Source organism: Gilliamella sp. G0441 (genome assembly GCF_050589305.1).
Lineage (GTDB): Bacteria > Pseudomonadota > Gammaproteobacteria > Enterobacterales > Orbaceae > Gilliamella.
Genome location: NZ_JBNRJF010000002.1, coordinates 1 through 115,343, shown reverse-complemented (window position 1 = coordinate 115,343; position 115,343 = coordinate 1). Strand labels below are relative to the sequence as shown.

101 protein-coding genes, 2 tRNA genes and 1 other annotated feature (1 of these 104 running past the window's edge) are annotated in these 115,343 nt (G+C 33.7%); of the genes, 57 read left to right on the top strand and 46 right to left on the bottom strand.

Going from position 1 to position 115,343, the window contains the following annotated elements; translation table 11 throughout:
• Positions 1-1,372: the start of a flavocytochrome c gene (locus tag ACKJXD_RS02755; RefSeq protein ID WP_430875545.1), read on the bottom strand. It extends 1,403 nt beyond the left edge of the window; only the first 1,372 of its 2,775 coding nucleotides appear in the window; it begins with the start codon at positions 1,370-1,372; its stop codon lies off the left edge, out of view.
• Between the two features lie 521 nt (positions 1,373-1,893).
• Between ACKJXD_RS02755 and ACKJXD_RS02750 the strand changes: the two genes are divergently transcribed.
• Positions 1,894-2,946, top strand: a complete 1,053-nt coding sequence (locus tag ACKJXD_RS02750) for a dihydroorotate oxidase (RefSeq protein WP_430875459.1) — start codon at positions 1,894-1,896, stop codon at positions 2,944-2,946.
• Between the two features lie 46 nt (positions 2,947-2,992).
• Here the strand turns inward: ACKJXD_RS02750 and ACKJXD_RS02745 are convergent, their stop codons facing one another.
• The 3 genes from ACKJXD_RS02745 to dnaQ all read right to left on the bottom strand — a co-directional run bounded on the left by ACKJXD_RS02745 (position 2,993) and on the right by dnaQ (position 4,576).
• A complete protein-coding gene (locus ACKJXD_RS02745) occupies positions 2,993-3,379 on the bottom strand; it encodes a YbaN family protein (RefSeq protein WP_294827750.1) in 387 nt (128 codons plus the stop codon).
• A gap of 267 nt (positions 3,380-3,646) precedes the next feature.
• Positions 3,647-3,723 (bottom strand) — tRNA-Asp (locus tag ACKJXD_RS02740).
• A gap of 112 nt (positions 3,724-3,835) precedes the next feature.
• Complete coding sequence (dnaQ, locus tag ACKJXD_RS02735) at positions 3,836-4,576, bottom strand: DNA polymerase III subunit epsilon (protein ID WP_220217199.1); 741 nt, start codon at positions 4,574-4,576, stop codon at positions 3,836-3,838.
• 182 nt (positions 4,577-4,758) lie between these two features.
• Between dnaQ and rnhA the strand changes: the two genes are divergently transcribed.
• From rnhA to ACKJXD_RS02720, 3 genes are all read left to right on the top strand, one after another.
• The gene (gene rnhA / locus ACKJXD_RS02730) at positions 4,759-5,232 is read left to right on the top strand and encodes a ribonuclease HI (RefSeq protein WP_220217200.1); all 474 of its coding nucleotides are present in this window, start codon (positions 4,759-4,761) and stop codon (positions 5,230-5,232) included.
• Positions 5,233-5,313: 81 nt separating this feature from the next.
• Positions 5,314-6,042: a hydroxyacylglutathione hydrolase gene (gloB, locus tag ACKJXD_RS02725; protein ID WP_294827755.1), complete on the top strand. Its 729-nt coding sequence runs from the start codon at positions 5,314-5,316 to the stop codon at positions 6,040-6,042.
• 42 nt (positions 6,043-6,084) lie between these two features.
• Complete coding sequence (locus ACKJXD_RS02720) at positions 6,085-7,344, top strand: transglycosylase SLT domain-containing protein (protein ID WP_220217202.1); 1,260 nt, start codon at positions 6,085-6,087, stop codon at positions 7,342-7,344.
• On the opposite strand, the gene ACKJXD_RS02715 is transcribed toward ACKJXD_RS02720, so the two are convergent.
• The 4 genes from ACKJXD_RS02715 to rlmC all read right to left on the bottom strand — a co-directional run bounded on the left by ACKJXD_RS02715 (position 7,322) and on the right by rlmC (position 11,789).
• Entirely contained in the window at positions 7,322-8,104 is a 783-nt protein-coding gene (locus ACKJXD_RS02715; protein ID WP_430875458.1) for an endonuclease/exonuclease/phosphatase family protein, read from the bottom strand. The two genes, ACKJXD_RS02720 and ACKJXD_RS02715, sit on opposite strands and share 23 nt — an antisense overlap.
• A gap of 5 nt (positions 8,105-8,109) precedes the next feature.
• The gene (gene gshA, locus ACKJXD_RS02710) at positions 8,110-9,669 is read right to left on the bottom strand and encodes a glutamate--cysteine ligase (protein WP_294827760.1); all 1,560 of its coding nucleotides are present in this window, start codon (positions 9,667-9,669) and stop codon (positions 8,110-8,112) included.
• Positions 9,670-9,934: 265 nt separating this feature from the next.
• Positions 9,935-10,459, bottom strand: coding sequence for a HugZ family protein (locus ACKJXD_RS02705; protein ID WP_430875457.1), 525 nt, complete (start codon positions 10,457-10,459; stop codon positions 9,935-9,937).
• 181 nt (positions 10,460-10,640) lie between these two features.
• On the bottom strand, positions 10,641-11,789 hold the full coding sequence (gene rlmC / locus ACKJXD_RS02700) for a 23S rRNA (uracil(747)-C(5))-methyltransferase RlmC (RefSeq protein ID WP_430875544.1): 1,149 nt from the start codon (positions 11,787-11,789) through the stop codon (positions 10,641-10,643).
• Between the two features lie 218 nt (positions 11,790-12,007).
• Here rlmC and map point away from each other — a divergent pair, with 218 nt between their 5' ends.
• On the top strand, positions 12,008-12,796 hold the full coding sequence (gene map / locus ACKJXD_RS02695; protein ID WP_220217207.1) for a type I methionyl aminopeptidase: 789 nt from the start codon (positions 12,008-12,010) through the stop codon (positions 12,794-12,796).
• A gap of 57 nt (positions 12,797-12,853) precedes the next feature.
• On the opposite strand, the gene ACKJXD_RS02690 is transcribed toward map, so the two are convergent.
• Positions 12,854-13,723: a co-chaperone YbbN gene (locus ACKJXD_RS02690; RefSeq protein WP_430875456.1), complete on the bottom strand. Its 870-nt coding sequence runs from the start codon at positions 13,721-13,723 to the stop codon at positions 12,854-12,856.
• 27 nt (positions 13,724-13,750) lie between these two features.
• Complete coding sequence (locus ACKJXD_RS02685) at positions 13,751-14,521, bottom strand: SDR family oxidoreductase (RefSeq protein ID WP_430875455.1); 771 nt, start codon at positions 14,519-14,521, stop codon at positions 13,751-13,753.
• A gap of 98 nt (positions 14,522-14,619) precedes the next feature.
• Here ACKJXD_RS02685 and ACKJXD_RS02680 point away from each other — a divergent pair, with 98 nt between their 5' ends.
• Entirely contained in the window at positions 14,620-15,312 is a 693-nt protein-coding gene (locus ACKJXD_RS02680; protein ID WP_430875454.1) for a 5'-methylthioadenosine/adenosylhomocysteine nucleosidase, read from the top strand.
• 84 nt (positions 15,313-15,396) lie between these two features.
• Here ACKJXD_RS02680 and rnd read toward each other — a convergent pair whose 3' ends face one another.
• Complete coding sequence (gene rnd, locus ACKJXD_RS02675; protein WP_430875453.1) at positions 15,397-16,482, bottom strand: ribonuclease D; 1,086 nt, start codon at positions 16,480-16,482, stop codon at positions 15,397-15,399.
• Positions 16,483-16,494: 12 nt separating this feature from the next.
• Positions 16,495-17,493 (bottom strand): metallophosphoesterase, encoded by a 999-nt coding sequence (locus ACKJXD_RS02670; RefSeq protein WP_430875452.1) that lies wholly within the window; start codon positions 17,491-17,493, stop codon positions 16,495-16,497.
• A gap of 209 nt (positions 17,494-17,702) precedes the next feature.
• On the opposite strand from ACKJXD_RS02670, the gene cmoA reads away from it, so the two are divergent.
• From cmoA to ACKJXD_RS02655, 3 genes are all read left to right on the top strand, one after another.
• Positions 17,703-18,434, top strand: coding sequence for a carboxy-S-adenosyl-L-methionine synthase CmoA (gene cmoA / locus ACKJXD_RS02665; RefSeq protein ID WP_430875451.1), 732 nt, complete (start codon positions 17,703-17,705; stop codon positions 18,432-18,434).
• A gap of 67 nt (positions 18,435-18,501) precedes the next feature.
• Positions 18,502-19,470, top strand: a complete 969-nt coding sequence (cmoB, locus tag ACKJXD_RS02660; protein WP_430875450.1) for a tRNA 5-methoxyuridine(34)/uridine 5-oxyacetic acid(34) synthase CmoB — start codon at positions 18,502-18,504, stop codon at positions 19,468-19,470.
• A gap of 319 nt (positions 19,471-19,789) precedes the next feature.
• On the top strand, positions 19,790-25,804 hold the full coding sequence (locus ACKJXD_RS02655) for an alpha-2-macroglobulin family protein (protein ID WP_430875449.1): 6,015 nt from the start codon (positions 19,790-19,792) through the stop codon (positions 25,802-25,804).
• Positions 25,805-25,880: 76 nt separating this feature from the next.
• Here ACKJXD_RS02655 and ACKJXD_RS02650 read toward each other — a convergent pair whose 3' ends face one another.
• Positions 25,881-26,864 (bottom strand): AEC family transporter, encoded by a 984-nt coding sequence (locus ACKJXD_RS02650; RefSeq protein WP_220217215.1) that lies wholly within the window; start codon positions 26,862-26,864, stop codon positions 25,881-25,883.
• A 999-nt stretch (positions 26,865-27,863) separates the two neighbouring features.
• On the opposite strand from ACKJXD_RS02650, the gene ACKJXD_RS02645 reads away from it, so the two are divergent.
• The 3 genes from ACKJXD_RS02645 (at position 27,864) to ACKJXD_RS02635 (ending at position 30,992) form a co-directional block, all read left to right on the top strand.
• Positions 27,864-28,310 (top strand): LexA family protein, encoded by a 447-nt coding sequence (locus ACKJXD_RS02645; protein WP_294828106.1) that lies wholly within the window; start codon positions 27,864-27,866, stop codon positions 28,308-28,310.
• Positions 28,307-29,572, top strand: a complete 1,266-nt coding sequence (locus tag ACKJXD_RS02640; protein WP_430875448.1) for a Y-family DNA polymerase — start codon at positions 28,307-28,309, stop codon at positions 29,570-29,572. Before ACKJXD_RS02645 ends, ACKJXD_RS02640 begins: the two co-directional genes overlap by 4 nt.
• A 598-nt stretch (positions 29,573-30,170) precedes the next feature.
• Positions 30,171-30,992, top strand: a complete 822-nt coding sequence (locus ACKJXD_RS02635) for a helix-turn-helix transcriptional regulator (RefSeq protein WP_430875447.1) — start codon at positions 30,171-30,173, stop codon at positions 30,990-30,992.
• A gap of 763 nt (positions 30,993-31,755) precedes the next feature.
• On the opposite strand, the gene ACKJXD_RS02630 is transcribed toward ACKJXD_RS02635, so the two are convergent.
• From ACKJXD_RS02630 to ACKJXD_RS02620, 3 genes are read right to left on the bottom strand one after another with little or no spacing between them, the layout of a single operon-like run.
• Complete coding sequence (locus tag ACKJXD_RS02630) at positions 31,756-32,889, bottom strand: ABC transporter permease (RefSeq protein ID WP_220217219.1); 1,134 nt, start codon at positions 32,887-32,889, stop codon at positions 31,756-31,758.
• Positions 32,890-32,891: 2 nt separating this feature from the next.
• The gene (gene rbbA / locus ACKJXD_RS02625; protein ID WP_220217220.1) at positions 32,892-35,690 is read right to left on the bottom strand and encodes a ribosome-associated ATPase/putative transporter RbbA; all 2,799 of its coding nucleotides are present in this window, start codon (positions 35,688-35,690) and stop codon (positions 32,892-32,894) included.
• Between the two features lie 13 nt (positions 35,691-35,703).
• The gene (locus ACKJXD_RS02620) at positions 35,704-36,777 is read right to left on the bottom strand and encodes an HlyD family secretion protein (RefSeq protein WP_220217221.1); all 1,074 of its coding nucleotides are present in this window, start codon (positions 36,775-36,777) and stop codon (positions 35,704-35,706) included.
• A 351-nt stretch (positions 36,778-37,128) separates the two neighbouring features.
• Between ACKJXD_RS02620 and argE the strand changes: the two genes are divergently transcribed.
• On the top strand, positions 37,129-38,286 hold the full coding sequence (argE, locus tag ACKJXD_RS02615; RefSeq protein ID WP_411596640.1) for an acetylornithine deacetylase: 1,158 nt from the start codon (positions 37,129-37,131) through the stop codon (positions 38,284-38,286).
• Between the two features lie 37 nt (positions 38,287-38,323).
• Here the strand turns inward: argE and rnz are convergent, their stop codons facing one another.
• Both rnz and ACKJXD_RS02605 read right to left on the bottom strand, forming a co-directional pair.
• On the bottom strand, positions 38,324-39,241 hold the full coding sequence (rnz, locus tag ACKJXD_RS02610) for a ribonuclease Z (RefSeq protein ID WP_430875446.1): 918 nt from the start codon (positions 39,239-39,241) through the stop codon (positions 38,324-38,326).
• A gap of 5 nt (positions 39,242-39,246) precedes the next feature.
• Positions 39,247-39,474, bottom strand: coding sequence for a YccJ family protein (locus tag ACKJXD_RS02605; RefSeq protein WP_220217224.1), 228 nt, complete (start codon positions 39,472-39,474; stop codon positions 39,247-39,249).
• 75 nt (positions 39,475-39,549) lie between these two features.
• On the opposite strand from ACKJXD_RS02605, the gene yaaA reads away from it, so the two are divergent.
• Together yaaA and ACKJXD_RS02595 are read left to right on the top strand one after the other, a co-directional pair.
• Positions 39,550-40,323 (top strand): peroxide stress protein YaaA, encoded by a 774-nt coding sequence (yaaA, locus tag ACKJXD_RS02600; RefSeq protein ID WP_430875445.1) that lies wholly within the window; start codon positions 39,550-39,552, stop codon positions 40,321-40,323.
• Positions 40,324-40,337: 14 nt separating this feature from the next.
• Positions 40,338-41,297 (top strand): AEC family transporter, encoded by a 960-nt coding sequence (locus ACKJXD_RS02595; protein ID WP_430875444.1) that lies wholly within the window; start codon positions 40,338-40,340, stop codon positions 41,295-41,297.
• 11 nt (positions 41,298-41,308) lie between these two features.
• Here ACKJXD_RS02595 and ACKJXD_RS02590 read toward each other — a convergent pair whose 3' ends face one another.
• Positions 41,309-42,166: a carboxylate/amino acid/amine transporter gene (locus ACKJXD_RS02590; protein ID WP_430875443.1), complete on the bottom strand. Its 858-nt coding sequence runs from the start codon at positions 42,164-42,166 to the stop codon at positions 41,309-41,311.
• A 1,004-nt stretch (positions 42,167-43,170) separates the two neighbouring features.
• On the opposite strand from ACKJXD_RS02590, the gene ACKJXD_RS02585 reads away from it, so the two are divergent.
• The 5 genes from ACKJXD_RS02585 (at position 43,171) to ACKJXD_RS02565 (ending at position 47,788) form a co-directional block, all read left to right on the top strand.
• On the top strand, positions 43,171-44,292 hold the full coding sequence (locus ACKJXD_RS02585) for a hypothetical protein (RefSeq protein WP_430875442.1): 1,122 nt from the start codon (positions 43,171-43,173) through the stop codon (positions 44,290-44,292).
• 329 nt (positions 44,293-44,621) lie between these two features.
• Positions 44,622-45,305 (top strand): toxin-antitoxin system YwqK family antitoxin, encoded by a 684-nt coding sequence (locus ACKJXD_RS02580; RefSeq protein ID WP_430875441.1) that lies wholly within the window; start codon positions 44,622-44,624, stop codon positions 45,303-45,305.
• A 207-nt stretch (positions 45,306-45,512) separates the two neighbouring features.
• Positions 45,513-46,514, top strand: a complete 1,002-nt coding sequence (locus ACKJXD_RS02575) for a hypothetical protein (RefSeq protein WP_430875440.1) — start codon at positions 45,513-45,515, stop codon at positions 46,512-46,514.
• Positions 46,515-46,595: 81 nt separating this feature from the next.
• Entirely contained in the window at positions 46,596-47,138 is a 543-nt protein-coding gene (locus tag ACKJXD_RS02570) for a hypothetical protein (protein WP_430875439.1), read from the top strand.
• Between the two features lie 23 nt (positions 47,139-47,161).
• A complete protein-coding gene (locus tag ACKJXD_RS02565) occupies positions 47,162-47,788 on the top strand; it encodes a hypothetical protein (protein WP_430875438.1) in 627 nt (208 codons plus the stop codon).
• 351 nt (positions 47,789-48,139) lie between these two features.
• Here the strand turns inward: ACKJXD_RS02565 and ACKJXD_RS02560 are convergent, their stop codons facing one another.
• The 3 genes from ACKJXD_RS02560 to ACKJXD_RS02550 all read right to left on the bottom strand — a co-directional run bounded on the left by ACKJXD_RS02560 (position 48,140) and on the right by ACKJXD_RS02550 (position 50,241).
• A complete protein-coding gene (locus ACKJXD_RS02560; protein ID WP_430875437.1) occupies positions 48,140-48,994 on the bottom strand; it encodes a hypothetical protein in 855 nt (284 codons plus the stop codon).
• A gap of 410 nt (positions 48,995-49,404) precedes the next feature.
• The gene (locus ACKJXD_RS02555; RefSeq protein ID WP_430875436.1) at positions 49,405-49,965 is read right to left on the bottom strand and encodes a hypothetical protein; all 561 of its coding nucleotides are present in this window, start codon (positions 49,963-49,965) and stop codon (positions 49,405-49,407) included.
• A gap of 69 nt (positions 49,966-50,034) precedes the next feature.
• On the bottom strand, positions 50,035-50,241 hold the full coding sequence (locus tag ACKJXD_RS02550) for a hypothetical protein (RefSeq protein ID WP_430875435.1): 207 nt from the start codon (positions 50,239-50,241) through the stop codon (positions 50,035-50,037).
• Between the two features lie 128 nt (positions 50,242-50,369).
• On the opposite strand from ACKJXD_RS02550, the gene ACKJXD_RS02545 reads away from it, so the two are divergent.
• The 12 genes from ACKJXD_RS02545 to ACKJXD_RS02490 all read left to right on the top strand — a co-directional run bounded on the left by ACKJXD_RS02545 (position 50,370) and on the right by ACKJXD_RS02490 (position 63,643).
• Positions 50,370-51,092 carry a hypothetical protein gene (locus ACKJXD_RS02545; RefSeq protein ID WP_430875434.1) on the top strand — a complete coding sequence of 241 codons (723 nt, stop codon included), beginning with the start codon at positions 50,370-50,372 and terminating at the stop codon, positions 51,090-51,092.
• A 482-nt stretch (positions 51,093-51,574) separates the two neighbouring features.
• On the top strand, positions 51,575-52,567 hold the full coding sequence (locus tag ACKJXD_RS02540; protein ID WP_430875433.1) for a hypothetical protein: 993 nt from the start codon (positions 51,575-51,577) through the stop codon (positions 52,565-52,567).
• A 167-nt stretch (positions 52,568-52,734) separates the two neighbouring features.
• The gene (locus ACKJXD_RS02535) at positions 52,735-53,292 is read left to right on the top strand and encodes a hypothetical protein (RefSeq protein ID WP_430875432.1); all 558 of its coding nucleotides are present in this window, start codon (positions 52,735-52,737) and stop codon (positions 53,290-53,292) included.
• A 16-nt stretch (positions 53,293-53,308) separates the two neighbouring features.
• Complete coding sequence (locus tag ACKJXD_RS02530; protein WP_220217235.1) at positions 53,309-53,542, top strand: hypothetical protein; 234 nt, start codon at positions 53,309-53,311, stop codon at positions 53,540-53,542.
• 16 nt (positions 53,543-53,558) lie between these two features.
• Positions 53,559-54,938, top strand: a complete 1,380-nt coding sequence (locus ACKJXD_RS02525; protein ID WP_430875431.1) for a PAAR-like protein — start codon at positions 53,559-53,561, stop codon at positions 54,936-54,938.
• 67 nt (positions 54,939-55,005) lie between these two features.
• Positions 55,006-56,001: a hypothetical protein gene (locus ACKJXD_RS02520; protein WP_430875430.1), complete on the top strand. Its 996-nt coding sequence runs from the start codon at positions 55,006-55,008 to the stop codon at positions 55,999-56,001.
• Between the two features lie 61 nt (positions 56,002-56,062).
• On the top strand, positions 56,063-56,872 hold the full coding sequence (locus ACKJXD_RS02515; protein WP_430875429.1) for a hypothetical protein: 810 nt from the start codon (positions 56,063-56,065) through the stop codon (positions 56,870-56,872).
• Positions 56,859-58,589, top strand: coding sequence for a hypothetical protein (locus ACKJXD_RS02510; RefSeq protein ID WP_430875428.1), 1,731 nt, complete (start codon positions 56,859-56,861; stop codon positions 58,587-58,589). Before ACKJXD_RS02515 ends, ACKJXD_RS02510 begins: the two co-directional genes overlap by 14 nt.
• 12 nt (positions 58,590-58,601) lie before the next feature.
• Positions 58,602-59,633, top strand: a complete 1,032-nt coding sequence (locus tag ACKJXD_RS02505) for a hypothetical protein (protein WP_430875427.1) — start codon at positions 58,602-58,604, stop codon at positions 59,631-59,633.
• A gap of 109 nt (positions 59,634-59,742) precedes the next feature.
• Positions 59,743-61,062, top strand: a complete 1,320-nt coding sequence (locus ACKJXD_RS02500) for a hypothetical protein (RefSeq protein WP_430875426.1) — start codon at positions 59,743-59,745, stop codon at positions 61,060-61,062.
• Complete coding sequence (locus tag ACKJXD_RS02495; RefSeq protein WP_430875425.1) at positions 61,059-61,667, top strand: hypothetical protein; 609 nt, start codon at positions 61,059-61,061, stop codon at positions 61,665-61,667. The genes ACKJXD_RS02500 and ACKJXD_RS02495 overlap by 4 nt, the downstream gene beginning before the upstream one ends.
• A gap of 383 nt (positions 61,668-62,050) precedes the next feature.
• The gene (locus ACKJXD_RS02490) at positions 62,051-63,643 is read left to right on the top strand and encodes an ABC-F family ATPase (protein WP_267359707.1); all 1,593 of its coding nucleotides are present in this window, start codon (positions 62,051-62,053) and stop codon (positions 63,641-63,643) included.
• 85 nt (positions 63,644-63,728) lie between these two features.
• Here the strand turns inward: ACKJXD_RS02490 and ACKJXD_RS02485 are convergent, their stop codons facing one another.
• Both ACKJXD_RS02485 and ACKJXD_RS02480 read right to left on the bottom strand, forming a co-directional pair.
• Positions 63,729-64,067 (bottom strand): YggL family protein, encoded by a 339-nt coding sequence (locus ACKJXD_RS02485; RefSeq protein WP_267351012.1) that lies wholly within the window; start codon positions 64,065-64,067, stop codon positions 63,729-63,731.
• A gap of 14 nt (positions 64,068-64,081) precedes the next feature.
• The gene (locus ACKJXD_RS02480; RefSeq protein WP_430875424.1) at positions 64,082-65,404 is read right to left on the bottom strand and encodes a DEAD/DEAH box helicase; all 1,323 of its coding nucleotides are present in this window, start codon (positions 65,402-65,404) and stop codon (positions 64,082-64,084) included.
• 296 nt (positions 65,405-65,700) lie between these two features.
• Here ACKJXD_RS02480 and nikA point away from each other — a divergent pair, with 296 nt between their 5' ends.
• The 7 genes from nikA to ACKJXD_RS02445 all read left to right on the top strand — a co-directional run bounded on the left by nikA (position 65,701) and on the right by ACKJXD_RS02445 (position 72,928).
• Positions 65,701-67,266 (top strand): nickel ABC transporter substrate-binding protein, encoded by a 1,566-nt coding sequence (gene nikA / locus ACKJXD_RS02475; RefSeq protein ID WP_430875423.1) that lies wholly within the window; start codon positions 65,701-65,703, stop codon positions 67,264-67,266.
• Positions 67,267-67,290: 24 nt separating this feature from the next.
• On the top strand, positions 67,291-68,235 hold the full coding sequence (opp1B, locus tag ACKJXD_RS02470; protein ID WP_220217247.1) for a nickel/cobalt ABC transporter permease: 945 nt from the start codon (positions 67,291-67,293) through the stop codon (positions 68,233-68,235).
• Positions 68,232-69,065 (top strand): nickel/cobalt ABC transporter permease, encoded by an 834-nt coding sequence (gene opp1C / locus ACKJXD_RS02465; protein ID WP_430875422.1) that lies wholly within the window; start codon positions 68,232-68,234, stop codon positions 69,063-69,065. The genes opp1B and opp1C overlap by 4 nt, the downstream gene beginning before the upstream one ends.
• Positions 69,058-69,924 carry an ABC transporter ATP-binding protein gene (locus ACKJXD_RS02460; RefSeq protein ID WP_220217249.1) on the top strand — a complete coding sequence of 289 codons (867 nt, stop codon included), beginning with the start codon at positions 69,058-69,060 and terminating at the stop codon, positions 69,922-69,924. The genes opp1C and ACKJXD_RS02460 overlap by 8 nt, the downstream gene beginning before the upstream one ends.
• Positions 69,925-70,704, top strand: coding sequence for an ABC transporter ATP-binding protein (locus ACKJXD_RS02455; RefSeq protein WP_220217250.1), 780 nt, complete (start codon positions 69,925-69,927; stop codon positions 70,702-70,704).
• 3 nt (positions 70,705-70,707) lie between these two features.
• Complete coding sequence (locus ACKJXD_RS02450; protein ID WP_430875421.1) at positions 70,708-72,033, top strand: MATE family efflux transporter; 1,326 nt, start codon at positions 70,708-70,710, stop codon at positions 72,031-72,033.
• A 151-nt stretch (positions 72,034-72,184) separates the two neighbouring features.
• Positions 72,185-72,928, top strand: coding sequence for an SDR family NAD(P)-dependent oxidoreductase (locus ACKJXD_RS02445; protein ID WP_220217252.1), 744 nt, complete (start codon positions 72,185-72,187; stop codon positions 72,926-72,928).
• Positions 72,929-72,995: 67 nt separating this feature from the next.
• On the opposite strand, the gene ACKJXD_RS02440 is transcribed toward ACKJXD_RS02445, so the two are convergent.
• From ACKJXD_RS02440 to ACKJXD_RS02425, 4 genes are all read right to left on the bottom strand, one after another.
• Positions 72,996-75,335 carry a TonB-dependent hemoglobin/transferrin/lactoferrin family receptor gene (locus ACKJXD_RS02440; RefSeq protein ID WP_430875420.1) on the bottom strand — a complete coding sequence of 780 codons (2,340 nt, stop codon included), beginning with the start codon at positions 75,333-75,335 and terminating at the stop codon, positions 72,996-72,998.
• A 390-nt stretch (positions 75,336-75,725) separates the two neighbouring features.
• Positions 75,726-76,346: a peptide chain release factor H gene (gene prfH, locus ACKJXD_RS02435; protein ID WP_430875419.1), complete on the bottom strand. Its 621-nt coding sequence runs from the start codon at positions 76,344-76,346 to the stop codon at positions 75,726-75,728.
• Positions 76,346-77,434 carry an RNA ligase RtcB family protein gene (locus tag ACKJXD_RS02430; RefSeq protein ID WP_430875418.1) on the bottom strand — a complete coding sequence of 363 codons (1,089 nt, stop codon included), beginning with the start codon at positions 77,432-77,434 and terminating at the stop codon, positions 76,346-76,348. The genes prfH and ACKJXD_RS02430 overlap by 1 nt, the downstream gene beginning before the upstream one ends.
• Before the next feature lie 517 nt (positions 77,435-77,951).
• The gene (locus ACKJXD_RS02425; protein WP_430875417.1) at positions 77,952-79,865 is read right to left on the bottom strand and encodes an enterotoxin; all 1,914 of its coding nucleotides are present in this window, start codon (positions 79,863-79,865) and stop codon (positions 77,952-77,954) included.
• Between the two features lie 603 nt (positions 79,866-80,468).
• Between ACKJXD_RS02425 and ACKJXD_RS02420 the strand changes: the two genes are divergently transcribed.
• Positions 80,469-81,419 (top strand): arsenic resistance protein, encoded by a 951-nt coding sequence (locus tag ACKJXD_RS02420; protein WP_430875416.1) that lies wholly within the window; start codon positions 80,469-80,471, stop codon positions 81,417-81,419.
• Positions 81,420-81,458: 39 nt separating this feature from the next.
• Here the strand turns inward: ACKJXD_RS02420 and ACKJXD_RS02415 are convergent, their stop codons facing one another.
• The 3 genes from ACKJXD_RS02415 to ACKJXD_RS02405 form a co-directional block, all read right to left on the bottom strand.
• Positions 81,459-82,364 (bottom strand): endonuclease/exonuclease/phosphatase family protein, encoded by a 906-nt coding sequence (locus ACKJXD_RS02415; RefSeq protein WP_430875415.1) that lies wholly within the window; start codon positions 82,362-82,364, stop codon positions 81,459-81,461.
• 185 nt (positions 82,365-82,549) lie between these two features.
• Entirely contained in the window at positions 82,550-83,461 is a 912-nt protein-coding gene (locus ACKJXD_RS02410) for an endonuclease/exonuclease/phosphatase family protein (protein ID WP_220215092.1), read from the bottom strand.
• A gap of 481 nt (positions 83,462-83,942) precedes the next feature.
• Positions 83,943-84,764, bottom strand: a complete 822-nt coding sequence (locus ACKJXD_RS02405) for a MetQ/NlpA family ABC transporter substrate-binding protein (RefSeq protein ID WP_430875414.1) — start codon at positions 84,762-84,764, stop codon at positions 83,943-83,945.
• 221 nt (positions 84,765-84,985) lie between these two features.
• On the opposite strand from ACKJXD_RS02405, the gene ACKJXD_RS02400 reads away from it, so the two are divergent.
• Together ACKJXD_RS02400 and ACKJXD_RS02395 are read left to right on the top strand one after the other, a co-directional pair.
• Positions 84,986-85,747 (top strand): hypothetical protein, encoded by a 762-nt coding sequence (locus ACKJXD_RS02400; RefSeq protein ID WP_430875413.1) that lies wholly within the window; start codon positions 84,986-84,988, stop codon positions 85,745-85,747.
• 15 nt (positions 85,748-85,762) lie between these two features.
• On the top strand, positions 85,763-86,488 hold the full coding sequence (locus ACKJXD_RS02395) for a hypothetical protein (RefSeq protein ID WP_430875412.1): 726 nt from the start codon (positions 85,763-85,765) through the stop codon (positions 86,486-86,488).
• 114 nt (positions 86,489-86,602) lie between these two features.
• Here the strand turns inward: ACKJXD_RS02395 and ACKJXD_RS02390 are convergent, their stop codons facing one another.
• The 6 genes from ACKJXD_RS02390 to hemA all read right to left on the bottom strand — a co-directional run bounded on the left by ACKJXD_RS02390 (position 86,603) and on the right by hemA (position 91,544).
• Positions 86,603-87,565, bottom strand: coding sequence for an aldo/keto reductase (locus tag ACKJXD_RS02390; protein WP_220215096.1), 963 nt, complete (start codon positions 87,563-87,565; stop codon positions 86,603-86,605).
• A gap of 190 nt (positions 87,566-87,755) precedes the next feature.
• Positions 87,756-89,159, bottom strand: coding sequence for an FAD-binding protein (locus tag ACKJXD_RS02385; protein WP_430875411.1), 1,404 nt, complete (start codon positions 89,157-89,159; stop codon positions 87,756-87,758).
• A 273-nt stretch (positions 89,160-89,432) separates the two neighbouring features.
• A tRNA-Leu gene (locus tag ACKJXD_RS02380) sits at positions 89,433-89,519 on the bottom strand.
• Between the two features lie 99 nt (positions 89,520-89,618).
• Positions 89,619-89,861 (bottom strand): zinc ribbon domain-containing protein, encoded by a 243-nt coding sequence (locus ACKJXD_RS02375; RefSeq protein ID WP_430875410.1) that lies wholly within the window; start codon positions 89,859-89,861, stop codon positions 89,619-89,621.
• Positions 89,862-89,984: 123 nt separating this feature from the next.
• Positions 89,985-90,242: a DUF1289 domain-containing protein gene (locus tag ACKJXD_RS02370; protein WP_430875543.1), complete on the bottom strand. Its 258-nt coding sequence runs from the start codon at positions 90,240-90,242 to the stop codon at positions 89,985-89,987.
• Positions 90,243-90,272: 30 nt separating this feature from the next.
• On the bottom strand, positions 90,273-91,544 hold the full coding sequence (gene hemA / locus ACKJXD_RS02365) for a glutamyl-tRNA reductase (protein WP_430875409.1): 1,272 nt from the start codon (positions 91,542-91,544) through the stop codon (positions 90,273-90,275).
• A 173-nt stretch (positions 91,545-91,717) separates the two neighbouring features.
• On the opposite strand from hemA, the gene lolB reads away from it, so the two are divergent.
• Both lolB and ispE read left to right on the top strand, forming a co-directional pair.
• Positions 91,718-92,335: a lipoprotein insertase outer membrane protein LolB gene (gene lolB, locus ACKJXD_RS02360; RefSeq protein ID WP_430875408.1), complete on the top strand. Its 618-nt coding sequence runs from the start codon at positions 91,718-91,720 to the stop codon at positions 92,333-92,335.
• A 12-nt stretch (positions 92,336-92,347) separates the two neighbouring features.
• Positions 92,348-93,181 (top strand): 4-(cytidine 5'-diphospho)-2-C-methyl-D-erythritol kinase, encoded by an 834-nt coding sequence (gene ispE, locus ACKJXD_RS02355; protein ID WP_430875407.1) that lies wholly within the window; start codon positions 92,348-92,350, stop codon positions 93,179-93,181.
• Between the two features lie 76 nt (positions 93,182-93,257).
• Here the strand turns inward: ispE and ACKJXD_RS02350 are convergent, their stop codons facing one another.
• Positions 93,258-93,905: a DUF421 domain-containing protein gene (locus tag ACKJXD_RS02350; RefSeq protein WP_220215102.1), complete on the bottom strand. Its 648-nt coding sequence runs from the start codon at positions 93,903-93,905 to the stop codon at positions 93,258-93,260.
• A 670-nt stretch (positions 93,906-94,575) separates the two neighbouring features.
• On the opposite strand from ACKJXD_RS02350, the gene ACKJXD_RS02345 reads away from it, so the two are divergent.
• Positions 94,576-94,986, top strand: a complete 411-nt coding sequence (locus ACKJXD_RS02345; protein ID WP_220215103.1) for a DoxX family protein — start codon at positions 94,576-94,578, stop codon at positions 94,984-94,986.
• A 189-nt stretch (positions 94,987-95,175) separates the two neighbouring features.
• On the opposite strand, the gene ACKJXD_RS02340 is transcribed toward ACKJXD_RS02345, so the two are convergent.
• On the bottom strand, positions 95,176-95,733 hold the full coding sequence (locus ACKJXD_RS02340; protein ID WP_411598645.1) for a cysteine hydrolase family protein: 558 nt from the start codon (positions 95,731-95,733) through the stop codon (positions 95,176-95,178).
• A gap of 105 nt (positions 95,734-95,838) precedes the next feature.
• Here ACKJXD_RS02340 and ACKJXD_RS02335 point away from each other — a divergent pair, with 105 nt between their 5' ends.
• From ACKJXD_RS02335 to hisIE, 9 genes are all read left to right on the top strand, one after another.
• Positions 95,839-96,261, top strand: coding sequence for an Lrp/AsnC family transcriptional regulator (locus tag ACKJXD_RS02335; protein WP_430875406.1), 423 nt, complete (start codon positions 95,839-95,841; stop codon positions 96,259-96,261).
• 209 nt (positions 96,262-96,470) lie between these two features.
• Positions 96,471-96,596 (top strand) — a sequence feature (His leader region).
• Between the two features lie 38 nt (positions 96,597-96,634).
• Positions 96,635-97,534: an ATP phosphoribosyltransferase gene (hisG, locus tag ACKJXD_RS02330; protein ID WP_220215105.1), complete on the top strand. Its 900-nt coding sequence runs from the start codon at positions 96,635-96,637 to the stop codon at positions 97,532-97,534.
• A 3-nt stretch (positions 97,535-97,537) separates the two neighbouring features.
• Positions 97,538-98,839 carry a histidinol dehydrogenase gene (gene hisD / locus ACKJXD_RS02325; RefSeq protein ID WP_430875405.1) on the top strand — a complete coding sequence of 434 codons (1,302 nt, stop codon included), beginning with the start codon at positions 97,538-97,540 and terminating at the stop codon, positions 98,837-98,839.
• A 9-nt stretch (positions 98,840-98,848) separates the two neighbouring features.
• The gene (gene hisC / locus ACKJXD_RS02320) at positions 98,849-99,907 is read left to right on the top strand and encodes a histidinol-phosphate transaminase (protein WP_411604627.1); all 1,059 of its coding nucleotides are present in this window, start codon (positions 98,849-98,851) and stop codon (positions 99,905-99,907) included.
• A gap of 8 nt (positions 99,908-99,915) precedes the next feature.
• Entirely contained in the window at positions 99,916-100,983 is a 1,068-nt protein-coding gene (gene hisB, locus ACKJXD_RS02315; protein WP_430875404.1) for a bifunctional histidinol-phosphatase/imidazoleglycerol-phosphate dehydratase HisB, read from the top strand.
• A complete protein-coding gene (gene hisH, locus ACKJXD_RS02310; protein WP_294829155.1) occupies positions 100,983-101,570 on the top strand; it encodes an imidazole glycerol phosphate synthase subunit HisH in 588 nt (195 codons plus the stop codon). The genes hisB and hisH overlap by 1 nt, the downstream gene beginning before the upstream one ends.
• A 2-nt stretch (positions 101,571-101,572) precedes the next feature.
• Positions 101,573-102,325 carry a 1-(5-phosphoribosyl)-5-[(5-phosphoribosylamino)methylideneamino]imidazole-4-carboxamide isomerase gene (hisA, locus tag ACKJXD_RS02305; protein WP_430875403.1) on the top strand — a complete coding sequence of 251 codons (753 nt, stop codon included), beginning with the start codon at positions 101,573-101,575 and terminating at the stop codon, positions 102,323-102,325.
• Entirely contained in the window at positions 102,307-103,083 is a 777-nt protein-coding gene (gene hisF / locus ACKJXD_RS02300) for an imidazole glycerol phosphate synthase subunit HisF (RefSeq protein WP_430875402.1), read from the top strand. Before hisA ends, hisF begins: the two co-directional genes overlap by 19 nt.
• Positions 103,077-103,703: a bifunctional phosphoribosyl-AMP cyclohydrolase/phosphoribosyl-ATP diphosphatase HisIE gene (gene hisIE, locus ACKJXD_RS02295; protein WP_267350795.1), complete on the top strand. Its 627-nt coding sequence runs from the start codon at positions 103,077-103,079 to the stop codon at positions 103,701-103,703. The genes hisF and hisIE overlap by 7 nt, the downstream gene beginning before the upstream one ends.
• An 82-nt stretch (positions 103,704-103,785) precedes the next feature.
• On the opposite strand, the gene cysB is transcribed toward hisIE, so the two are convergent.
• The 3 genes from cysB to matP all read right to left on the bottom strand — a co-directional run bounded on the left by cysB (position 103,786) and on the right by matP (position 108,021).
• Positions 103,786-104,757, bottom strand: a complete 972-nt coding sequence (gene cysB, locus ACKJXD_RS02290) for an HTH-type transcriptional regulator CysB (RefSeq protein ID WP_065558285.1) — start codon at positions 104,755-104,757, stop codon at positions 103,786-103,788.
• A 169-nt stretch (positions 104,758-104,926) separates the two neighbouring features.
• Positions 104,927-107,527: a type I DNA topoisomerase gene (topA, locus tag ACKJXD_RS02285; protein ID WP_411623119.1), complete on the bottom strand. Its 2,601-nt coding sequence runs from the start codon at positions 107,525-107,527 to the stop codon at positions 104,927-104,929.
• Positions 107,528-107,556: 29 nt separating this feature from the next.
• Positions 107,557-108,021 carry a macrodomain Ter protein MatP gene (gene matP, locus ACKJXD_RS02280; RefSeq protein ID WP_220215114.1) on the bottom strand — a complete coding sequence of 155 codons (465 nt, stop codon included), beginning with the start codon at positions 108,019-108,021 and terminating at the stop codon, positions 107,557-107,559.
• A gap of 148 nt (positions 108,022-108,169) precedes the next feature.
• On the opposite strand from matP, the gene ACKJXD_RS02275 reads away from it, so the two are divergent.
• Together ACKJXD_RS02275 and ACKJXD_RS02270 are read left to right on the top strand one after the other, a co-directional pair.
• A complete protein-coding gene (locus tag ACKJXD_RS02275; RefSeq protein ID WP_430875401.1) occupies positions 108,170-109,855 on the top strand; it encodes an amidohydrolase in 1,686 nt (561 codons plus the stop codon).
• A gap of 560 nt (positions 109,856-110,415) precedes the next feature.
• Complete coding sequence (locus ACKJXD_RS02270; RefSeq protein ID WP_220215116.1) at positions 110,416-110,973, top strand: imm11 family protein; 558 nt, start codon at positions 110,416-110,418, stop codon at positions 110,971-110,973.
• Between the two features lie 107 nt (positions 110,974-111,080).
• Here ACKJXD_RS02270 and ACKJXD_RS02265 read toward each other — a convergent pair whose 3' ends face one another.
• Together ACKJXD_RS02265 and ACKJXD_RS02260 are read right to left on the bottom strand one after the other, a co-directional pair.
• Positions 111,081-111,533 (bottom strand): SMI1/KNR4 family protein, encoded by a 453-nt coding sequence (locus tag ACKJXD_RS02265; protein WP_430875400.1) that lies wholly within the window; start codon positions 111,531-111,533, stop codon positions 111,081-111,083.
• Positions 111,534-111,957: 424 nt separating this feature from the next.
• Positions 111,958-113,241 (bottom strand): CHC2 zinc finger domain-containing protein, encoded by a 1,284-nt coding sequence (locus tag ACKJXD_RS02260; RefSeq protein ID WP_430875399.1) that lies wholly within the window; start codon positions 113,239-113,241, stop codon positions 111,958-111,960.
• Positions 113,242-113,450: 209 nt separating this feature from the next.
• Here ACKJXD_RS02260 and ACKJXD_RS02255 point away from each other — a divergent pair, with 209 nt between their 5' ends.
• Positions 113,451-113,747, top strand: a complete 297-nt coding sequence (locus ACKJXD_RS02255) for a helix-turn-helix domain-containing protein (RefSeq protein ID WP_430875398.1) — start codon at positions 113,451-113,453, stop codon at positions 113,745-113,747.
• Positions 113,748-113,783: 36 nt separating this feature from the next.
• Here ACKJXD_RS02255 and ACKJXD_RS02250 read toward each other — a convergent pair whose 3' ends face one another.
• The gene (locus tag ACKJXD_RS02250; RefSeq protein WP_220215120.1) at positions 113,784-114,311 is read right to left on the bottom strand and encodes a hypothetical protein; all 528 of its coding nucleotides are present in this window, start codon (positions 114,309-114,311) and stop codon (positions 113,784-113,786) included.
• Positions 114,311-115,144 (bottom strand): RHS repeat domain-containing protein, encoded by an 834-nt coding sequence (locus ACKJXD_RS02245; protein ID WP_430875397.1) that lies wholly within the window; start codon positions 115,142-115,144, stop codon positions 114,311-114,313. Before ACKJXD_RS02245 ends, ACKJXD_RS02250 begins: the two co-directional genes overlap by 1 nt.
• Between the last annotated feature and the right edge of the window lie 199 nt (positions 115,145-115,343).

Below are 115,343 nucleotides of genomic sequence, written 5' to 3'. Positions count from 1 at the left end.
TAACGGCTTTTTTGAACGCTTCACATTGAGAAGTAGCCCCTGAAATAGCATCCACATGTGGACTATTTGAATTAATGATTCTTTGTTTAATTTCTGCAAAATTATCTAAAATTTGATGATCAAATTCATTAGCATTCACAAGTTGCATATCTTTAATAAAATCTTTGCCTAATTCGACATTGATAAGAAATTCATAAGATTCATCATTAACTTTTTCTTGATATTGACCTGGTTTGAACTTCTTATTATTTAAACTCGCATCACGAATTAATGCTTCAACTAATGAAAAACGCCATAAAGGCTCAGGAATATTTAATTCTTCACGTTTGTCACTACTGATGGTTAGCTCCAGTTGTTCACCTTTTTCAATACGACTAATCCAGTCTGGATAAGCGATGCATGCGCGACCAACGGCGACCAAATCGTAACCATTATCAATCGCCGTTTCTACATCAATTTGATTAACCACATTACCTACACCTACTACCGGAATTTTAGCTAATGTCGCAGATCGCATTGCCACATATTTATTGATTAACGGGGTTGGATCTTGGGTATCAACAATTGAAGGTCTTAAAATCGCGCCCATTGAAAAATGGATATAATCAAGCCCTTTGTCAGCTAACTTTTCAAGTAGATACATCGAGTCATCAAAACGAATGCCCGGTACTTCTAGTTCTTCCGGAGAAAAACGATAACCAACAATAAATTCTGGCGTTGCAAACTGTTTAACCATTTTATGGGTGATATCTAAGATTGCTAAAGGGAATTGCAAGCGATTATCACGGCTTCCACCCCATTTATCAGTTCGTTGATTTGAATTTGGAGAATAAAATTGTTGGATTAAATAAGTGTTAGCACCGTGGATTTCAACACCATCAAAACCGGCTTCAATAGCACGACGCACTGCTTGACCAAATTTTTCGATCATGTCGTCGACTTCGTCAGCCGTTAATTCGATTGGTGTTGCAGCTCCTGCCCTTGGTGCTGCGATAGCACTTGGTCCAACAGGAGACTGTCCGCCGATGAGCTTAGGTTCAACCATTCGTCCACCGTGATAAACTTGAATAACCGCTTTCGATCCCTTTTCTTTGATCGCTTTGGCAATTTTTGCTAATCCTTCAATTTTATCATCGTTATCTAAACCTATCGCACCAGGAAACGCTAATCCTTTATTATCGACAAATCCACACTCAACGATGATTGTTCCTATTTCACCAGATCGATCTCGATAATACTCGATCAAATCATGTGTGACAGAACCATCATAAAATCCGGAGCATGTCGTCATTGGCGCCATCATGATTCTATTTTTAAGCTCAACGCCATTGGGTAAAGTGAAGGGTTTAAAAATATTTTCTTTTTTCATTATTATATACCTAATTATTTTATTCAGATTTATTTACTAAGGTGATCATATCATTACTTATTGACATTCTCTACTTAGAAAAAGACTTTTGATGTTCTGAAGTATTATTTTTTAGACAACATTTTTTATATATTTATTAGTGTTTTAGAAAAGATATCGTTATATTAAAAAACGATATTGCTTATTATTTAGCTGAGTTCCTATTTTTGAATAAAAAATAGCATTTAAAAATCTAAAAAAAAACACTATAACTATTTCATTTACTTATATATTTAAACCAACTATTATCTTGAACTTTCATTTTAATCGGCTAGAATGCCTTGTAGCTTATTAAAAAGAGAATAAGAGATGATTAATATGATAATTTCCAGGCAACAATCAAAACTCACTCATTGTTCTTTTTTAGCCATGTTATTTGATCCTCCTTTATGGAGGATTTTTTTTATCTCAAATTTTATCGTTATTCTTCTAATTCCTAATCTAACTATCAATATTATCAGCACATTCATCAAACAGGAGATGTTATGAAATCTTTGACACCATTTTACGATCCGACTATAAGTTATGAAGATAACTATGCCAAAGGACCTTTTGGGCTATTTTCTCAACTTGAAAAAGCAGAAAAATTGACAACCGAATCGACCAAATTTTTGAATTTTGATGTCAATCTACCTTTTGGAATGCCAGCCGGTCCATTATTAAATGCAAATTATATTAAAGCTGCCTTTGCTTATGGGTTTGATTTGTGTGTTTATAAAACTGTTAGAACAAAATTTCATAAATGTCATCCATTACCCAATGTTTTATCTGTTCATCCTAACGGTAAATTATCCAGTAATCTTGATACTGTCTTAGCAGATACAAATTATACTCAACCTTTATCGATTACTAATTCCTTTGGTGTCCCTTCTCTTGCTCCTGATATTTGGCAACCTGATATGGCTGATGCTGTGAAAGCTGCAGGTCAAGGACAATATGTTATTGGTAGTTTTCAAGGAACACAAGGACATGGCGAAATAGAAAAAGATTATGCGTTAGCCGCTAAATTAGTAAGAGAAACTAATGCCCCAATTCTAGAAGCAAATTTAAGCTGTCCAAACGAAGGAGCAAGTAAATTACTCTGTTTTGATGTGGATAAAGTAGAACGTATCGTAAAAGAAATCAAAAATACCGTCCCCGATCGTCCACTTATATTGAAACTAGCCTATTTCCCAGATGATGAAAGAATTATTTCATTACTTACAAAAGTCGGTTCGATAATTGATGGATTAAGTGCTATTAATACGTTATCTGCAAAACCTGTTAATGCAAACGGTCAACCAGCTTTAGGAGAAAACAGAAAAGAAGGTGGAATTTGTGGTGATGCAATTCGTTGGGCCGGTTTAGATATGGTGAGTCGCCTTGATAAATATCGTAAACAAATGGATTTAAAATTTGCCATTATAGGTGTTGGTGGAGTTAGCAACAGTGAACATTATCACCAATTCATTAAAAATGGGGCTGATGCTGTAATGAGTGCGACAGGAGCCATGTGGAATCCGCTTCTTGCTATAGAAATTAAGAAAAGTCTTCAATAGATTGTTAACCATGTTCATAATCGTTACAGGGTAACGTACCCTGTAATTACCGTTTTTTATTTTTATATATTTTCTTTTTTCTAAAATAATAAAAGCCAACAACAATATGCGCAAAAAAAACGATTACTAAAATAATGCGCACATGCAAGGAATGAATAAAAATAAATGGGATTAATAATACGATAAAAACCATAGCTAGCATTTTAAACAAACTTTTTTTAGATGCTTTCTTCTCAATAAGCATCTTTTGTATATAAGTTTGATAATAATGACTTTGAGTAAAAAAGCGATAAAGACGTTCTGAACTATTAAGCCACAAATATGCTGTTAACAAATAGAAAGGCACTGTTGGCAAAAGTGGCACGAAAATGCCTACTGTTCCCAGCAAAAAAGAAACTCCACCTATAATAATAAATAACCATTTTTTTAACATAACTAAGTATACTTATAGATAATTCATAAAATTTGTGATTGCGAATAACAAAGCATGAATTTAATGTCAGAAAAAACTTTATCATTACGCCTAGTGTTAGGATAAATTATTCATTGTGTGACAACTTAAGTATAACATATTTCAGTAATTTTAATTTTAAATTAGTTTTAATATTGAAAAAAGAAGGCAAATTATAAATAAATTAAATATTTATTCATTTTATATAAATGAACTAGAAAAAACATTATGGGGAAAAACTGATGAAATTGGCGGAACGGACGGGGCTCGAACCCGCGACCCCCTGCGTGACAGGCAGGTATTCTAACCAACTGAACTACCGCTCCGCTTTTTAGACTACTTCAAGACATCACTGCTGAAGTAGGCGTGATATTAAAGATTATTTTCGATGACGTCAATAGATATTTTAAAATATGAAATCAATTGAATAGAAAACAATCATTTACTGGCGCGCCATAATGCTCCGCCACTTTTTTTATCAATTTTGGATAAAACCGATTCATGTTCTGACAATTCATATTCAGATGCTTTTATGACTTTTAACGGAGTCGCTCCTCGCTCTATTCTCTGAAGAGTATTACTGTTTTCACCATTAGCTAAATTATGTTCATCCATATTGAAAGACAACGTTGTTTGTCCCCCTGTCATAGCTAAATATACTTCAGCTAAAATCTCAGCATCGAGTAAAGCGCCATGAAGTGTACGATGAGAATTATCAATTTGATAGCGTTCACAAAGTACATCTAAATTATTCCGTTTACCAGGGAATAGGCGTCTTGCCATTGCTAAGGTATCGGTAACAATACAGTGATCAGCAGTTTTATAATCTAAACCACAAAGACGAAACTCATAATCCATAAACCCAACATCAAACGATGCGTTATGGATAATTAATTCAGCACCGTCAATAAACTTAATAAAATCATGGGCAATATTTTTGAATATCGGTTCATTTTTAACAGCTTCATTGCTTATACCATGGACTTTAAACGCTTCTTCATCAATTAAGCGTTCAGGATTAATATAGACATGAAAATGATTGCCCGTTAAACGGCGATTGATGATCTCAACAGCACCAATTTCAATAATCTTATGTCCTTCATAATGATTATTGCCATCTTGATTCATACCTGTTGTTTCTGTATCGAGTACAATTTGGCGAGTAGAATGAGTTATCACGTTATTCTCTTAATTGTTTAGTCGTCGGAATGTTTATAAGTAGATTAGTTTATCACTAAAACAGACCAATGTTGATACACCAACAATTAACTTAATAACAAATTAAATTTTTTTTCGATATTGTGTTATATTTTATTTATAAGCAATTCAACGATTGACACAACTGTCAAAGTTCAAATAACATGATGAAAAATATAAAAATATTTACAGATGGTTCTTGTTTGGGAAATCCCGGGCCAGGCGGATATGCCGCTATTTTAAGATACAAACAAACTGAAAAAATATTATCTGAAGGATATTTCAACACGACTAATAATAGAATGGAGTTATTAGCAGCAATTATCGCTTTAGAAAAATTAAAAGAGCCTTGTCAAATCGATCTCTATTCCGACAGCCAATATTTGAAAAATGGCATTTCAAAATGGATTTATACCTGGAAAAAAAATGGATGGAAAACTGCAAATAACAAATCTGTCAAAAATGTTGATTTATGGATAAGACTTGATAAAGCAGTACAAGCACATAAAATCGATTGGATTTGGGTAAAAGGTCACGCCGGGCACCCTGAAAATGAACAATGTGATATCATTGCCAAATCTAAAGCGGAGTCCCCTACTTTAGTGGATACTTTTTTTGAACAGTCAAATTTAGCGTAATGAGGTTTAAACAACATCATTTAACATTATGTTTTACCCATTATAGTTATCAAATGTCACTTAATAGCATGGATTTTATTTATGTATAAATTACACATAATCCCAGTATTAAAAGACAATTATGTCTGGTTATTAGAGAATAATGCTAAACAAGTTATTATCATTGACCCGGGTGCTGCCGAACCTGTTTTTAACTATCTACATCAACATAATTTAACCCCCCTTGCAATTTTGCTTACTCACCACCATATAGATCACATTGGTGGCGTGGTAAGACTACAAAAAGAGTTTAATTCTATTGAGGTATATGGACCCAAAGAGATTCCTTTATCCATCCAATATATAGAAAATAAAGATAAATTAATTATTGCTGATTTCACATTTGAGATCATTCCAGTGCCTGGTCATACATTAGGTCATTTGGCCTACTATTGTCAGCCTTATCTTTTTTGTGGAGATACGCTAATTTCGGCTGGTTGTGGTCGTGTTTTTGAAGGTACACATCAACAAATGCTAAATTCACTTAACAAATTAGCCCAATTATCGGATGATACCTTAATCTGTGCAGGTCATGAATATACAAAATCTAATCTCGATTTTGCACTAAACATGTTACCAAATGACACTAAAATTAGTGCCTATTATAATTTAATTTGTAATAAATCAATTACTTTGCCATCTATTTTAAGAGATGAAAAACAAATTAATGTTTTTCTACGATGCAAAGACAAAAAGATACAAAATAAGTTAAATTTTAACAATGAGTTAGACTTATTTGTTTTTTTTAGGAGCCAAAAGGATATTTTTTAGGTATAATACACGGTTTTAATAAATGTTTAATGTAATAAGGTAATGAAAAAGTTATTTATATTCACAGCATTATGTTCGTTTTTAGTTGCGTGCCAGAACCATCAATCTCAATATAATAGTAGTGACTATCAAACACATAACTCGAAACCAGTCGTTACTAGCGGAATTAAAAGTGGTGGCATAAACTATACATCTATCACCCAAAATCCTTGGCATTATATGTTAAGCCAGATTAATGTTAAAGTTCCTGAAAATAAACGCATAAAAGAAGAGAGACAACTGTTACTACGTAATCCTCAAGCTTTTGAAACGATTGCTCTTCGTTCAGAGCCTTACGTTTATTATATTATTGATCAACTTCGTCAGAATAATTTACCCGTTGAATTAGCATTAATTCCATTAATAGAAAGTGCTTATGATCCATTAGCAACTTCAGCAGGTAAAGCGGCTGGATTATGGCAATTTGTTCCAATTACAGCAAAAGAGTATGGTTTGAAGAAAAGTGGTTCATTCGATCCGCGTCGAGATCTTATAGCTTCTACAAATTCAGCTATTACATTATTGCAAAACCTGAATAAACGTTTTAAAGGTGATTGGTTATTAACGCTAGCTGCCTATAATGCTGGTGAAGGACGCATTAGAAAAGCAATTGCACAAAATCAAGCCAATGGATTACCTACTAACTATTGGTCACTTGAATTGCCAAACGAAACTATGCGTTATGTCCCGAAAATTTTAGCAATAATTGATATTGTAAAAAATAGCAAACGTTACGGTATCAAATTACCTGATTGTAGCTATGAAAACTCATTAGTTCGAATTGATGTGTCTCAGAATATTTCATTAGCTAAAATCGCTCAGTTCACTGGTATTCCAATTAATAATTTGAAAAGTTTTAATGCCGGATATTTGCAACAAACAGTAAACGGCCCGTTCCATTTGCTAGTTCCTTATTCTTATGCAAAAGAACTACATCAAAAATTACGGGCTCAAAATCTTGTTTCGGCAGAAATTACAGAACTTCTACAAAATGTGCCACAAAACATGATGCCATTTGAAGTAAAAACAGCAACAATAAAATCATCAGTTATCAGTGGAATTAATAATAAGAATACATTACTTCATTCTGCTAATAATGCTAAAAAGCAGATTTCTTATCAAGTCAAAGCTGGTGATAACCTTTATTCGATAGCACAAAATTATCGAGTAAAAATGACAGATATTTTAACGTGGAATAATATGAAAAACCCAACAATTAAAGAGGGTGACGTATTGACCATCAATGTTGTAGATCCAATTTAAAAGTGACCCACAAAGGGTTATGATCAGATGCTGTCGTACTTATTATTTTAGCGGTATCTAATTGTAACCCTCGATAAAATACAAAATCTAGTGGTCTACCCATAAACGTTTTTCTGATATCAATACTAAAATTTACTGGCTTAAGATTGATCGTTTCCACTAACTGATACAAAAGATTTAATCGTTGCTGACTCCAAGCATTAAAATCTCCTGCTAAAATTACAGGTCCTTTATGCTCCTTAATTCGATTTAATAACATGTGCATTTGTTGCCGATAACTTTTAACGCCAATGCTAAAGTTAACCGCATGAATATTTGCAACAAGCAATTGTTGATTTGAATTAAAAATAGGATAAATTGTTATTAAAGCAGATTTTGGTACTCGGATAAGCGGTTCTCTTTCCCTGAATGAAAACAAATAAGTCGGTACTGTGTCTGTTATTGTCATTACCCCAGCATAAATATTGTTAAAGCAATAAGCTGGTACATGATCGGCTATCTTATTTTGTCGTGAAATAAAATTCAACAATTGAGGAGTTGTTTGAGCTTCTTGCAATAAAATCAATTTAGCTTTGCTGGCATATTGTTCTAAAATCTCTATACAATCAGCTCTTTTTTGCTTGAAGATATTCCAAACCAAAATTGAAAAAGAGGTTTTATCAATTAGAGGTTTATTAATAACAATCTGATTATTAGGTAAAATAACTTCAACCTGACTATTTGCCCGATAGCGTAAGGTATAATCTCGATGCTTAAACATATTAACTATTTATTTTGTAGAGTTAAATATTCATCAAATGATAGTTTATCATTTTGTTCTAATTTTTCTTGCTTTTCGAGTGACAAATAACGTTGTTGAACAAAATCATTATCGGTTAACACGGCTAAAGGTTCTGATAATAACTGTTTTTTATATTGACTTGCTAAAGCTAAACCAAATTTAGCTGTACCCAAATCACTAATCGCTTGTAATGTTCTTGCTGATAAGGTTAATTCGGGGTGATCAAACATAATATCAAGTCGCTCACAAACCTTACGGTAGTGTTGCTTTTCATCATGATGATCTAAAACATCGGCAACACGCAATAAATCCTTAAATAATTGATGACCTACTTTGGCCATTGGTTCATGATAACTTCCACACCCCATTGTTATTTCAATACCCGGTTTTCGACCTTCTAAAATTACTCGATTCCAGTTTAGTTTTGCACACTCAAGCTCTTGGCTGCTCATTTCTGGTGCTGGTGCTAATGCACACCAGATTAAAAATAAATCGATAAATCGAATTTGTTCTTCTGTAATCCCGATTGGTGAAAATGGATTAACATCTAAAGCTCTTACTTCGATATACTCAATACCCCCACGTAGCAATGCATCTGAAGGTGATTCCCCTGCCCTAGGAACACGTTTAGGACGAATAGGCGCATAAAACTCATTTTCAATTTGTAAGACTTTATCATTTAATTGACGATACTGACCATCAACTTTAATACCTAGACGACTAAATTCAGGTGATTGTGTTTTGGTTGCACGTTTTAATCCCTCGACATAAGTATCCAAATGATTAAACGTAATACCCAATTGCTTTTGAGCATTGTTGGTATATCCAATATCGCTAAGCCTTAAAGAAGTGGCATAAGGTAAGTAGCAATTACCATTGGTTTGCTCGATAAATGCTTTCGCTTTTTCGGGATCTTGAATGAATGAAGAACACATTGATGGCGATGCACCAAAAAGATACGGAATTACCCAACCAAAGCGATAATAGTTACGAATTAAAGTAAAATAGCCTTCGGAAATGACATCTTTACCCTCTTCAGTATTTTTTACCCCGTCTCTTGCCTGCCAAAATGCCGTAGGTAATGAAAAATTGTAATGGACACCTGAAATAGTTTGCATCATCGCACCGTATCGATTTTTCAAACCTTCACGATAAAGTGTCTTAAAACGCCCTTCGTTTGAAGAACCATATTGCGCTAAAATAATATCGTCTTCTTTGGCAACAAAACACGGCATACTCAGTGGCCACATCATTTCATCACCAATATTAATACTGGCATAACGATGTAAATCTCGTAAAAACGTTAACATATAATCAATGTTCGTATTTACTGGGGTTATAAACTCAAGCATCGATTCAGCAAAATCAGTTGTGATCCAAGGGTGAGTTAAAGCTGAACCAATTTTATTGGGAAAAGGCGTTTTAGATAAAGAACCATCAGGTAAAATTCGTAAGGTCTCTCGTTCCAGTCCACGTTGAATACCTTGTAAAATCGTATAATGTTTTTCTAACCAATTAAGTGCTTTAGAAACATCAGGTATCATAATCTTTGTTTATCCTAAATTGAGTTTTATATATTTAATATTATCATAATTTACAAGCTTCTATTGGTAATTTTGGTTTTTTACTCATGCGCTATCAGATTTGAACTTATTTTAAAGATTAAAACCATCAATAATACTATTTATTATTTATAGTTAAGTCATAAATCGAAATTTAATAATCTTGTCTATTTCATGGATAGGAATGGGTAATCATCCGCATTCCTTTTAATGTAAAACAATTAGATATCATCAATTTCGCAAAGTTTTAACTCTGTTGTTGTGCTTTTTGATTGGCAATATAGCTTTCATCAACTTGCGTTATACTATTATTTTGATGATCGATTTGATAGGTTTTACCAAATCCAATAACCAATCTGCCCTGCATCGGTGAAATTTTAAATAAATTAAAGTCTTTCATTTCGGACAACATATAAACCATTTTACTGACTCGTAAAGCAAATTGCTCAATAATAGAATTAAACATTTCGGAATCTTTTTCGATCATAACAGCTGATGCTTGAAAGCTTAAACGTTTACGAGCATAGATGTTCTTTGTTTGAGATTCATCTTCAATAATAAACACTGAGATATTGGCATTACCCTTGATATTCTGACTATGCGGAGCTAAATCAGAAATAAGTATATAGTAATCTTTACCATCAAAAAAATAAGGTGAATAACTTGTTTCGACCTCTCCGTTTTGATTAGTGGTCGATAATATGACCGATAAGACGGATTCATGAAGGCTATTTATTGTGTTTTGAACTATCTCATTGTTGGACTCAGCCATTAAAATCTCCTTTATTTTTTGATTCAATTCTATGCAATTATTAATATTTCAAAGTAACTTAATAACGCTAGTTTATATTAGGTAATATTTTAGTCCCTCTTATAACATCAATTATGCATTAATTTTATAACGTTATTATATGATAAAGTGCTGATGAAGTCATAAAAGGCATAATTAATCCTTACGCATCCTTTCTTTCCAACAATACTAACACCTCCATATGTGAAGTATGAGGAAACATATCAAATAATTGAACATTAATCAGTTGGTAATCAGGTAACAAATTTAAATCATCAACCAATGATGATAAATTGCAACTTGAATATAAAATATAATGAGGTTTCACCTGAGCTAAAAACTGCATTAATTTTTCTCCACCTCCTCTTCTTGGTGGATTGAGTAACACTAAGTCAGGTATATTCTGTTGTGCTATGCTATATTGAGTTGCATCTAATGATTTAAATGTGAGATGCGTAAAACCCATTTCATGTGCTGAGCGTGAAGCACACTCTATTGCATCTGGGCTAATTTCTATTCCCGTTAATTCTATATTCTTGTTATTTGAAGAATTGACTAAATGTAAACCAAAACCACCTACTCCACAAAATAGATCCCAAATGGAGCTTATTTTTAAATTATTTACCCAATCACTCGCTGTTTGATAAAGATTCTTGGCAATATTGGTATTGGTTTGGAAAAAACTTTTAGCTTTAATATAAAGTGGAATATGATTCAATGTAAAAGTCAGATAACTATTTTGGGTAAGGACAATTTCTTCTTCACCTTCTAAAATAGCTGAATGATTGGGTTGAATATTAACTGAAACAACTTGTAAATTATCAATATTGTTTTGAAGTTGTTGCAATGAGCTCCTGATTTTCTCAAGATATTTATGTGATCTCACAACAAACCTAATCATAAAGCCGCTTATATTATCGATTGTGCTTTCAGTAATTATCACAAACTTCAATTCCCCTTTTCGCTTATTGATATTATAAGGAACTAAACCTTGTTTACGAATATACGTTCGTACCATTTTGAGAATATTTTGCATACTGGGGGTATAAAGCGGACAATCGCAAAGGTCAATAGCTTCATTACCATTTACCATACCTAATATCGGTTTTTCAACGGTGCCAAGTACGGCCATTTTTGCCTTATTACGAAAAGCCATTTCTGAGCTAGCAACGGGGGGTTTAACCTCTTTAGGGTTAAACTCCGTTATTTTTTCTAATAAATTACTCTGTTTTTCTTGAAGTTGAGTGGCGTAAGGGTAATTGATCCAGTTACATGATAAACATTTCTTTTGCTGATAATAGCGACACTGCATTATAGTCATAACCTCGTTTTATAATAAGTTATTATATAATTAAATTGTTTCAAAGATTAGTTATTTTAAGCCAAAGCATAAAAGACAGCCTGAAACTGACTTTTTGAAAATAAAAATTAATTATTTTTCATAAAGGTATTGAATTATTTCATTACCAAGGTTTGACGTCATAGTGCTATATGATAGGATATAGCCATTAACATTACAGGAACAATTTAATGTCTATTAAGTTAAAAACACCAACAGAAATCGAAAAAATGCGTGTCGCCGGCAAACTTGCTGCCGATGTATTAGAAATGATCGAACCCTATGTCAAACCGGGTATTACGACAGGTGAATTAGATAAAATCTGTTACGAGTATATCGTCAATGTCCAAAAAGCTATCCCAGCTAATATTGGCTATAGCGGTTATCAACATACCAGTTGTATTTCAATTAATGATGTTGTTTGCCATGGTATCCCAAGTTTTGATAAAAAAATAAAAGATGGTGATATACTTAACATCGATGTCACTGTTATCAAAGACGGCTATCATGGTGATACATCGAGAATGTATATTGCAGGAAAACCAACCGTTGCTGGCGAAAAATTATGCCAAGTAGCACAAGAAAGCTTGTATGAAGCGATAAAAATTATTAAACCGGGTTTACGATTAAGAGAAATCGGCAAAACAATTCAAAAATATGTAGAAAAATTTGGGTTTTCATCTGTTAGAGAATATTGTGGTCATGGAATCGGTGAAGTTTATCACGATGAACCCCAAGTTTTACATTATGATGCTGATGACGGTGGAGTTATTTTAAAACCAGGTATGACATTCACCATTGAACCTATGGTAAACACAGGTGACTGGCGTACTCGAACAATGAAAGACGGCTGGACAGTAAAAACCAAAGATCATGGACTTTCTGCACAATATGAACACACCATTTTAGTTACTGATAATGGTGTTGAAGTATTAACGTTACGCAGTAATGAAAACTTTCCTCGAGTAATCGAACACTAAAACCAATGATTCAGCAATAAATTTTATTGTTGAATCATGATTTTCTTTTATGTTAGCTTAATAGAGTAATGTATAAAGTTTCCGGCGATAAGAAGCCGCTAACGGATTACTTGTGCCTAACGCAGCTAAAAGGTCAAGTAAGGTTTTCTTAACTTGTCCATCACCGGCATTAAGATCTTGAGTAAGAGGCTTAAATAGTAATTCAAGTGCTTCTTCTTGGCGCCCGACTTGCATTAGTTGTGATGATAATTGGATCATCAACTCTACATTATCCGGGTGTTTTTCTAATTCAGCTTGTAATAATTGTAGTTCAGGAGAGTTTGCAGCCTGTTCCAATAACTCAATTTCAGCTTGTAAACCATGATATATAGTATCCTGATCTTGTAATGGAACAGAAGCTAAAACGTCTTTTGCTTCCGCTAACTGCTTTAATGCTATCTGTGCTTTGGCTAACATGAAAGCAATATCGGATCTTGGCTTACCTAAATGATCCTTTAAATTCTTCCATGCTTGTCTTAATAATGGCAAAGCTTCTTCATATTTTTCTTCACTGAATAGTTTTTGTGCTTCGATTAACTTAAGTTCATCTTCATTAGGCAGCGCTTTAGTGAGTAATTCACGGATTTTTTCTTCGGGTTGAGGCCCCTGAAAACCATCAACGGGTTGACCATTTTGGAATAAATAAACAGTCGGAATGGCACGTAATCCAAACTGAGCAGCCAACATCTGCTGCTCATCACAATTGACACTCGCTAAAATAAATTGACCATGATATTCATCAGCTAATTTTGTCAATGTTTGTGTCATTTCTTCATAATTTGGACTTCTTGGCGACCAAAAATAAAATAACACAAGCTGTTTAGTTGATTTTTCCAAAATTTCTTGAATATTTTGTTCATTAACATCAAAAATAAATGGGTTTTGCATATTATGTCCTAAGAATATTAAGATTCATTATTTATTAAGTAAAATTCTATCCATTAATCTATCCGGAAGCAAACGTTTGCCAATCGCCGCTAACTGGGTTACTTTTGTTACCCTGTAACGTATTTTAGGTTTGCGATGCTCAAGGGCATGATATAAACATGGCAAAACGGCCTCGGGCGGTAAGGTAAATCGTTTAGCTATTGGTGGATTTTCAATCCGATGTGTTTTTTCTGTTTGATTGACATTTCTTGAAAAAGCTGTTGTTAATGGACCGGGTTCAATCAAACACACTTTAATATTTGTATTGGCCAATTCAAGTCTTAACACATCTGACCATGCTTCTAAAGCATACTTACTGGCTGAATAAGCACCTCGTCCCGGTGTTGCAATAATACCAACGATTGAACTGGTTTGTATGATTCGTCCTTCATTATGTTGAATCATGGCGGGTAAGAGCAATTGAGTTAATTGATGAACACCAAAAAAATTAGTTGAAAATTGAGATTCTAACTGCTCACGACTGATTGTATTTAATCGACCGTATACACCAAACCCGGCATTATTAAATAAACCATATAACTTGTTATTGGACAATGCTAACACTTCCTTAGCAGCTTGAGTGACTGAATCAGGATTATTGAGATCAAGAATCACTGCTTCAAATCCTTGGTCAATAAGTTTTTTTTGATCCTCGTTTTTACGGCAAGAAGTAATAACACGATATCCTCGTTGTTTGAGTGCAACAGCCGAAATCAGCCCTATTCCACTTGAACAGCCCGTTATAAATATTGTGCGCAATTCTCTTCTCCCAGATAGTTGTATGTTGTCAAGTTAGCCTATAGCAATTATGATATCACATCTTAATTTAAGTTACTTAACGTAGTCATGAGGATTGTATGAGAATCGCTATTATTGCCGCAATGGAAGAAGAAGTTGCGATATTAAAAAGTAAAATTACCCATTATAGAGTGGAACGCCATCTAAATTGCGATTTTCATCTTGGAAAAATAGCCAATTGTGAAATTGTACTCCTTCAATCAGGTATTGGAAAAGTCGCAGCATCATCAGGCACCACCCTATTATTAAACAATTATCAAGTTGACGCAGTTATCAATACCGGCTCAGCAGGTGGACTATCAACAGCATTAAACATTGGCGATATCGTGGTATCGAAAAATGTATTTTATCATGATGTGGATTTGACAGCGTTTGGTTATCAACCAGGTCAAATGTCAGGATGCCCGATTGCATTTGAGGCAAGTGAAACTTACCAAACTTTAGCCAAAGAGTGCATTAAAAAACAAGGGGTTAACGCTATTGAAGGATCGATCGGTAGTGGTGATGCATTTATCAATGGAAAAACCAATCTGGAACGAATTAAGCAAACATTTCCCTATGCTATCGCTGTTGAGATGGAAGCGGCTGCTATTGGTCATGTTTGTTGGTTATATCAGATACCTTTTGTGGTGGTTAGAGCAATTTCGGATAATGGTGATAGTGAATCAGCCGTTGATTTCCAATCTTTCTTAAAATTGGCTGCAACGCAATCTTCATTAATTGTCGAATCAATGCTAACTGAACTTGCTTAGTTGTTGTCAAATTTAGACATTGATAATTGAAAAACATGTCATATTAAATGAGCAGATATGATCTGCTCTGCTCATTTGCAACATTTATTGGCAATAGGGTTCAAATAAAGGTTTTCGCCAGCCTGATAAAATTTCTGGATCCTGCCCTTTTTTATCAATCTTCCACTTCACGTATTGGTTTATTAATCGTCGGGATAGTAACAAATCTGGATTAAGCCCCGTTTGTGAGGCAATTTTGACAGCTACATTTTTTAGTTGATCTGTGATCACCTTATAATCAGGATAACTATTAATACGACGTATTGCTGGAATGTCTGGAATAGGCTCAGATAAAATATTCAGAATCTGTTGACCATATAACCGAATCTCTTTTCCATGCAATCCTAATTTATCAAGTTCTGACAAGGATGAGGGTGAATAACGGGCTATTTTCCACAATACCTCTTCTTTGACCACAAAGTTTACAGCAATATCTTGCTGCTTAGCTAATTGATAGCGCCAACTCGCTAATTTATATAACTGCCCTAAACTCTTACCTTTCAATTGCCAACTATTTTTAATATTAAGATAAGCATCCTCCGGATTGATCACCTCACACTTGCGACCTATAACCATTTGACATTCTTGATAAGCGGCAGCTAAATAATGATTGCTGATTAATTGTGATTTGAGTTTTTGTATTAACGGAAACAGGTATATCACATCATTAATCGCATATTGACACTGTTTGTCTGTCAATGGTCGTTTCAACCAATCTGTACGGGTTTCACTTTTATCAAGATCAATATTAAGATATTTTTTAACTAAGCTGGCATAACCACTGCTTAATGGATTATCTAAAAAAGAAGCAAGAACTTGACTATCAATGATTGGCGTTGGGACACAATCAAAATGATGCATAAATACTTCAATATCTTCACTGCACGAATGGAAATATTTTTCAATGGCATCATTTCGAAAAATGTCGATTATACATTGCCAATCGGTGATTGCAATAGGATCGATCAAGGCAGAAAATTCACCATTAAATACCTGAAGTAAGCCTAAATGAGGATAAAAAGTTCGAGTTCGAACAAATTCGGTATCTAATGCTATAGCTGAACTATTCTTAATTGCTAAACAATAATTTGAAAGTTGAGCATTATTAGTGATAAATTGATACGTCAACATTTAATCCCTATTTTAGTTATTAATCTGATTTTTTTGATTATCAAAAGTCACATCAATACTGACAATTTCTGAAATAGTCATCAAACGAAGTGGCATCACTCCATAACCATATCCACTACTCACAATACTGGTAAAGTGTTTTTCTAAATTATGATAAATACCATCAGAATTTTTGTACAGAAGTTTTAATAACACATTGATTGGAAAAATTTGTCCACCATGCGTGTGTCCTGAAAGCATCAAATCAACACCTAAATTGGCTGGCTCCTCAAGATTATTTGGCTGATGATCTAATAAAATGATGGGTGAAGAATCATCAGCAAACACAAGCAAATCTTGCAATGATGCTCGATTAATTCCATGTTTAGATGATGAATAATCATCTCGACCAATCAATGTAATTCCTAACTCATTTAGATAAACAATATCATCTCTTAAAACTGTCATATTTGCATTTTTAAAGGCTTTGATAATGTCTTCACCTTGATTATTTTGGGCGTTAACAGCCAAATATTCATGGTTACCAAAAATAATATAAGTACCATACTTTGATTTTAACTTTTTGAACAATTCGCTAACTTTAGCATCACTAAATGGCTGCAATCGTTTATCAATAGTATCACCAGTAATCACAATAATATCTGCATTGAGATCATTAACATCCTTAACCATTCGTTGTATAAAGCTGTTTTGAGTTAATTCATTAATGTGAATATCACTAATTTGAACAATACGCATATGATCAACTTTAGCCTGCTTGTCAATCTTAACCTGATAATGAATTATCTGGGAATGGGTCGCCATTAGATAGCCAATGATAAAAAGTACAATGACACAACCCGTGAAAATATACCCCATAAAAAAATTGGGCTTAAATCTTTTTTTGCTAACTAAATGGATAATATCAAAGGTAACCGTAACATATACACTACATAAAATTAAGCTAAAAAGTGGAGCAAAATAATTTGGAAAATCTTTCCAGAATTTGGATAAGATAAATATTACTAACATGAGTGTTATTATCACCCAGTAAAATATTATTTGATAAATTGTTAATTTAAAGTCAAACCAAAATAACCAACGTTTTCCTAGATAAAAAGCAACTAAAATACTTATCAAAATTGTTAAAATTGCAATAAAACTCATAATGTCTCGAACAATACAAATCAAAAAGATGTTATCATAACAGAATTATATTCTTTACGTTATCTATAACTTTTATGAGTTCAAAAAAAGATCAACTATTTTCAACACCTATTGATAAATTAGGTGACTGGACTTTCGATGAAAAAGTAGCAGAGGTTTTTCCTGATATGGTTAAACGGTCTGTTCCTGGTTACTCAAATATTATTGCTATGATAGGAATGCTAGCTGAACGATTTGTACAAGCAGATTCAAAGATATATGACTTAGGTTGCTCATTAGGTGCGGCAACACTATCCATTCGGCGTAATATCAGCCAAAAGAATTGCCACATAATTGCTGTAGATAATTCTTTAGCAATGGTAGAACGTTGTAAACGACATATCGATTCATTTAAAGCTAACACGCCTGTTGAAGTTGTTTGTGAAGATATTTGTAATATCGAAATGAAAAATGCTTCGATGGTTGTATTAAATTTTACACTGCAATTTTTGACTACAGAAAATCGCCAACGCATTCTAAACAATATTTATCAAGCCCTCAATCCTAATGGTATACTGGTTTTATCCGAAAAATTTAGCTTTGAAGATTCAACCATTGATGAACTTCTATTTAATATGCATCACGATTTCAAACGCGCCAATGGTTATAGTGAATTAGAAATTAGTCAAAAAAGAACAATGTTAGAAAATGTTATGCATACCGATACCATTGAAACACATAGACAACGTCTATCTATAGCTGGTTTTAAACACATAAATACTTGGTTCCAATGTTTTAATTTTGGATCCATCATTGCAATTAAATAATCGGTATCAACGTGATAAACAATTAAAGCAAACTTAAGTTATTACAGAATTTAACAAGGATATAAACATGATCGATTTTGGTGATTTTTACCAGATTATCGCAAAAAGTAAACTCAGCAGCTGGCTTGAGGTATTACCAGCGCAATTAGCAAATTGGCAAAAACAAAATATTGATAGTCGTTTTAATCAATGGATTAACAGTATCAAACATTTACCCTCCATTACACCTTATCATATTGATTTATTAAATAGTGTAACGGTATCTGCTGAACATTCTTTGTCAATTGGCGAACAACAACGTATCACTAATTTGTTAAAAAATATGATGCCTTGGCGTAAAGGTCCTTTTAATCTATATGGGGTAAATATTGATACCGAATGGCGCTCTGATTGGAAATGGGAACGACTAATTCAACATATAGATAATTTAGAAGGTAGAACGGTTTTAGATGTTGGTTGTAATAGTGGTTATCATCTATGGCGAATGATAGGGGCAGGAGCAAAACTTGCAGTAGGAATTGATCCTGTGGCTCTTTATTTATGTCAATTCGAAGCAATAAAAAAATTGTTAGGTAATGATAACCGTGCACATTTACTGCCATTAGGCATCGAAGAATTACCAAATCTTAATGCATTTGATACCGTGTTTTCAATGGGAGTCTTATATCATCGAAGATCTCCTATTGATCATCTTTTTCAATTGAAAAATCAACTTATTCAAGGCGGAGAATTGGTTCTTGAAACCCTCATTATTGAAGGAGAAAATCATCATGCATTAATGCCTGGTGAACGTTATGCACAAATGCCTAATGTTTATTTTATTCCTTCGGTACCAACAATGATCAATTGGTTACACAAGTGTGGGTTCAAAGACATAAAAGTAGTTGATATTTCCTTTACAAGTGTCAATGAACAGCGCAGCACCGACTGGATGACTTCTGAGTCATTAGCTGATTTTCTTGATCCCAACGATAAAACTAAAACTATTGAAGGCTATCCGGCGCCCATGCGTGGTGTGTTCATTGCTAAAAAATAGTCATAAAAAACGGCTTCAAATCTATTGAGTTTAATTATATTGGGTTTGAAGCAAAAAATTATGTTACATATGCCTATTCTCACGTTTTACAATCATACACATATATATACACATCCTCATAACCAGCAAACAAATTTTATTAAAAATAAATTTAACATTATAATTTATATATAGTATTTTCTTCCGGAATATTATATCATCGTGCATTATTTCTTACTGATTTTTAAGTAATTAAAATTTTAAATTAACTATTTTTTATCAATAAGTTTATCTTCAATAATAAATAATTTTTCTTGGAATTAAGGGAATGGATTAGACTATGGAATTACTCAAATTTATATTACGGCTCCCCTTTTATATATTACAAAAATCAATCGAAATCATTAGTTATTTCATTATTTTTTTAATTGCATTATTTAAAGGTATTCTTTGGTTTTTAAATCCTATTATTGGTGATATAAAATGGTCAACACCAAGTTGGTTACCTGAATTAAAAAAAGCCTACACTTCAATCGGATTAAAATTAAATAAATTTAAAACGCTTATTGGTACAACAATTATCGTATCAATAATTGCCTTTTTTTCAGTCAATTATGCTTATCATTGGTATCTCAATCGTCCGAAACCAATTGAACCAGCGCCAATAATTATTCACAAATATTCTGCATCTGTCTATTCCCCTGATACATCTAACATCGGATTAGTTATTAACTTTTCCGGAAGTGGGTATAGTCCAGCGCCATTAGAGAACATTAATAAAGTAATAACCGAAGGCATCATCATTTCACCTGAAATTCAAGGCACATGGAAATGGACGTCTGATAAATCAGTTGAGTTTATACCTGAATCAAAAAAATGGCCACTTGGCGTTGAATACACAATCACATTAGATGATAAAAAATTGTTTGCAGAGAATAATTTATTAAATAGTGATCAAACTATTAAATACTTTGTTACTAAAGATTTTAGTTATAAATTTGCCAATTCAGGGGAACTTTATCTAGATCCAACATTACCCGATAATAGACAAGTAATAAATAAAATAGAGTTTTCTCATCCCGTTGATAAAAACAGTTTTGAAAAAAACATCAATTTATCATTGTATCAAACAAAAGATAAAGAAGAAGATTCAGATAAGTTTTTAAATAGTATCGATTTTACAATAAATTATGACAAAAACGATACGATTGCTTATGTCAAAAGTTCAGCTATTCCTTTGCTTGAAAAAGAAGGGTATTTAAAGATAACTATTGACAAAGGTGTTATTTCAACCGATGGAGGGCATCCAACTCGGTCTCTTTTGAGTAATACAGTTTCTGTTCCGGAAAAATATAATTTAAGTATAACAAATAGTGCGATTAATCTTATTGAAGTAAGTGATCAAAAAATAGAACAAGTATTAATGCTTTCTTTTTCTCATGATGTAAAAGCCACTGACGTAGAAAAAGCAATTAGAGTATGGCAATTACCTAAATCAAAAGATAAAGAGTATAAAATCAGATATTACGATAAATTATCCAACAGTTATAAAACTAAATTTCAAATTAATGATCAAATCTTAAATAATGCTAAAATTATTTCACTCAAAACGATCGATTCAGAGCTGCCTTATCAAAAACAAATCAGTTTTGCTTTTAAAGCCGAACAAAGCTCAGAACTTTATATTCAAGTATTACAACCGTTACCTTCATATAATGGTTACTTTTTAAAAGATCAATATCAAGAAGTGTTAACTGTTCCTAACTATCCAATTTCTCTTGGTTTTGCAGCTGAAGGGTCTCTATTATCATTATCAGGTGATAAAAAGTTACCTGTTGTATCACGCAACATAACGGATATTAAGCTCAAAATTGATCGGGTTATTCCGTCACAACTCCAACATCTAATTGCGTTTAACGAGCATTATAATTTTGAAAATATGGATTTTGGTGACCTAAGTAACGACCACTTTGTTGAAAAATACAATTATGACAAAAATATTACTGGCTCACCAGAAGAGCTCAAATACACTGAAGTTGATTTAAGTCGTTTTTTAACTGTAGATACTGATGGAAAACAAAATCGTGGTGTCTTTTTATTACGGTTATATGGAAAAAGCATCAATAATCCAGATGTAGACTTTTATGAGTCACGTTTTATTATGGTGACTGATTTAGGTATTATATCTAAAAAATCTCTCGATCAATCCTATGACCTATTTATTCAATCAATTGATACTGGCAAACCAATCAATAATGCTAAAGTATCTATATTAGGCATGAATGGCATAACCATCACCTCTCAAAGCACAGATAGCACTGGTCATGTCAAATTTGAGCCATTATCTGAATACTATCAAGGGATCAGACCAACTTTATTTGTTGTTGAAAAAGATGGTGATTTATCTTTCCTACCAATTAATGCCTCTGATCGAAAATTATACTTGTCTCGTTTTGATATAGGAGGCATTCGTGAGACGCTTCAAGGAGGAGAACTAAGTTCACATATCTTCTCAGATCGCGGTATTTATCGTCCCGGTGATACATTCCACATCGGAACGATTATAAGAGCTGAAAAATGGGCTAATTCTCTTGCTGGGATTACAATAGATGCCGAAATTTATGATCCCAAATCAAATTTAGTATTAAAGAAACCTATTGTTCTTGATAAATCAGGATTTAATGAGTTGAGCTATAAAACCAACTATGAATCCCCTACTGGCGATTGGCATATTAATTTATATTTAAAAAATGAAGATAACGATGACGATTATCGCATTTTATTAGGGACAAGTTCCGTTGTCGTGCGTGAATTTGAGCCAGACAAAACAGCAGTAACATTAAAACTTCTACCTGAAATAAAAGATGGTTGGTCAAAACCAGACCAGTTAATTGCTGAAATTCATGCTAAAAACTTATTTGGCACTGATGCTGCTGATCGTCGAGTAACAAATACCTTAATTCTTGAACCATCAGTTCCTCATTTTAAAAAATATGAAGATTACTATTTCTATCAATATATATCAGGAAGTCGTAATAGTTTTAAAGTTGAACTTGATGAATTACAGACTGATGATAATGGTAAAGTTATAGTTAATCTAAATGACAATATGGAGAGTTTTGAAGGCAATTATACATTAAGAATGCTCACTGAAGTTTTTGAGCCTGATAGTGGGCGCAGTGTAGCGGCAACTGCAACAACCTTTGTCTCCCCAAATGAATACCTTGTTGGCGCTAAAAGTGATGGCAGCTTAAGTTACATTAATCGTGACGCAACCCGTTACATCGATTTTATTGCAATAAATCCATCATTAAACAAAATACCTCTTTCAGATTTAAAGCTCACTATTATTGAAGAAAAATACCTTTCAGTATTAGTTAAACAACCATCTGGAGTTTATAAATATGAGTCTCGCAAAAAAGAGAACGTAATTTCTGAAGAGCCATTTGCAATTAGTCAGGAAAAAACGACTTACAAAATAGACAGTAAAAACCCTGGTAACTATAAAATCCAACTAAGAGCAAATGATGGTCAACTACTCTATCAAAGCCACTACAACGTTGTCGGAGAAGCAAATGTTACACGTGATTTAGATCGAGATGCTGAATTAATGCTAAAAATAAAACAGAAGGCTTATAATCCTGGTGATGAGATTGAAATAGCGATTACTGCACCTTATGTAGGAAGTGGAATTATTACAATTGAGCGGGATAAAGTTTATGCATGGAAATGGTTCCATACCGATACAACAAGCTCAATACAAAAAATAACATTACCTAAAGATATGACTAACAATGGTTATATCAATGTTCAATTTATTCGGGATCCAAATTCCGAAGAAATTTTCATGAGTCCATTAAGCTATGGCGTAATACCATTTAAAATTTCTAACGAGCAATTTAACGATAAAATCGTTTTAAAGGCACCAAAAACAATTAAACCTGGTGATACTTTACCGATTACTCTTAAAACTAATACACATCAAAAAGCCGTCATATTTGCGATAGATGAAGGAATTTTACAAGTATCCAATTATAAATTAAGCGATCCGTTAAATAGTTTTTTACGTAAAAAAGCATTATCGGTTAGAACCTCACAAATATTAGATTTAATATTACCTGAGTTTCGTCATCTACTTAATATTTCAGCGCCAGGAGGCGATGCTGATTCTGAAGATGCATTATCTGGTCACTTGAATCCATTCAAACGAAAAATTGATGAGCCTGTTGCTTTCTGGTCAGGAATAATTGAGGTTGAAGGCACGAAAACGGTGGAGTACAAAGTACCTGATTATTTCAATGGTAAAATCCGCATTATGGCAATATCTGTTGGAGAACAGACAATGGGACATACCCAAATGTCAACGACAGTACATAATGATATTGTTTTACAACCTAATGCTCCATATTTTGCCGCACCAAATGATCAATTTGAAGTGAGCCTTAATGTGACAAATCTCATTGAAAATATTGGTGAGCAAAGTGTACCTATTAAAGTTAAGGTTTCAACTACGCCTCATTTAACAATTATTGATGAAGATCAACACACTATTGAATTAGCAAATGGAAAAACTGGAAGTTTGAAATTCAAATTTAAAGCAAACGAAATGTTTGGTAGCGCAGATTTTCATTTTACTGCTAGTTATGGTGATATCATCATAAATCGTAATGTAAGCACATCGATAAGACCAATTACAGAATATCGATTACAAACGATTATGGGTAGAATGGATGGCAGTAAAGAGACTTTCAGCGATTTCAGAGACATGTATGAAAACTTCAGTAAACGTGAAGCATCTGTGTCATTTTCACCGTTTATATTAAGTAAAGGACTAAGCACTTATTTAGAAAATTATCCTCACTTCTGTTCAGAACAAATTGTAAGTCGAGCTATTCCCGTGTTAATTGCAGGAAAATATCGAGATTTCAATCTTGCCTCAAAGCAAGGATTAACACCATTATCTGAACTATTCCAAATACTTCAATCAAGACAGAATGATGAAGGTGCAATTGGATTATGGTATTCAACCTACAACGTCGATCCATTTATTACTTTATATGCTGTTAATTTTATGCTTGAAGCAAAAGAGATGGGACAAGTTATACCACAAAAAATGTTAGATAATGCGAACAAATATTTAGAACAGTTGGCACAATCTTCCTATAGTAATAACTACAATTTGCGATTACGAGCTTATGCTATTTATCTATTAACTCGTCAAAATAAAGTAACAACTAATTACTTAGCATCATTATTAAGTGATCTTAAAAGGAATGATTCATCATGGCAAACAGATCTGACTGCTTTGTATGTTGCATCATCTTATCAAATGTTAAAGATGGATAAAGAAGCCAATAAATTACTTAAACCAATTTGGCAAGATTTGGAAAGTGCCTATAACCATGCATGGTGGACACATAATTACTATGACCCATTAGTCATTAATGCAGGCAAAATTTATTTAATTAGCAAGCATTTTCCTGAAAGAGCAAAAGAAATTCCCGCTCAAGCACTCGAAAATATGGTGTTAATGTTAAATAAACAAAAATACACAACGCAATCATCTGCTATGACAATCCTTGCTTTAAGTAGTTATTCATCAAGCATTGATAATGCAAAACTAAAAAATGATTCGCTACAAATTAATACTATTTCGAAAGATAATGGTGTTGAAAAACAAAAAATTATTGCGAAATTAAAAGGTATTTTAGCTAAAGGTCAATTCAGTGCACAAGATTCAACGTTAAATGTTATCAATAGCACTGATTATCCAGCATGGTATCTTATTTCACAACAAGGCTATGACAGAAATATTCCACAAAAACCTATCAAACAAGGTCTAGAAGTTTATCGAGAATTTACTGATCTTGATGGTAACCCAGTTGAACAGGTTAAACTCGGTGATAAAATCAATGTTACAGTTCAAATTCGAGCGATAGCCAAAGAAGGAGCAACCAATATTGCCATAGTAGATTTATTACCTGGTGGTTTCGAGGTTATCCAACAACCTATTACACCAGCAAATGAACTCAAAGGCGAATATACCCAAGATGATGATGAATATGAAGAGAATGATGATTATAGTGAAGAAAATCATTTTAATTGGGTTTCACCAATTGCTATAAAAACAGGTAACAACACATGGTATCCGGAATATACTGATGTACGTGAAGATCGAGTTATTATTTATGGTTCTACTTCAAATAATAAAATACAAAAATTCACTTATCAGATTAAAGCAACGAGTGTCGGAACTTATACCGTTCCACCTGCATTCGGTGAAGCAATGTACGATCGTGATATTCAAGCGGTATCTAAAGGTGGTAACACAATTACGATTCGACCAAATGAATAATTCTTTCTAACCTAGAAATAAATACAAAACGGGCTTAACGCCCGTTTTTTTATTTCATTTTTTAAATTAACACAAATTATTGCACACCAGGTACGGTAAAATGCATAATTAAAAGCAACGTTGGTAAAATAAATATGGATAAAATTGTCGAAGCAAAGAAGATACTTGAAGCTTGTTCTTGCTCAACATTCCAATTATAAGCCAAAATAACGGCTGTTGATGCTGTCGGCATAGCTAACAAGAATACTAACTCTTCCGCTTCCATACCAGTAATACCAAAAAGATGCACAGCAATTAATGCAACCACTGGCGTAAAGAAGCTTTTCAAAATCACATTGACAATTAATGGTTTTGAAAAATTCAATTTAACACCATAAATACCAACCCCAACAGCTATTAACGAAATAAAGTTACAAGCATTTGACATAATATCAAAGGTATTAAATACAAAATGTGGTAACCATTTTGTTCCATCTGTAACACTAACAATTAAACCAAGAATGACCGCTAAAAACATTGGTTTCATTAACGAGTTCTTCACTGCGCTAAATACCATATTACTAGTCACTTTTCCGCCAGATATTTTCGTATCACATAATTCCAATAAGAAAATTGTCATTGGTATTAATGATAACGCCACCACAAAATTCGCTACAGCGACTGAAATGGTTGACGAAGCACCTAACATCAATGTTAAAAATGGTACGCCCATTCCTCCCATATTTGGGAAACAACATAACATAGAGTTCATTGCTGTTGATTTTAAATCTTTATGCAAAATGTATTTATTGGTTAAAAAACAAATTATCCACAAAAATGACATTGTACAGAAAAATGCAATCATCCAGATGCCGTTGAATATTTCAGACGGCTTAGCATGTGATGTATGCACAAAAAGCAATGCCGGAAATACAAAGTTTGATACTAAACCGGATAATAGCTTCTTGGAATCTTTGGTAAAAATATTCTGATGAACACACAACCAACCAAGAAAAATTAATAAAAACACCGGAAGACAAGAACTAACAACTTGCCCTACTGCTGACCAAATTAGATTCATTTTTTTTAAAACTCCTAAAATAATATTACTTAAAATACATATTCGGTAATTGGTCGGTAACTTTGGATTAGAATTTATATTTATAGACCGAGCTAAAATAAGTAGGTAAAAAAACTGAACATGGCGTAGTTATAATAAAACTAGCAACAAAATCATTTTTCAGTTTTTGAAAAACTTTATATAACTAAATGTTGTTTTACGTACTTTGTGTTTTTGAAAAATATTTTTAATACGACAACCCTTGCTATATCTAAATGTCAAATAACATAACTTGGAAATATTATATCTGATTCTTTTCGCCCTTGTGTCGAGCAAGCAATACTGACTGTCTAAAAAAACAAAAAATCACGACAAATATTATTGACATACATCAATATTGATATTTTATTTTTATAAAAAACAAAGAGTGAGAAAATAAAAAAAACGAGCGTTAAATTAGAGTAAAAAACAAATTTAAGCTAAAATAAGCTAAATAGCACTTTTTATCATCGATAATCAATCAAAAATGCATCAGGTTTATTTAGGTTAACAAATTGACTTTTTGTATTATTTCGTTAAGTCACAATCAAAGATTACCTTTAGTCACATATATAAGGGCTATGAACAAAAATACAAGGTATAGTGAATTCTGTCTTAAATTAATCAATAAACAATCAACATAATGTAAATCATTTAAGTGTATTTGTAAAATACGGTAATACAATTTCAATCAATTGTTATGATAGCTTGCAATTTTGTTCTGTATCTTTATGAAAAACGTAAATCTAATTCCCTTTATTTTAGTCATTCTTAATACAAAGCTAGTATATTTATCAGCTCGCTAAAAAACACTAATCATCCATGACTTTATGTCCATTTTTATGACATTGCTATTTTTTTACAGTGATTTTCATTGAATCAAGAATTTTATACTGTATATTTATACACTATTCATTTTTAACTACGAACAATACTTCATTGTATATAAATTTTACTTATCAATTTTTAGGAGAAACACTCTTGAGTAAATCCTGTATTGTGCTAGGAACCGTTGATAGCACTATCAAAAATTACTTACCTTTGGTTGATACTCCTGTCAGGGCTGGCTTTCCATCCCCTGCTGATGATTACTTAGAAGCCAAACTGGACTTAACTGATCATTTAGTTAAACACCCAAGTGCTACTTATTATATTAAAGCACAAGGTGAATCAATGATTAACTATGGTATTTTTAGTGGTGATCTTTTAGTGGTAGATCGGTCATTGGTACCCCAAATAGAAGATATTGTTGTTGCAGCTGTTGATGGTGAACTAACATGCAAGTGCCTGGGACTTATTGATGGGCAACATTATCTATTATCGGGCAATGAACTTTATCCCCCTATTTCATTAGCGGGTAAAGAAGTTCATATTTGGGGCGTTGTTATACATACTATCCATTCTTTACGAAAGCGTGGTCATGCATGATTGGACTGATTGATTGTAATAACTTTTATGCTTCGTGTGAGCGTGTTTTTAACCCTAAATTAGAAGGAAAACCAATTGGCATTTTGTCCAATAATGATGGATGTGTCATCGCACGATCCAATGAACTTAAACCTTTAGTACCAATGGGTATGCCTGCCTACCAAATTGAGGCTAACATTCGAAAACAAATTACATTATTAAGTTCTAACTATGAACTTTATGGTGATATGAGCCAACGTGTTTTTGATACTGTCAGCCATTATACGGCTGATATTGAACCTTACTCTATTGACGAAGCTTTTATTAAACTAGTGGGATTTAACGATGTTACAACCCATTGTCAACATTTAAGGGCAATAGTAAAACGTGATACGGGAATTCCGGTAAGTATTGGCATTGCATCAACCCATACTTTAGCAAAGTTGGCAAACCACATTGCAAAAAAACAGCCTATTTATCAGGGAGTTTATTGCCTTCCTAACGATTCAGCCTTACTTGATCAGATTTTAAAATCATTCCCTGTTGATGAAATTTGGGGCGTTGGCAGAAGCATAGCCAAAAGATTACAAACGTTAGGCATTCATACTGCATGGGATCTGCGTCAGGCAAATTTAAAACAAATTAGACAACAATTTTCAGTGGTGCTTGAACGTACTGTATTAGAGTTGCAAGGTATTAACGCTATTGAATTAGATGACATTGCAACACCTAAAAAAAACATTATGACATCACGTAGTTTTGGGCAGTTAACAGGTGAATTATTCGACTTGCAAGAGGCTATTCGTATTCACGCCAGTCGAGGAGCTGAAAAACTGAGACAACAAAAATCAATTGCTAATGCTGTACTTGTTTTTTTGAAAACAAATCGGTTTCGACAAGACTTAATTCAATACAATCCCTCGATTATCGTACCGCTACTGTCACCTACTGATGATTCAAGAGTAATTATTCATGCGGCACAAAAAGGGCTAACAGCAATTTATAAAAAAGGATTTTTATTTATGAAGTCAGGTGTTATGTTACTCGATTTAAAAGCTAAAGATAGCTTTTGCCAATCTGACTTATTTGCTTCAAATAGTATGCCAGTCTTACAGCAAAAAAATGATAACTTAATGAAAACAATCGATACCATTAATCAAAAAATGGGCAAAAATACCATTCAGTTAGGCGGAAGTAGAAAAACTGCACCTTGGCAGATCAAACGAGAACGGCTTAGCCAACGTTACACAACTCGTTGGGATGAATTACCATTAGTTAAATGATAATTTCAATAAATATAAGTCATTTTTTATATAAATATAAATAAATAACCCATTAAAAATTATTTACTTACAAATAATTATTACAAAATATTAACGATATTATTAAAATATGTTAACATAATTGTTAAATTAATATACATTGAGTGTTTAAGAATAACTCAAAACACGAATAAAAGAAGGATATATAGCTGCTATGTATGTCTTCAAAATGCATTTCATAAAATAACAAAGCTTTGAAATAAATAGTTTTTAGACGGAACTTATATCTTTATTCGAAATCATTAATGTACTCTAAATTTATAAGTTTCCTCATATGCAATGTTTAATAGGTTACGGTAAATTTTGTAAGGAAGCTATTCGTAGTTTTTTCACTCTAAAATTTTTTAAGTAAATATTTGCGTGTTGAATGCCACAACTTTTTAGACATTGCCTGAAATATTTTCATAAATAACTAAAGTGTTAAATGTGTTAAATAACTTTTGTCATTTTAATTTGTGCATTTTTCATCAAATTTCAAAACAGAAGGATATATTCATTAACATTATCAATGTTGTAATTTCCACGATAAAAAAAATACTGTAGCAATGAGGCAAATAGGATGAATAGTACAGCAGTAGAAATTGAAAAACTTAAACAGTTAAGTGAAGCAAATAGTAACAGCAATTATATCTCAATTTACACCTCTAAAAAGCAACAAAATTTATCAAATATACCAATTTTAAAGCCTTTACTGATAATTATATTAAGTGGTTGTAAAGTAATTGGCAATAAAACAAAACTGGCCTGTAATACCGGTGATTTCATTTTTTTTACCGATGTTCAGTCAATGAACATGAGAAATATACCCGCAAATACGAATTATTTTGCATTACTTATTGATTTTGAGTTTTCAGATTTTAATGATACTTCGATCAATATAAATCCTAAAAAAAACAATGAATATACCGCAGGGAAAGTAAATCCAGCCTTATATAAATGTATTTCACAAATGATAGAGTGCTTAGAATGGGCATCTGATGACATCATTACTAATCGTAGAAAGGAAATTATTAAACTATTAGTCCATTCAGGTTATGAAAATTTGGCGTGTTTACCCAACAGAAAAGAAACTACGCAAAAAGTAATTGAAATATTTAATAAAAAAGACAATAAAAAAATAACCATTGATGAAATTTGCAAAGAAATCTGCATGAGTAAAGCAACGTTGTACCGAAAATTGAAACTCGAAGGGGAAAATATCCAAAAAATTAAAGAAAAACTCGTAATGGGACAGGCCCTTCACTTATTACAAACCTCAAATTTTTCAACAGAACATATCGCTGAAATGATTGGATATTCTTCGTCAACTCGATTTTCACAAAGATTTAAAGCCAATTTTGGATTAACGCCAAGAGAATTAAAAAACACCAAACGAAATTAATAAACATTTCATCATTTATTCCATTAAATGGAAACCACGTTAAGAATGAATATTACTTTCGCTGGTAAACATGCTAGTTCTAGTAAATGAGTAAATGGTGAAACTATAAAATCTTAATATCTATTTTGTCAGAAAGACATTAAGAAAATTCTAAGACTAAGTAAGTCTTAATTTGAAACAAAAAATAATTAATTACAATATTACTGCTTTTACTTATTTTGTGACTTTTACTGAAAACTCGTGAAAACTTTTAGAGGTAACAAAACCACTAAAATTAAATTAATGAAATAGAGCTGAATTTCATTAAATGAAAAGGATTAAATTTTGCAACAACAACTATAAATGATAAACATACGCGTTAATTTATTAATAAAAAAATAAACTTCGCGCCAACTGTTAACCTTAACCCTTTATGTTTATTAGGATTTAACACTTAAAGTCGGCTAAATCTGCGCTAAATTTTAACAATAACTGATATAAAAGAAATGACATTTACATTCATTTTAGTGACAAAATCATTCATATTTATAAAATAATGAAAATATTTGGCGTAATAGCCCAATATTGATGACAAACATTAATTTAACTCAATAAACGAAGATTGCAATTTCATTCACTGATCAGTTTAAGTAATATGAGTGATTCAAGATAACAATGACTATTATAGAAAATAAAGGCGATTAAATTGAAAAAATAATAAACCATAACCAACTCATTAAAAATCAATCGATTGGTTATGGTTTATCAACATATAGCAAGAGACTTACGATCCCATATTAACAATTGAGCTACGGAAACGCCTTAATGCAATTAGGAAAAAGATCGATCCGATTCCAATTAACCAAACATACGATGTCCATACAACGCTTAACCCTGCACCACGATACAATATAGCTTGTCCTAATTCGACAAAATGTGTTGTTGGGGCAATCATCATTATATTTTGAACAACTTCTGGCATACTTTCCCTTGGTGTACTACCACCGGACAACATTTGTAACGGTAATAAAATCAAAATCAACAACATAGCAAATTGTGCGGTTGATTTGGCAACTGTAGCCATGAAAATTCCAAGTGACGTTGTCACAAACAAGTGTAAAGCGGCACCAATTAAAAATAACGTAATTGAGCCAGTAATTGGAACATTAAGCCAGCTTTTTACTACTAATAGTAATGCCACCCAAGTTGAGATTAATACCACTAATCCCATTGACCATACCTTAGATATCATTATTTGAAACGGTGTGACAGGCATGGAAAGCAGATGATCGATAGTGCCATGTTCACGTTCTCGCATTAATGCAGCTCCAGTTAAAATAATAGATAACGTCGTTACAATATTAATGATTTCCATTACCGAGCCAAACCATGAACGAGTCAAATTCGGATTAAATGCAGTATGAACTTGAATATTAACAGGGAGATCGGTTACTTTGCTATAACGATTAACATACTCTGTCACCTCCCCCGTTATTATTTGTGTGATATAACCATTTCCCACAAAAGCTTGCCCCATTCGAGTCGCATCGATATTTAATTGGATTTCTGGACTTTGATTGTTCAACACATCACGCTGAAAATTAGGCGGAATATTCAAAGCAAAAGTGTAGCTATCGGTATCCATGCCTCGATCTACCTCATCCATTGAGTTTAATTTTACTGGTTGGTTAAACATTGGCGGATAAAAAGCAGCAACAATTTGTCTTGATAACGGTGAATCATCTTCATCAACCACCGCTATAGAGGCATGATGAAGCGAGTCAGATGTTGCTGTTGCAGCAATATAAATATCGAAGGTAAAACAGTAACCTATTAACAGAAGCATGATAGGATCACGTAATAACCCCCATAATTCTTTAATACCTAATCGATAAATATTAATTAAGCTTTGCTTCATAACTACCCTTCCTGCTTTTTAAGAAGAAAAATACTGGCGCACAGCACAACAGGAATAGTGACTAATAATGCGAATAAAGAATTGTGTAAATCATTAAAACCAAGTGCTTTATTAAATACACCTCGTGCAATGATTAGCATATGTGTTGTCGGATAAACTTCACCGATATAACGCCCACTCCCCTCCAATGAAGCCACTGGATTGAGTAAACCAGAAAACTGAATAGCAGGTAACATAGTGCCGACACAGGTTAAAAATATCACTGCAATCTGACTACGTGTAATTGTTGACGCCAACAGCCCAAGACCCGTTGAAATAATACAATAAGCTAAAGCAGCCAAGCATAACGTGAATAAACTGCCTTTGATTGGCACGCCAAAAATAGTAATCGCCATAAACAGCAACAGCAAAAAACTAAACATAGAAATAATAATATACGGTACCTGCTTCCCTAATAAAAATTCGGCACGAGTCACAGGGGTAACATATAAATTAATAATCGATCCCATTTCTTTCTCACGAACAACCGATAAAGCTGCCAGCATGGAAGGAATCATTAATAATAAAATAGGAATAACCGCAGGCACCATTGACGGTAAGCTTTTTACATCAGGATTATATCGATACCGCGTCTCAATATTCGCCAAACTAGTAGAATCTTTACCTGACATTTCTTTCACTTTTTGACTTAGCCAAGCAAGGTGCATGCCTTGTACATACCCTTTAATGGTTTCTGCCCGTAGTGGCATAGCACCATCTATCCAAACACCGATATCAACGGAATCCCCTCGTTGAATATCTCGTCCAAAATTAGGCGGAATTTCAATCGCTAACGCAATATCATTACTTCGTAAACGGGCATCCATATCTGCATAATCCGTTATAGGTGGTCTTTCAACAAAGTAACGTTTTGAACCAGACAAATTAAGGGTATAATTTTGACTGATTTCACTTTGGTCACGATCAAGCACGGCAAAACGTAGATTTTCGACATCTAGCGTAATCCCATAACCCATAACGAGCATTAAGATCGCCGAACCCATTAATGCCAACATCGCTCGCAAAGGATCTCGCGACAGTTCAAGTGTTTCGCGCCATAAACAACCAATCATCCGAGTTAAACTAAATCCTTGAAGATGATTCGCTGGTGGGATGACTGTTTGGGATTTGTCGGCGGTAACTGGAGCTTCGGTCGATTTTTGTTGTGCATCACTATCATCAGCACCAGCATCAACTAGATAGCGGATGAAGGCATCTTCTAAAGTCGATGCGTTTTTCGATGCAATAATATTATCGGGAGTATCACTTGCCAACACTTTCCCCGCATGCATTAAAGAAATTCTGTCACATCTTGCGGCCTCATTCATAAAATGTGTGGTAATAAAAACAGTTACTTTATCTTTACGGGATAATTCAATGATCAAACGCCAAAAGTCATCTCGAGCAATCGGATCGACCCCCGATGTCGGTTCATCTAAAATTAATATTTCTGGGTTGTGCACAACAGCGACCGATAAAGATAAACGCTGTTTAACCCCTAAAGGTAAACTATCAGGTAGATTTTGAGCATCTTGCTCTAATCCAAACCGTTTAAGAAGTTCAGAAACACGTTCAGGTATTTTACTTTCTTCAATGCCAAATAAACGTGCATGTAGCACTAAATTTTGCTCAACCGTTAATTCACTGTACAAAGAAAAAGCTTGAGACATATAACCTAAATGCCGTCTGGTATTAATATCATTGGCATCAACAGGTTTTCCAAATAACCAAGCTTCACCGGACGAAATAGGTAATAACCCGGTTAGCATCTTCATGGTTGTTGATTTACCACAACCATTTGACCCTAAAAAACCAAAAATCTCACCTTGCTTAATCGAAAAATTAACATGATCGACTGCAATAAAATCACCAAATTGCTTAGTTAGCCCTTTCGCTTCTATCGCTGTTTGTAGATTGTTATTTACATCCAAAGGTGGAATTTCAACGGCTTGATAGCCTTGTTTGGCGCTCTCTGGCATTAACTGAATAAAGGCATCGTCTAAATTATCTTTTCCTGTTTGGCTTAATAATGATTTAGGTGTGCCTGTTTCTAAAATTTTACCGCCATACATCGCAACAAGCCAATCAAAGTTTTGTGCTTCATCCATATAAGCTGTTGCGACAATAACGCTCATTTGTGGTCTTTGCTGCCGAATTTTATTTATTAATTGCCAAAATTGCGCTCGGGAAAGTGGATCGACCCCCGTGGTAGGTTCATCAAGAATCAGTAAATCGGGATCATGAATCAAAGCTGAACATAAACTGACTTTTTGTTTCATACCACCAGATAGTCGCCCTGCTGGTCTTGATAAAAAGGGATACAGCCCGGTACTTTTTGTTAATTCGTCAATACGACGTCGACGCTCTGCGGCATCATTACCAAATAAACGGGCGAAAAATTGAAGATTTTCCTCAACAGATAATGTCGGGTAAAGATTTTTACCTAATCCTTGTGGCATGTATGCAATGCGAGTACACACCGCTTTACGATGTGACTTATCTCGCATATCGCCATCTAAAACATAAACTAAACCATCTTGAATGACATGTGCACCCGCAATCAAAGACAATAAACTTGATTTACCTACTCCATCTGGCCCAATTAATCCCACCATACATCGTGGTGGAATAGTTAAACTAATGTTATCCAGTGCACAATTCTTTTTATAATGCAGTGAAACATCAGTAATTTTAACCACTGCATCATCAATAGACTTAGCTTCTGTTAATAAAGCTAAATCCTTATTGTCTGAATCTGACATATACTATCTCCAATTATTTAGCTGGACATTTGGCTACATCAGATAAATCAGCTGGCCAGGATGTATTCGGATTAAGCTTAACCCAAGCCACACCAGGTAATCCTGTTTTAACTTGATTAATAAAACATTTTAATAATTCAGGATCGAGCTGCGCTTTTACCCTAAACATCAACTTTTGGCGCTCATCTTTCGTTTCAACTGTTTTTGGGGTGAACTGTGCGACACTCGAAACAAACGAAATTTTCGCGGAAATGGCCTTTTCAGGTAAGGCATCTAGAATAAGTCTAACTTCGTCACCGATGGCCATTTTTCCAGCCACGGTTTCAGGTAGAAAGAAAGTTAAATAAACATCATACAAATTAACCAGATTAAGTACTTTACCACCTGAAGGCATCACTTCACCTAATTGAGCAATACGGTATTGAATACGTCCATCAACAGGTGCAACGAGCGTACTATCATCAATATCTGCTTGGATTTGTCTAATATTGGCATCAGCAACATTAATGGCCGATCTAGCACTTTCTACACCAGCTTGAGCTACCTCAATAGCTGCATCAGCAGCCGTAACTTGTGATTTTGCCGAATCTAATGCAGCTTTAGCGCTATTAAATTTAGCGGTATCATCATCGTATTGTTGAATGGATAAAGCCCCTTTTTGATAAAGGGTGGTTGTTCGTTGAAGATGTTTTGAGGCGATATCTAAATCGCTTTCTCGTTGAGTGACACCTGCTAAGGCAGCAACTTTATCACTCATTTTCAAAGCAACTTGTGCTTTAGCACTTGCCTCATTACTGATTGCTTGTCGGTATTGAGCCTGTGCTTCATTCAACTGTGCTTGCAAAGTATCTGTTTGCATAACGACTAATGGTTGACCTGCTTTAACAAAATCCCCTTCATTTACATTAATTTTTTCTATTCGACCGGCTAATTTAGCTGAAATATTGATTTCGGTTGCTTCAATACGCCCATTTCCACTGGTAAAATCAGCACCATATCCATCCGTTTTTAATTGCTGCCATGCAATAAAAATAATAGCAAGAATAACGAGGGTAATAATAATCCATTTTTTGCTTATTTGTTTCATAATGATGCCTTGTAGAAAATGATTGATTTATAGTAATGATTAACAAAATCATTAATCGTTATATACTATTGGGTCGTGATGATTAAATAATAGCAAATGTTTTTTACAAATAAAATCAGCATATAAAATAAACGCAAAAAATGTTAAAAAATTGAAAATCACCAGATCGTTACAAATCTATCACATCAAATTCCAACCTTTTGGCAATAAAGATTAACTGATCATGATACCTAAACAGATACAACACGGATTGAAATAAGCGAGTTAGTCATAGGCAAATCTTACAGTAAGTGATATGCTTATCATCTTATTAATGGATTTAATTTAATTAGCAATTTAAGGTGATTTTGTATGGCACTGCCCTCTTTTTTAACGCTTTATAGTGAACTGATATCAACCCCAACAATCAGCAATGTAACCAATGAAAAACTCGATTTTTCAAACAAACCTTTAATAGACAAATTAGCAAACTGGTTTGAAGAGTTAGGCTTCAAAGTTGAAATACAGCCCGTACCGAATACTCGCGGTAAATTTAATTTATTAGCGACTTATTCAAATAATGAAAACCAGACACAAGGTGGATTACTGCTTAGCGGCCATACTGACACAGTGCCTTTTGATGAAGGACAATGGACTAAAGATCCTTTCAAATTAACGGAAGAAAACAACAAGTTATATGGATTAGGCACAGCAGACATGAAAGGTTTTTTTGCTTTTATACTCGATGCTTTACGTGATATTGATCTAACCAAACTGACTAAACCTATTTATGTTCTTGCTACCGCTGATGAAGAAACCACTATGGCTGGTGCATCATTTTTTGCTAAAAATACTCACTTACAACCCGATTGTACAATCATTGGTGAACCAACATCATTAATACCGATACGTGCACACAAAGGCTTTATTTCCAACTCAATCAAAGTCATTGGTAAGTCTGGTCACTCCAGTGATCCAGACAAAGGAATAAATGCGATTGAAGTCATGCATTTAGCTATCGCACAATTGTTAAAACTTAAACAACAGTTTAAAGAACGATATCATAATGACGGTTTTACTGTTCCCTATCCGACGCTTAATCTCGGGGTCATTCATGGGGGCGATGCAGCAAACCGTATTTGTGGTTGTTGCGAGCTAATTATTGATATTCGTGTACTGCCAAATAACGATGTTAATTCGCTTTATCATGACCTCTGCCAGGCTTTACAACCAGTCATGGACAAATACCCTAACCGTATTTCGGTTGAATATGAAGTATCCCCAATTCCGGGTTATGAATGTAAAAAAGATCATCCTGCTTTACAGCAAGTTGAAAAATTAGTTGGTCAAACTGCGCAAACCGTAAACTACAGTACTGAAGCGCCCTATTTAAACCAAATTTCACCAACTATTGTATTAGGTCCTGGTTCTATTGAACAAGCACATCAACCTGATGAGTTTATTTCAATGGATTTTTTAAAACCGACTAAAATAGCTATCGAAAATTTGATTAAAGATTTTTGTTTATAAAAAATATCCTTTTCGCCGAAACAGTCGGCGAGAAGGATTAGATATTGAACGTTGAAAAATCACTCGCAATTTCCGTATTAGCAAATATGCTTCTTGCCTCATTAAGTAATTTATCATTATCTTTAAGGCTATATCTTGGGCTGATATGGGTCATGATAAGTTGCTTGGCATTGGCATATTTAGCAATCGTTGCAGCATGAACAGTGGTAGAATGCCCTCGCTCTAAGGCTTTTTCTTCCAAAGCATGCTCTTGAGTCGCCTCATGCACCATTAAATCAACATCTTTGGCTAGCGCAATCGAGGCTTGACATGGCTCCGTGTCACCAAAAATTGCCAATTTTCGACCTTGCCTTACCGCTCCTAAATAATCATTACCATGAATAACACGACCGTCTTCTAAGGTAACGGTTTTACCGGCTTTCAAAAGTGCATAGTATGCGCCAATTTCGATATTATCTTGTTTTAATTTATCGATATCTAAACTGGCTGGTAAATCCTTTTCAATAATACGATAACCAAAACAAGGAACACGATGCTGCAACAATGTTGCTTCGACTTTGAACTTTTCATCTTCGAAAACCGTACAGTCTTCTTCAAGCTCAATAATATTGAGTGGATAACTTAACCAAGAGTGACTAATTGCGATAACCGTTTCAATAAATTGCTTCACCCCTTTAGGTGCAATTAAGGTTAAAGCGGATTGATTTTGCATTAAAGAACGCGTGGTTAATACTCCTGGTAGCCCAAACAGATGATCACCATGTAAATGTGTTAAAAAAATCATTTCAAGTTTTGCAAGACTAAATTTAACTTTTTGCATTTGCATTTGTGTGGCTTCACCACAATCAAACAACCACAATTTGCCTCGTTCTTGCAAAAGATCGAGCACAATACTACTCACATTACGCTCAGCTGTTGGGCATCCAGCACTGGTGCCTAAAAAAGTCAATTTCATAAAACTTAGATATTTTTACGCTCGATTGTTTGTTCACCCCAAAACAGTCTATCTGCTTTTGTTTTAGAAAAGGCAAGTGGCAATACTTCATCACTACCTTCTGACCAAATTTGTTCAGCAAGCTTTTCATCATTATGTGCTAACTCAAAAATGGCTTCTGCAATTTCTAGAGATGTTTCACGAATTTTTGCCCAAGAACGAAGATCATGTATTTCTTTTTTGGTTTGATTCATTTTTATACCCCTTTTTTGCAAGATTAGGTGTAAAATACCCTCAATCTACATAAATTACAATAGGTGTATCACTTTATGCTAACGATAATTTCTCCTGCCAAGACCCTCGATTTTCAAAGTCCGCTTATCACAAAAACACACACATTACCTAAATTTATTAAAGATTCTGAGATACTTATTAAAGAGTGTAAAAAATTATCCGCCGACGATTTAGCTAAATTGATGTCAATTAGTCCAAAATTGGCTGAAGTAAATTATGAACGATTTCAACATTGGCATAAAGAATTTAATCTTGAAAATGCCAGACAAGCAATTCTTGCTTTTAAAGGTGATGTGTATGAAGGGCTTCATGTCGACGATTTTTCAGAAGCAGATTTAAAATTTGCTCAATCTCATTTACGGATCTTATCCGGACTTTATGGTCTACTCAACCCCCTTGACCTTATTCAACCCTATCGTTTAGAAATGGGGATACGCCTAAAAAACGGTCACAACAATAATTTATATCAATTTTGGGGGGATAAATTAACCGACCAGTTAAATAATGAGTTTCATAAAAGTGCAAATCCAACGTTGATCAATTTAGCCTCGAATGAGTATTTTAAAGCTATTAAACCAAAACAGTTAAAAGCGACAATTATCCAACCTATTTTTTTAGATGAAAGTAAAGGTGAATTCAAGGTAATTAGTTTTTATGCCAAAAAAGCACGAGGATTAATGAGCCGTTACATCATCAAAAATAATCTCAATCAACCTGATGATATAAAAAGCTTTAACCTTGAAGGCTATCAATTTGATCCAAAACGATCGACGCAGTTAGAATGGTATTTTATTCGTAAACATCAATAAATAGTAATTATCATATGGCTTTTTTTTCTACGTTAGGACAACAATTTGTCGCAACATTACCGCTATTTATTCTTATTTTATTAGGCTATGTAGCGGTTAAATTAGGTCGCTGGCAAAAAACGGTGACCGACAGTTTAACCAAATTCACCTTTTACATCGCATTTCCGATTATGCTCTTTCAAATTATGAGCCATTTTTCCGAGCATTCTGAAATCGATATGAAACTATTATTTGTCTTCTTCGGTAGCTCATTTATTGTTTTTGCTTTAGGCTGCTTAATCGCCTATAAATGTTTTCACCTAAATGGTTCTGAAAGTACGATGTTTGCTATGGGAGGAATCTATACCAACACAGTATTTGTTGGTATCCCAATCATAAAAATGCTGCTGGGTGACAGTGCAATTCCAATTGTTGCGATTATTGTCATCTTTAATGCACTTATTTTATGGACGCTAGCAACCGTATCGATCGAATTTGTACAAATGGGAAAACTTTCCAGCAAAGGATTTATTAAAGCATTCAAAAATGTCACCAAAAACCCTATAATTATAGGGATTTTTGCTGGTATTGCGGTTAATTATACGGGTATCGCATTACCTAAATTCATTCAACAATCCACAAAAATGGTCAGTGACATGACAGCACCTTTATCACTTATTGTATTAGGCATGGGGCTGGCCGAATATCAAATCAGGAACAAATTACACATTACCGCAACAATCTGTATGATAAAACTGGCAATACTACCTATTGTTACATTTGTGACAGGAAAACTGTTAGGATTACCCGTATTGGAATTACAAGTTATTGTATTATTAAGCTCAGTATCGATTGCGATTAACTGTTATATGATGGCAAGACAATTTGAGGTATTACAAGGCCCTATTGCATCAAGTTTACTCATATCAACAGCATTATCATCCATAACAACACCGTTGATATTATCCATTATGTTACAATTTGGCTTAACATAATGTTATTTAATTTATTTTGGGGAGTGGCGTTTTACTTTGTGATGAAGTATTAAAGCAAACACAATCACCGCACTTCCAATTGAAAATCGAATCCAGTCAATGGATTGATGCCAAACTACGACATTAACTAAGATGCCTGTTGGAATAACCACGTTATTCATAATCGCTAATGTCCCTGAGTCCACTTTAGTTGCGCCATAGTTCCATAAAAAATAACACAAACCAGAGGCAATCACACCAAGCCAAATAATGATACCCCACTGTAAGTTGGTTGTGGGTAATTTTGAATAATCACCAAACAATAACCAGCCAATACTAGCAACAAGCACAGCCCCTAAATAGACCCATGCAAAAGCTTGATGTTGGGGCAATGGATAAAGTTCCATAATTCGTTTATACCCAACCTGCCCTAAGGCAAACACAACATTTGCGCCCTGAATTAATAAAAATCCAATAATAAAATCACGACTGATATGATCATAGCGAATAATAGCTGCACCAATAACGGCAATAATAGCCGTTAACAGATAACTATATCGAAGACGATGCCCTTGCAATATGTCATAAATAATCGTGACATAAATAGGCGTTGATATGGTAAAAAGAAGGACTTCAGGTACTGAAATATACTGAAAGGAATTATAATAAAAAAAGTACATAATCCCCAATTGACAGGCTCCAACGCCCATTAACAGAATCATCTGGTTAAAGCGGATACCACGAAATCGAAAAAAAGGGATAAAAGTAATAAAGGCTAACAAAACACGCATCACAACTGCAAACCAAGAGTCAACTTGTCCACTGAGATAAACAGCAATAAGACTGAATGAAAATGACCAAACAATCGTGACAAAAATAAGATAAAACATAAATCACAAATAACAAATTAAATTTAAATTGCACGCATCGTACCAATTCATCATTAACTTGTAAACGATTGATTACAATAATTGGTGACAAATAACGTTTATGATCTAAATTATTCAATCATTCTACACGACCACATCACTTGATAACCTGTATACAAATAATTAGTCCCCTTCATCGAATACTGCAGTAGCAAAATCCATTCCACAAGTAAAAGTCTAATAGAAAATAAAATTTTGAATTTTACACCCAATAATCGTAGATATATTGAACTTATTTCATATATTAAAGGAAGATATACATGATTAAATTCAAATCATCCTGAAATTACTCAAGATGTTTCTAAATTGTTGTACAAAAATTTTTCAATATAAAGAATAGTGATTAAACAAAGAAAGGTTTGTTACCCTATTCCGCTATAAAGATACAGTCCGGTGACAGTTGAAGGGCAAAATTCAATCTATCCAAGAAGATTATAAATGGATGACACTATGAGATTATTAAAGATTTTAATCATAATATTACTAGTAATTAAATGTTTTACCAAAATTCTTATTTGTCAGGATGATCCTACCGTTTTTATGGTGTTGAAATTGAATCCTATTTCTGAAAATTATGGTTATTTAAATTATTTAAGTCACAATAGTTATTATGTTTTGTTTACTGATGAAAATGAAATGATAGGACAAAATATACTTAATTTCATTTATGAAATTCCTTTAATTCTTTATATTTCAGTATTGCTTGTATTAATTTTTTTTAAACATAAAAATGCAAAAAATCATGTATAATAGCTAGGAATCTGATAAATCTATAAAAATTAATACTATTATCTGTTAAGACCAACATATTAGACTGCCCTTTACCTACTGATAATAATACTGAAGCGAATGTAGGCATTGAGGATTACTACAAATATGCGGTATTTCTCCAAGAAAATAATTGAAACTATACCAAAATTTACACACAGAATATTCAGCTTTTATACGAAATTACCGGAAATTCAATGAATATGAAATTTTTCAAAAAAGTGATGCAAAGTTTTGTGCCTTATAAAACAATAGTAAGTTGTCTATCCGTATTTTTATTGGTGGGTTGTTGTTATAATCACAATAATTCTTCTACTACAAATAATACTTATTCAGAAAATATTTACAGTAAGTTGCCCTATACGAACAAGCTTCCTTTTGGTAAAAAAGAACTGATATCAACACATTTTCCTAGAAAATGGACAACTCAATTTTTGCAAGAAAAATTTGAAAGAAGTAATAGTTGGATACAACGTAATTATGATTCAGTATTTTTTTATTTGAGTAAATATTCAAATGATTATTTATATCCAGAATTACATTTAAACCCTCGATTAACGATGCTTAAAAACAGATTTTGTGAATCTGAAATGAGTAATCTTTACTATGATAAACTAACACATTTTTTTGATGAGGATATTAAAAAAGATAATTACCTTTCACCAGTAAGCAAAATCAAAATTAATGATAAAAGTCTAAATCTATTTCTCTTAACATCTTCTCATATAACACTTAAAGACAAGCCAGTTTATAATAGTGAATACGATTCTTATAATTATGAGAGAATGGATTTAATCACAACAGATAGTACTAACATTATTGATAAATTGAATGTTTATTACTCTTTATCATGGGTAATTTATGGTTATGAAAAATTATTTTTTATAGATAAAAACAATATAATTCATATTAAATATTTTGAAGGAGACGAAGAGGATACGAATTTTATCCGTTATGAAAAATTCCAAATTTCGACTGAAGGCAAATTTATTCGATATTACGATCAAAACGGATTTTACCAAAATGAAGAAGAACAAGGATTAGTCGAAAATCATACCCGTGAAGGTTTATGGATTGAGAAGAAGCCGAACGGTTATTATACTTATTCTCACCGTTATACTTATCTTGAAGCAAATTACCATAAAGGGTTACCAATTGGAATTTGGAAATTTTATAAATTAGATTACCAAGAGAAGCCAGATGGATCTGCTGATCTATCTTCTGCTAAAAAAGGCAAACTTTTGTACACAGAAACCTATAAAGACGGTGAACTTATCGAACGCAAATTTGTGGATAAAGAAATTGATGAATTGAATTAAAGATTGTGTAGTAAACAAACGATTATTATGCTTATCACCCTCATAAATATTAACGGTGGTAAGTAAACAATAAATAAAAAAATAAACATAACAACTTAATATTTTTAGTTGTTATACTGTTGTCAATATAGGAAAGAAACACCCTGATACTAGAAATAATGTAGGAGTTCTTTGGGGAAAAAATCAAACGAAATATAAAGTTTTAATCAAGCTTGATTATATTACACACCCTAAAGATGCAAAAAGTATTTACGACAATATGGACTTAGTAGCAGAGCAACTTGCTCAAGGGTTAGAAATCAATATTAATAAACATTTTTAAGAATAAAATGAAAAAATTACTAATGGTGTCTATTTTTTTTGTTGGCATTTTGGCATGTGTTCAACGCATTGAAGAAAAAAAGATTTCAGAAGCCACCCCTTCAAATTCAGTACGAATTAAAGAATCCAATACTCCGGAGGGTTTTCTACGGTATGAATATTATATCAATGGCAATAAAGCAGCGGATTATATAAAAACTTACTATACTAAAGGCGGTCAATTAGAATCTGTGTATTATATGTCATCATATAAACCAGACGGCATTTCTTCTCAAGGATTTTACCCAAATGGAAAACTAAAATTCATCCGCTATGTAAGAGATGAAGTTAAAAAAGGAGATGTATTATATGTTATTTATTATCCTAATGGACAAATAAATCTTATAGAAACAATAGTTACTGACTCTTTAGAATTACCCAAACTCACTACTATGTACTTTGAAAATGGCGTTAAGCAAGATGAAGGGGTTATGGATATATATAATGCTACCACAATACCTGTAGGATTATGGAAAACATACGATGAAAAAGGCGATTTAATCGAAACCACCTATTATCATCCTGATGAATTAGGCAAAGACTATAAAATCGTAACTCAATATAAGAATGGAAAAGTTGTTTCAAAGAAAATTTACAATTTTGATGATTTATATGAGACTGAGTTAAAAGAGCTTTTCACCATACCGAAATAATAAATAATTGAAAAATGAAAAAACAATGATTCAAAACTAATCCTTATAATGGTTGTTAGTTTTTTTGAAATTTAATAACAACAGTCCGATAACAAAGGATATGTAACTGGAGTATTTTTTATGATGATATCCCTAAATAATAAATTCATTATCACTACCCTATTAAGCCTTTTTTTATTCAGCTGTAACCCAGATAAACAAGGAAATATGAAATGGATAGCCAAATACGATTTTAATCAATTATACCAATTAACCGACCAAGCAACTGTCTTAGACCCAATGTCTGCTTTTCGTTTTGAAGATTTTATAGCCCTCAATGAAAACACCATTATTTTGATTGGAAATAAAGATCTTAATGCCTTTGATTCAATCCAAAGAGGGTATCAAGCAGTAATACTTGTATCGAAAGATCGGGGCAAAAGTTATCAAGAGTTAACGCTTCCTGAACAAGATATGAGATGGATTTATCCCAGCAATGATTATTCATTAATAAAAGCTCAAAGTAGATTACCCGACAACAGTAAAAAAAATTCCATGTATCTTTTAGATAACAACAGCTTAAAAATCGTTAAAATAGATGAATATGATTCTGAAGCTGATATCTCCTATTATAATTTTAATGGAAAATATGCCGTATATTCCCATAACAAGGCATTAAAACTGGTTAATTTATTGAATCGAGAGGAACAGTATCCTTTACCCTACGAATTAAATAACCATTCTTTTTGGGTTACTGCTGATGATACATTACTTATTCTTGATGCCAAACAACTCATTCGCTACAACCCGAAAAACAATACAAAAACCGTCATACAGCAATTACATAATAATTATGATGTGCTGACTTATAAGGATGGTGAATATTTTTTTACTAAATTCAATGAAAATAAGTCTAAAGGTGGAGGTTCTTATTATAATAATAAAGAAGAGCTTTTATATACTTTCGAAAAAGGGGATAGAAGTAGATATTATCGCTATAAAAATTTTGCATGCGATTATAAACTTACTTCAGCCCTTTATCCTATTTTCCGATATTCGTATGATTATGGTAAAACATGGTATGAAAAAGAGTTTAAGGGCTTTTTTATTGCCTCTGAACCTGTCGGATTTTATAAAGATAAATTTATCATATTAGATGCCACATTTTATGACAAAAATGAGAGTGATGACGGAGGAGGACGGCTTTTAATCGGTGAGTTTGAAAAATAAAAAACCTCATGGTAATAAGTAGAGGTATTTACCTTTTTATTCGAAAAATATAACTAAATACATGAAGAAATCTAAAATAAAATGAAAAAAATAGCACGCTGTTTACTCATTCCCTTTATCGTTAATTGCAGTGGAGGAAATGTATCTAACACTAATCCAGTTCAAAGAAATATAGAATCAAAAGATGAAAACTTCATTCTTAGTCATTCCCTTACCTTAATAGATGGTGAAAAAATCTCATTATCAAATATATATACCATACCTAACAATATAGATTCTATACAAGTGGATAATGTGCAATTTGAAGCAACATTGTCTGATTATTGTGGGAAAGGAAACTATATATATGATGAAGAAAAAATGGATGGTTTTTTATCTAAAAAAATCGAATTTATCCTTTATTATCAATATAAAAAGACTAATACAGAACCCACTGCATTTAACTTTAAACAAGATAATACAAATCTTTACTTAACCGTTACTAACCATGAAATAATTACAAAATATTGTTGTAAAACAAATATACGAACACGAAATACCGCATTTTTATTAAAAGTTTATTCGAACGGAGCTAGATATAATTTACTGGCGATTAATGATATAAAAAGTATCGATGAAATATGATACTTAATAAGATGGATAACGTGATGAAAAATAAAATAAGTTACTTTTTTATTATAGTATTACTATGTAGTTGTAGTAATAAACAATCAAATAACGAAAATGCGGAAGTTGGTTTCTTTAATGAAAAAAAGAATATAAATGAAACGACTAAAACAATGTCACCCATTATGAAAGATAATTTCGGAAATACTTATATTTTAAATATTTTCGATGTTTTTTCACAGAAATTAATTTTGCAATCCGAAGTTTTTTTTATAGATTATCTAAATACCTATGATCAAGTATTTGAAATCTCTTTGATAAATAAATTGGATTATGTCATTGTCGAAATACAAAACAGAATTGGTGTTAGCGCCTATCAACTATTTATTCGAGAAAGAAATAAGAAATTTGAAATTTTCAAACAAACTGGTTGGGATAGTATAGTTTTTACAACGGAAATAGCAAAAGATGATTATACTGCTCAAAGAGCAAATTTGATCTGCTTAAGTCAAGAGATAAAACCAATAAATGGCATCATAAAAATCCCTGATGATTTAAATTTTACCAATGAAAATACAAAAGACTGCTTTGCCTGCCCACAACAATATACTACTGAAGAGTGTTTACAAAAAAAACAATCGGGTGAAAAATTTAATTGGAAAAAATAAAAGGAAAGATAATCCATGTAATGAATTAGAAGAGAAACACAACATCAAAACAAGCACTAAGATTTTTATTTGATCATGCTGTTCGTATTTATTGCTATGGTTTTAACCCTGAAAATATTTTACTTAAAAGCTGAACTAGCAAAAAATAATAGTCACGTTTTCTTTTTGGCATAGTCTAATACTTTTTGAAAAACGCCTTTCATATTTTGAACTTGAAGGAAGATTTCTTTTGAAAGTTCTGTTCTGTTCTGTTCCGTTTAGTTTTGCGTTGGCATATTTTACAGCATTATCAATATAACTTTTCGCTGTTTTATCCGTTACTCCTCCCTAACAACATAAATTTTCTGCTTACTATTTCTTTACTGGGTAATAATCTAGTCCTTTTATATTATTATTTTTTAAAAGTTGATATAGCTTTTGCGATACAAAGACTTCTTTATAATTGGCATGACCGGAACCAAAATTTTCTTGAGATACAAAAAAATCAAAATTTCCAGGATGATTTTCAAAAGACGGAAAAAATCCTTTATTGTTTAAATGAAACCTAGTCATTTCCCACTCTGGGATATGTGTTTTCTCATCTATATTATTATCATTTATATTTAATTTAGATGAGGATATTCCTTGTGGTAACAATTGAACTACTGTAACTAGAGGTTTTTGATTACCATACCCAATTACACTTTTGCTTTGTATATTTAGTGGTTTAAATATATTTTCATAAATTGAAGGTGTAGTAAAAAATGTATCTTCAAGCCAATATATTGTTCCTATACCTTTTTTATTCCATTTAGGTTCGCTTAATAATGAGATACTTCCAATTTGCTTTCCTCTAATAATTCCAAAATTTTCACTTCTTTTTGTTATTTCAAATACGTTCTTTAAATAAGGAAAAACATTAAAAGGAAATTTTTCCAATTCATCATTTCCATCTAAGTCTTCTGGTTGAGGATATCCCAATATTTTACTAGACTCAATTGATAAATAATCGGCATTAATTCTTTCGTTTTCTGAAAATTCTGTTTTGACAACAGAAACATAGTTTTTATAGTTGCTTCCGAATATGGATTGAAGTTGCTCGTTCATTTCGTCATTTTCATAGAATGTAAAAGCATCACATCCCACATCGACATAAATATTTATATTTTTTAATTTAGAAACTTCTTTTAAGGAAAAATTTTTAAAAAATCGATATTTTATTTTCATAATCCTAGACTTTTTAATATTTCTGGTTAATTTTTATATAATTCTCTTGCGAAATTTTCAACTCCTTTAGGTATTAGCTTTGTATCACTATAAGGAAATTTCTTCCTCCATGCATGAGTGAATGTTTGGTGTTCTTCTTTTGTTGATACAATAGAAAGCATCTATCTATTTTTAGGGAGGGCTAAAGATATTTGCAATATCTTTTTCAATATAATGATGAACTTGAGGATCTTTTCCTTTAACTAATGCCTTTAATTCCTTGTAAGATTTTATCCCATATCTTTCTATGAATTTGAATATTCCACTCAAGCAATGCTTAGCATTATGCACCAGCCAAGCGAGTTTACCGACAAAATAGGTATGCCAATTTCGAATGGAATAATTAAATATAAAAAAATGAAAAATGTATATTATGGTAAATCTAAATATTCGGGCTTTAAAATATTCTGATGATCTAATAAATATTCATAATCTTTGTAATTCTGAGGTTTTCTTATCCAGTTATGGGATAAGTTTACTTTTGTCTCTTTTTCTTCATAATTCATACTAAATTCCGGCCTTTTTGTTTCTGTAATGGTCTCAACATTCATAATGCCATTATCTCTAAAAAGAACTTTGTTGGTTATTCTTTTATCTGCATTTTCATCATATAACTCAAACTGGCGTAAAAATATCTTTCCATCAACGTCTTTATTATACGACCCCTTTTCTTTATTATAAATCATATAAAGATAGACAAATAGTTCTCCATTATTATAAGTTAAAAAAGTTACACTTATCTTTCTAAAATAATTATTTACGCATGCTATAGGTTCACCATCTTTAAAAAAAGTAACATAGTATTCTTTATCATTATCAAAAGCATATTTAGCCCAATCCTCAGCATTATTGAGATGTTTTTTGTCTTCTGCTGTGGGTTTATTCTCAAGACTAAGGGTTAATATATTGTCTAAAGTGCCTTCTTCAGACATAACCTCTTTCATAAGGTCATTGTATTCTAAGAATTTTAATGTATACATATTGTTTAATTTTTATAAATTTTATAATCCCGGTAATTTAGAAAAGTTATCTATTATAGTAACTTTTTTATTTTTAGCATAGTCTAATACCTCTTTGGAAACCCCCTTCATATTATCAACTTGAAGATAAATTTTTTCTAAAAGTTCTGCTCCATTTAGCTTTGATTTGGCATATTTTGCAGCATCATTAATATAATTTTTTACAGTTCCCTCCGTTACTTTTGCCAAATCTGTGGCTTTCCGACAAATTTGACAGAGTTTTCTGGTGTAAACTCAGGTGTTCAAAATCATTATGGTCATGAACATTTGGGATTTAATATAGATTTTATACATACTACTATTTAATTAGGAAAATAATGAAAACGATAGCTATACTTTTACTCATTAGCTTTTTGACTTCTTGTACTTATGCGCATAAAGAGGAAAAAACAAGCATAAACTCTAGCAAAGTCATTGCGTTAGACCATGATCCTGTTTCAATTCAGTTAGGCAGTAAAAAATTAGCATTAAAAGGATTAAACCCTGAAGACTTTTCACTGGTACAAAAAGGTAAGACTCTTTTTATCATTAAAAAGCTGTATCTGGGTATAGATGATCTCCAAATAGAATTTATAGATAACAAGGATCAAGATTTCCTATTAACTGGTGAAATAGAATATGCGGTTTCTCAAAACTTAATTGATGATATTGATAGGGGAAATGTATTTTTACCATTTTCTTTTAAAGAACATATACAGTTGCATAACAATAAAGGTAAATTTATTTTATCAACAGCGATTAAAACTACACAACAGATAGAAGCCATTTGCCAAGAAAGATATTTTGATCAGATCAGGAAAGAGTCTTATTTGGTTCAAAAACAGTTCTATCAGAATGAAATAATCGATAACCCAGAAAAATATAAGGATTGTTGCCCTGAATATATTGAATATGCAACACAATTTTTATCTAAAAAAGAGCGTGATTTTCACTCATTACAAAGCCTGTTTGTTGAATTTACCTATAAAAAAATAACGTTAAACATGGGTGATGGTTATCATATCGTCTTTAATAATATTAGTGATTTTGTTCCTGAATAAAAATGAGTGATTATGCGGATTGTATTAGTTTAATTAAATAACAAAATAGAGATAAAATACAAACCGCATATAATATATCATTTATCTATTCTCTAATATCTATGTACGCAAAAAAGGCAAACTTTTGTACACAGAAACCTATAGAGACGGTGAGCTTGTCAAACGCAAATTTGTGGATAAAGAAATTGATGAATTGAAGTAACGATAGTATATTAAATATACTGGTTATTTTACTTATCACCTTTATTAATATAAACGGTGGTAAGCAAGCCGATATAAATGAGTAAATTAAAAAGAATAATCATTCAAAACTAATCCTTATTAATGGCGGTAGTTTTTTTGAAATTTAATAACAACAGTCCGATAACAAAGGATATGTAACTAGAGTATTTTTTATGATGATATCACTAAATAATAAATTCATTATCACTACCCTATTAAGCCTTTTTTTATTCAGCTGTAACCCCGACAAACAAGGAAATATGAAATGGATAGCCAAATACGATTTTAATCAATTATACCAATTAACCGACCAAGCAACTGTCTTAGACCCTATGTCTGCTTTTCGTTTTGAGGATTTTAAAGCACTTAACGAAAACACCATTATTTTAATCGGAAATAAAAGTCTTCGCTCTTTCGATTCAATCCAAAGGGGGTATCAAGCGGTAATACTTATATCGAAAGATCGGGGCAAAAGTTATCAAGAATTATTACTACCCGAACAAGAGATGAAATGGATTGATACCAGCAATGATTTTTCATTAGTAAAAACTCAAAGTAGATTACCCGATAACAGTAAAAAAATTTCCCAATATCTTTTAGATCATAAGAGTCTAAAAGTGGTTAAAATAGATGAGTATTTATCTGCCGATGATATCGATTATAAAAAATTCAACGGTAAATATGTCATATATTCCAATCGAGGCAATTTAAAACTGATTAATTTATTGAATCGAGAAGAAGAATACCCCTTGCCAGACGATTTAAACAATCAGCCATTTTATTTAACCGCACAGGGTAACATTCTAACTTTACAAAAAAATCAGATCATTAGTTATGACCCTAAAACCCAAAACCAGCAAATCATCAAAAGTTTCAAAAATAACTATGATGTCTTACTATATCAAGATGACACTTTTATTTTGGGTAAAGCTAACCTGTTAAAAACGTCTGCAACTTTTTATAATGAAGAGGAAAAAGAGTTATATACACTTGATTCAAAAAATCATAACTTTTACCGATATAAAAATTTTGTATGCGACTATAAACTTTTATCATCTATTAACCCGTCGATCCGATATTCATATGACTATGGACAAACTTGGTATAAGTATGAGTTAAAAGGCATGTTTACTGCCTCTAGACCTGTCGGATTTTATAAAGATAAGTTTATCATTTTACGTGCATCATTCCATGATAAACCAGATCCTGAAGATCGAGGAGGAAGGTTATTAATCGGTGATTTTGAAAAATAGGACGATGTTAAACACGCTTAGTATAATATAATTATTTTTGATTTAATTTATCTATTAATCATGCAAATTTTATTGGTATCATGAGCAATTAATGAAATGTAAAAGTTCCCAATGGTTTAGAAGAAGAAAGAAGTTTACAGAAATATTAAAAGGTATAATGAAATATAATGAGTGTATTAATAAAAAATAAAGGAATCTTTTTTATTCTAATAATTATATTAATTTTTCCTTGTCAAGGACAAGTTAAAAATGTTTATAGTAAACAAAAAATTCAAGATGAGAGCGAAGCTAATATTATTAAAAATAATATTTTTCATATTCAATTTGATAATGCAGGGGAACTCCATAAAAATTTAGTATCGGATCAACCGTATGATCATTTTATAATTCAAATAGAACAAGGAAATATAAAATTTAAAGAAAACTATAAATTATTAATTAGTAATTATGGTGATAGAAATGATTTAACATTTACTTTGACAAAAGTAAGTAAAAAAGAATATACCTTAGAAATTATACAAGAAACTAGACATTTAACGGTTGATAAATTCATCTTTGAAAAGGATAAAAACAACTTATTAGAATTAATATCCATGGAACAAATCCAATCAGGAAATACTATTCAAATCTGTAAATATAGTATGTCAAGAAAGAAAGGAAATGAAATTAATTTAATCATAAATTCAATTGATGATCCTAAATGTTTCAACATCAAAAATAAATAATATTAAAAGTGAAAACATGAATGTTTCAGTTCAAAATGATAAAACTGAAAGAGTAAACCATAATTCTTCTTATTATTCTGAAAATTTGAGCAACAGCATATCTAGCAATAAAGCTGAAATGATTGGAAATTATTATTATCAAGAATCAGGAAATGCAAATATACAAACATTAAAAGGCAGTTTACTGATGAGAGGTACTACGCTATCTGTCTTACAAGGTGGAGATGATGTAAAAATAAGTAAAGGTTAATAAGTAAAAAAATGAAATGGACAAAGAAAAGAAATTTAACTTTTTAGCCGAAGAATCTGAACAAGGTTTTTGGGTAGATTCTCAAGAATTAACCCAAAATACGCAAAGACAAACAGCGAAAACAGAAACCGCCCGAAAAGAAGAAATTGCCAATAAATTAAGAGCAGAAAATGAAAGATTGCTAAAGGAAGGACAGCCCGAAGAAAAGCGAGAAATGGTAATACATGGCGCAACCTTACATTGTCCGTACGCACAGTCAGAAGGAAAACTAAAGGTTACTTCTAACGAAATATTATTACAAGATCGCATTTGTGCTACAGAAGGCGACGGAAATAATATGATTAATCTGAAATTTTCAGGCGTTTGTAATCATCCCAAATGGGGGGATAAAAAACCCGCTTGTCAAAGTGTAATCAACTTATCGCCGTGGCAAAATTTGGGTAAAACCGTAATTCAGGAGCAAAGAGTTTTAGTTAAAGAATCCTACATAAGTTGTAATCCTTCCCCGAACACGGCAGTTGCAAAACCCATTCCTACGGTGAAAAAAATAACTGTAATCGGCTGTGATAGAAATGTAATTATCAGTTACAACAACGGAAATTATGGAAATTGTGAATTTTATAAATTTAGATATGAAGATTTTATGAGACGTCACAGTTTATGCAATCATATGCCTCCGGTTTATTATTTTGGAGAAATGCGAGAAATCAGTAAATATGATTTTATTAATACTGCTAAAGAGTGGTTGACAAAAAGTTTAACCGAAGAGATGGACAAAATGGTAATCTCAGAAGTTAAGAAAAATGGTACTTCATATAAACCTGTTCCCGCTACCAGTTACGGATATAAATATTGCGTGCGCTTCTCTAAAGTCTTAATGCCAACTTTAACCTTAAGAGGGCAACGGTGGTTAAAAGATGCAAGATTAATGCTACAAGAATATATGGAACAAGGGTTGATTAATAAATCTTATAGAGCTAATTACGATACGATATTACCAGAAGCTTTAAATAAATGGGAAAATAATTTTAACAAAAAATTTGAACCTTCCGATAAAGAAATAGAACTATGTAATTGTAGCATCAAAGAATTGAATAAAATTCGTGCAAAAAAAATGGAGAAATATTATACTGATATTGAATTAGATAATGATCGATTTCAAGAATTTGCTTTTGCCACTCATCCCGATGCGTATAATCCAGATGAAATGGGAAAATTACCGGCAGATGATTTAATAAAAATAATGTCAACCCCCGACTTGAAAGAGTGGTTCGGATGGAATACTTGGAAACAGGCTCTTATTATGGCTAAAAATTTAGATTATCTGTCAATTACAAGTGCCACGATAAAAAGACTGTATAAAAAATATATTTTACAGGATGATACCTTTGAATAAAAAAATATTAATTACAATTTTAGTAAGCTTCGCTTTATTAAGCTGTAACCCCGTTAAACAAGGAAATATGAAATGGATAGCCAAATACGATTTTAATCAATTATACCAATTAACCGACCAAGCAACTGTCTTAGATCCGATGTCTGCTTTTCGTTTTGAAGATTTTATAGCCCCTAATGAAAACACCATTGTTTTAATCGGAAATAAAAGATTGCGCGCTTTTGATTCAATCCAAAGAGGGTATCAAGCAGTAATACATGTATCGAAAGATCGGGGCAAAAGTTATCAAGAATTAACGCTTCCCGAACAAAATGTATTATGGTTGTACCCTAGCCACGATTATTCAATTTTTGAGGCACAAGCTGTATTAGCCGACAACAGTAAAAAAAATTCCATGTATCTTTTAGATAACAACAGCTTAAAAATCGTTAAAATAGATGAATATGATTCTGAAGCTGATATCTCCTATTATAATTTTAATGGAAAATATGCCGTCTATTCCAATAATAAAGTATTAACATTGGTTAATTTATTGAATCGAGAGGAACAGTATCCTTTACCCTACGAATTAAATAACCATTCTTTTTGGGTTACTGCTGATGATACATTACTTATTCTTGATGCCAAACAACTCATTCGCTACGATCCGAAAAATAATACAAAAACCGTCATACAGCAATTACATAATGATTATGATGTGCTGACTTATAAGGATGGTGAGTATTTTTTTACTAAATTCAATGCATCTGAAGAAGGAGGTTCTTATTATAATAATAAAGAAGAGCTTTTATATACTTTCAAAAAAGGGGATAGAAGTCGATATTATCGCTATAAAAATTTTGTATGCGACTATAAACTTATTTCATCCCTTTATCCTATTTTCCGATATTCTTATGACTATGGACAAACTTGGTTTGAACAAAAGTTTACAGGCTTTTTTTCAGCCTCTTATCCAATTGGATTTTATAAAGATAAATTCATCATTTTTCATGCATCATTCCATGATAAACCAGATCCTGAAGATCGAGGGGGACGAATTTTAATCGGTGAGTTTGAAAAATAAAAAACCTCATGGTAATAAGTAGAGGTATTTACCTTTTTATTCGAAAAATATATCCAAATACATGCAGAAATCTAAAATAATTTTAGGATCGTTTCCAACCACAACACAAAGATATTACGACTTTCAACAAGAAGAGTTGACCCGTATTAATGGTATCGAAGAACGTGAGGTACAAACCGCACTCATATACTGCACCCGTTATTCTATACAAGAGTTTTTTAAAGTACGTTGGGAAACGTTTAAGAATCAATATTGGAGTACTCGTATGTCGGAAACTGATAAGATATTACATAAGAAATTAGATCTTATTACTTCCGATTTGCAAATCATAATCTCACCACAAGGCACTCTGCACGACCTTACAAACTTTAACGAAGTGCAAATGAAAGCAAAATTAATTTTAGATCAACTATCTAAAAAATACACAGACAATACAGATTTTTTGGAATATAGAAATTTATATACAGATAAACAACGGGTTTTACTCACCCTTAATTACTACCCTGCTATTTCCTTATATTTACCGCTTGCTCATGAACAAGATCCTATCGTTAGGAATACACAATTGATACCCAATACCATTTTTTATATTAATGAAACGTTGCAAAAAAATTCAACCAATATCCAAATAAACGGTAGTTTACACCAAACGCCCGACCTTGACGGATTACGTAAACTTTTTGCGTTGAAAGGTATTAAAATTTCATCTGAAAAGGCACTTCCTTGCTTAGAAGAATATCAAGGAAACTATAATCTTACTTCATCAGGCACGGTAAAAGACGCTTCCTTTGACATTCATTTTACCTTTGGAAAACACTATGAAAAAAAAATAAACTATCAACTTAAAACTATACGCCATGAGGAAATATAAACAATTAAAACATGCCGTACAATTACAAAAACAGTTGGATCGTAAATATGGAACCAGCCGTTTTCATGCTGCTTTAATTATAGCTCTATTTTTCTGCCTCTTTTTCACCTCGTGCAGCAGTTCACAAGCTGCAAGTTCTTCTTCCAGTACCCAAACAAGTACCAGTACAGGTCAATCTCAAAGTGGAAGTACAAATGTTAGCATTATCAAAACAGGGCAAACAGTTAGTGTTAACCCAGTTAACCCACCAAACGATGGGTTAAAAAGGATATACAGTGTATATTTTGCGAAAAAAAAAGTACAAAAAAATCAAGTGTCATTTGACCCCATAGATTCACTACATCCTCAACGAGACGGAGAAGATAATTTGCTAACATATGATTCTATTTTAGGAAAAACGGTTTATTTAGTAATTGAAACCCGAAATTTAACAGTTAATGAATCCATCAACGTTCAATTACAAAGCAAAGCACTCACGGGAAACTCCGAAGTACTCGAAGTCATGCAGTTTAATGAATTGCGTCAATATGTGTCAGCTCGAAATATCACGGCTGTGGTAGGTAATACTAATGCCTTACATAATAATAACGGTAGTTGTCCTTATACCAACTTAGCCGATCATTCTCACCGTGCCATTGTAAAACTGCAACTGCGACCAAGCACCCGTCCCGCTTTTGATAATTGGGCAAACCGTTTGAAAGATGCCAATGGTACGATAAAAGTGTCGGTACAACTTGAAAAAGATAAATGTGCGTATGGTAACGACAACAAAGAGAGAAGCAAAGGGGGGCTTTTTTTATCAACCGATAAGCAACAATTTAGAGTAGTAAATAGACATTTTCTAGAAATTTATCACAAAAATAATTTATTTAATTTTTTATCGATAAGAACCTTACCCAATACCAGAAAGCCGATAGGTGAACTAAATAACAGCGTTAACTCTAAGGTTTGTTATTTTTATTATGATAAAAATGATAACGAACATTTTGTGTGTGAGTCCAATAAAATAACTATAAAATCAAAAATAAAATCAATTAATATTCCAAAGGATGAAGATAAAGGAAATCTTATTGATACCATTGATCATTCAGAAAATATAAATGCGAATGAAAAAATAGATGCCCAAACTCTTGAAATATATGAGAATGGTGTACTTGCTACCCCAAGTAGATTTTCGTCTATAAAAGAAATATGGTATAAAAACCAAGAAAATAATGTAGAACTGGTTTTTGCCGATATTCTTGAAGATCCGGGCATAGGTAATGAAGCTTTTAGGGCTTTAAATTATGAAAGTCCAGACGGTAGCTTTGTTATTACCTTTGCATTTAAAAATACAAGAAGGCGATACGCCAATCCGGCATTTTACGCAGCATTTTTGGGCGCTTTAGCTCAGTTAAATCAAACTAAATCAATGAGTAACATTTATATTAAAAGTGGTGGTTTTTCGTATAAAGATGGATCTTGTTATCCAAGTGCTGAACATGTTGATGGAATTGCTGTTGATACCATTTATTTGGAAAATCTTAAACAACAAAACGCATTTGTTAATTGCTTGAGAAACTATGGTTTGTTAAGACATGGTGTAGGGAAAAGCAATTGGTATCCAAAAATTAATCACTCAATTCAGATGGATGGACATGACGATCATTTACATTCTTCTGTTTATGATGCAAAGTATGTTAATTTTACTAGAGATTATGTTCATTCAATTATATAAGGAATTATTGTAATGAAAAAAAATTACCTTTTACTTTTAGTTATTTTTCTATGTTCTTGTCAAGGCGTAAAATCTCAGGATTTTTCAGATTCGAAAAAGAAGAATTCAATTCCCGTAATTACTTTACCTTTCGGAACTAAAGAGTTAATTGACGTCCAATTTCCAGAAAATTGGAAATCGTATGATTATCCAAGCAATACATGGTATAAAACACCTATAGATTTAGCTTATAATCATTCAAATTTGTTTTACGATGTTTATAAAGATAAAAAACGAGATTTAAAACTTACCGATAGTATTACTTATACTTATACTAATGCTAATATGGCTAATATCTATTATGATAATTTTTTTCCTTACCCGTTTATAAAAAACCAATCAAGTATACATTACAACTATAAAGAAACATTATATCCATTATGGAAAATTAATTTATCAAATAACCAATCTCTAATAATGCTTTTTAGTGAAGATATACCTACATCAGATAAACCAAATGTAAAACCCTACGCTAAATTACAATTAGTGGTTATGGATAGTCAAGGAAACTTCTTAAATTCCCTAAATGCTTATATTTATGCCAATCTTGATACGAAACGCCTGTATATTGACAGAAAAGGAATTATTCACATTAAATACTTTAATTTTTTTGATTCTGAAGACGTTAACTTTATCCGTTATGAAAAATTCCAAATTTCGCCTGAAGGCAAATTTATTCGATATTACGATCAAAACGGATTTTTCCAAAATAAAGAAGAACAAGGATTAGTCGAAAATCATACCCGTGAAGGTTTATGGATTGAGAAGAAACCGAACGGTTATTATACTTATTCTCACCGTTATACTTATCTTGAAGCAAATTACCATAAAGGGTTACCTATTGGAATTTGGAAGTTTTATAAATTAGATTATCAAAGGAAAATAGGTTGTCCTATCGATCTATTTTCTGCTAAAAAAGGCAAACTTTTGTACACAGAAACCTATAAAGACGGTGAGCTTGTCGAACGCAAATTTGTGGATAAAGAAATTGATGAATTGAATTAAAGATTGTGTAGTAAACAAACGATTATTATGCTTATCACCCTCATAAATATGAACGGTGGTAAGTAAACAATAAATAAAAAAATAAACATAACAACTTAAACATCCTATAATGGAAAACGAAAGCCTTCCGACAGAAAATATAAAATCCCCTAACGATCAATCCGAAATAGTGGATTCTTATTCAGCCAATCCTAACCAAATTGTTTATGATTTGTTACATCAATCTGATTTTGATATTAATGTAACGGATGCCTATTTTGCAAAAAAAGTAAATGCTCCGAATAAACCAAATGAATATACCTATTTAAAATTAAATCAAGCCCGTTTGGGTGACAAAATTTATCTTGTAGTTAAATGTTACGGTAAGCCCCCTAAAGGATCTTTGGTTATCAGCATTCGTGAAATTGAAAAAAAAGGTAATGAGCAAAACTTATATCCACAAAAATCTATTCCCTTTTTAGTGAATGGAGTTGAAAAAACCGAACTACAATTTACTATTGATGAGAAAATTGAGTATATCCAAGAGATTGAAATTCGTCCTAAAGATGATGAAAAGTATCAGGAATTAGTAGATAAATTAAATAGTCTTGAAAATAAAAGTACTCATTTGACCATAAGAACAGAAATAAAAGATACCAACGCAACTAAGGTAAATTTTAAAGGTATTCTTACAGGTGAATTCGATGCGGTTAAGGGGGCAAGGTATTATGATTTTTTAAAAGAAGAATTTATATTAAAATCTGTAATAAAAATTATAACATATCATATTTATTCAGATGGTAAAATTGAAAAACACATACCGAAATTTATTACAAAGGAACATAAAGACAAATACCAATACATATACCACGATAAAAATAATATAGAGCATGATTTAGGTGCTTATTTAATAAATAAAACTCAAAAATATAATGGTATAAAAGGTGAATATATCAATCTTATTGATTTAAATATAGTAAATAAAGAATATTCTAAGGATGGATTAAAATATAAATTTAATATCGATAGTCCCAGATCTTATGTAAATGAAAAAACTTTAGCTAGTTTTTTCGGAGCAATGTTTGAAGTAAATTTTGAAGATATTAGTTGTAATGGTTTCAGTCACAAAGACGGCTCATCAAAACCCAGTGTTAGTCATATTAATGGATTTAATGGTGATTTTAAATATTTAAGAACAGATAAAAAACTAATGAAAGGAAGCGGAACCAGTTTACATATTGATAAAGAACCTGAGCTATTAGATGTAGAAAGACAAAATCTATGGAACAATGCTTTATATAAATTTGGATGGAAGTCTATGTTAGGATGGTCATATAAAAAAAATGGTAAAAAAAATTATTTAAATCATATCACTAAAGATACCAAAAATCATAATCATCATTTACATGTACAAAGTTATTCGATAAATATTAAAGAGATTAAAAAATGAAAAAAAATATCTTTCTTTTTCTGTTTTCTATGCTAATTGTCATCGGTTGTTCAAGTGGTAGTATAAAAAAATACCACGTTCAACAGACTTTGCCTTTTACATCTGATGGGTTAAAGAAATTTTATTCTTATGACGAAAATATGGGTACTTATAAAATAAATGCCCAATTTTTGGAAAAAAAAGAATTTACCAAATTAGAAAAAAATATTAAACCTAAGAACTTTCATGATTATTATTCTACATCTCAAAATTATTACCCTGTTTTAGACGTTTCAAATGGTTTACAGAGAATTACAGGGATTATATATGAAGGATGGGTTGAGTCAGAATATCCCTGTTTATTTTTTCAATTAAACAGTTATGATCACGCAGGAAATAGGATTGATGCTTTATTAATAGACAATAGATTCACATTTGAAGTCACCTACTGGAATGATTTCGCCATTGATAAAGATGGAAATATATTCATTCAAGAATTTTCTAAAAATGAGGTTTTAATTGATGATAGAGGAAATATTATCAAACACACCACAGTACCTAAAATAGAATCACATTTATTAAAATTTAAAATCAATAAAAATGGCAATTTTGAATTAATCCATTAAAAGAATAGGAAAATGAAAATGAAAAAATACTGGTTTTATTTCTAACTTACGAATATAAACTTAAATGATAAAACCAATAATGAAACAAACGTAAATTTAGAGGGAAAATAACAGCAAAATTTTTTTTGCTGTCACCCAATATTAAAGAAGTTTTTTAAAAAATAAATTATTAATTGAATATTTTAGTTAGATATTCATTATGGTCATTAACTGGTTTAATTTATTTTATCCTACAGCCCTTATAGACTCACTTCAATACTATTAGGATCCTCAAAAGGTTTAAACTATGGCATAATGTGCGTTAAATCACATTTTTTAACTTTAACTTATAAGGTATTAAAAGCATCAAGTTAAAGCGTTAATCATTTAGAGAGTATAGATCAGTGTTAAGTACAAATAACATCACCATGCAATTTGGTAGTAAACCGCTATTTGAAAATATTTCGGTTAAATTTGGGAACGGCAATCGTTATGGGCTTATTGGCGCCAATGGTAGCGGTAAGTCAACGTTTATGAAGATCATTGGTGGCGATTTGGTGCCAACTTCGGGTAATGTGGCGTTAGATCCTCATGAAAGATTAGGTAAATTACGTCAAGATCAGTTCGCTTTTGAATCCTTTACCGTGTTAGATACGGTGATTATGGGGCATACTGAGTTGTGGGAAATCAAGCAAGAACGTGATCGCATCTATTCTTTACCGGAAATGAGTGAAGAAGATGGTTTTAAAGTGGCTGATTTAGAAACCCAATACGCCGAAATGGATGGTTATAGTGCCGAGTCTCGTGCTGGCGAACTATTGCTAGGGGTCGGCATTCCCATTGAACAGCATTATGGTCTAATGAGTGAAATTGCCCCTGGTTGGAAGCTACGTGTGTTATTAGCCCAAGCGCTCTTTTCGAATCCCGATATTTTATTACTGGACGAGCCAACCAATAACTTAGATATTGATACCATCCGTTGGTTAGAAGATACGCTTAATGAGCGTGAAAGTACCATGATTATTATTTCGCATGATCGCCATTTTTTAAATATGGTTTGTACCCATATGGCAGATCTTGATTATGGTGAATTGCGTATTTATCCGGGTAATTACGATGATTATATGACGGCATCAACACAAGCCCGAGAACGTTTATTAGCGGATAACGCTAAGAAGAAAGCGCAAATCAGTGAACTGCAATCTTTTGTTAGTCGTTTTAGTGCCAATGCATCGAAGTCTAAACAAGCTACATCTCGAGCCAGACAGATTGAGAAAATTAAACTGGAGGAAGTGAAAGCATCTAGCCGTCAAAATCCATTTATACGCTTTGAGCAAGATAAAAAATTGTTCCGTAATGCCTTAGTCGTTGAGAATTTGACCAAAGGCTTTGATAATGGCCCTTTGTTTAATAATCTTAATTTAATGGTTGAAGTCGGCGAGAAGGTCGCTATTTTAGGTACCAATGGGATTGGTAAAACCACTTTAATTAAAACCTTAATGGGAGAACTAACCCCTGAGCAAGGCGAGATTAAATGGTCAGAAAATGCCAATATCGGTTATTATGCTCAAGATCATGAATACGAATTTGATGAAGAATTAACCGTGTTCGACTGGATGAGCCAATGGAAGCAACCTACTGATGATGAACAAGCTGTACGAAGTGTTTTAGGTCGCTTATTATTTTCGCAAGATGATATTAAAAAGAAAGTTAAAGTGCTGTCGGGTGGTGAAAAAGGACGGATGCTATTTGGTAAATTGATGATGCAAAAACCCAATATCATTGTCATGGACGAACCAACTAACCATTTAGATATGGAATCGATCGAGTCGCTCAATATGGCGTTAGAACTTTATCAAGGTACCCTATTCTTTGTTTCGCATGACCGTGAGTTTGTCAGTTCGCTAGCGACTCGTATTGTTGAAATTACGCCAGAAAAAGTGATCGATTATACCGGTAATTATGAAGATTATTTACGTAGTCAAGGAATCGAATAATTAGTTAAATGAATTGCAAACAAATAGCCACAATGGTGGCTATTGAATAATTAAGCTAACTTAATCAAATATGGTTTAGAATCGATTAGAAATCTAATTCATCCCACCAAATATCAATTAACGGACTGACTTTGATATTTTTTAAGCCATGACTTTCCAGCCATTTTGTGACAATGTCACGATGCGCTTCGGTACAATTTCCTAGTTTTTGAGTACAGACAATTCCTTTCCAATTTAGATACCCACTTCCTTCATATGCTAAACCATTTGGTTGGATAGCTTCGAGAATGAACTGATCAACAATGTTATCTAAGGTTTCTTCACTTGTCCCTTCGTCAAAAGACCAACTGACAGTAAAACCTAACTCTTTAAACTCTTCAATATGTAATTTTTTACGTAAACGTCGACTGCGATTTACCATGATAATATCCTTCTATTTTAATGAGTATGACTTTGTTTATTATTTGTGTTAGCGTATTTTTTTGTTCGGTTAACACCACCACGCTTATTGGGTTGATTAGACCGATTTTGCGTGTTGTGATCGTTTTTCGATAGCCGTTTTTTAGGTGAAGATTTTGTTTTCGGCTCAGCTTTAATGGTTGGGTCAACGGCAAAACCATCGGTATGGATTTCGGGTATTGGTTTTTTGATCAACTTTTCAATGGCTTTTAATTGTGGCAGTTCGTCAATACAGACTAATGAAATCGCCTGCCCTTGATTTTGCGCTCGCCCTGTTCGACCAATTCGATGCACGTAATCTTCAGCAACCTGCGGTAATTCATAATTAACCACATAAGGCAATAGTTCAATATCCAATCCTCTGGCTGCAATGTCGGTGGCGACTAGTGCCCGAATTTGTCCGATTTTAAAATCGGCTAAGGCTTTGGTGCGGGCGCCTTGGCTTTTGTTACCATGAATAGCTGAAGCTTTAATTCCGTCTTTAGTGAGTTGCTCAGCTAAATGGTTAGCGCCGTACTTAGTGCGAGTAAAAATTAATACTTGTTGCCATTGGTTTTTACCAATTAAGTACGATAGTAATTCCCGTTTACGACGTTTATCTACTCGATGAACATATTGGGTAATTTGTGTTGATGTACTGTTGGTTCTGGCAACAGCAACCGTTTCAGGGGAATGTAAAATCGTTTCCGCCAGTGTTTTTATCTCATCTGAAAACGTTGCTGAAAACATTAAATTTTGACGTTTTTTAGGTAATTTTGCAATCACTCGCCGTATATCATGAATAAAACCCATATCTAACATGCGATCGGCTTCGTCTAAAACCAGCACTTTAACCGTTGCAAGATCAACAGCATTTTGGTGGACTAAATCGAGTAACCGTCCGGGTGTCGCGATCAGAATATCCACACCACCACGCAACTTCATCATTTGGGGATTAATGCTTACGCCACCAAAAACAACTAATGAACGAATTGCTAAATGACGGCTGTAATCACGAATGTTTTCACCAATTTGCGCAGCAAGTTCACGAGTTGGCGCTAAAATTAACGCATAAAGGGGGCGTTTCTTCTTTTTTGTTTCAGGGCGATTCGCTGTTTTGGCTTGTAGTTCAATCAGCTTTTGCAAAATTGGCAAACCAAACCCTGCCGTTTTACCGGTGCCCGTTTGTGCACTTGCCATAAGGTCTTTTCCCGATAAGATTACCGGAATGGCTTGCTGTTGAATGGGGGTAGGCTGAGTGTAATGTTGTTCTTGTAGTGCTTTTAAAATCTTGGCATCTAAACCAAGAGAGTCAAATGACATGAAATGTTTCCTAAATAAACAAAAATTAAATTTTCGTTAGTTATTATAAAGCAATTCTATTACTTTTGTTTGATTATTTATTATCCCTGTTAATCAGATTGCGATGAAATCGTTCTATTAAGATTTGTTTTAACAAAATTTCGTAAGTTTTTTGCTAAAAAATAGACTAGATGATATTTATTATCATTTGCATCTGTGCTACTATTCTTGCGCTAAAAATCATTGTATTTACAACATTTTTGATACTAGTTGCATCAATGATTATTTTTTAAAAACTTTTGCATAACGGATTGCCCATGATAGTACATTTCAACCGCACCAAAAAATGGTTAATGGTTTTAGCATTAACCTCAGCTAGCTTTAATTGTTTCGCTAAAGATGATATCACTTTTGCTAATTTTCGCGATATTCGTGATCTAAACCCTCACCTCTATTCTGGTGAGATGTGGGCTCAAAATATGCTGTATGAGTCATTAGTCCATTATAACGAAGATGGCTCTTTTTCACCTTGGCTTGCGGAAAGCTGGACAATCAGTAATGAAGGAAAAACCTATACGTTCAAACTTCGACAAGATGTGACATTTAGCGACGGTACTAAATTCGATGCGCATAGCGCTAAATTAAATTGGGATGCCGTACTTTCAAATAAAGATCGTCATACTTGGCTTGAAATGGTGCGTTTAATTACCGATATTAAAGCCCTTGATGATTATACCCTACAAGTCAATCTGTCTGAACCTTACTATCCATTTTTGATTGAGATTGCCGTCACCCGCCCTATGCGTTTTATATCGCCTAATGCCATGAAAAATGGTGAAACCAAAAATGGCGTTAATTCTTATATTGGTACGGGGCCTTATGTGTTAAGTGATCATAAAAAAGATCAGTATGCCATTTTTACAGCCAATCCCAATTATTGGGGAAATAAACCACAACTCAAAACCGTTACAATGAAGGTGATTGCGGATAATCAAAGCCGTTTGATGGCACTTGAAAAAGGTGAAATCGATCTGATTTATGGCAAAAATATGGTGGATGCCGATTCTTTCGAGCGTTTTTCGAAAATGGATAAGTTTCAGACATTGATGTCTAAACCTGTTTCAAGCCGTATCGTGTTGATGAATACGACTCGCCCTGCATTGAGTGATGTTAATGTGCGTCAGGCTATTGAGCATATTATTAATAAAAATGATATTTCAGAAGGAATTTTTAATCACAGTGAAGCACCGGCTGATACTCTAATGGCGACCAATATCCCTTATGCCAATATTGGATTAAAACCTTATCAATACGATACTAAATTAGCACAACAACTTTTGGATAAAGCAGGTTGGACAAAAGCAAACGGTCAACAATACCGCCAAAAAGACGGCAAACCGTTCGAAATCACACTGTATTATGATAGTAATACTGCTTCACAAAAAACCATCGCCCAATATATGCAAGATGAATTTGAACAAGTTGGATTAAAACTTAATATTCACGGTGAAGAAGAACAAGGCTATCGTGACCGCCAAAAAGCGGGTGATTTTGATATGGTATTCGATATTTCTTGGGGTACACCTTATGATCCACAATCCTTTTTATCCGGTATGAAATTACCAGTATATGGGGATTATATGGCACAACAAGGCTTAAAAGAAAAGCCTCAAATTGATGCCAGCATTAGCAAAGCATTGATTTCAACAGACGAGCAAGAACGCCAAGCCCTATATCGTTATGTGCTTGAGACATTGCATAAACAAGCGGTCTATATTCCTTTAACTTATGAACGCAATCGAGCTATTGCTATTAAATCTCTTAAAGGCATTGAGTTTGCTCCATCACAATTTGATATTCCTTTTGAGAAAATGCACTATTAATTGCGTTATAGTTAGTTAGTCATAATGTTACATTATATTTTTAAACGTTTATTGATGATGATACCGATTTTGATCGGTATCTCGTTTATTGCCTTTTTGCTGATCAACCTTGCCCCTTCTGATCCTGCTGAAGTTGCTTTACGCTTAAATGAGATTATGCCAACGCCTGTAGCCATCGAAAGTATGCGCCAAGAGTTGGGATTAAATGAGCCCTTTTGGTCTCGATATTTTAGTTGGTTATATCATGCTTTTCATCTGGATTTTGGACGTTCATTCGTTCATCGGGATCGATTAGTTTGGGATGAAATGATTCGTTGTTTAACCCCAACTTTACTTTTGGCTGTGTCATCATTTGTTCTTACTTTATTCGTTAGCTTAGTGCTAGGCGTGTTATGTGCTATTTTTGCTAACTCAGTCTTCGATCATGTTGTTCGAATCCTCATTTTTATTGGTACCGCCATGCCAAGTTATTGGCTTGGTTTGCTGTGTATTTGGTTTTTTGCTAATTATTTAGATCTGTTACCAACAAATGGTTATGGCACATGGCAAAATCTTATTTTACCGACAATAACTTTATCTTTTGTTTATATTGCGACTTATATTCGCTTTATTCGTAATAATATGCTGGAAAATATGCAGAATTACTTTGTATTTTATGCACGTAGTCGAGGATTAAAGGAACGGGCGATTATTTTAAAACATGTCTTAGTTAATTCATTACATACCACCATTACCGCACTGGGTATGACAATTCCACAATTGATTGCCGGTTCGTTTGTTGTGGAATATATCTTTTCATGGCCGGGACTTGGGCGCTTATGTATAGCCGCTATCATGAATCGGGACTATCCTGTTATTCAAGCTTATATTTTAGTTATGGCGATTTTATTTGTCGTGTGTAATTTTATTGTTGATGTGGTGCATCAATGGCTGGATCCTCGATTACAAAATAGTGGGGATTTAGCATGAGTTTAGCAAGACAGTTGATGAAAAATAAAATGGCATTATGCTGTTTGATGATCATCTCCATCATCATTCTTTTGGGTATTTTTGCGCCCTATATTGCCCCATTTGATCCAAATAAAGTTCGTATTGTCCGCAAATATGCCAGTATCTCAACTGAACATTGGCTAGGCTGTGATCATTTAGGTCGAGATATCTTTTCTCGTTTACTTTATGGAATCCGTTCGACTCTCTTTTTATCCTTACTAACCATGACAATTACCATTATCGTCGGTTCAATCATCGGGCTAATTTCAGGTTACCAACGAGGCAAATTTGATGAAGTTATTATGCGCCTTTGCGATATTATGCTCTCCTTCCCTAGTCAAGTCATGATTTTAGCGATTGTCGGAGTGCTAGGTGTGGGGATTGAAAACGTGATTATTGCTAATATCGTGGTGAAATGGGCATGGTACAGCCGAATGATCCGCAGTTCAGTGATTAAATACAGTCGAAAAAATTATATTTTATTTTCACGTGCCATTGGTGCACCACACAGCTTTATTATTCGCCGTCATTTGTTACCCAATATTATGTCGGAATTAGTGGTGTTAGCCACGCTCGATACAGGCTGGGTCATTTTGAATATTTCGGCGCTCTCTTTTATTGGATTGGGCGTGCAAGCACCGACTGCCGAATGGGGATTAATGCTTAGTGAAGCCAAAAATGTAATGATTCAACATCCAATGCAAATGGTCTATCCGGGGATAGCTATTTTAGTCGTCGTGGCGGCTTTTAATCTATTAGGTGACTGTTTGCGAGATATTTTAGATCCGAAGGAAAAAACACATGTGTAACCCCCTGTTAGAGGTTAAAAATCTCACGGTTAACCTTGATAATGGTCAAACGTTATTGGATAACATTTCGTTTAATGTTGAACATCACCAATGCGTAGGCATTGTCGGCGAAAGTGGTAGTGGTAAAAGTTTAACTAGTAAAGCGATTATGGGGTTATTAGAACCCTATTTTAAAGTCGAAGGTCAAATTCTTTTTAATCCTAGACAACCCCAGTTGAATCGACAAGTGAAAGGCGATCTTTTAACCCAATCAGCTGACACACTGCGTCAGATTCGGGGTAACACTATCGCGATCATTTTACAGCATCCAATGAGTGCTTTCGATCCGCTTTATCGTATAGGCAAACAAGTCATCGAAACATTACAAGCACACCTTCCCTTAAGCAAAAAAGAGGCCGTTGCCAAAACACTAACCATGATTAAAGAAATCGGTTTAAATGATCCCAAACAGATTTATAATAAGTATCCTCATCAATTGAGTGGTGGAATGTTACAAAGAATCATGATCGGTATTGCATTAATGCTAAAACCCGAATTGATCATTGCTGATGAACCGACAACCGCTTTAGATTCGATTAGTCAGTTCCATATTTTGAAAATGTTTGAACAAATCAAGCAGCAATCAACTACCGCCATGATTTTTATTTCACACGATTTAGGCGTGATACATCATATTGCCGATCATATTGTTGTCATGCAACAAGGTAAAATTGTTGAACAAGGCTGTCGAGATCAAATCTTTTATCATGCTGAAAATGATTACACCCGTTATCTAATCAGCGCGCGCAAACAGTTATTAGCTAAATTTGATTCGGTGGTTTATCCTAAAATGTTTATTCCGACATTGGAGAGTGCTTAAATGTCTGCATTATTGCAAGTTGAACAGGTAAGCAAATCCTTTTTACAGCCTCATCAAGGTCTGTTTAGTCGCAAGAAGAACAAGGTCATTAAGGATGTTTCTTTCTCGTTAAAACAGGGCGAATGTCTGGGTATTATTGGTGAAAGTGGCAGTGGCAAAAGCACACTTGGAAAGCTTATTTTAGGTTTAGAAAAACCCGATACGGGTAAGATCCTATTTAACGGGCAAGATATTGCGAAACGAGCATGGAAATGCTCATCACAGCGACGTAATATTAGCGCTGTGTTTCAAGATTATAATGCTTCGGTGAATCCTTATTTTACGGCTGCTAATATTATTGCTGAACCCCTTGATATTTACGAAAAGTTATCATCGACAGCACGAAAAAAACGAATAGATCAATTATTGGAACAAGTTGGATTAGATCATTCATTCTGTCAGCGGTTTGCTCATGAAATGAGTGGCGGTCAATTGCAACGAATTTGCATAGCCAGAGCGATTGCCTGTCATCCGCAATTTATTTTGTTTGATGAAGCAGTCAGTTCGTTAGATATTTCTGTTCAAACGCAGATTTTATCGTTATTGGCTGATTTACAAAAACAGTTAAATTTAACCAGTATTTTTATTACTCATGATTTAACCACGATTACGTATTTGTGCAATCGAGTGATGTTTTTTTATCAAGGAAGAATTGTAGAACAGGTTGACGATATTGCCCAATTGAGTAATGTCCGTCATGATTATTCCAAACAGCTTCTTGACTCTATATTAGGTTTTTAATCTATGACAACACAATCCGCCGTTAATAAACGTTATCGTTTTAACGATTATTTAGCATTGGTTATCCCTTTTATTATTTCAACTATCACAACCCCATTATTGGGCGTGGTTGATACTGCGTTGGTCGGTCATCTACCCAATCCTGCTTTTATTGCCGGCATTGCCGTTGGTGCAGTGATCTTTAATACCATTTATTGGTTATTTGGTTTTTTACGTGTGAGTACCACCGGATTTGCAGCACAAGCATTAGATGATCCCCTATTACTGCGTTCTTCGTTAATTCGCCCCCTGTTTATTGCGATTGTTTTAGGCATTTTATTTATTGTTTTTCAGCAATTTATTTTTGGTGCTTCAATGAAAATCATCAAGCCGAATCAAGAAGTTAGGCATTATGCAGATATCTATTTTTCGATATTAATTTGGGGCGCCCCGTTTGTACTGATTAACTATGTGCTGGTTGGTTGGTTAATGGGGATGTCAAAAATAAAAGCCGTGCTGTTTTTGCAAGTGTTGATTAATTTACTCAATATTATTATGGCGGTCATTTTTGTTTGGGGCTTTCATTGGGATATTCAAGGCGTGGCATTTGCAACACTCAGTGCGCAAGTGATTTGTACGTTGTTAGGGATCGGGTTTATTGGTCGCTATTTACCCCAATCACAACAAAAAACGGATTTGAAATCGATCCTTTCTTGGCAGTCATTAAAAGGGGTAATTTTAGTTAATACTAATTTAATGATTCGAACTATTTGCCTGCTAGTTGTAACGAATCATTTTATTTCGATTGGTTCAAGTTTTAGTACTGAAGTATTGGCGGCTAATGCGGTACTGTTTCAAATCCATTACTTAATGGCGTATTTATTTGATGGTTTTGCTAATGCGTCAAGTGTCTTTAGTGGTAAAGCTAAAGGCACCCAAAATATGGCGTTATACCAACAAACCTTGCGTTGGTCACTACAAGCGTGTGTGATTTGTCCGGTGATATTAATTGCAATCTGGTTTGCTTTTGACACCACGATAATCCGATTATTAACCAATCAAAATGACATCATTAATCTTTGTCTACAATACCATTATTGGTTAGTTATTTTTCCGGTTGTGGTTGCTGGTGGATTGATCTATTACGGGGTGTTTACAGGCATCAGTTATACATCTTCTATTCGTGATTCTATGATCCTTGCCCTTTTACTTTGGTTAATCGCTCAATCTATTTTTGTACCAATATGGGGCAATAACGGTTTGTGGTTTTCCTATATTTTATTTAGTTTAGGACGCACACTCTTTTTAGTGATTTGGATTAATCGATCGAAACAATATCTTATGCGTTGATTTAACTAAACCAGCAGTAAATAGATTTCATTCTATTTACTGTTCGATCTAGAATTTTGTAAATTGTTTTACTTTTTGCAATCAAATTTCTATTTCAATTCAACTCTTATATAATCATCTGTAATGTGAGTCAAAACAGGAATTAAATTCGATGAATAAAGGAAATAAAACCGTTATTGTGACTGGTGCTTCAAGTGGAATTGGTTTTGCGATAGCGAAAGCCTATCTTGAGCGAGGTTTCAATGTCGTTGCCAATGGTCGAGATAAAGCTCGTTTAGAACAAGCAGCGATTAAATTAGGCGAACCTGATAATTTATTACTTGTAGCTGGGGACATTGCAAAGCCGCAAACGGCAGAATTGCTTTTTTCACACGCTATTGCAAGATTTGGTAAAGTCGATATTTTAGTGAATAATGCAGGCATATTTATATCTAAACCCGCCGTTGAGTATACACAAGATGATCTAAACACCCTAATTGATACCAACCTTAAAGGATTTTTCTACCCTGCTCAGACAGCAGCTAAACATATGATAGCCAATCAGTCAGGGCATATCATTAATATTACTGCTGCCATTGCTATGCAACCTAATTTGACTGTACCGGCTTTGTTACCGATTATGATCAAAGGCGGTATTAATAGTGCCATTAAAGGTTTAGCATTAGAATTAGCATCAAGCCATGTTATGGTTAACGGTATTGCACCTGGCATTATTGAGACCCCAATGCATCCTACCGATCCCCAAGTTCAAGCAGTATTAAAATCTATGGCTCCTGTCAATCGGATTGGACAGGTTCAAGATATTATCAATGCCGTCATGTATTTAACGGATTCTAATTTTGTTACCGGTACAATTATGGTCGTTGACGGTGGCTCAACGGCAGGTAAATGGTAGATAGATTCAGCACTGATGACTTATTCAAACTGCCAGTAAACTGGCAGTATTCACATTTAAATGAAGTTTAGAATCGGTATGAAACACTCGCTTTAAAGTTTCGGGCGAGTCCATAGGTGTTTTCGCCTAAATAAAGTCGATAATCTTTATTAAATAGATTATCAATGGTTAGCTTAATTTCGGCTTTAGGCAGAAAAGTCGGTTGCCAACTCGCAAAAAGATTATGTATTGAATACCCCGACGATCGCCCTAATCCATAAGCGCCCAGATCTTTTATACCATCATGGTTTCTGTCTTCTAGTCCTGTGCGATCTTGTTTTCGTACAAATTGGGCATTCCACCCTGCTCTCACATTCCAGTCCGGAATTTTAAACCCCGTTGTTAATGTTGCGGTGCGTGGTGCAATCGTTGCGACATAGGTCTTATGATGCATCCATGGTGCTTGTGGTGCTGTATCTCGTTCCCCTTTTTGGATTGAGTAGGTCGCACTTGCAAACCAATATTTACTGTCATAAAACGTTTCAAGTTCAAAACCTTTGACAATCATTTTACCCGGAATATTACGATAATTTGCCTGCCCAAGCGGACACGCTTTGCCTGGACCGCATATTGATCCATTGAATCCTCGAGTAACAAAAATCTCATCGGTGACACGCTGTCTAAATAACGTGCTACGAACTTGTAACTTATCATTTTCGAGTATTAAATTATTAAAATCGAGAATATTCCCAATTCGAATTGATAAATTCCGCTCTTTTTTCAAATGACGGCTGGTTGCCGAAATTTTACCGCTTCCTCCATTTTTAGGAGTAAACTGGACTTCATAGCTTTCATCAATAGTTGGCGCTTGCCATGCATAACTGATATCCCCAAAAAATCCGACATTTTGGGTGGTTTGCCAATAGGATCCAAAGCGTGGTGTCCAACCTGAATAGGTCACGGGTGAATAGTCATGACCATAACGAGGATCGGGATCGTTATACGCTGAAGCATAATTCTTTTTACCGTGATTTCGGACATAATCATATCGAAGACTGGGTGATAAGACAAAATCACTAATCGAAAGTTCATCTTGAATATAAAAACTATAAGTTTGCTGTTTACCAGAAGGCATGTAAGCCGGTTGGAAATAACCATTGTTATAATTTGGCTTTTTAGCATAATTTTTGTAATACATTAACGTATCACGATCATGTAGATGTGCTTGTAATCCAATTTTTAATGCATTATCGACAGCGCCGGTGTTAAAAATACTGACATTTTCAAGCTCGATAGTTTTATCGGTATAGCTAACCCAACTTTCGTTACCCATTGTCCCTAATGAAGCCACAGGATTGTATTTATTAGGACGAGTATCATGTTGTTTGGTTTTGGAATAAGTGGTGTGTAACGTCAAATTAATTAATGGATTATAAGTTGGCTGATAATTCCATTTAAATTGGGCGGATTCATCTTGTTGATCACGTTTTACCAATTTTCTTAACCATGCTGCTTTATATCCATATTTTTTAATTTGTGCAGCGGTTGGGGATGTCATTTTTTCGACATATTTGGCTGCCCAAGGTTGCCATGAATCTCGTTTTGAACGTATACCTGATAGAGTGAAAGTGTGTTCTTCATTGGGTCTAAAATTGAGTTTCGCCATGTAAGAATCCATGTCATCTTCTGAAAACTCAAATCTTGAGCCATCAGGGCGTTTAAAATTACCGCTGTCTCGGTTAGTGTAATAAATAAGACCATCAAACATGTCATCTTGTGTTCGACCATAAACTGCGCTTGTCACCATATTCTGATGGTTGTTTGAATGAAAACTGTATTTGATTAATGCGCCAAGGTATTGATTGGGGTCAAGCAGATCAATCGCATCTTTAGTCTCCATTTTTATCACGCCACCAAAGCCGCCATTTCCAAACTTTACATCGTGTGGACCTTTATTAACTTCAACTTGTTTAAGAAGTTCTGGTTCAACAAAAATCGATCCTTGTTGATATTTTTGGAATCCTTTTTGTGCACCATCTACAATAATTTTGACATCTTCAACTTTACCAAAACCCCATATATTTAAGGTTTGCCCCCCTGGCCTAACTGAACCAGCAGCACTCACACCGGGTAAAGTATTGAGCAATTCGGCAACATTATCGGATTGTTTTTGTTCTATTAGCCCTGATGAAAGTGTTGATCGTCCCGCAATAACACTATTTATTTTTTTTAATTCATCTTGCGTTGATGAGCCGGCAATGACAGTAATCACATCGTCTATATCGTCACGATTAACCATATTGTTCTTCGTTAATGGTTTATTCGGTTCATCAATATTTTGCTTTGTATCTTTATCTTCAAGCACAGACTCAGCTTGTGAAGAAAAACTCATAAAGAGTAATAAGATACTTACCTTTTTATAACTCATGTTTCATTCCTTCATAAAAAACAATTAAATCATTTAACACATCTCTAAATTTAACCTTACAATTAATAATGATAATCATTATCAAATACAGGTTTGGCAAGTATATTGGGTTTGTCAAAAAATAGACAGAAAAATATGTATAAATTTTGGTTGAAAACGTTAACAAAATTATTTTTATTTAACGGTTAAAACAACCTAGTGTTTTCATGTTTATTATCAAAATAAAGCAACGAAATGGAGAGTGATGTTAAAAACGTCGTATCGATTTGATGTTAATTTTCAGGTTCCCTATCAGATAAACAGGAAACCTGAATGAAAAAATTATATCAGTTCAAAAAAATGAATTGGATGGTATGCCTGAAATTCAATAACACAATGTTTTTCATTTAGTTATTTTCTGCCCTCCCAAAACTGTTCTCCATAAAATACTAGACTACTGTTACCACGAGGAATAGCATAATGAAATTGCTGACGAATATCTTTTTGTTGTTGATATTGATTTGCCTCATATTCAGCCAATTTATGTGCTAACAGCACTTTTGCTATACGTTTATTTGCATGTTGGCTACGTTCTGATTGAACTTTAACCGTAATACCGGTGCTAATATGCGTTGCCCGCACAGCGGACTCCGTTTTATTCACATGCTGCCCACCTGCCCCTGAAGATTTCGTTGTTGAAAATTCAATTGCACTATCTAGTATTGGCGCAGGATTTGGTAAGCAAGTAATACCGATAAACCAATTTTTACGTTTATGATGTGGTCGGTAAGGACTCTGACACACCCATTGTAAAGTACCGCTCCAACGAGCAATTAATTGTTCACTTTGATCACCTTCAACAGAAATCAATACCGAACGATAAGTATTGGGCTTATCGCCCATAATACTTTCTAGAATTTCGGCGGTTAACGCTAATTTGTTTGCTTCAAACAAAAATTGTTTTACCGCTTTTGCCACCGTTAATGTGCATTCATCTGGTCCTCTGGCAGACGAAAATAAGAGTATTGGCATTAGTGACCTCCTTGTGTTTTATAATTCAATATTGGTGTAAGTTGAGCAATTACCGTGACAAGGTTTGCTTGTTGCATCGATTCAATCACACTATCTATTGATTTGTAAGCTTGTGGCGCCTCTTCAAAAATTAAACTGCTGTCTTCACAAATAACGCGGCTACCTAATTTTGTACGTTTTAGTTCAGCAATTGAGTAACGATGATCTAGTTTGCCTTTACAGTCAGCTCGACGCCATTTTCGCCCTGCACCATGGGCGAGCGATAAGAGTAGATCTTCATTCGGTATCGGTTTAACTAAATAGCTATAATCCCCTCGAGAACCCGGTACGATAACAAGGTCATCCATTGCTGAGGAAGCCCCTTTGCGATGTAACCAATAATTTTTATGATCAAGTGTCACTTTTTGTAAAAAATTATGACAAACATTCAACATTTCACGTCCATGAGTGTTAAGATTATTCATCAACCTTTCAGCAATCACTTGTCGATTTAGCATGGCAAATGCTACCGCATTATCATGTTTTGCCAAATATTCAAGTGCGGCTGAACTTTCATCAGCTAAACCTTGATAACCAAATCGTGATAGCTGATTTTGCAAAATAGCATGCCCTAATCCTCGTGACCCACTATGTACTAGCAAAAATAATTTTTTAGCATTAAGTTGGTAGTGTTCAAAAAGTTGTGCGTGACAAATTTTGCTAACCTTTTGTAACTCTGCAAAATGATTCCCACCACCAATTGTACCAAGGTTATATTTATGTCGGACATCAGGTTGATCAATATTCCCGATCTGCCGTGTCAATTTATCTATGCTTAATTTAGCAATATTAATATCGGTTTGCCAAAAGCCCATTCCACAACCAATATCACTGCCAATTAATGCAGGATAAATGGTTCCTCGACTTAAATAAGCTGCGCCAATTGGGTACCCTTTTCCGGGATGAAGATCCGGCATACCGACTACTTTAACCATATTGGGTAATTCGGCAGTAGTCTGTAATTGTTGAATAGCTAAACCTTCAACCCACGTGTTTTTTGATGCGATGTATAAGGCTTTTTCAGATAGTATCTGTATAGAATTGTCCATATATCAATCCATTTAAAAAATATTATTATTGTTTAGTACTCATAATTTAAATGTGATACAAAAGATGAATAACAACTAATATTAGCAATGTTAGATCGCCATTACTGACAACATTATCTTTGTGCTGTCGATAAAAGTTAGATGTTAAGTAACATATTTTTTTAGGTTGTTAATGACTTTAATTACATCAATAAACAAAAAAATTGTTTTTTAAATTATGGGTATGAATTTAAAAGGCAGGCTAAGATCAGCAGAATGAATTGAAGCAAGAATGAAAAGATGAATTATTCAATTATTTTGCGAAAAGCCTGCAAAGGTTGTTTGTACAGATCATAATGAATTCTCCTTTGCCGTTAATAATGGCGCATATCATAATGAGCTTTTTTTCTATTGTAAATAGTTTCATTATATTATTTTTTGTTCCATTCGTTTTAAGCCCGTTTTAAAATTTGACATTTCATATGCCTATTTTGAGCTTAATTTTATGCCTTGTATTTGCAGACAAGGCATATTGTAATTATTGCGGAATTAGCGACATGACAACTGTTTCGAAAGGCTCAAGAGTGATTAATGCCGTTTTATCCACACTCGTTGGTTTTTGCGCATAAGATTCACTGTGATAATCAATGTTGATTTTAAAATGTGAACTTGCCTTTGCCGGCAACTCTAAATCATTTTGTAAATCCAGATAATAAATTTGCTGTTTATCTGACGGATTGCGTAAAGTAATAATGGATTTATCTTGCGTCCATCCCGCCCAACCATATACCCCTAATTTTGTGGGATCTTTACCAATCCAATGGGTATCGAATAACACGTTTTGGTTATCTCTTGCCCAATTAGCAGCCGATGCTAACGTATCCCAATTGTTTGTTGTCATCAGTTCAGGAGTAATGTACATTTCTTGTAATTGCGTTCCTGTTGCAAAGTAACTCCAAACTTGATCAGCAAAGTCATTTTCGGTTTCTTGTTGCAAATGTTTTGCTTGTTTAGCGTATACAATACCATGCAGCATAAGTGAATTTAATGGAAATAAGGGACCTTTTAAAACAATAGAACGATACGTTTCCGCATCACGATAAGTTAACCACTGTTGAACTTTACTACCGGGTCCATAATAATTGACATCATCGCCACCTCGCCAGATAGAGTCGGCATAAAATAACCAAGACGGCGTCGCTTGTGTACCGGTTGTTAGATTAATATATAAATGATCATTCGCTTTACGCATATCTTGGATTAAATGAATCGCAGCATCAAAATCACTGGTAAATTGGCTGCCGGCGATCACTTTATCTGCATTACCTGTTCCATCGAGTTTGAACATGGTAATGTTCTGATTTTGGATTAATTCTAAAATTCGTTTATGAAAATTAGCATAGTATTTAGGGCCTGATAAGGCAAGTTTGCCATCCATGGTTTCATAACCCAGTTTTAATGCATTGGCAACACGAGTATCACGTGGTTTATTGTACCCTCCCCAAGGTGACAACCAAATACCCAGCGCGGCGTGATATTTTTCAGATGCGTTTTTTAATTTTTTAAATTCACTCGGAAAATTATCACCAAATCCCCAGTTACCCGTTAAATTATCCCAACCGTCATCAAATAGATAACCATCTAGGGTAACATGACGTTTTTCAACTAATTCTTGACCATATTGTTCGATTCGTAACAGTGCTTCCTTTTCAGTATAAGGATTAAAAAATCCGATATCTAGCCAAGAATTATAATGTAAGTACGGGCTATATGGTCGCTGGCGAACTTGATTAATAAATTCATTTACATGGCGTCTTAATTGCCCTTTTTCATAAGTACCAATATAGGTTTTGTAACTCAAGGTATGATTGACTTGTAACGGGATCGCTTGCGGAATTTTTTGCAACACACCACCTTCATAGGCAACGGTATTGGTTAATGGATTTTCGGGAATGATAAAAAAGGTATCACTAATAATCGGCGAACTGACAACGGAGCCGTAAACAAATGGCGCTTGAGAATGAAACGGCATTAAAGAAACGTCTGACATTGAAAGTGCCTGTTTTTTAGGGGTGATTTGCAGTTCATAACTGGCAAAATGTTTATCATCATTGAGAATCAATAGGGTTTGAATCGCAATATCATGACCACTGAAATTTAAATAAATTTGATTGTCTTTTTGTTGTAAATTATCTAAGTGGAAATCTTTATCGGTCAATTTTTTCCCCGAATTTAGCGTGATCTCAAATAGCGTATTAACAGTGATTGAATCATTAGTTACGGGATTAGTAATATTAAACGATGTGACGTTTTGTTGATTGCCACTATCAGATAGCGTGATTTGGGTATGCTGCCCTGTTAATTGATATTCTTTAGCCCACACCGCATCAACAGACAAACCCAATGCGCTGAGTAACCCAATTGTGATCCAATTTTTGACATACGTTTTCATTACGACCTCCTGATTGATAAAAATTCGACAAAAGAATTGACCGAAACATGAATATCAGTATAGGTATTTGAGTGATGCTAAATTGTGATCTTGATTGCAGATTACAGGTGGTTTGAAATTCTTAAAAAAAGCTTTTATTTGTCTCAAAATGAAAAGCTAATTTGGCTTCATGTTGAAATACAATGCTATTTTTTCCCTAAAATAGAGATAAGATTGTTTGTACCGAGTTCAACAATGAAAGATCGTTGATAATTAGACAGCGAATTTGCTTTTATTATCTGATGTGACAAAGATCGCATTTTTGATAAATGCTTGCCAATTTGAATGCGTAGTTCAACAAAAATTCAGTTGTTGTCAATGCTATAATGATTTTAAGTGATAAATTTAAGCAAAATAGTGATATGGATGATAAATCCAAGGTATTTTCCATTTAGATGCTGTCAATAAATTAGCTATTTGAACTAAATAATTAATCAAATAATTTGAATTGAATCGAAATACAATGATAACTGTTTGTATCTATTGGCATGAATATTACATTCTTTAAATTTGTTGATTTCTGATATGCTATTTGTTCGTTATTACCTAATGAATAATGACACTATGCAACAAATCAAAGATAATTTAGAAAAAAATCAGATAGCTATTTATTTTTCTGTGGTGATGATAGCTATTGGTCTGGTATTTTGTTTAGACAACACCTCAATATTCGACATGTTTATCAATCCGGTATTAGCATTCATGTTGTTTGTCACTTTCTTACAAGTTCCTGTGACTGAGATTAAACAGTTTTGGTCTTATAAGCGATTTATATTGGCATTACTTATAACAAATTTTGTTATTATACCTGTTGGGGTTGGATTATTAGCGCTATTTCTACCTTCCGAACCTTTCATTAGACTGGGCGTATTACTTGTGTTACTTGCCCCTTGCATTGATTATGTTGTCACTTTTTCTCATCTTGGACGCGCAGATGCCCGTTTATTATTGATGGCAACACCTTTATTATTGTTGTTACAAATGTGTTTACTGCCTGTTTACTTAACTTTTATGATTGGCGAACAGGTCAACCAGCTCATTCACCTCCAACCCTTTATCCATGCTTTTATTTGGTTAATGGTCATTCCTTTCTGTTTAGCTACCTTAATGCAAGTCTGGGCTGTACGAAATCACACAGGCAAAAAAATGATACATGGGTTAAATATGTTACCCGTTCCAGCCACGGCATTAACGCTTTTTATCGTTATTTTGGCAGTTCTACCTCAGCTGAAAGGTAATTTATCAGTCGTAGTATCCGTTATTCCATTTTATATAATTTTTGCTATTGTCGCCCCTTTAGTTGGATGGTTTGTAGGTTGTTGTTTTCATGTTTCCGTCGCAGGAAGTCGAGCGATAGCTTTTAGTGCTGGTACTCGAAATGCGCTAGTCATTTTACCTTTAGCGTTAGCCATACCTAATGCAATACCCATTTTACCGGCAATCATCGTAACACAAACACTTATCGAATTAATCAGCGAGCTAGTTTATATTTATGTTATTGCTAAACTAAAATGAATGCTAAAAGACAATGGGCTATATGCCCATTTCCATTTTTTATTGCTCAATCAATTTTAATTTAGCGATCACTGGAATATGGTCGCTTACAAGTGGCCATTTGATACCATTCCACTCATTGCCATCATTGGGAATAATGAATTGCTCAACTTGCCATATTTGATTTCGACTTGTAAAAATATGATCTAAATCTAATCCAGGATTTCCTGCTGGCCAAGTGCGAGTATCGACATTTTCTTGTTTCACCAAAGTCCAGTATTTTTCAAGCTCTTTAATGACTCTATCATTTTTAACAGAATTAAAATCGCCTAACAATAACATAATTCCAGATACTAAATTAGGAAATTCATCATCTAAGTCCAGATCGTCAAAAACAATACTATTAATAAAACGTGCTTGTGACATTCTTACCTCATCTTCTTCATGCCAATCAAAATGAGTATTAAACACATAAATTGGCGAATCAAAGCCCGGCACATTAATTTGACTTAACATCAGGGATCTTTGTTCAAAATCACCAGAGGGTAACAAAAAAGTTTTACTTTTTACTATTGGATATTTAGACAATATGGCATTACCGTAATTACCGCCTTTCATGTCCGTTGCTTTGCCAAACAGATAGTACATGCCCGTTTTTTCTGCTATCACTTTTGCTTGATCTAAGCCATCACTACGTGTGGTATTTTGATCGACTTCTTCAAGAGTTATAATATCCGCATCCATTGCTTTAATCGCGTTAGCAACTAAATCTAAATTAACCTTATGCTTTCTAAGCCCGCCTGCAATGTTGAAATTTGCAATGGTAATTTCTGGATGATCTTTACCGGTATACACTTTATTCGGCGAATGTTGATATTGTGATATCACTAAATCTTCTGTTGCCAATGCATATGAAAATAACGAAAACAAACCCACTATAGTCAGTACTAAACAATTTTTCTTCATATCTTTATCCTACAACTTTTTTGATTTCATCAATTCGAGTTAGATTATTCGATGCTCTTTTTGATATTAATTTAATTTAAATGGACATGTTGCGATCACAATCACAACTTGATGATTATCATTGGAAAATACTGTCATATAAAAATGACTGATAAAAGCCATGCAATGATACATGGCTTTCACTATTATGGTTGTGATGATTTATTTTTAATGATCATTTGTACAGGATAATGATCAGAGTAATTATCCGTAAAATCGTCTTTTAAGACTTTAACCTCAATAACGTCGTTTTTTAATGGGGGGGACACATAAATATAATCATAACGCAGCGGTGTTGAAGCTTGATCGTAAAATACTTTGGTTGGCGCTGTCGCAATAAATTCTTTATTTTTAATTTTCAACGCATCAATAAACCCTGCATCCAATAAATTTTGTTGAACGGTATAACTTAATTGTCCATTAACAAGATTTTCTAATATCGGTCTTTTTTTCTGTTTTTCTTTGATATCGTTTAACAAATTACTTTTATCGTAGGTTTCTTTATCCGCAGGTGAAAAAGAGTTTAAATCACCAGCAATAATCCATTTACCATTTGGATCACGGCTATATTTGATAGAATCGATAATTAAATTCATTTCATCAATTCTTTTTTCTGTCCAAAATGGATTCATATGGGTAATAACAAAATGATAATTGCCAATATCGGCATACAGCGCACCATGCCATAGATTATCCACGACTTTATCAACATTGACTATAGGATATTTTGACGTAATGGCGACAGGGAAAAAAGCGGCATCATCAGGTTTTTCTTTCAATAATACCGCATATTTATGTCCATAACTTGCGGCAAATTTTTCAAGCTTTTCACGAGTAAAAAAATTCATTTCTTGCCAGGCAATAATATCGGCATCTTGTGCTTTTGCCCATTCGATAAATTTCTGTTTTCCGTCTGTTTCGTCTAATTTCATACCATTATAGACATTGTAACTAATGATTTTAAGGTCTTTCACATCGTCAATTGAAGCAAAAACAGTTGAAGTACTTAGGATAAAACTACTGATAATGGCTGCTAATTTTAATTTCCTTTTAATCATAATGATATACCTTTCTTTGATTAAGATTAGTTTTTAGTATGAGGTTGATTGAGCTCTAAAAAAATATCTTTTTCTGATTTTTGTGATGTATATCAATATATTTTTATCTAGGTTAGTGTTTTTTATGATTGATAGAAATAATTCCGAAGCATTATTTTCCAATGTGATTTCAAGCTTTTTATAAGCTTTACTAAAATCACTGCCGGTTAAGGTTAAAAGTTGCTGCCAGTTATTTCGTTTTTCTACAAATGGTTAACTAAAATTAATGAATAGATTAATTAAAAAAACAAAGATTTTTTTACATTATATTCATTTGAAGATTTTCACAAAAATAGTAACATTTTAGGGCATTAATTAAGAAATTTAATTTTTGTTATGAAGATATAGATGTTTTATTCTTCATATAATTTAAAGAATTAGCCTCAACAGTCAAACCAATATCTTTTTTCCATATAAAGATATTGGTTATTTTATTTCTTTCTTATTTTGGCCAAATAAATCTACCTTTGGCATCCGGATCTTGTTCAATAAATGTTTTGAGTTTTTCAGATTGATAGAGTTGTTTAACGTCATTTGCCCATGCCGTATTGAGATTTTCTTTTTTAACAACGACCATTAACTCTAAATTGGGCGATAATTCTTCTTGAATTAAAATATTATCTGCTGGTACTTTACTTAACCATGCTACCCCTCCAGGCATAATTGCATAATCAACTTCGCCAAGTACTCGCGGAATAATTTCGGATAAAAGCGTTTTAAATTTCAATTTATAACTGTTTTCTATTATATCATTTAATGTAATTATGCCTGATTGTGCGTCAGGTTTAAGCTTGATCCAACCAATTCTTTGCAACAATAATAATGATCGGGAAGTGTTAGAAGGATCATTTGGGATCGCAATAATTTGATTGGATGCAATATCATTGATTGAATGATGTTTTTGTGAGAATAAAGCTGCTGATATGGAAGGGATATGAACTAAAGAGACAAGATCGTTATGGGTCTCTTTGTTATAAACATCAAGATAATCTTGATGTTGGGCTGCATTCATATCAATACTTCCTTCAACCAATGCGGTATTGGCATCCCGCAAAGAACTAAAATTAACCAGTTTGACTCTGTAGCCTTTTTTTTCTAATTCGGGTTTGACCACACGCTCCATTAAAATATTGTGCATACTAGGAGGTAATCCCACAATGATTTCCTGTTTTTTAACATCATTTTTTGAAACGTTATTACCCTTTTGTTCACATCCTAATAAGGATAAACCAAGAAGCATTAATAAAAACCAGTATTTTGTCATTATCTCTCCTATTTTGTTCAAATTAAATGTAAACACATTTTTTGAATGCTTTTTATTTACTATTTTACTTTGGTAAGTATAGGCGGATGTTGTGAACGATGATAATACAGAAAAATTATATCATTATTCGATTAAGTCATATGAAATTTTTGTTTAAATGCCGATCTGTTTGTGATTAAATACATTCCCATAAAGGAAATTTAACAATAAGAAAGAATAAAATGAAAACAAAAGTTATTTTAATTGTTGGTTTAGTTTTACCCTTGTTAGCTTGTGATAATAAAAACATAAACTCAACAATAATTACAAACAATTATATCAATAATGGTCATTATAATATTATTCCTAATTCAAAAGTAATAAAGAAGCAAAAATTTGAAGGAAGCTATTCGGCAGTAATTGAATCTAATCCAGATGGGTTAATTACATTTTATACATTAAACGATATTAAAAAACATTTGGATTATAAAAATTCAAAGTACGTTATAGAATCACCTGATAAACTTACTTATAAAATCAATTTTGATGATAATAAAAATATCCTCTCAATGGAAGATTCTTCCGGAATAAAAATCGTTAAATCTGATTATGACGATAAAGGGCGAGTGATTAAAATTGAAAATGAGATCACGCCTAGTAATAATTTTCATTTTATAAATCAGATTACTTATGACGACAATTTGGTCAAAGAAAGAAAATATGAAATGTTTGTCCGTAACAAGGATGATAATTGGTCACCACTTCATATCATAAAAATACAATTTTTTTATAACTCGAAAAAACAATTAGAAAAAACAATTGAATATTTTTATTCAGCAGTAGATGGTCAATATGAAGTTGATAAAAAAAATCAATTGATCCCCCTTAATCAATTTGAATGCTTTTTTGATGAACACAACCAATATGGTGATTGGACTAAACAATATTGTTTAAAATCCGAAGAATCAACAAAGTTTGTGTCTCGAACTTTAGAATATTATTAATTGATTAGGGAAAATATGATGAAGAGGATGCTCATTCTATGTTGTTTTCTAAGTGTATTATCCGCTTGTAATAAAACAGAGCAATCTAACAAAATAGAACTGACTAATAATTATCTTTTATTTAGTAGTGCTGATTATATACCGCATTCAAATATTATCAAACAACAAAAAATTATTGGCAGTGAACATCAACGTTATCAATCTGATTCTAATGGTATGCTTACTTCCGTTGAGCTCATACCCGTAAAAATTGACAATAATTATGAATTAAACAAAAGTCATTTTTTAATTGATAATAAATATAATTTAGATCTAACCATGGAATTTGATGAAAAGAAACGTTTAGTAAAAATGGAAGATGTTGATAAAAAAATATCTTGGATTGCAACATACGATGATCAAAATAGAATCATTAAAATAGAACGTTTTACTACTCCGATTACAATCAATCAGATATTTTATGATAACGACAAGATTACAAAAATTATTACGCAAACAACATTAGAAATGGATGACTCTTTTTCTTATAACCTGACTGAAGAAAAATATTTTTCTTATAATGAAAATAAGCAATTAAGCAAAACCACAATTAAAATTCATGATCAGTTGGATTCAAAATCGGTTCTAACCAAAAAATGTTCATTCTATGACCATAATGAAAATGGTGATTGGACAAAATCTTATTGCTTAAAATTAGGAGAAAATTATACTTATTTTAATTTGCGTGAGATAACCTATTAGTTTCATCTTAGTATAAGTATAGTTTTTATTGAGATTAGTTATATCCCTAAAGCATTAAATATTGCCTTAGGGCTGATTTTTACAATTTACCAAAAAGGGCACTAGTAAACTTATTTACAATGCCCCTACGATAGGATGAGGTTTATAAAGTTCTTCAAGATAATCGATATCTTCTTTTGTCAACGAGACCTTGAGTGATCCAACTGCATCATCTAAATACCGAGTTTTAGTCGCTCCGATAATTGGTGAAGCCACCCCCCGAGCAAATTGCCAAGCTAATGCTATTTGCGTCATCGTTACCTTATATTTCTCAGCAAGTTGATGAACTCGTTGTACTATACTAATATCTGATTTTTCCATACCATCATATTTAGCAATAGCCGTTTGGTCTGTTTTACTACGTAAAGTATCGGTATGCCATTCTAACCGAGAAAGCCGTCCGGCAGCTAATGGACTATATGGCGTTAAAGAAACATTAAATTGTTTACAGACAGGAATTAATTCACGTTCATCTTCACGATATAATAAATTATAGTGATTTTGCATCGATACAAATTTTGTCCACCCATTTAGTTCTGCTGCAAGTTGCATATTATAAAATTGATAACCATACATTGCCGATGCACCTAAAGCTCTCACCTTCCCTGCTTTTACGAGTTTATCTAAAGCTTGCATGGTTTCTTCGATCGGGGTGTTATAGTCAAAACGATGAATAATGTATAAATCAACGTAATCTGTTCCAAGCCTTTTGAGTGAGCCTTCAATTTCTCTTTCAATAGCACCTTTGGATAGATGTCCCTCATTAAAATAAACTTTAGTTGCTAAAATAACTTTATCGCGAGCAATATTTTTTTTAAGAGCTTGTCCTACATATTCTTCACTTGTTCCCGCAGAGTAAATATTAGCTGTATCAATAAAATTAATACCTAAATCGAGTGCGTGCTTGATGATTGTTTCACTTTCAGCAGAATTGAGTGTCCAGGCATGCATTTTACTAGCAGGATCACCAAAGCTCATGCATCCTAAACAAAAACGTGAGACTTCAATATCGGTATTGCCTAATGTTGTATATTTCATAAAATCCCCCTATCTCACAAAATTATTTTTAATCAATGCTGTTTATCATTAAGTTTTATTTACTTAATTAAAAAATATTCTTTAAATACTGTTATTAACATCATAATATGTTTTTATTTCATCATGTATTTAAAGTTTATATTCTGAAATTATCATTAATAAATAGAGCGTTATCCGCTGGATTAATAAACTATTTATTGTCAGTCAATTCAGTACGGTATCGTTGCAGTAACAAATTACTGAATTTATTATCTGGATCTAATCGATCCTTGAGTTTGAAATATTGCTCCGCTTGTGGATAGGCGCGCTGAAACTGTTCAACCGTTGCATGCAACTGATACGGTAAATAATAGCTTCCTTCATTTGCTAAAGCTAGATCTATTAACTTCCGTGTCCAAATTCCTACTTCATTTTTACTTTTTTCATCCGTTGCCTGCTGATAGTAAATAACAAAGGCAAAAACTTCTTTTTTAGCCCAAGCTAATAGTGAACCACTATCTTGATTTGCATGACGTATAGATATATTGATCACATTAACTTTGTGTTTTTTTAGAATAGATACCAAATCTGGATAGAACTCATCAAATCGTTCAATGGGGATAAAATATTCTTGTAGAACAAAACTTTTATTTTTACTTGCTATCGGATGGAGATTCGAGACATCATAGCTAGCTTCATAGTTACGCCACATAACAGGCTTATTAATATAATCAAAAAAATCATAGGTTTTGCGCAAGTGTTTACCTAGATCAGAAGAAGTGACTAACTTAATTTGTGCTTCTTGTTTACGAGAGTATTGAGAATTAGGCCTTAATCTTTCCTGAATAGTTAAAGGTTCTTGCGTTTGTTTGAAGGTAACAGAACGCACTTTCTTATAATCAGGAGGATAAATTATTGCATTGTGAAATATGGCATCTTTATCAGAACGAATGTTTTCAACAAAGTACTGGTAATAATTTTTGATTGGCATAACATCACTTACTCGTTTTACTTTAACATTATCTGCAAGTCGTAACGTTACTTCGGTAATAACTCCCAAACCACCATATCCCCCAATAGCACCATAAAAAATCTCTTGGTTTTCTGTCGGACTTGCCACAACTATTGAACCATCTGCCAGAACTATCTTAATCTTTTCTACAGATAAAATGATAGGGCCTTCCCCAATATACCGTCCATGAACATTAACACTTAATGAACCACCAATACTAAAATTCGCATAACTTTGCATAATTTTGACTGATAAATTATAAGGATCAATTAATTCCTGTACTTGTCGCCAGTTTGCCCCCGTTTCAATAGTTAACAGCTTTTCTGTAGGATCAAAAGAAATCACATGATTCAATTTTTGTGTATCTATTTGAATACCATTTTTAATTGCTGTCTGTCCACCCATACTATATTTTCCACCAGCAATACTGACTGGTCCATCTGTATTTTTGATGAGTTCAGCTACTTGTTGAGTAGATTCAGGTTGGACGATTGATGTAACTTCTACTGGCGTCATTCCGGTTATATCATTAACAACAACCGCATGGGTAGTTAATGATAATGATAGGAAGAAAAACCCAGAAAATAGATTTAAGCATTTCATCTTTTTTATTTTTAAATAATTATTATTCAATTTAGGTTAGTTAATAGTAATGTCTTTGACATAATAATTCTATATTTTTTCATAAGTTTTTTTATATCTATTGTTACAAAGAAAAATGACTAAACTTTTAGATGAATTGGCAAATGAACCTTAAACTTTTAGACTCTAATTTAAAATGACATTGAAAAGAGATTGGACAATCTACTTTTAATAAAGGTTGAGAATTAAAACTTGAGTAAAAAAATGACTTTTAGATAAAACATGTTGTGGAGTTGGTGCCAGTGGTCGGACTCGAACCGACACGCTTTTAAGGGCGGCGGATTTTGAATCCGCTGCGTCTACCAATTTCGCCACACTGGCATGAGAAGTGTAAATAAGTAAACGTTGGCAATTATACTAAGCTTTGCAATAACTGCAACTGATATTATGATAATGTGCTTTGAATGCCTAAAAAATCAACTACCATTGTCTTTTCCATGCGGGTAATTTTTTTAAAATCACATAGGCTGTTTGTTTCGCAATCGGATAATCAACATTGTGATTTTTAGCATAGCGTAAAGTCACTTCCTGCCATTTTTCATCAAAACTTTTCATTGAACCATCTTCATGTGCACAATATTTACAATAATTTTTTGATAAATCATGTAATGGATAATCAGCGATACAAGTCATTGGCATACCACAGGCAATACACATTTTCATATTAGGGTTCTCGATTAATCTAAATCAACTTATTGAAATGTTACTCTTAACGTTATGACAAAAATCCTACTCCGAGTTTATTTAGATTACAAGATGCTAATAAAAATAGATAATTGCATCATATCAAAAAGTGAGTTCTATTTGTGAATCTGCTTGTTTAGCTGAGTTGATTTTTTGTTGTTGCAACAGAAAATAATAACGTCGTAAAGCGCGTTGTCGACATAAACGTAACACTTCTTGCTTTTGAGAATTTGTATATTGTAACCAATTGAATCTCTCATTTCTTGAACGATAACATGTTTTACAATATCCTTGTTTGTCTGTTTCACAAACACGTTTGCAAGGACTTTGAATATCAAAAAACTCAATCTGATCCAATATTTAATTCTTCCATTTTACGAACATCTTAAATTAATGTTCTATTAATCCCAAACTTTTGCTAAGAACCTTAAAACAATCATCACAATCATGAGTTGCAGCATGAAGCAATGTTTGAGTTGGTGCATGAATTAACTTATTGGTTAATTGATGAGAAAATTGATAAAAAACGTCATCAACATTAGCTCCTTGCCTAATAGCATTAAGCGCTTTTGTTTCTAACTCTTTTTTTATATTTTCTGCATTACTACGATATCGCTTGATATAATCCACTGCTTGTCGAGCTTTTAACCAATCAATAAAATGTTCTGCTTGTTCATGTATAATATATTGTGCTTCTTTGGCAGCAATTGAACGTTGTTCTAAATTGTTTTCAACTGTTTTATGTAAATCGTCAATGGTATAAAGATTAACATTGCCGAGATTTTTAATTTCCTGTTCGATATCACGTGGCACGGCCAGATCAATAAATAGCATCGGACGATTATTCCTAGCGTGTAAACTCTGCTCAACCATATCTTTTCCTATAACGGGTAAAGGACTTGCTGTTGAGCTAATTACAATATCAACATCTTTCAGCCGATTAGCTATATCTGGTAATGATATGATTTCTGCATCAATCATTGTTGCTAGTTTTAACGCTTTTTCTCGGGTACGATTAGCAACGATAACGTGTTTAAAACGATGCTGTTTTAAATAACGAGCAATCAGTTCAATTGTTTCACCTGCTCCAACAAGCATAATATTTAATTGTTGAGTGTCCGCAAACAAATTTCGCGCAGCAAGACACGCTGCATAAGCGATTGAAACTGTGTTAACACCAATATTGGTTTCACTACGCACTAACTTAGCAACATGGAAAATAGTTTGAAACAGCTTTTCTAAATTCAAAGATAAACAATGATTTTTTTGCGCGATACTGTATGCTTGCTTGACCTGTCCTAATATTTGGGCTTCACCCAATATCATTGAGTCTATTCCACATGCAACAGACATCAAATGTTCGACAGCTTGTCGCCCTTGGTACCAATATAATATGTGGTGATAATCTTCTATATTAAAATCATGAAAGTGACCAAGCCAATTAATCACAATTTGTTTTAATTTGAGAAAATCTATTTCATTTTCATAACTCAGATAGATTTCAGTTCGATTACAAGTAGACAAAATAACACAACCTTCAACCAAGGGATGTTGAAAAAGGCTATATAGCGCTTTTTCGATAACTTCATTAGGAAAGGCTAATTTTTCTCTTATGGCTATTGGCGCTGTTTTATGATTAACACCTAATATTGTGATTGACATTGCTTGATTTCTTTAACAAAACTTATAATGCTTAATCGGTTATTAAGCGTTTGAATACACCTATTATACATAAAAAAATAGTTTACGTTAATTCGTGGTTAGTTTTTCTATTATGTCAATTATCAGTTATAATAACCTCAACCTTACGCATATAAACAACTAAGAGTCATAATATGTTTAAATTAAAATACACTCTGATTATATTGCCTTTATTATTATCTGCTTGTCATATCAATAAAAATATAGATAATGCAACCGCTGAAGAACAATGGCAAATTCATCAGCAAGATCTTAAACAAGTCGTTGCTTTTCAAGTGAATGGTAGTATTGCTCATTTTAGTGATAAATCAAGAAATTACGCTCGATTTTTAATCTTACAACAATCTGAAGAAATGTATGAAATTAAAATTACTACCCCTTTAGGTGGGAACATTGTAAGTTTGAAGGTCAATTCAGACTATGCTGAACTGATAGATAGAGACGGTAGACATTATACTGACCGTGATGTTGAAAGTTTAATGAGAAAAATTTCAAACATCAATATTCCTCTTAATTCTTTACACAATTGGTTAAAAGGCTTTTCTGATGATACATCTAATATCAAATTAGATAATTCGGGAAGATTAGCTTCTACAGAATTTATGCAAAACGCAAATAAATGGAATTTAACAATTCCAAATTATATGACTCGAAAGTTTAAAAGCAGACAAATTGATCTTCCGGCCACCATCGAACTAAAACATGGTGATGAGAAAATTCGCTTAAAAATTGATAATTGGATTTTACGGTAATAAGGATTTTTCATGTATCAATGGCTTTCACCCGCTAAATTAAATTTATTTTTATATATTACTGGGCGTCGTCCTGATAATTATCATAATTTACAAACACTATTTCAATTTATCGATATAAGTGACAGATTATCTTTCAATCTTCGTGAAGATGATAAGATTAATCTAGTCACTCAATTTAGTGATATCCCTTCAGATAAAAATTTAATTACTCTCGCTGCCCAACGACTAAAATCTTATACTGGTCGACATGAGTTAGGGATTGATATTGCGATTGATAAAATAATTCCTATGGGTGGTGGGCTGGGTGGCGCATCATCGAATGCCGCAACGACGTTAGTTGCACTTAATCAATTATGGAATCTTAATTTATCACGCCAAACATTGATTGAGATTGGTCGTAATATCGGTGCCGATGTACCAATTTTTATCTATGGTCACACAGCATTAGCACAAGGAATTGGCGATCAGTTGCAATCGGTTGAATTTCCGGAATATTGGTATTTGGTCACCTACCCTAATACTGCAATCTCAACAGTCAAGGTGTTTAACGATCCTGATCTTAAGCGAGATACACCTGTTCGAAGCGTTAATGAATTGCTATCCTTAGATCAATTTAGTAACGATTGTGAAGTGGTGGTGCGCAAGCGTTATCCAAAAGTAAACGCAATCATTACTCATCTTTCGCAATTTGCTCCAACACGATTAACTGGTACGGGCGCTTGTGTTTTTACGCAATGTCAATCAAAGGCAGAAGCCGAAAAGCTACAAGATACGTTGATAGACTTTGATGTAAAAAGTTTTGTGACTAAATCGTTAAACAATTCTCCGCTTTATAGCAATTAAATCAAGATTTTGATTCACGGTTATTAACCCTTAACGAAATGGTTAAGGGTGACTTAATATTATTGATCTGAATCATTTAATCCACAGAATCACTAGGAATCACATATAAGCGTCGATTATAATATTCAACACAATACAAACCTTGATAAGTTTTATACCCCTGCCGAGATAATCTCGATTTTAACCATGCTTCACTTTTACCCAAATCCTCTAAAACATCATTCCTTGGTTTTTCATTTTCTAAGACGATAGCTGAAATATCTTTATCTCCTTTTTTAACGACCGTTAATTGTCCATTAGGCTCCAAAATCGCTTTTTCAACAGAATTGATATTAAAGACATTTTTCATCCGCAATAGTACGGCAAAGCTTGATATATCCAGATTTACTGATGTGAAAGCATCCAACTTTATTTTGCCTTTATCCATTAATACGATCGGATTACCAACAATAAAGGCTTTGGCATTTTGGCTATTTTTTTTCAGATAATTCGAGGTGTACATTATTGCCGTCCACATGAGTAATACAATTAAAAAATCATAAACGGTTAATTTAGGGTTATAGATAATACCGCCTGCAATACCACCCAAAATCATGTTACCAATAAAATCGATACTCGACATTTGAGACAATGATGTTTTTCCGGTAATTTTTAAAAACAAAATAATGCAAATAAAGACAACCAATAATTTTAAGGCAATGACTAAAAAATCATAGTAATTCATTTTAGTATTACTCCAATAATCTATTGAACGATATGCATAAAATAGTAATCTTTAAAAGGACTGGAATCGTATTAAATATTTAAAGTTAGAAAAGAGAGTATTAATTATTTAACGTTAGAAATGAATCATTAAGTATAGTTAAGGCATTGTATCACAAACTTTTCAGATAAAACTGCGCTTTTTACCATTACATTATCAATTTAACAGTTTAATGTATTATTGCGATGATAACGCAACGCAGCGAATAAAGTTTTCACCATATAGGTTTAAATCGATGACAATATTCCGCTCATTGTTTTATAACAATTAAGGATGAAATGCACCATCACGAATATAACTTTAGTAATCAATAATATTAACGCATTGATTTAAAAAATCGTATTTTGACTAACATTTTAAATAATCACATTTTTTACCTATTTGATTAATGATTTAATATAAACGATTTGATAAATGTAAAGCTTGCCAGAAAAAAGCAAATTCATCTTTTCATTCAGATAATGTTTTATAAATCGAACAGGTATAACTTTACTAACTATTACCGTTTATGAGACAATCTATGTTGTATTATCCTATTTTTAACCAAGTAATAGCATTGTTTATAATTGTTTATAATTTTTTACGATTATCAATTGAAGTTATTTTCTAACTTAATATAGGAAAAATAAAAATGAGACAAAATCAAACTGATCTGGCTGCTCTATTTTTACGTATTGCTTTAGGTGTGATGTTTTTGGTTCATGGTTTCACTAAGTTACTCGTCTTTACACCCTCTGGTACAGCACAATATTTTGAATCGCTTGGATTCCCCGATTTTGTTGGTTATATCGCCATTGTCTTTGAAATTGGTGGTGGTGCATTACTGTTAGTTGGTATATTAACTCGTGTCATTGCTATTTTAGCCATTATTGAATTACTCATTATCACCGTTATCCATTTTAATAATGGATGGACATTTAGCAATACCGGTGGTGGTTGGGAATACCCTGCTTTTATGGTCATTACCGCTTTCAGTCTTGCACTATTGGGCAATGGTCGTTATAGCGTTTTAGGTCAAAAATATTCTGAACTTATTGAATAGTAGTTTGAATAAATCGCTTTTATTGATGCAATAATTGATTAGGAAGATATCATAAACATAAACGATATCTTCCTGAAATATACTCAATAAAATAAACTTATTTCGTTTATTTTGTTGGCAGTATTAAATAATAGAGAGTCTTTCCAGCGCCTTTGACATTCAATCAAATCATTCTGTTTTTTTCAAAATTTAATCTATCTTTTTTTGTATGAATTCATGACAATTGATAACTTTTGCAAATCCTGCCAATGCTGACATAAAGCTATAATGGACTTTTTTAGCAGGGATGATTTCATCATTAAATTCAAGATCACGGGTTGTACATGCATCATGAATTAATATCGGTTGATAACCAAGTTCATTGGCACATCGTGTAGTTGAATCCACACACATATGGCTCATCATGCCACAAATGACCAGTTGTTTGACTGAGTGTTGTTGTAATTTTTGGTGTAAATCAGTCTGATAAAAACTATTGGGATAAGATTTTTGTATAATCAATTCATTCTCTTCACTAATTGGTAATAATTTAGGGTGAAGTTCAGCACCAACACTATCTTTAACAAAAAAATCAGCATTACTACCTTGTTTAAAATGCTGAATATAAAAGATAGGTAATTTTTTTATTCTAAAATCATGTTGTAGGTGCAACGTGTTGGTTAATGCACTTTCCGTATTGATTAAAGGAAATTTTCCTTCAGGAAAATAATCATTTTGTACATCGATGATGATCAACGCTTGTTTCATTTTTTACTCCTTAGTACATATAGATGACGAATTATGCGATAATCCTCTTATCATTAACATAGCAAGATGAAAGCATTCATTACTGGCAACTTTCAAAGTGAAAAAATGGACAAAAAAGATCGTGCAATACTAGATGAATTGACCAAAGATAGCCGTCAATCATGGAAAGAAATTGGTGAAAAAGTTTTTTTGACAGGTCAGGCCGTAGGTCAACGAGTTTTAACCATGCAAACTTGTGGCATTATTGAAAGATTTACTATTGATAAAAAAACCGATTACTTACAGTTTATTACCATTTATATGAGTTCTAACCAATTCAGTTCATTTGAAAATACCGTTAAATCTTACAATCAAATTATCGAATTTTACAAAATCACCGGCGACGGGTGCTATTTTATAAAAAGTTGCTTTGATAAATTTGAACTAACTCTTTTTTTGGAAAAGATAGAACATTATTGTCGTTATAAAGTTAGTCATCAATTGAAAAAATTATCACCCCATAATCACGCTGAAAAATATACTCTATAAATTTCGAAAAATTAAGATGATATCCCATTGTGATAGGAATGATTTATACGTTGTTGAAACAGAATTTAAATTTACAAAAATTTAATAAAAAAACAAAAAAACAGTTGCGAGCAGACTTTTTATGTTATATTTTGTTCAGAAATTAGATTAATAAATCAACTTAATGGTTTTTATTTTATGAATTGTTTTTGCGCTTTTATTACTAAACATCATCATCACCATCATTCCTGAATAGTCTTCGGGCGATTGGTGCTGGAAGACATTTGGTCTTCCGGTGATATCGCGAAAGCAAATAGAAAACCCTCGGAAGATCAAACTTCCGAGGGTTTTTTGTTTGTGGTTTATAAATTTTTTGGATAAGTTGGAGAATAATATGTTGGATAATTCGCGTTTACGCATTGCGATGCAAAAATCTGGTCGTTTAAGTGATGAATCAAAAAAATTGCTGGCACAGTGTGGCATTAAAATTAATCTTCAAGAACAACGCTTAATCGCATTTGCTGAGAATATGCCAATCGATATTTTACGTGTTCGTGACGACGATATTCCCGGTCTGGTTATCGACGGTGTGGTCGATATTGGTATCGTGGGTGAAAATGTTTTAGAAGAAGAAGTACTTGATAGACAAGCGGAAGGGCAAAATCCTCAGTACAAAAAATTACGTCGTTTAGATTTTGGTGGTTGTCGGTTATCCATTGCTGCCCCGCGCGATTTCGATTATACCGGCCCTGAATGTTTAAATAATCTGCGTATTGCCACCACATATCCTCACCTACTTCGTCGTTACCTTGCTGAATACAATGTGACATTTAAAACTTGTTTGTTAAACGGATCGGTGGAAGTTGCCCCTCGAGCAGGATTAGCTGATGTTATTTGTGATTTAGTTTCAAGTGGCGCTACCCTTGAGGCAAATGGTTTACAAGAAATCGAAATTATCTATCAATCCAAAGCATGTTTAATTCAACGACAAGGCGAAATGCCACCAATTAAGCAAGCGCTGATTGATAAAGTCATGACACGTATTCAAGGGGTAATACAAGCTCGCGAATCAAAATATATTATGTTACATGCCCCAACACAGGTATTAGATCAAGTGGTTGCCTTGTTACCGGGTGCTGAAAATCCAACAATATTACCGCTAACTGGCGAACAAAATCGAGTCGCGTTACATATGGTTAGTAGTGAATCGCTATTTTGGGAAACCATGGAAAAACTAAAAGCATTAGGTGCAAGCTCAATTCTTGTATTACCAATTGAAAAGATGATGGAGTAAAGTATGAAACTCTCTTATTGGCAACAATGTTCAGAACAAGAACAAACCGCTTTATTGACTCGTCCAGCTATGACTGCATCAGACTCAATTAGTCAATCTGTTGCAGATATTTTAAATCAAGTTAAGCAATATGGTGACGAAGCGTTAAAAGCCTTAAGTAACAAGTTTGATAAAGTTCAAATTAATCAGATTAAATTAAGCAACAGTGAAATTAAAATGGCAATCGATCGGGTTAATCCTGATTTAAAACAAGCTATGCAATTAGCTGTTGGCAATATTAAAAAATTTCATCAAGCGCAGGTTAAACAGACAGTAACTGTTGAAACAATGCCCGGCATTACATGTCAACTTGTAACCCGACCAATCAATTCAGTTGGGCTCTATATTCCAGGGGGATCTGCGCCGTTGTTATCTACCGTATTGATGCTTGCCATACCTGCTAATATTGCAGGTTGTCGCAAAGTGATACTGTGTTCACCCCCACCAATAGCGGATGAGATCTTATATGCCGCTGAGCTGTGTGGCGTTACCGAAATTTATCAACTAGGTGGTGCCCAAGCTATTGCTGCCATGGCATTTGGTACAGAGTCTGTGCCTAAAGTAGACAAAATTTTTGGCCCCGGTAATGCTTATGTAACAGAAGCAAAACGTCAGGTTAGCCAACGCCTTGATGGTGCTGCAATTGATATGCCTGCGGGGCCATCCGAAGTGCTAGTTATTGCAGATAGTTCAGCTAATCCTGCATTTATTGCTGCTGATTTGTTATCACAAGCTGAACATGGCCCCGATTCACAAGTTGTACTCCTTACTCCCGATGAAAAAATGGCTCAAGCAGTATCATTAGAAGTTGATAAGCAGCTTGCACAATTATCACGGCAAGCTATTGCCGAGAAAGCGTTACAAGAAAGTCGACTTATTGTCACTCAAGATTTAGAACAATGCGTTGCAATCAGTAACCGTTATGGGCCAGAACATTTAATCATTCAAACCCAAAATGCCGATGAACTTGTCGAGCAGATAACCAGTGCTGGCTCTATTTTTCTTGGTGACTGGTCGCCTGAATCAGCTGGCGATTATGCGTCGGGTACTAACCATGTATTACCGACTTATGGTTACACTGCTACCTACTCCAGTTTAGGATTAGCTGACTTTCAAAAACGGATGACAGTTCAAAAGTTAACACCTGATGGGTTAAAAGCCATTGGTAACGCAGTAGAACTAATGGCGCAAGCAGAACAACTCACAGCACACAAACAAGCAGTTACATTGCGTTTAGCAGTATTAAATCAAACGAATCAAAGGTAGGTATAGAAAATGGATATTAATCAATTAGTGAGAAAAAATGTACAAAAATTGACACCCTACCAATCCGCCAGACGTATTGGCGGTCAAGGTGATGTTTGGCTTAATGCAAATGAATACCCTGTTGCGCCACATTTTGAGTTAACACAGCAAACATTAAATCGTTATCCGGAACCGCAACCACAGCAAGTAATTAGGGGCTATGCACAATATGCCGGTGTACAACCCGATCAATTACTTGTCAGTCGAGGAGCAGATGAAGCAATTGAACTTTTGATGCGAGCATTTTGCGAGCCTGAACAAGATAGTATTTTATATTGTCCGCCGACATATGGTATGTACCAAGTTAGTGCTGAAACATTGGGTATAAAAACTAAGATCGTTCCTACAACAAAAGATTGGCAACTCGATCTTAACGGTATTGAACAAAATCTTGAGAATGTTAAGTTAATTTATGTCTGTTCACCGAATAACCCCACTGGTAATTTAATCAACGCTGAAGATATTAAATCCCTGCTTAATATGGCCCAAGACCGTGCTTTAGTTGTTATTGATGAAGCTTATATTGAATTTTCACCACAATCATCGGTAGTCAGCTGGCTAACTAATTATCCACACTTAGTGATTTTACGGACTTTATCTAAAGCATTTGCATTAGCAGGGTTACGCTGTGGATTTACGATTGCGAACAAACCCGTCATTGATACTCTACAAAAAGTGATTGCCCCTTATCCATTAGCCACACCTGTAGCGGATATTGCCGCACAAGCACTGAGTAAAGACGGTATCAATACGATGAAGTTAAATGTTCAATACATTAACAATCAAAAACAGAAATTTGCCGATCAACTCTCCCAATTATCCATAGTTGAAAAAGTTTACCCGAGCTGGTCTAACTATTTGTGTGTTAAATTTCAAGATGATAAAGATGTCTTTAATAACCTTTGGAATCAAGGAATTATTTTACGCGATCAAAGTAAATCAATGGGTCAAAAAAACATTATACGCATTTCCATTGGTACTCAAATTGAATGTGATGCGGTTATAACAGCACTAAAAACGATAGAATAGGAGTCATCATGTTACAAAAATATTTATTTATCGATCGGGATGGTACCTTAATTACTGAACCACCTATTGATTTCCAAGTTGATCGTTTTGAAAAACTTGCTTTTGAGCCTAATGTCATACCGGCGTTACTCAAACTACAAGCCGCAGGCTTTAAATTGGTCATGGTGACCAATCAAGATGGACTAGGAACCAGTCGCTACCCACAAGCTGATTTTGACGGTCCACATAATCTAATGATGCAAATCTTTCAATCACAAGGCGTGAACTTTGAAGAAGTACTTATCTGTCCGCATTTTCCTGAAGATAATTGCCAATGTCGAAAACCCAAAATTCAATTAGTGCTACCTTATTTGTCTAGCGGTAAATTAGACAAAACCAATAGTTATGTTATAGGTGACAGGGTCACAGATATGCAACTCGCTGAAAATATGGGAATTAATGGACTCCATTATCACCCGACACATTTAAATTGGAACGAGATTGCTCAACGATTAACAACAGCTGATCGTTATGCAAAAGTTGAACGACACACCAAAGAAACCAACATACTGGTTGAAGTTTGGTTAGACCGACAAGGTGGAAGCCAAATCAATACCGGCATCGGTTTTTTTGATCACATGCTTGACCAAATTGCGACCCATGGAGGAATTAAGCTTAATATCCAAGTTAAAGGTGATTTACATGTTGATGATCATCATACTATTGAAGACACAGGGCTTGCTTTAGGCGAAGCGTTGAAAATTGCCCTTGGCGATAAACGAGGTATTGCTCGCTATGCGTCGGTAATTCCTATGGATGAATGTTTAGCGAAATGTTCAATGGATATATCTGGTCGTCCTTATTTGAAATTCAATGCGCAATTTTCTCATCAAAAAGTGGGCGATATGAGTACACAAATGATTGAACACTTTTTTTACTCCATAAGTTATGCCATGGGTATTACCCTACATATCGAAACCGAAGGCGATAACGATCATCATAAAGTGGAAAGCCTATTTAAAGCTTTTGCTCGAACGTTAAAACAAGCGATCAAAATCGAAAGTGACAGATTACCCAGTTCAAAAGGAGTGTTGTAATGAACATTGTGATTTTAGATACGGGTTGCGCTAATCTTTCTTCAGTTAAATATGCGATTGAAAGATTAGGATACCAACCTATTATCAGTCTGGAACCTGATATCGTGCTTAACTCTGATAAGCTTTTCTTACCGGGTGTTGGTTCAGCTTCAGCTGCAATGCAGAAATTAAAAGAACGCAACTTAGTCGAGCTTATTAAAGTGTGTACTCAACCTGTTTTAGGCATTTGCCTTGGCATGCAATTATTGGCTCAGTACAGTAATGAAGGTCATGTTGATACATTAGGAATAATAAACGAAAAAGTCATTAAAATCCCCGATTGTGGACTACCACTGCCTCATATGGGGTGGAATAAAGTCTACCCGAAAGCCGGACATCATCTATTTCGAGATATTCCAGATGGTGCTTATTTTTACTTCGTTCATGGATACGCGATGCCATTATGCTCAGCAACTATTGCAGAAACCAATTACGGCGAAAACTTTACCGCTGCCGTGCAAAAAGACAACTTTTACGGTGTACAATTTCATCCCGAGCGTTCTGGCTTAGCCGGTGCAAAATTGCTCAAAAACTTTCTGGAGATGTAGTCATGAGTGCCTATCCTACTATCATACCTGCACTGGATCTAATTGACGGCACTGTTGTTCGATTACATCAAGGTGATTATGATCTCAAACGTGATTATGGCAATAACCCACTACTGAGATTACAAGACTATCAAAAACAAGGAGCCAAACTATTACATCTTGTTGATTTAACCGGTGCAAAAGATCCCAATGCACGCCAAATATCCTTGATTAAAACTTTAATTGCGGGTGTACAAGTTCCTGTTCAAGTTGGTGGTGGTATCCGTACAGAAGAGGATATCAAAGCCCTACTTGCCGCAGGCGCCACTCGAGTAGTCATCGGCTCAACAGCCATTAAACAACCTCAACTTGTTAAGCAATGGTTTAACACCTATGGTGCTGAAGCATTAGTATTAGCGCTCGATGTACGGATTGATGAGCAAGGTAACAAATATGTCGCTATTCATGGTTGGCAAGAGAATTCGAATCAAACACTTGAACAGGTGATTGACGATTATCTACCTTATGGTTTGAAACATGTGCTTTGTACCGATATATCTAAAGATGGGACACTTAGTGGTTCTAATGTGAAACTCTATCAAGAAATAAGTCAACAATTTCCACAAATCGCGTTTCAAGCATCGGGGGGAATCGGACAATTAACAGACGTACAAGCACTACAAGAAAGTGGTGTTGCCGGTGTGATTGTCGGTCGAGCATTGCTTGAAGGTAAATTTACAGTTCAGGAGGCAATTTCATGCTGGCAAAAAGGATAATCCCTTGTTTAGATGTTCGTGACGGTCAAGTGGTCAAAGGGGTACAATTTCGCAATCATGAGATCATCGGCGATATTGTACCACTAGCAAAAAGATATGCTGAAGAAGGTGCTGACGAATTGGTTTTTTATGACATAACAGCATCTTCTGACGGGCGTGTGGTCGATAAAAGTTGGGTTGCCAAAGTTGCAGAAGTGATTGATATTCCTTTTTGTGTGGCTGGCGGTATTAAAACCGTCGAAGATGCTGGGCAAATATTAACCTTTGGTGCGGATAAAATATCGATTAACTCCCCTGCTTTAGCTAACCCAGATTTAATTACGGAGTTAGCCAATTGTTATGGTGTGCAGTGTATTGTAGTTGGGATTGATACTTGGTACGACCAAGAAACTGATAATTACCATGTCTATCAATTTACGGGCGATGAAAAACGTACCGTTGCAACCAAATGGAATACCCTAGATTGGGTTAAGGAAGTGCAGAAACGAGGCGCCGGTGAAATCGTACTCAATATGATGAATCAAGATGGCGTTCGTCATGGGTATGATCTTAAACAACTAAAAACGATACGCAAAGTTTGCCATGTTCCATTAATTGCTTCAGGTGGTGCAGGCACAATGGCGCACTTTTTAGATGCTTTTCAAGATGCTGGTGTGGATGGTGCTTTGGCAGCGTCAGTATTTCATAAACAAATTATTAATATTGCAGAACTTAAACAGTATTTAGCTAAACACGGAGTAGAGATTCGATTATGTTAGTTTCCAATTCAGACAACCAATTAGACGCGAGTCAGCTTGATTGGCAAAAAGTGAATAACTTAATGCCTGTTATTATTCAGCACTATGTTTCAGGTGATGTGTTAATGCTTGGCTACATGACGCCAGAAGCCCTTAAACAAACCCAAACTACTGGTAAAGTAACTTTCTATTCACGAACTAAAAATCGACTATGGACAAAAGGCGAAACCTCAGGACACTTTTTAAATGTAAAAAGCATTTCAACCGATTGTGATAACGATACCCTACTGATTTTAGTTGATCCAATTGGCGCTACGTGTCATACCGGTAGCAACAGTTGCTTTGCTAAGGCTAAAACGGAATGGGGGTTTTTATATCAATTAGAGCAATTGCTTGCTGCACGTAAAAATGCCGATCCTCAGTCATCGTATACCGCTAAACTTTATCATGATGGCACCAAGCGTATAGCGCAAAAAGTGGGCGAAGAAGGCGTTGAAACCGCGCTGGCTGCCACCGTACATGACCGAGAAGAACTTAAAAATGAGTCAGCGGATCTGATCTATCATTTATTAGTTTTATTACAAGATCAAAATCTGTCCCTTCAAGATGTTATCGGTATACTAAAAGCTAGACACAAATAAAACGATACAATAAAGTGCGAAAACCTCGCACTTTACTCAATATTTATTCGAAATAATTTACCGAATGTCAGTCATCAATGACCTAACAAATTGGCAATTTCACACCATTAAACATAGCTTGTACTTCAACATTGTTATCACAAAGAATCAGTCTATCAACCGTTTGTCTATTTAAATGGGGTGAAAATTGACTGATGAAATCGTACATATAGCTACGTAAAAAGAGTGACCGAGCAAAGGCAATATAAGTTGTACTATAAGGAAATATATGACCTGCATTAAGCACGACAAAATCGCTATCGATGTTTTCATTGACTGCCATTTTCGCTACAATGCCGACCCCAACACCCAATTTAACATAAGTTTTAATTAAATCCGCATCTGTTGTGCTAAATACAATATTGGGTAATTGTTTGGCATTAATAAACGCCTGATTTAAATCTGATCCATCATTAGAAAAATCATAGCTGACTAAAGGATATTTTGATAACTCTTCAATTGAAATCATATTACTTTTAGCCAAAGGATGATCCTTCATGACAATCACAGCTTGATTCCAGTGGTAGCAAGGTAAAGCGATCATATCATCACTTAACTGCGAAAGATCGGTAATTATCGCAAAATCAGCTTGACCGGTTTGCGCTTGCAATAGACATTGTTGAGACGATCCTTGCTCCATGTGCAAAATAATATGTGGATACTGTTGCATAAACTTTTGGATGACAACTGGCAAGGTATAACGGGCTTGCGTATAGGTTGTTGTGATGGTTAAAGAACCTTGATTTGGCTGACTGAACTCTTTAGCAATGATTTTGATATCTTTCGATTTATTGAGGATTTCTTTAGCTAATGCAATGATTTTTTCGCCTACCGGTGTCACTTCTGAAAGATGTTTTCCTACACGGGTAAAAATTTGGACGCCTAATTCATCCTCTAATAATTTAATCTGTTTGCTTATACCAGGCTGCGATGTATAAAGTTTTTCGGACGTTAGCGAAACATTGAGATCGTTGTTCACCACTTCGACAATATAACGTAATTGTTGCAATTTCATGACAAAGGCTCCTTTAACTCTATACACTTCCCTCTTGATTAATACGTATTAAAAAAGAGGGAAATTATAAGGTAATTCCTTTCACACTTTAGCACAAACAAACACACGACTTTATACTAAAACGTATACTTAACCTGAATGATATTAACAATCATTCAGGTGTTCTTACCTATTTTTTACTATTGATCCATTTGCCGTCGACGTATTGCATTACCCAACCAGTTGATTTGCCATTTACTTCTGATGTGACATATTGCTGTTTGCTTTTACGACTAAAACGCACAATAGATGGGTTACCATCAGGATCTTTACTTGGTGCTTCAGTTAAATACTTAAATTTTTCGGGTAAACGATCTTTAAAACGCTGTAACTCTTCAATCAATGGTGCACGTGTTTCCCTTGATTTTGGAAAATTGTGTGCAGCCAAGAAGATTCCCGATGCACCATCACGTAGTACAAAGTGTGCATCTGACTTAGTACATTTAAGTTCAGGCAAATCGACCGGATCTTCTTTTGGCGGTGCAACATCACCATTTTTTAAGATCTTACGCGTATTTTTACAATCTGGATTGGTACATCCCATGTATAGACCAAAACGTCCTGATTTGAGATGCATTTCAGATCCACATTTTTCACATTCAATAATAGGGCCTTCATAGCTTTTGACTTTGAAGTTACCTTTTTCAACAAGCGATCCATCACAAATTGGATTATTACCACAAATATGTAGTTTTCGTTCATTATCAAGCAGATAACTATCCATTGCCGTGTGACATTTAGGACAACGCTTACGAGCTCTTAACGCATCAGTTTCGGCTGTTTCTGACTCTTCTAAAATATTTAGGGTTTCATGTTCAGGGATTAAGTTAATTGTTTGCTTACAACGCTCTTTAGGCGGTAATGCATAACCGGAACAAGCAAGGAACACCCCCGTTCCAGCCGTTTTAATGCCCATTTCACGTCCACAATTTGGACAGGTTATTTCTGGCGTTAAGACTAAAGGATTTAATTGCATTCCCCCTTTGTCTGGCGTTTGTTCAGCAATTTCCAGATGTTTACTAAAATCACTAAAAAACTGATCGAGTACTTCTCGCCATTCTTGTTTTTTATTGGCAATTTCATCCAGTGCATCTTCCATGCGTGCCGTGAAATCATAGCTCATAAGATCATTAAAATTCTCATTTAAGCGATCTGTAACAATTTCACCAATCTTTTCAGCATAAAAACGACGATTATCTAAACGTACATAGCCCCGATCTTGAATAGTTGAAATGATCGTTGCATAAGTTGATGGTCGTCCTATTTCACGCTTTTCAAGCTCTTTTACTAATGACGCTTCATTATAACGTGCAGGTGGTTTAGTAAAGTGTTGATTCGGATTTAAGCTAATTAAATCCAATTTGTCATTAACATTAACCGCCGGTAAAATTTTATCGTCACTATTTTTTGATAATTGAGGTTGCACTTTTGTCCAACCATCAAAGCGTAATGTACGTCCCTTCGCTTTTAAAATAAAATCTCCCGCTTTTACGGTGATTGTGGTGGAATTGTATTCGGCAGCGGTCATTTGACAAGCAACAAACTGTCGCCAAATAAGTTGATAGAGTTTGCACGCATCAGCGTCAACATCGCTAAGCTTATCAGCCAGTATTGTTACATCAGATGGACGAATGGCTTCATGCGCCTCTTGCGAATTCTTTTTACTACTGTAAACATTGGCAGATTTTGGCAGGTATTTATCCCCAAAATTCTGACCAATATAATCACGCACCATAGTCAATGCATCTTGACTTAAATTGGTTGAATCCGTACGCATATAGGTGATGTAACCTGCTTCATAAAGACGCTGAGCTAACATCATCGTCTTTTTAACACCAAACCCTAAACGGGTACTTGCTGCCTGTTGCAAAGTGGAGGTAATAAAGGGTGCTGTCGGATTGCTTTTGGTTGGTTTTTCTTCAATATTGGTAACATGGTACTGGCTTTTATTAAGTTCAGCCAATGCAATATCGATCGCTACTTTATCTTTTGGCTCAAATGCTTCATTTTTATAATGTGTCACTTGTAACGTTAATTGCGCTTTATTCTGCGTCATTAAATCAGCATACAGATCCCAATACTCTTCGGGAATAAAGGCATGAATTTCACGCTCACGTTCAACGACAAGTCTAACAGCAACCGATTGGACACGCCCCGCGGATAAACCTCGAGCCACTTTTTTCCAAAGTAATGGCGAAAGCATAAAGCCCACAACCCGATCCATAAAGCGACGAGCCTGCTGAGCATTTACCCGATCCATATCTAACATAGATGGTTTATTAAATGCATTTTTAATGGCTGTTTTCGTAATTTCGTTAAATACTACACGACGGTACTTATTGTCATCGCCACCAATCACATCTTTTAAATGCCAGGCGATAGCTTCCCCTTCTCTATCCAAGTCGGTTGCGAGGTAAATCATATCGGCATCTTTAGCTAATTTTTTAAGTTCTGATACAACACGTTCCTTACCGGGTAGAATCTCATAATGTGCTTTCCAACCATGGTAAGGATCCACGCTCATGCGACTGACTAACGCTTCTTTTTCTGAGCGTTTTACTTTCTTCTCGGCTTTATCTTTAGTCGTTTTCTCAGAGCGTTGGCTACTACCACTAACGGGTAAATCTCGAATATGCCCCACACTTGATTTTACAACATACTCTTTGCCAAGATATTTATTAATTGTTTTTGCTTTAGCTGGTGATTCCACAATAACAAGGGATTTTCCCATAATTAAACCTATTTATCCTGTAGTTTGTGTTATTTACTGTTACGCTTCACATCAAGAAGTGACAGTAAATCATCTTTTATTGTTGATACTTTTGTCGCATATTGTTCTTTTTGCTCAGCATCTTCAATAAGTTGCGTAATGGTTTGTGACAACGTACAACCACGGCGTTTAGCTAAATTCGCTAAGCGTTGCCAAACTAAAAACTCCAAATCGATGGACTTCTTCCGTGTATATTGTTGTTCTGCGTTAAAATGTCGTTTTCGTTTTGCCCGTATAGTCTGCTTCATGCGATTATCTAGATCGGGATTCAAATGCGATTTTATCCAATCAACAACGCTTGTTGGATTATGTTCTAACAGTAATAATTCATTTACGGCATGTTGAGCAGCACTTTTTTCAATATAGCGAGTTATTGGCTCGCCCTCTAGATGTTTTTTTACTAAATAGTGCCACTTCCACCCACATTCAAGGTTTTCGAGTTGTTGATATTTCATTTGTTCACCTTGTGACGCTGTAACTATAGAGATTATATGTAGCATAATCGTTTTACACAATAAAGAAAATTATTGCATTTGACAAATTTTTTATAAATCTGGTATCGTTCACCTTTTATATCGTTCTTTATTTAAGGAATCAAAAATAATGGTTAAAGCTGATGTTATTTATATTAATGGCTATATTTATACAGCAGATAAAAAAGATACAGTTTGTGAAGCGATAGCAATCAAAAATGGTTACATAATAGCAACTGGCTCCACAGATGAAATAAATAGCCATCACTATGTTGATAATGATACAGCAATTTACGATCTTCATGGTAAAACGATGATGCCGGGGATAATCGACTCACACCTTCATACTTTTTGGGGTGGCATGCAATTGACCTCATGTAATTTGAATTATCAAAGTTTAACCGTTGAGGATACTTTAGCAATTATTCAAAAACACTTGGATAAAGACAGTCAGAATAATAGCACACAATGGCTACAAGTTCGAGGCTGGTTAAGGCAAGAAGTGTTACCAATTGGTACCGATATTACACGCTTTGATCTGGATAAACTCAATACTCAGCGACCTGTAATCCTTTTTTCTAACGATTGTCATACGTTAGTTGCTAATAGTATTGCGTTGCAAAAATTTGGTTTGGATAGAAACACACCCGAACCGACAGATGGAAAAATAGGCAGAACACAAGACGGTGAACTTAATGGCATTTTAGAAGATGCACCGGCTATGCGAGCTTTTGATAGCATATCAAAATTGACGGAAGAACAAGCCGCACATATTGCTAAATTAGCACAGGCAGAATTAAACAAACAAGGCATAACAGCCGTGATGGACGCACGGATAACTGAAACGCAAGCCGATGCCTTTTTGAAGTTGCAACAGCAAGATCAACTTACCATTCGGTTATTTGGTGCACGAGAGTTACCGCCAGATGATGTGACATCCATTGAAGCTATTCCGGCATTACTCGAAAAAGTTAAACAGTTTGCAAACCGTTATGATGATAAAAATTGGCAACCTAAGCCCGGTATTAAAATTTCACATACTAAACTGTTTGTTGACGGGGTAATGCAAGCACCATTAATGACAGCAAGACTATTACAACCTTATCAACTTGAAGATGAAAAAGATCGTTATGGTGATTTGTACTATTCAACTGAGATGCTAAATGCTTTAATTTTAGAGTCCTCGCGTGCTGGTTTTCATCCTCATATGCATACTGTTGGTGAAGGTGCCATTGAAGTGGTGCTTGATGCAATCGAAAAAATGCGCCAAGCATTACCGGATGCCGATATCCGCCCTAGCACGGCGCACAATGAACTTAGTGCTGCGCATCAATATGCAAGGTATAAGCAATTAAATGCTTGTGTGGTGTTTTCATTCCAATGGGCTGGCTGTAGCGACGCCATGGTTGAACAATACCAAACACTATTTGGCGAAAAACGCTATAACGGTTTAGAAGCCCACGGGCAATATATCGATGCAGGCGTCAACTGCGCCTTTGGTAGCGATTGGCCAATTGATCCATTAAATGAATGGTATGATTTTCAAATAGCCATGACCCGACAAATTGATGCACAGCACCCACGTTTAAACAGTGACCGTAATTTAACTGCTACCGAAGTCTTACGCTGCGCAACCATTGGCGCTGCTTATGTGCTAAAACAAGATGAGTATATTGGCTCAATTGAAAAAGGTAAATTTGCTGATTTGATCATCTTAGATCGCAATCCATTTACCATTCCAGCAACCGATATGCAAAATGTGAAAGTATTAACGACTATTGTTGGTGGTAAAACAGTTTATCAGCAAGACTCATAAAAACTATAGCTTTAGATAGATTGTTTAAAAAATAGAGCCAACCTAACCGTTGGCTTTATTTTTATTTAGCTATTATCTTTAAGATTTGTGTAGTATTTATTAATCTTATTCCACAGCATTTTGTCTTCATCATAATAATTCAGAAATAAAAGTAGGTTAATGTACTTCTTTTTTATATTTTTATTGGGGTATCGAAAATATCATTATTTATTATAGATATTTTATCTACCATTGCTTCTTAAATATTTCAAATTATTCTACCTATAATATTTTCACTTAAATTTTTATTAATTTTAACGACTAAATTTATTATTAGGTTAACCTTCCTGAACGCTTTCATATCACCGTCATTTTGGGTTATCTCGAAAGTTTTTTTAAATTTTTTTGATTGTCTTAATTAAAATTATTTTTCAATAAAAACAATTTTTTACAATGTAACATTATGAAAAGTGTTATGATTTACAACACTATATAAGCAGAGTTGTATAGAAATTAGTATACAAATACTAAATATCGATATTCATTAAAACATAAATTATAAAATTTATAAGGGATAAGGCATGAAAAACACTAATAATGAAAACAATTTTGAGTACTATTTTATGGAAAGCCAAGATGATGAAGCTTACCCGATGTTTGACATATGTGAAGAACATGATGATATCCTTGAAGCCGAGTTAGGCGATCCATTGCCTCGCCGTCCGGTTTTAGCAGATTATCATACTGGTGCTAAAGATTTTGTTAGTAAAAGAGTCGCTGAAGCAATGATGGCTATGAACATGGAAGGTGTGCGTATCGTTCCTCTAAAACTTTCAGATCGTAAAGGTGGATATATTGAAGATTATTACTGTGTTTTTGTTGATGATAATACTTATGAAGCACTAGATAAAGAAAATTCAGAATATGAATACGATGAAGATTGCGAGCTTTATTTTTTCGATAAAATTGTTTTAGACAAGGATGCTTTAAGAAAGATACCATTAAATAGACGTTTAGGATGGAGATTACTTGAAGAACCAGGTATGTATTTATACCATGAATCTGTCGTTGAAAAAATCAAAGAATTGAACCCCACTGGCGTGAGATTTATTCATTTAGATGATTATGAAGGTATCTAATAAGTCAATTGATTAACCTCAGAAAGATTTATGAATTTCGCTTTAATAACTTAACGCTTAAAATAGAAAATCCAACTCATATGAGTTGGATTTTCTTAATATTTTATCTATTCATCTATATTTTCTTTTAAATTATTTAAAAAATTAGAAAACCCATTTATTAAAAACCTTATACTTCCATTTGATTCATTAACTTCTCCTAAATCTAGATAAATAATGTAAATATCTTCAGTCTCTACATTCATACAAAATAAATTTCCACCCCAATCCATAGCAAAAGGCAGCATATTTGTTGGTATAATATTTTTTTCTATAGATAAAATTTGGTAGATATCTTCGATTCTAAGATCATCTGAATCTGTCTTGTACTTAATTGATCTAAAATGGCTAATTTCCACAAAAGTTTCATATTCTTCTATGTAAAAATAAGTCTTTGAAGAAATTCCACCATTATATTTAAGATAATGATCTATAAAGTCTTTTGGAAAGTTAAAATTTATTTGATTTTCAATTTCTTGAATATCTTCAATTGTTAATTTTATAGCATATTCATTAAACATAGGAATAATCATTTAATTACACTCTATTTTTGCTTTTAGCTCTTTGTTGAAGAGCTTTTTCTCTATACTCCTATCATAATCATTTTTTAGCTTCAAAAGTATCAAATTCAACTCCAATATGATAAAGCCCGTTTTAGAATATTCAGAACTTAGAGACAGAATCAGCCATTACCTTTAGTGGATAAATACACAAAATTTAGGATAGTAATTTTGAATTAGTTATTTAATAATTCGTATATCCACTTTCTTTTTTAAGCTATCTAGTAAAGTGTAATCAGTAATTTTTTTGCACTTTTCAATCAGTAAACCATTCAATTTTTTGAGTTATTTTATGGCTTCTATATTTTCTAAAGCGTTGTTCCGAACCAAAGATAAGCTATTCAAAGGGAGTTTTTCTATTCCTGCTAACGTTTCAATTTTTGAGCTATAGATATGAAGTTTTTGTAACTTCTTCGCCTACAATACCGCTTTGCGCTATCAGGGTGTTGATGTTTTCAAGGCTTAAATGATTGCTTTTTGTTGGTTTGTTTTCAGTTGTTTTTTCTTTTTCAGATGAAACAAAAAAATCACTTGCTTTTGGCTGTAATGCTGGCGTATCAATACTTACAGATTTTCTTTCCTGTAGTAGTTTTATAAAAATGGTTTCATCTTCGTGCAGTTGCAGCGTTTCATTTACATCTTTATTAGGCAGCTCTACTGTAGTATATGTTATGTTGGGTAACAAGGTTTGTAATGTTTTACAATGCTTTGCTGTCGCTTGTTTGCCTGCTGCATCATTGTCGAGCATAAAAATGATTTCATCCAGTTGCTGTAATTGGCTCACCGCTTCGGTGTGTTCGTCCGTTAAGCCGTTGGTTCCGTACAGGGCAAGGACTTCGACAAGCTCAGTCTGACAAGCATTTTGCACAGTTTCTTTTATCTGTATTAGCGAAGCTGCATCTATAATGCTTTCAGTCGGTATCAGCTTGGTAGTTTCCGGTTTGGGATAATTCGGATATAAGCCCCTGCGGTTCTTTAAGTAAAAATGTTTGCTCTCGCTGTTATTGTGGATGCTCCGTCCGTAAAGACTTACAGGGTTTCCGGTTTTGTCCCGGAGCATAAAGGTAAGGCAGTGCTTTGCAAATACTTTATAGCTTACGTTTTCGCCTGTTTGGTTATTGGTTCTTTGCAATGGTTGCAGCATCCCTATGTTTACGCATTGTGCTATCAGGCTTTGATCTTTTCTGCTGCTGTGGTGGAACTGCCCGCTATTGAAGCCGATAAAGCCTTTCAGCTTTTCTATGTTCAAGGTTCTTTGCTTGTAGTACTGCTTCGCAGGTTCGCTGTGCCATACCGATGAGGCAAAGGTTTTTTCTAAGTGCTGTAAGATGCTTGGGTCTGTTGGTGGTTCTTCTTTTGGTGCTGTTCCTTGCTTTACATTATTCAATATTAACCCGCTATTTATCATTGTTTTTGCTTTTTCTATGGCTTCGTGCTTGGTGCAGCTTTCTTTGTACAGGATAAAATCTATTACGTCTATTGCTTTGCCGTGTGTTTTGCAATTGCTACTAAAACAATATACTGTACCTGTCTTTTCATACACCTGCATACTGGGCGTTTTGTCGTTATGGAACGGACAGTTTAATCTTTGGTTCTTATCCGTTCTCAACCCGTAATGTGCCAGTACTGCCGTTATGCTTAAACCCTGTCTTATCGCTGATATGTCCATTGGAAAATTATTTTAAAAATATTTTTTAGACCGTTTACGGCTCAAAGATACTCTATTCGGATTTATCAACAAAATTTATACGGCTTTTTTAGTCCGTAAAAGAGTTTTATATTTGTACTATTAAGTTAAATCAGGAGTTTTATAACCCTTTTAAGTGTTTTTGTTATGGATAGTTTCGGTAAAAGAGTGGCTGCATTACGCAAAGAAAGATGACACAGGACGAGCAGGCTAAGCTCCTCAATACTTCTATCTCGGTAATAGGCAGGTATGAACGTGACGAGATGATACCGGGTATCGAAGTGGCTAAAAAAATTGCAGGTTTCTTAAATACTACGGTGGGTTATCTGCTGGGAGAAACGGACAAAGCTGACCTGTTTAAAGACCCCGTAATGCTGCAACGGCTGGCGGAACTGGACAATATGCAAAGCGAAGATAAAAACCATATCCTGCACGTGCTGGACGGTTTTATAAAATCTGTAAAACTTAAAAATATCGCTGCGCTGTAAAATATTAAAGCCACTCTTTTTGAGTGGCTTTAATTGTTATTCAATAATAGGGCGAATTGGAACAACTCCGCCATTATTATATAATTTATCCAAATAATTTTTCACTTCATCAGACCAATAATACTTGGCGAAAGTCTTGTTTAGTAATGTATACCGACTGTCTTCAGTGTGCATACCATAATTAAAATGTTTTTTAATTTCTTTTTGTAAAATAGAACCATAATGCTTAGCATTTGGACTACGGTTAGGATACCATAAAAATGAAGTATTTGTTATCTTAACTTCATTCTTTGTCCAAAAGTTTGTCATATAAATAAAGTCGTTTTTGTCATCAACAAGTGGACGATGATTTAGTAATTTTATTTTTGCTTCATAATCTTCCTTAGTACCAATATTGATAAGGATATTACTATCAACAAAATCCAACATACTGATACTACTTGATACAACTATACCACTTTTCTCAAAGTTTTTATCATTAAAAAAGACAAGGTTATTATTTTCTAAAAAATTATTTACAAATTCAATTATGCATTTTCTGGATGCAACTATATTTAGTTCCATTAGTGACAACTTGTTTTTGGTTTCGGCTTCTTATTTGTTTCTGGATGAGTATAGGAGCGGAAATGCACCCTTTCAGGAACACCATTGGCGTGTCTAATTTTATTCAAATCCTGCATAGCTAAAATCTCTCTGGTTACAGGCTTTCCTTTTGCATTAGTCTTTCCTACATTACCCCAATGTGTTTTACCGTCAGCATCTTGCCAAACAATATCAGGACGTCTTCCTGATTTATGCCCTCCAAGAGTTTCAAATAATTTTTCTTTTTCGTATCCACCTCCGTATATAATCGTACCTCCATCGGATATTATTTCATCTGCCCAGGATTTGATTGTTTGATTATGAGGTCCTTTTCCTCCCGTTTTAGGTCCACGTTTTGCAAGCCCGAACGGGTCTATCCACGCATTCGTGTCATGGACGTAGCCGTAGAGCTGTATGCCTCCGTGTAATCCAATCGGATCTTTGCTTATATAAGTTCCTGTATTACTGTCGTAATATCGGAAGCGGTTATAATAAAGCCCGTCTAGTTCCTTATCTTCGTACTGCCCCAGTTGCCTGAACGGAATAAACGACTTATTGTTAAATAAATTTTCCCGTATTCTGCCATAGATGTCAAATTCTATCTGCCAAACCAATTCACCTTTATCATCATAGGCCTGAGCGGGTCTGCCCAAATAATCCGATACAATCGAGTAGGACTTGCCCTCGCTTAACTTAGCTGTGAAAAGAAAGCTTCTAACATTATAATTTTTAAAATAGCGGACTAAAAAGAGTTCGAAATAACAAAAAACGCTAAACAGCCATAAAATAAGTAAAAAAGCCCATTCTAAAAGCACCTAATGCAAGTTGATAGAGTGAAAAAAGGTGGAAATTCAGAATAGTTAAGAAATTTTTGTAATTATGGATAATTTCTTATTTTGGGTGATTTTAAAAATGAAAAATTAAATAAAAACATAATATTGATAAACATCTTTACTTATATTTTCTCGTAAATTGTTCGTTCTTGTGGAGTAATGTCAATGCTATCACTGAATT

Coding starts and splice junctions, on each gene's coding strand:
- ACKJXD_RS02750 (WP_430875459.1), top strand. CDS start 1,894: ATGAAATCTTTGACACCATTTTACGATCCGACTATAAGTTATGAAGAT.
- ACKJXD_RS02745 (WP_294827750.1), bottom strand. CDS start 3,379: ATGTTAAAAAAATGGTTATTTATTATTATAGGTGGAGTTTCTTTTTTG.
- rnhA (WP_220217200.1), top strand. CDS start 4,759: ATGATGAAAAATATAAAAATATTTACAGATGGTTCTTGTTTGGGAAAT.
- gloB (WP_294827755.1), top strand. CDS start 5,314: ATGTATAAATTACACATAATCCCAGTATTAAAAGACAATTATGTCTGG.
- ACKJXD_RS02720 (WP_220217202.1), top strand. CDS start 6,085: ATGAAAAAGTTATTTATATTCACAGCATTATGTTCGTTTTTAGTTGCG.
- ACKJXD_RS02715 (WP_430875458.1), bottom strand. CDS start 8,104: ATGTTTAAGCATCGAGATTATACCTTACGCTATCGGGCAAATAGTCAG.
- gshA (WP_294827760.1), bottom strand. CDS start 9,669: ATGATACCTGATGTTTCTAAAGCACTTAATTGGTTAGAAAAACATTAT.
- ACKJXD_RS02705 (WP_430875457.1), bottom strand. CDS start 10,459: ATGGCTGAGTCCAACAATGAGATAGTTCAAAACACAATAAATAGCCTT.
- rlmC (WP_430875544.1), bottom strand. CDS start 11,789: ATGCAGTGTCGCTATTATCAGCAAAAGAAATGTTTATCATGTAACTGG.
- map (WP_220217207.1), top strand. CDS start 12,008: ATGTCTATTAAGTTAAAAACACCAACAGAAATCGAAAAAATGCGTGTC.
- ACKJXD_RS02690 (WP_430875456.1), bottom strand. CDS start 13,723: ATGCAAAACCCATTTATTTTTGATGTTAATGAACAAAATATTCAAGAA.
- ACKJXD_RS02680 (WP_430875454.1), top strand. CDS start 14,620: ATGAGAATCGCTATTATTGCCGCAATGGAAGAAGAAGTTGCGATATTA.
- rnd (WP_430875453.1), bottom strand. CDS start 16,482: ATGTTGACGTATCAATTTATCACTAATAATGCTCAACTTTCAAATTAT.
- ACKJXD_RS02670 (WP_430875452.1), bottom strand. CDS start 17,493: ATGTTAGTAATATTTATCTTATCCAAATTCTGGAAAGATTTTCCAAAT.
- cmoA (WP_430875451.1), top strand. CDS start 17,703: ATGAGTTCAAAAAAAGATCAACTATTTTCAACACCTATTGATAAATTA.
- cmoB (WP_430875450.1), top strand. CDS start 18,502: ATGATCGATTTTGGTGATTTTTACCAGATTATCGCAAAAAGTAAACTC.
- ACKJXD_RS02655 (WP_430875449.1), top strand. CDS start 19,790: ATGGAATTACTCAAATTTATATTACGGCTCCCCTTTTATATATTACAA.
- ACKJXD_RS02650 (WP_220217215.1), bottom strand. CDS start 26,864: ATGAATCTAATTTGGTCAGCAGTAGGGCAAGTTGTTAGTTCTTGTCTT.
- ACKJXD_RS02640 (WP_430875448.1), top strand. CDS start 28,307: ATGATTGGACTGATTGATTGTAATAACTTTTATGCTTCGTGTGAGCGT.
- ACKJXD_RS02635 (WP_430875447.1), top strand. CDS start 30,171: ATGAATAGTACAGCAGTAGAAATTGAAAAACTTAAACAGTTAAGTGAA.
- ACKJXD_RS02630 (WP_220217219.1), bottom strand. CDS start 32,889: ATGAAGCAAAGCTTAATTAATATTTATCGATTAGGTATTAAAGAATTA.
- rbbA (WP_220217220.1), bottom strand. CDS start 35,690: ATGTCAGATTCAGACAATAAGGATTTAGCTTTATTAACAGAAGCTAAG.
- ACKJXD_RS02620 (WP_220217221.1), bottom strand. CDS start 36,777: ATGAAACAAATAAGCAAAAAATGGATTATTATTACCCTCGTTATTCTT.
- argE (WP_411596640.1), top strand. CDS start 37,129: ATGGCACTGCCCTCTTTTTTAACGCTTTATAGTGAACTGATATCAACC.
- rnz (WP_430875446.1), bottom strand. CDS start 39,241: ATGAAATTGACTTTTTTAGGCACCAGTGCTGGATGCCCAACAGCTGAG.
- ACKJXD_RS02605 (WP_220217224.1), bottom strand. CDS start 39,474: ATGAATCAAACCAAAAAAGAAATACATGATCTTCGTTCTTGGGCAAAA.
- yaaA (WP_430875445.1), top strand. CDS start 39,550: ATGCTAACGATAATTTCTCCTGCCAAGACCCTCGATTTTCAAAGTCCG.
- ACKJXD_RS02595 (WP_430875444.1), top strand. CDS start 40,338: ATGGCTTTTTTTTCTACGTTAGGACAACAATTTGTCGCAACATTACCG.
- ACKJXD_RS02590 (WP_430875443.1), bottom strand. CDS start 42,166: ATGTTTTATCTTATTTTTGTCACGATTGTTTGGTCATTTTCATTCAGT.
- ACKJXD_RS02585 (WP_430875442.1), top strand. CDS start 43,171: ATGAATATGAAATTTTTCAAAAAAGTGATGCAAAGTTTTGTGCCTTAT.
- ACKJXD_RS02580 (WP_430875441.1), top strand. CDS start 44,622: ATGAAAAAATTACTAATGGTGTCTATTTTTTTTGTTGGCATTTTGGCA.
- ACKJXD_RS02575 (WP_430875440.1), top strand. CDS start 45,513: ATGAAATGGATAGCCAAATACGATTTTAATCAATTATACCAATTAACC.
- ACKJXD_RS02570 (WP_430875439.1), top strand. CDS start 46,596: ATGAAAAAAATAGCACGCTGTTTACTCATTCCCTTTATCGTTAATTGC.
- ACKJXD_RS02565 (WP_430875438.1), top strand. CDS start 47,162: ATGAAAAATAAAATAAGTTACTTTTTTATTATAGTATTACTATGTAGT.
- ACKJXD_RS02560 (WP_430875437.1), bottom strand. CDS start 48,994: ATGAAAATAAAATATCGATTTTTTAAAAATTTTTCCTTAAAAGAAGTT.
- ACKJXD_RS02555 (WP_430875436.1), bottom strand. CDS start 49,965: ATGTCTGAAGAAGGCACTTTAGACAATATATTAACCCTTAGTCTTGAG.
- ACKJXD_RS02545 (WP_430875434.1), top strand. CDS start 50,370: ATGAAAACGATAGCTATACTTTTACTCATTAGCTTTTTGACTTCTTGT.
- ACKJXD_RS02540 (WP_430875433.1), top strand. CDS start 51,575: ATGAAATGGATAGCCAAATACGATTTTAATCAATTATACCAATTAACC.
- ACKJXD_RS02535 (WP_430875432.1), top strand. CDS start 52,735: ATGAGTGTATTAATAAAAAATAAAGGAATCTTTTTTATTCTAATAATT.
- ACKJXD_RS02530 (WP_220217235.1), top strand. CDS start 53,309: ATGAATGTTTCAGTTCAAAATGATAAAACTGAAAGAGTAAACCATAAT.
- ACKJXD_RS02525 (WP_430875431.1), top strand. CDS start 53,559: ATGGACAAAGAAAAGAAATTTAACTTTTTAGCCGAAGAATCTGAACAA.
- ACKJXD_RS02520 (WP_430875430.1), top strand. CDS start 55,006: ATGAAATGGATAGCCAAATACGATTTTAATCAATTATACCAATTAACC.
- ACKJXD_RS02515 (WP_430875429.1), top strand. CDS start 56,063: ATGCAGAAATCTAAAATAATTTTAGGATCGTTTCCAACCACAACACAA.
- ACKJXD_RS02510 (WP_430875428.1), top strand. CDS start 56,859: ATGAGGAAATATAAACAATTAAAACATGCCGTACAATTACAAAAACAG.
- ACKJXD_RS02505 (WP_430875427.1), top strand. CDS start 58,602: ATGAAAAAAAATTACCTTTTACTTTTAGTTATTTTTCTATGTTCTTGT.
- ACKJXD_RS02500 (WP_430875426.1), top strand. CDS start 59,743: ATGGAAAACGAAAGCCTTCCGACAGAAAATATAAAATCCCCTAACGAT.
- ACKJXD_RS02495 (WP_430875425.1), top strand. CDS start 61,059: ATGAAAAAAAATATCTTTCTTTTTCTGTTTTCTATGCTAATTGTCATC.
- ACKJXD_RS02480 (WP_430875424.1), bottom strand. CDS start 65,404: ATGTCATTTGACTCTCTTGGTTTAGATGCCAAGATTTTAAAAGCACTA.
- nikA (WP_430875423.1), top strand. CDS start 65,701: ATGATAGTACATTTCAACCGCACCAAAAAATGGTTAATGGTTTTAGCA.
- opp1B (WP_220217247.1), top strand. CDS start 67,291: ATGTTACATTATATTTTTAAACGTTTATTGATGATGATACCGATTTTG.
- opp1C (WP_430875422.1), top strand. CDS start 68,232: ATGAGTTTAGCAAGACAGTTGATGAAAAATAAAATGGCATTATGCTGT.
- ACKJXD_RS02460 (WP_220217249.1), top strand. CDS start 69,058: ATGTGTAACCCCCTGTTAGAGGTTAAAAATCTCACGGTTAACCTTGAT.
- ACKJXD_RS02455 (WP_220217250.1), top strand. CDS start 69,925: ATGTCTGCATTATTGCAAGTTGAACAGGTAAGCAAATCCTTTTTACAG.
- ACKJXD_RS02450 (WP_430875421.1), top strand. CDS start 70,708: ATGACAACACAATCCGCCGTTAATAAACGTTATCGTTTTAACGATTAT.
- ACKJXD_RS02445 (WP_220217252.1), top strand. CDS start 72,185: ATGAATAAAGGAAATAAAACCGTTATTGTGACTGGTGCTTCAAGTGGA.
- ACKJXD_RS02440 (WP_430875420.1), bottom strand. CDS start 75,335: ATGAGTTATAAAAAGGTAAGTATCTTATTACTCTTTATGAGTTTTTCT.
- prfH (WP_430875419.1), bottom strand. CDS start 76,346: ATGCCAATACTCTTATTTTCGTCTGCCAGAGGACCAGATGAATGCACA.
- ACKJXD_RS02430 (WP_430875418.1), bottom strand. CDS start 77,434: ATGGACAATTCTATACAGATACTATCTGAAAAAGCCTTATACATCGCA.
- ACKJXD_RS02425 (WP_430875417.1), bottom strand. CDS start 79,865: ATGAAAACGTATGTCAAAAATTGGATCACAATTGGGTTACTCAGCGCA.
- ACKJXD_RS02420 (WP_430875416.1), top strand. CDS start 80,469: ATGCAACAAATCAAAGATAATTTAGAAAAAAATCAGATAGCTATTTAT.
- ACKJXD_RS02415 (WP_430875415.1), bottom strand. CDS start 82,364: ATGAAGAAAAATTGTTTAGTACTGACTATAGTGGGTTTGTTTTCGTTA.
- ACKJXD_RS02410 (WP_220215092.1), bottom strand. CDS start 83,461: ATGATTAAAAGGAAATTAAAATTAGCAGCCATTATCAGTAGTTTTATC.
- ACKJXD_RS02405 (WP_430875414.1), bottom strand. CDS start 84,764: ATGACAAAATACTGGTTTTTATTAATGCTTCTTGGTTTATCCTTATTA.
- ACKJXD_RS02400 (WP_430875413.1), top strand. CDS start 84,986: ATGAAAACAAAAGTTATTTTAATTGTTGGTTTAGTTTTACCCTTGTTA.
- ACKJXD_RS02395 (WP_430875412.1), top strand. CDS start 85,763: ATGATGAAGAGGATGCTCATTCTATGTTGTTTTCTAAGTGTATTATCC.
- ACKJXD_RS02390 (WP_220215096.1), bottom strand. CDS start 87,565: ATGAAATATACAACATTAGGCAATACCGATATTGAAGTCTCACGTTTT.
- ACKJXD_RS02385 (WP_430875411.1), bottom strand. CDS start 89,159: ATGAAATGCTTAAATCTATTTTCTGGGTTTTTCTTCCTATCATTATCA.
- ACKJXD_RS02375 (WP_430875410.1), bottom strand. CDS start 89,861: ATGAAAATGTGTATTGCCTGTGGTATGCCAATGACTTGTATCGCTGAT.
- hemA (WP_430875409.1), bottom strand. CDS start 91,544: ATGTCAATCACAATATTAGGTGTTAATCATAAAACAGCGCCAATAGCC.
- lolB (WP_430875408.1), top strand. CDS start 91,718: ATGTTTAAATTAAAATACACTCTGATTATATTGCCTTTATTATTATCT.
- ispE (WP_430875407.1), top strand. CDS start 92,348: ATGTATCAATGGCTTTCACCCGCTAAATTAAATTTATTTTTATATATT.
- ACKJXD_RS02350 (WP_220215102.1), bottom strand. CDS start 93,905: ATGAATTACTATGATTTTTTAGTCATTGCCTTAAAATTATTGGTTGTC.
- ACKJXD_RS02345 (WP_220215103.1), top strand. CDS start 94,576: ATGAGACAAAATCAAACTGATCTGGCTGCTCTATTTTTACGTATTGCT.
- ACKJXD_RS02340 (WP_411598645.1), bottom strand. CDS start 95,733: ATGAAACAAGCGTTGATCATCATCGATGTACAAAATGATTATTTTCCT.
- ACKJXD_RS02335 (WP_430875406.1), top strand. CDS start 95,839: ATGGACAAAAAAGATCGTGCAATACTAGATGAATTGACCAAAGATAGC.
- hisG (WP_220215105.1), top strand. CDS start 96,635: ATGTTGGATAATTCGCGTTTACGCATTGCGATGCAAAAATCTGGTCGT.
- hisD (WP_430875405.1), top strand. CDS start 97,538: ATGAAACTCTCTTATTGGCAACAATGTTCAGAACAAGAACAAACCGCT.
- hisC (WP_411604627.1), top strand. CDS start 98,849: ATGGATATTAATCAATTAGTGAGAAAAAATGTACAAAAATTGACACCC.
- hisB (WP_430875404.1), top strand. CDS start 99,916: ATGTTACAAAAATATTTATTTATCGATCGGGATGGTACCTTAATTACT.
- hisH (WP_294829155.1), top strand. CDS start 100,983: ATGAACATTGTGATTTTAGATACGGGTTGCGCTAATCTTTCTTCAGTT.
- hisA (WP_430875403.1), top strand. CDS start 101,573: ATGAGTGCCTATCCTACTATCATACCTGCACTGGATCTAATTGACGGC.
- hisF (WP_430875402.1), top strand. CDS start 102,307: ATGCTGGCAAAAAGGATAATCCCTTGTTTAGATGTTCGTGACGGTCAA.
- hisIE (WP_267350795.1), top strand. CDS start 103,077: ATGTTAGTTTCCAATTCAGACAACCAATTAGACGCGAGTCAGCTTGAT.
- cysB (WP_065558285.1), bottom strand. CDS start 104,757: ATGAAATTGCAACAATTACGTTATATTGTCGAAGTGGTGAACAACGAT.
- topA (WP_411623119.1), bottom strand. CDS start 107,527: ATGGGAAAATCCCTTGTTATTGTGGAATCACCAGCTAAAGCAAAAACA.
- matP (WP_220215114.1), bottom strand. CDS start 108,021: ATGAAATATCAACAACTCGAAAACCTTGAATGTGGGTGGAAGTGGCAC.
- ACKJXD_RS02275 (WP_430875401.1), top strand. CDS start 108,170: ATGGTTAAAGCTGATGTTATTTATATTAATGGCTATATTTATACAGCA.
- ACKJXD_RS02270 (WP_220215116.1), top strand. CDS start 110,416: ATGAAAAACACTAATAATGAAAACAATTTTGAGTACTATTTTATGGAA.
- ACKJXD_RS02265 (WP_430875400.1), bottom strand. CDS start 111,533: ATGTTTAATGAATATGCTATAAAATTAACAATTGAAGATATTCAAGAA.
- ACKJXD_RS02260 (WP_430875399.1), bottom strand. CDS start 113,241: ATGGACATATCAGCGATAAGACAGGGTTTAAGCATAACGGCAGTACTG.
- ACKJXD_RS02255 (WP_430875398.1), top strand. CDS start 113,451: ATGACACAGGACGAGCAGGCTAAGCTCCTCAATACTTCTATCTCGGTA.
- ACKJXD_RS02250 (WP_220215120.1), bottom strand. CDS start 114,311: ATGGAACTAAATATAGTTGCATCCAGAAAATGCATAATTGAATTTGTA.